The sequence below is a fragment of the Xenorhabdus bovienii SS-2004 genome, assembly GCF_000027225.1.
GTDB classification, from domain to species: Bacteria; Pseudomonadota; Gammaproteobacteria; order Enterobacterales; family Enterobacteriaceae; genus Xenorhabdus; species Xenorhabdus bovienii_C.
In genome coordinates, this window is record NC_013892.1 from 57,672 (window position 1) to 173,014 (window position 115,343).

Here is a 115,343-nt window from a genome sequence, read left to right on the forward strand (position 1 = left end):
GAATCCGTGATGACAAGATTACCCTCACATTCGCCAGTTAATGGCTCACCTGAGTTGCCCACCAATGCCGGACTGATACCGAAGAATGGCAAAGTAGCCGAACCTGGTTTGAGGTCGACTGCTCCGGGCAAAGGCGTGATCATGAACCCGCCTGTTTCGGTTTGCCACCAAGTATCGACAATAGGACATTTACTGTTACCTATCTTCCGGTAGTACCATTCCCATGCTTCAGGATTAATTGGCTCACCTACCGAGCCCATGATACGTAGTGACGTACGTTTGGTTCCTTCAATCGCCTTATCGCCTTCAGCCATTAATGCACGAATGGCGGTTGGTGCAGTATAGATAATATTAACCTGATGTTTATCAACGATCTGACAGAGGCGATTGACATCGGGGTAGTTTGGTACACCTTCAAACATCAATGATGTTGCACCGCAGGAGAGAGGCCCATACAGAAGGTAGCTGTGGCCGGTTACCCAGCCAATATCGGCTGTACACCAGTAGATCTCCCCAGGGCGGTAATCAAACGTGTATTTGAAAGTCAAAGAAGCATAGACCAGATAACCGCCAGTGGTATGTAGAACCCCTTTAGGTTTGCCGGTTGAGCCAGAGGTATAAAGTATGAAAAGTGGATCTTCGGCATTCATTTCTTCGGCAGGGCAATCTGTGCTGACATTTTCGATCAACTCATGCCACCACAAATCACGACCTTCCTGCCAGCTTTTGGTGTTACCAGTACGCTTGAAGACTACCACATTAACAACGTCGGTTACGGCTGGATTACTCAGTGCTTCATCGACATTCTTTTTCAATGGAATAACGCGGCCTGCACGTATCCCTTCATCTGCGGTAATAATCAGCTTGGCATTGGAATCGATAACCCTGCCAGCAATGGCATCAGGAGAAAAACCACCAAAAATCACGGAATGGATTGCACCAACTCGGGTACAGGCCAGCATGGCAACGGCGGCTTCGGGTACCATTGGCATATAAATCGCAACGACATCACCTTTTTTGACATCAAGTTTTTTCAATACATTGGCGAATTGGCAGACATCATGATATAGCTCGCGATACGTAACATGCTTGGATTCTGCGGGATTGTCTCCTTCCCAGATGATAGCGGTTTGCTCACCACGTTCCTGCAAATGGCGGTCAAGGCAGTTGGCACTTAAATTCAGTGTGCCATCTTCAAACCAGCGGATACTGACATGCCCTGGGTCGAAAGAGGTGTTTTTAACCTGAGTATAAGGTTTAATCCAATCCACTATCTTACCTTTCTCACTCCAGAACGCTTCAGGATCTTGTAGTGACCATTGGTAATCTTGTAGATATTGTTGTTTGCTTATCAGGGCCGTTTCTGCAATGTCAGCAGGAATAAGATGCTTGATTATCTGAGTCATATTTTTATCTCCTTGCGATTGTTAATACTATGTCAAAACAACGTTAACTAAAGTGTAAAGAGAAGTTTTGTTTCTTTTTTGCGCGGAAGATCACGCATTAAAGAGAATGCATTTCATGGAATGATCAATTAATGCGGCGTGTTTGAGAGAAATTAAGTTCTGTTGATAATTTAATCTTTGGAGAGAACGACTAACTTATGGATTTTATTTAGTTATTCTATCTAATGAAGAAATGAAACTGAGAAATGGAAAGGAAACCCTAGTTATAATATGGAATTGATAATCATTTTCATTGCTGTTTAAGTCATTATAATAACTATGTTGTTCACAAGCTGTGAGCCTTATACATTCTAAACTACTGGAGATATGACATGAGCTATTCACTGCCCGCTCTACCTTACTCTTATGATGCGTTGGAGCCTCATTTCGATAAGCCGACGATGGAAATTCATTATACCAAACACCATCAAACCTACGTGACTAACACGAATACAGCGTTGGAAGCTTTCCCTGAATTAGCTAAACTTCATATTGATGATCTGATCCAGCAGCTTGATAAAATCCCTGCGGATAAGCGCACTTTTATTCGCAATAATGCGGGCGGTCACTCAAACCATAGTCTGTTCTGGAAAGGATTAAAATTGGGAACGGTCTTAGGTGGTGCTTTGAAAACGGCCATTGAGAGGGATTTAGGTAGCATTGAGATCTTTAAGGAAAAATTTGAGCAGGCGGCTGCAACCCGCTTTGGCTCTGGCTGGGCATGGTTGGTTCTAAAAGCAGATGGCAAACTTGCGGTTGTTTCAACTGCCAATCAGGACAGTCCGTTAATGGGAGAGGAAATTGCCGGTGCTTCAGGTTACCCGATTCTGGGTCTGGATGTGTGGGAACACGCTTATTACCTGAAATATCAAAACCGCCGTCCAGACTATATTAAGGCGTTTTGGCATGTAGTGGACTGGGATGAGGCAGCAAAGCGTTACGAAGAAAAAATTAAGTAATTAGTGAGATTTATTTCTCTCAATAATGCTGGTCAATGCTATGGCCAGCATTTTGACTATTCGATATTATTGTTATCATGCGTGGGTAATACTTTAATAGCTATCAATAATTTATTGAGAGGAAAAAATGTATTACCCGAAAGTATATCGAACGATTACGGATGAGCGAGCAAACCTACCGCATCGTAGATTTTATCCAAAGTCGCCTGAGCACGGGCTTGTGCCTTGGCTGCCCCTTCTGCCATGATTTGATTTAGCAATGCTTCATCATTACGGAAATGATGATAACGTTCTTGCAAATCAGTTAGCATTTCGGATACAGCATCTGCGACAGCGCCTTTCAAATGACCGTACATTTTTCCTTCAAACTCAGCTTCCAATTCAGCAATGGTTTTGCCGGTGACACCAGAAAGAATATCCAGCAGGTTGGAAACACCCGGTTTGTTTTCCAGATCATAGCGTACACGAGGTGGATCTTCAGAATCGGTAACTGCACGTTTGATTTTTTTCGCGACAGATTTTGGATCTTCCAGCAGGGCAATAACGTTATTACAGTTATCATCCGACTTTGACATTTTCTTGGCTGGATCTTGCAAAGACATCACTTTAGCACCACCCGTTGGAATGAATGGTTCTGGTACGGTGAAAATATCACCGTAAATAGCATTAAAGCGCTGTGCCAGATCACGGCTCAATTCAAGATGCTGTTTCTGGTCAATTCCCACAGGGATTTGATTGGCTTGATAAAGCAGAATATCTGCGGCCATCAGAACCGGATAACTAAATAACCCTGCGTTGATGTTTTCCGCATGACGAGCTGATTTATCTTTAAACTGGGTCATACGGCCGAGTTCACCAAAATAGGTGTAACAGTTAAGTACCCAACTTAATTGAGAATGCTGTGGAACGTGTGACTGAACGAAGATCGTACTTTTCTTGGGGTCAATGCCACATGCGAGGTAAAGTGCAAGCGTATCAAGCGTGCGTTTTTTCAATTCATTTGGGTCTTGGCGCACGGTAATAGCATGCTGGTTAACGATGCAATAGATGCAATCATACTCATCCTGCATTTTAACCCACTGACGTAACGCCCCCATGTAGTTACCGATGGTCAATTCACCGGAAGGCTGTGCGCCGCTGAATACAATAGGTTTTTGGGAGTTTGGTTTCATTACAGTGGGTTCGTTCATTTTGTTACGCTTCCTGAAGTTTTAACGTAGATAATCCGATAGCCGGTAGTAAATCCGGGAAATGGTCCAATATATAATCTGGGTGGCTTAATGCTATCGATTCTCCGTAGTTATATCCATAGGTTAAGCCAACACAAGGGCAGCCAGCTGCCTGTGCCGCTAAAATATCATTACGGGAATCACCGACAAAAAGCAATTCTTCTTTATGGATGCCAAACATGCCCATTGTTAGATATAGCGGGGCAGGATGGGGTTTTTTCTCTTTAACATCATCACCACCCAGCACCAGTGAAAAGTATTCACTGATCCCCAATGATTCCAGCAATGGCGCAATAAAAGGTGTGGGTTTATTGGTTACGATGGCCATTGGCAGATTATGCTGTGCCAGTGTTGCCAGAGTTTCTTTTACATAGGGAAACAGTTGGCTGCCTGTTGTCACGGTTGTTTCATAAAACCCATCAAACAGTTTACGGGTTTCACGATGCAATTCAGGGGTGGATTCTACGCCTGCCCATTTCAGTGCACGTTCAACCATGACATCCGCGCCGTTACCTATCCAGATAGCAACTCGTTCTTTGCCTGCCGGAGGTAAACCTTTGGCAATCAGAGCCTGATCCAGTGCTTCCGCCAGACCGCTGGCGCTGTCGACTAATGTTCCATCCAGATCAAATGCAATGGCACGAAGATTTTTCTTAATACTTGTTACCATTATGCCACCTTTGATAATTCACGGCGCATCTCATCAATGACCGTTTTATAGTCAGGCTGGCTGAAAATAGCAGAACCTGCAACAAACATATCTGCGCCCGCCTGAGCGGCTTCTCTAATATTATTGGCCTTGATGCCACCATCAACTTCAAGACGAATATCGTATCCGCTTTCGTCAATGATTTTGCGTACCTGTCGTAGCTTGTTCAGGGTTTCTGGAATGAAGGACTGACCACTGAAACCCGGGTTAACGGACATCAGCAGAATCACGTCCAGCTTATCCAGAACATAATCAAGGTAGCTGAGAGGGGTTGCTGGGTTGAAAACCAGACCTGCCTTACAGCCATGTTCTTTGATGAGTTGCAGGGTACGGTCAACATGCTCGCTCGCTTCGGGGTGGAAAGTGATGTAGGTTGCACCTGCTTTAGCAAAATCAGGGATAATGCGATCTACAGGTTTTACCATCAGATGAACGTCTATCGGTGCCGTAATGCCATAATCACACAGCGCCTGACAGACCATTGGTCCAATGGTCAGGTTTGGCACATAGTGATTATCCATAACGTCAAAGTGGACAACATCAGCGCCTGCTGCCAGAACCTTTGCGGTATCTTCACCTAATCGGGCAAAATCTGCAGATAGAATGGATGGGGCAATCAGAAAATCTTTCTTCATTATCATCTTCTCCAATTCATTGTTTTATCCCCATTATTTCAGGGGTAAGAAACCTCAGTCACTTCCGGCAGTATAACGCCAAAAGCTCATCAACTTTACTCCGAGCAAGAATATTTCTACTTATTGTCCGACGGGCTTTAACAATATGAAGAGTAGCCTGATGATACCATTCCCGCGTCATTAGCGTGTCATGGTTGGATATGAGCACAGGAATGCCCTGTTGAGAGGAAAGATGATAGGCCATCCTCGCTAGATTTTCTTGATCGAGGAGGTTAAAACTATTTGTATGATAGGCCGTAAAATTAGCCGTTGCCGAAAGTGGGGCATACGGAGGATCACAATAAATTACTGATCCTTGTGGAGCGTTGTCTAACGTGATTTGGTAATGCTGGCAGACAAAAGAGGCTTTTTGGGCTTTTTCAGCGAACCAGTAAAGCTCATCTTCAGGAAAATAAGGTTTTTTATATCGCCCAAAAGGGACGTTAAATTCTCCTCGAGAGTTATAGCGGCAAAGGCCGTTATAGCAGTGTCGGTTAAGGTAAAGAAACAATAGACTGCGGTACAGTGGTTCTTGGCTTTTGTTGAACTCTTCCCTCAGGCGATAGAAGTCTTCCGCAGTGTTGAACTCCTGAGAGAATAATGGACGGGCATGATTGATAAATTCTTCTGGACGAGATTTTACCGTGTCATACAGGTTGATCAGATCACTATTTATGTCTGACAAGATGTAAGAATCATAATCGGTATTCAGGAATACCGAGCCTGCGCCAACAAATGGCTCAATTAAGCGTTCTCCCTCTGGCAGATGACGTCTAATGTCATCCACCAAAGGGTATTTTCCACCGGCCCATTTTAAGAAAGCGCGTTTTTTTTTCATGCCGTCAAATTAGCTATTCAATAATTTCAGAGCCGCAGATTGTACTCTGTTTAGGACAGCATATCAGCGCCTAATCAAAATAGTTTTATTTTTTCAGATCTTGCTGAACCTGTTGTAGTTTTCTAACCCAAGGTTTTTTGGCCTGAACTTCAGCCGGGAGTGAGGAAATGGCACTTTTGGCGTCAGAAACCGAACCATAACTGCCGTGGATCAAGATAAACCATGCCTTACCTTCACGTTTAGCTTCATAAACCGTATAGTTTGACAGGTTATTGTTCTTTGCGAAGGCAATTAAGGTATCCGAGCGGCTGGCGCTACTCAACTGGAGTGTGAATCTGTTGGCGGAGGCTTTCAGTAAATCACCGCGAGTATCAGTCACACTCTTTTTACTGGCCTGATGGTGGAATATTGCTGGTTTATCAGTTGATTTGGCATGCTTTTCTGATTTTGCCACTTTTTCCGTTTTTTCTATTTTCGGCGGTGCAACTTTTTCAGTCTTATTCTGTTCAACTGGCGGTATCACCGTCTGTTGCATCGGGTTGGACTGTGATGGCGTCAGGTTTTTTTGCACCGTATTATTGATGTTACCTTGCTGTTGATTCAAGGCATCAGAAATATCACCGGGCAATTCTATGCGCTGGTTGTGGTTACTTGCCTCAGGTGCTGGAGAAAGATCTTTGCTTGGTGTATTGCTAATGGGTGGCATACTGATTTCTTGTGAGCCATTGATTGCTGATGCCAATGGATTTTCCGGCGAGCTATTCTGATTATTGGTAGAGAGTGAAGAAGAGCCGGATAGATCGATGTTTTTCTCAGCCGTATTCTGGGATTGCTGTTTCTCATGCTCAGTTGGCGATTTCAATGCAGAACTGATAGCAATAATCAGCAGTAAAAGCACCAGAATTCCAACCCCAATCATTAATTGCTGGCGGGATACTGCCAGCTTGGGCTGGTTGGATTGGCTGCGCGATCGCGGAGGGTGGCGATCGGATGTATCGGGTTTAAATTCGTTTTCTGTTTTTTGTTTGTTTTCTGATTTTAATTCGTCCATATGCCCTCTCAGCAGAGATAATACTGCCAATTGTTATTTTAGAGGCTTGGCAGCCTGATCTAACTAAAACCAATAATGTTATATCTGATAATGTAGCTATTTTTTAGCATAACAGCTAGAAAATGATTCATTATTCAAGCTTTTATTCCCAGAAGGAATATTTCGCCATATTCAGATAATCGTGTATTTAGCTGGTCGATGGCAGGCATAGGTGGATGGCGTCCAATATAACATCAGACCCGATATCAGAACGAAGCTCTGCTTTCCCAATCGCTGTAGGCAGTACCAGATGCAATTTTCCCGCAGAGACTTTTTTATCGCGCATCATATGTGGCAAATAGATTTCTGGAGACATTTCCACTGGGCCGTTGACTGGAAGTTTTGCCCGTTCCAGCAAACTGATAATGCGCTGAGTATCCTGTTTTGAGAACGTGCCCATAAGTTCAGATGTCCGTGCTGCCATCACCATACCCGCAGCAACCGCCTGACCATGCAGCCAGACACCATAACCCATTTCAGCTTCAATAGCATGCCCAAAGGTATGGCCGAGATTTAATAGTGCCCGCATCCCATTGCGTTCTTGTTCATCAGCAGCGACAACCCATGCCTTGAGTTCACAGCAGCGACGAATGCAATAAGCTATTACCTGATTATCGAGAGCCAGTAATTGTTCGATATTGCTTTCGAGCCAGTTAAAAAATTCACCATCCAGAATGATGCCGTATTTGATAACTTCAGCCAGTCCTGCATGCAGTTCTTGAGCAGGTAATGTTTTCAGGCAATTGATATCAATAATAACGGATGCTGGCTGATAAAAGGCCCCTATCATGTTTTTGCCGAGGGGATGGTTGACGCCGGTTTTTCCACCGACGGAAGAGTCAACCTGAGAAAGTAATGTGGTGGGTATTTGGATGAAGCGAATGCCGCGTTGATAGCAAGCGGCGGCAAACCCTGTCATATCACCGATTACACCACCACCGAGAGCGATAAGCGTTGTGTCACGACCATGATTATTTTCCAGTAAAGCGGAAAAAATGTCATTGACCACAAAAAGTGATTTGTACTGTTCACCGTCAGGTAAGATAACTTCGTCTACCCGAAGGCCCATCCCCTGCAATGTGGATTTCACCTGTTCAAGATACAGGGGAGCCAGCGTCTCGTTGGTCACTATCATGACCTGCTGACCAGCTTGCAGGGACTTGAATGCCTCATCGCTAGAAAATAGCCCTTGGGCTATGGCAATCGGATAGCTTCTTTCACCTAACGTAACAGTTACTTGTTCCATATCAGCTTTCGCCTTATCGTTTGCTGCTGTGCACACCAGCGTAAATCAGTTTTTTTCCAGTAATTCGATGATTTGGTTAGCAACAACTTTGGCGCTTTGCTCATCTGTACGGATAGTCAGATCAGCAATTTCCTCGTAGAGAGGGTTGCGCTCATCAGCTAAATTTTCTAAAACTTCGCGTGCTGGTGCATCCACTTGAAGTAAAGGACGTTTTTTATCACGCTGAGTACGAGCTAACTGTTTTTCGATGGTTGTTTCTAAATAGACAACCACACCACGGGCAGACAGACGATTACGGGTTTCTTTTGATTTAACAGAACCCCCACCCGTTGCCAGTACGATGCCTTGTTTTTCAGTCAATTCGTTAATTATTTTTTCTTCACGATCGCGGAAGCCTTCTTCGCCTTCCACATCAAATACCCAGCCCACGTCAGCTCCGGTACGTCGCTCAATTTCTTGATCAGAGTCGTAAAACTCCATATTGAGTTGCTGAGCTAACTGACGACCAATAGTGCTTTTGCCGGCACCCATAGGCCCAACCAGAAAGATATTGCGTTTCTCTGCCATGTTTTTGGTATTACTAAGACTATTTGTTAATGATAACCCGCCCCGCCAATCAGATTAGCCACGGGACCTAAACTGAAACCTCATGAGTGAGAATGTGAGATCAGATGGGAAAATTATCTCAGTACATCAACCTGTATTGCAACTATATATATCTGGCACGAACCGTTGTAGTCTGGTTTATGCTTTGTTGGCTGACTGTGAGCCTACTTTATGTTTATTGGGGTAGACTCTTACTTGTGATGTTAGACCCGCTCACTCAATTAGATAATCCTTGTATGCTAAATTACTCCCAGCGTCAAATCCATAAACAGGTCAGACCAAGAAAAATAGTAGAAAATCTGGTTAAAAAGACGTAATTATTCCTATTAATTGTTTGATATTTATTGCATATTTTTTGTATTGGTCAAATATCGGTCAGTTGAGGTGTGATAAAAATTACGAGTTCCCTTCGGCTGTGCTGTTCTCCTTTTTGGTTAAATAATGCACCCAATAGTGGAAGATCAGACAAGTAAGGGACTTTTTGCAGGCTAGCGCCTTTTTTCTGCTGAAAAATGCCACCAAGAATCAGGGTTTCCCCGTTTCTGACGGTAACCTGTGTCACGATTTCCTGTTTATCTATCGCCAGATTTTCATTTCCTCCCTGACTAATGGGCAGTCCAGGAGCATTCTGGCTGATTTTTAGCGCTAAACGGATTTTCCCTTTTCTCAATATGTGTGGAGTCACTTCCATACCTAATACCGCCTCCTTAAATTGAATCGTCGTTTTGTCCTTGTCCTGAACGAGATAAGGGATATCAGAACCTTGCTTAATGCTGGCTGGCTGTTGGTGTGAGGCTGTCAGCCTTGGGCTGGCAATGATATCCAGTTGGTTTTCCTGCTCCAGTGCACTGAGCTCCATTTCCAGCAGGCTTGCATGGATGCGGGCAGTGTTCAGTACCAGTCGGTGGCTTTGATTACCTGCGGATTGATGCAAATTCAAACGGTTGAGGCCTATTGAGCGATTTAGTGGATCAGCAGCCATGCCCCAGTGAATTCCCAACTCATGCAGAGCCTCTCTGCTGCTGGTAACAATATGAGCCGTAATTTGTACTTGTTGTTGTGGCGTATCCACTTCTTTCAGCCAACCTTTGATGCGGGTAATGGCATCAAACTTATCTTCCAGTATCAGGCTGTTGGTCATGGTATCGTGTTCAACTTTTCCCCATTTTGTCAGTAGAGCCGGAGTATTTTTCTGTAATTGTTCGGCGATCTGCCCTGCGTCAGCGTATTGCAGAGTAATCGACTGATATTCAATCTCTTGCTCCTGTTCATCTCTTTCTGCTGGGAAAAATTCGAGTTGTTCATCTAATTCGTTTTTTGGTGGCTGGAACGGATTTCTCACCGCTTTTTCGCTCTCTGTTTCTTTCCATGTGTTAATTTCTTCGGCAGAAGCGAGGATTGGCAGTAACAGAAACAGGCAAGCCAGCAAAATAAAAAAATGACTGTTCATGATTATCCCTCATGGAGGACATCTGACAGCACCATGCGGACAGTCAGATCGTTATCGACAGGGATGATGGTGAGGTGTTTGATCAGCAAAACAGGTTGTACTTGTTGGATTTCATTGAGGAAATGGAGGAGTTGGTCATAGCTCAGTGACAGCATGATGTGCCAGAAAATCTGGTTGCCTTCCCTATGGCTTTTCCACTCCATGAGCTGACTGCCAGAGCTGGTTAAGGGCTGATGAAGGCGTTTGAGTACGGTGGCATTTTTTTGCGGGATATTGTTGGGCAAAATATTATTGCCTTGGCTGAGTTCTGCCGTCAATTGCTGAATCTGCTGTCGGATATCGGGTAAATTGGGTAACTCGGCGATACGTTTTTCGGATAACGCCGAATTGTGTTTCTGCTCTGTGAGATTGAGCTGGAGGTCATGGATTGCGTACTCATTCTCCTGCCAGACCCAAAAATAGAAACCCAATATGAGTGGAATAACTGGCAATTGCTGCAACAGAAACAACTGCCATGCTGGACGATGAAACCACACAAGATAATTACTTTTCATCAGGTGCTCCCATTAACCAATTGGCATCGATAGTAAATATCTTGAGATGTTCTTCCGTGGTGCTCATTTTTTTCAGTTGGACATTGTTCAGTGAGGCATTGTCGGTCAGGTTATCCAGTAAGTCCGAGACATCATCGTAGTTTTGACTGCTGGCGGCAAAAACCAATTGGCCGGTGTCGTCACTGAATGCAGTAAGCCAGCTTTTTTCCGGCAACAAATGAGGGAGTTGACGAAATAACTGTAAATATCTTTGGTTCTGTTCCATGAATGTCTGTTTTTTCCTTAATTGTTGTGTCAATTGCTGATGATGTTGAATAGCGTGTTCGCTTTCTTGGATATTTTGCTGTAACTGCATTAATTGGTGGCTAATTTCTGTTAATTTGTCGTGATGTTGCGCAATTTTGTTTTTTTGCTGCACGGAAATAAACGTTAGTACAGATATGCAGAGTATTAATTGCAGGCAAAGCAATAGCCCCCATTTCCGGCATAGGCGTTTTAATCTTGCCTGACGCCACGGTAAAAAATTAACCTGATACATCATTGATCATCCGGCCTCAGTGCCAGCCCCGCAGCGATAATGAAGGCATCTGTTTTTTCGGGTAATGGGAGCTGGTAATGGCGAAATGCGGTCTGCATGTGCCAGACATGAACGGGTTCTGCGGGTATAGCATGCTGTTCGTCACTGTAATAAATCTCAGGGCTGGCCATGTCTGATAAAACAGGTAACTGGCTGATGATTTGTGCCAGATGCGGATGTGTCTGTATTGATATCAACCCATAACCAAAAGGGCTACTGGCGGGGGTAACCCATAGCCAGTCTGTTATGCGTTTGTGGATCAACCAGCCGTCATCGGGAACGCCCGCGAGTTTGGCAATATAGCGCAATGCGCAGGGAGAAATATCAATGGCATCGGGGGATAAATCGATGTCTGCGAGCAGCTTAAGCCAGAGGTTGAGATCTTTTTGCCGGGTGGCACTGATACAAATTTGCTGACCTCGTACTCGATAATCCAACGCAAGATCACTGACAGGGAATTGTTTTTCGGCATTGGCATGAACAAACCAGCCGAGTTCTGGCTCTTGCAATAGAGTATGGGTAGGTAGGGCGATCTGCTTCTGTAAGGTTTGTTGAACAGGTAATGTTAATCGTAAGCTAATCTTTTTAGGTAATTTTCGCCGCCATTGCATTAAAATGTGGCCTAATTTTTCAGGATGTTGTAGCCGTCCTCCTGAAATAATGTCGCTTGATAAACGATATTGCCAGCAATGGCGAAGTTGCCAGCCATCACGGCGTTTAATGGCTGCGAAAGCATTAATGTAATGTTCATGGACATCCAGTCCGATATACCATTTTGATAAATACATGTCGCGATCTCCATATCTGCTATTAATGAAAGGTCATATCCATAGTGCTGTATAGCCTTTATACTACGTACTAATCGTTTATAAACTGCCCGATTAACATGGCGTGAGAAATTTCAGGTGAAGTTCATAAAATATTTTTTGATCCTTGTCGTTGTTTGCATTTTATTGGGAACCGCCTCGATTTTTGGTTTGTACAAATATATCGAGCCGCAGTTACCAGATGTCGCGACTTTAAAGGATGTCCGATTGCAGACACCAATGCAGGTGTACAGTGCTGATGGCGAGTTGATGGCGCAATATGGTGAAAAACGTCGTCTGCCGCTAACCCTTTCCGAAATGCCGCCTTTGATGGTAAAAGCCTTTATTGCCACTGAGGACAGCCGTTTTTATGAACACCATGGTGTTGATCCCATTGGCGTTATCCGTGCGGTTTCGGTCATGATGACTTCTGGTCACGCTTCCCAAGGGGCGAGTACCATTACTCAACAGTTGGCGAGAAACTTTTTCCTCAGCAGAGAGAAGACGCTGATACGTAAGGCGAAAGAAGCGTTTCTGGCGATTAAGATCGAACAACTGCTGACGAAGGATGAAATTCTGGAGCTATACCTCAACAAAATTTACCTTGGTAATCGTGCTTACGGTGTAGGGGCTGCGGCTAACGTCTATTTTGGTAAGAATGCCAATGAGTTGACTTTGAGTGAGATGGCGATGATTGCCGGACTGCCGAAAGCACCTTCTACTTTAAACCCGCTCTATTCTTATGATCGTGCAGTCAGCCGTCGTAATGTGGTGTTGGTGCGCATGCTGGAAGAAGGGTACATTACCCAGCAGCAGTACAATGAAGCCAGAAGTGAGAAATTGGTTGCCCGTTATCATTCACCACAGATTGTCTTCTCTGCGCCTTATCTGACTGAAATGGTACGGCAGGAAATGATTAACCGTTATGGTGAAAATGCCTATACCGATGGATATAAGGTCTATACCACCATTACTCGTAAAGTCCAATTGGCTGCCGTTGATGCCGTCCGTGCAAATGTAATTGATTATGATATGCGTCATGGCTATCGCGGTGCACAGGAAGTGTTATGGACTGTCAGCCAGTCAGCATGGAGCCAGAGCCAAATTGTTGATAAGCTGAAAACTCTGTCCAAATATGGCTCATTGCTGCCTGCGGTGGTCACGAAGTCCAGTGCGACTCAGGCTGAAGCTATGCTGGTGGATGGCAATAAAGTTGAACTGACTATGGCGGGCGTTCGTTGGGCGCGTCAATTTAAATCTGACAGTCTGCAAGGAGCGGCACCACGCAGTGTCAATGAAGTGATTCGAGCCGGTGAACAGGTTTGGGTCAGAAAAGTCAATGATATCTGGTGGCTGGCACAATTACCTCAAGTTAACGCGGCGTTGGTATCTCTCAACCCGATGAATGGTGAGGTAGAAGCGCTGGTCGGTGGGTTTGATTTCGAGCTAAGCAAGTTTAACCGCGTGACCCAATCTCTGCGTCAGGTGGGTTCTAACATCAAGCCATTCCTGTATACCGCTGCAATGGACAAAGGGCTGACGTTGGCATCTATGTTTAATGACGTGCCTATCAGCCGTTGGGATGCGGGAGCTGGAACGGATTGGCGTCCTAAAAACTCACCGCCGTCTTACGATGGACCGATTCGTCTGCGTCAAGGATTGGGGCAATCCAAGAACGTGGTCATGGTTCGAGCCATGCGTGCGATGGGGGTGGATTATGCCGCTGACTATCTGCGCCGGTTTGGCTTGCCGGGGGAAAATGTCGTGCGGACGGAATCGATGGCGCTGGGTTCTCCTTCTTTCACACCAATGCAAATGGTGCGTGGCTATGCAGTGATGGCGAATGGCGGTTATTTGGTTGATCCTTACTTCATCACTAAAATTGAAAATGATGAAGGAAAGGTATTGTTTGAAGCTAAACCGAAACTAGCCTGCCCACAGTGTGAAAATATTCCGGTGATTTATGGTGATACAGCGCATTCCATTGAGTTGTCCGAAGATTCGATTGAGAACGTGACCCATTCCAATGTTACGCAAAATTCGACTCAGCCACAGTCAGAGTTAGAGCGTGCTCCGGTTAATGTGAACAACGATGATCAGCAGTACGCGCCTCATGTCATCAGTACGCCGCTGGCGTTCCTGATTCATGATGCCTTGAATACCAATGTCTTTGGTGAACCGGGTTGGATGGCGACAGGCTGGCGTTCAGCCCGTGATTTGAAACGCCGGGATATCGGGGGCAAAACAGGAACGACAAACAGCTCGAAAGATGCGTGGTTCTCTGGTTATGGCCCTGATATGGTTGCCACGGTCTGGATTGGTTTCGATGAGCATAGTAGATCTCTGGGGCGTACACCCGCCCTGAAAGGTGAAGGCGGAGCGAAAAGTGCTCAACCTATTTGGAATGATTTCATGAAAGTGGCGCTGGAAGGTGTACCGGTAAAAGTGATGGAACCACCAGCAGGCATCGTTTCTGTTACCATTGATCGTGCGACGGGTAAGCTATCCAATGGTGGGGGCAATACCCGTAAGGAATATTTCATTGAAGGTACACAACCAACGGAATATGCCGTCCCAGAAGCAGGAACGACAGTCACTGAGAATGGAGAGAGTCAGGAACTGTTCTGATTGACTACAGGAATCAAGGAAAAAAGCCCTGTCGGGAAACGGACGGGGCTTTTTATTATTATCAGCTTATCAAAATCTGTTCTCTAAGCGCTCTTTTATCATTAAAAAGCGTCTTATAGCGGGTTGTTGATTCCAGAATATTGACTATTAATCATACCTTTTAAATAAGAAGTGTGATGAATTAGAGAACTTATTCTTATTACCAATCCATAACGCAGGTTTATGTTTTTTGGCAGATTGGTATGGTTACACTATGGCCTGTCAATGATTGCTATCCAGCGTAAAATATACCCGTCGTCATTGAAGATGCTTGATTTTTCATTTGTATCAGATCATGATTGCGCCCATGAAAATTAATCTAACAGATGCCCAAAAAGACGCCCTCGAATTGATGCATGATACGACTCGCGATGGACGAGTACGTGACCGCATCAAGGCCGTGCTTTTGGCCTCAGAAGGCTGGACTGCCCAGATGATTGCTCAGGCTTTGCGGATCCATGAAAGTACGGTGAGCCGCCATCTGAAAGATTACTTCTCTGAGGAAAAACTCGCCCCTGAAAATGGGGGCTCTGAAAGCCGTTTGTCTGCCGAACAAACAACAGAATTAGTTGAGTATCTGATGGCAAATTTGATGCACACTACCGCACAAATTGTGGCCTATGTTCGGGCACGATGGCAGGTGACTTTCACTGTCGCAGGAATGACGAAATGGCTTCACCGTCAAGGTTTCAGCTACAAGAAGCCAATGGGTGCTCCGCATAAATTTGATGCGGATAAACAGCAACAGTTTATTGAAACCTACAACGCGCTGAAAGAAGAATGTGGCCAGAATGCGCCTATTTTATTTATTGATGCGGTTCACCCGACCCTGTCCACAAAATTAAGTTATGGCTGGATGAAGAGCGGGCGGAAGCACGTCAAAGTGGTTGAAACCACAGGCAGTCGTACTCGACTCAACATCATGGGTGCCCTTAATTTACAACGGATTGAAGAGACTATTGTTCGTGAATATCCGACGATTAACGCGAAAAATGTCGTCCTTTTTTTCGGCTCAATCCGGGAAACCTATCCACTTTCGCAAAAAATCCACATTATTCTGGATGGTGCGGGTTATCACCGTTCCGGAGTCGTCCAATTTTTTGCCGAGGTTTTGAATATTGAGTTGCACTACCTGCCGCCTTACAGCCCTAATCTCAACCCGATTGAGCGATTATGGAAGTATGTGAATGAGCAGGTACGAAACAATGTCTATTTTCCGGATACCAAAACATTCCGTGAAACGCTGCGCCACTTTTTTCATGTCACATTGCCAGAAAAAGCGAAAGAACTCACCACTCGGTTGACTGATAACTTCCAGATTTTAAAACCCGCATCTTCAAGTTAATTGCGTATATATTTTTAATCTGATCATTTTAAAAAAATACTTGATTTCAATTGGCTGGATTAAGTGTTTTATTAATCAATAGAAAGAAGGTTTTTTATTGGGGAGTAATAACGATCATATTTATTAATTATTTTTAATAAAGGGAAAAGCTTTTTACCCATATTAATATTATTTATGGTAATTATTTTAATTTAAGTGATTGATATTTTTTGTCAGATTGGCGGCTTAAAAAGGGTACAGGATTAATATTAAGAGGCGTTATCTTTTATTGCGAATAGATTTCAAGTTGTAGCGCGATAGCAAGTGAGTGGATCCCCAGGCATATAGATAACAATGTGACTAGGGAGTAGTAAACTCAGCCGCAAAAGCAGAAATTTGAAAGCACATACCTGTCGATTGGGATAGGTTTTAACGCGTTCCATTGCTTGATGCTTGCAGGTATCGTTGTGCAAAAAACAGGGCGCTGACGTTTCTGGCTTCGTTGAAATCGGGATGTTCCAGCAAAGACATCATATCTGCGATTGGCCAGCGAACCTGTACCAGCGGTTCTGGCTCATCTCCTTCCAAACATTCGGGATAAAGATCTTGAGCAATGACAATATTCATCCTGCTGGAAAAATAGGAGGGAGCCATTGTCAGTTTTGTCAGCAGTTCCAGTTTGGCTGCCCCGAATCCCACTTCTTCCTTCAGTTCACGATTGGCAGCTTCAAGGGTGCTCTCTCCCGCATCAATAGCACCCTTTGGAAAACCCAATTCGTATTGTTCAATGCCAACGGCATACTCACGGATAAGGAGTAACTCATCGCCGATCACGGGAATGATCAGTACTGCTTCACGATTGGAGGGTTTCATGCGTTCATAAACTCGCTTTACACCATTGCTGAACTCAAGATTAACAGACTGAATATTGAATAAACGGGAATGGGCAACGTCATTTATATTCAATATTTTAGGTATCTTCTGATCAATCATGCTTGCCCCTGATGGTTGCCATACACTGGCTCATTGAAAAATGATGCATCCAATCACCGAAAAATTCTTGGTAAATTCAATTTTTGTGATGAAATTGGATACGCATCCAAACTTTGCTTTAATATGGCCGATTATGCCAGTAAATGATAGCGATTATCGCTTGTATGTATTTTTGTTGCTATCTTACGGCTGCACAAAAGGCTTTATTTTGCGAAATGGTGTAATAAAATTTATTTAACCTTTTGTTAATAACATTAAAAATAGAAGGTAAGAATAGAAATAGCCTGAATCTGCGTATTTTTGTCAGGTTGTTATTCTGCCAGTCTCTTTATTGCTGTCATGGGCGTGGATAAGAAATGAGTTCACTAGTCATTATATTGGCTATTTTTATCACTAGCATGATTATAATGGTTTCCTTTCTGACTTTCAGATGGAAGCGGCCTGATAACGCGCGTTATCTACCGTCAATCGCCAAAACAGGCCATCGTAAGCTGAATGCTGATGAATATCAGGCAATTGATTCTTATTTGCAAAATGCTCTGTCCCTGATGCAGCCAGATAGGAGCCACAGATCAGGCCAACCAGCACTGTCTGTCAAAAATGATACGGTTTATACCATCAATCACACCATCAACCGCTTTTCTGTCGCTACGGATGAATCGCAGTATTGGCGCTATTATGTTGATGAAATGGAGATACATCTTCCTGCGTTACTTGAGTCATTCATTAAGCAGCAGAATACGATTGAGATTGTTCAAACCACATTCATGCCTCTTGTTATTGCCGTGAATGGCCACTTCCTGAAAGATTATCAGCAAGATCTGTCCATCGCGCGAATCGTGAAACAAACGGCACAGGCTTCAATCCAAAAAAACGGCAATTCCATTGCCAATTTTTTGTATATCCGCAAGGAAACGCCGGAAGAGAATCGTCTGCGTCGTTCAACAGGCATTCTGGAAGGCATTCTCATGTGTATTGGCTTGTCGCTCTGGTTTTTGGCTCTTTTCATGCCAACGCCCATATTACCGTGGCTAATGTTGGCCGCTGTTCTGTTTCTGATTACCAGCTTCTGGCTGACTTTCCGGTCACCTTCTCCGCGTAACATTTTGAATATTAGCTGCTTTAATGGTATTCCGAAACGTTGGGGTATATTCAGTGAATCTGAACCGGAACAGCGGAGGAATATCTCTCTGGGGGGTATTGATCTTATCTATCCCTCACATTGGGAGCCGTACGTCGTTCGTGAGCTTGACCAAAATACTGATGTTGATATATATACCAATTGCCATGTCGTTCAGCAGGGGCGCTACCTCTCATTGCATGAGGAAGAAAAACACTATCCTTATCAGCGCTATAGAAAAAACCTGATACTGGTGGTTTTTTCCATTTGTGCTATGTTGGTACTTTATTTTTACCAGCCCGTGAGCTTATCTATGCGGCTCAGTTTTGCATGGCTGTATGGGAGTAATACTCAGGTCATCACCAGCGTCACTGAACTGCAAAATATGCCTCTGAAGGAAGGCGATGTACTGCGAGTTAAAGGCATAGGGATGTGCTACATACCACCCAGACTGAATGATAATCCCGGTGGAATCAAACATATATTTACTGCGTTTGACTGCACTGGCATCTACTGGAATAACGATAGCCCATTGCCCATTCCGGAATCAGATATTATCGAAAATGCATCAACATTGATTACAACGGTCAATGAGCAATTACACCCGATTGAACGTAGCCGGAAAACCAACTCTGACCTGAATGAAGCCATTGCGAAATCGGGTATGACATTACTCGACAATTTTTCGCAAGTCATCTTGAAGACGCATAATTTGTGCATGGACGAGATTGACTGTATTCGTCTGAAAAGCGCACTGGTCAATCTGAGCAATGCTGAGGATTGGAATGATCTATTGAAACAGGCTGAAAGAGGGAAACTGAATGGAACCAAAGTATTATTACGTTCAGTAAGCGCAGATGCACTGGAAAAGTTAATTGATACCACCACAGCATCATTTATTTATCGGGAAATTGATAAAATAAGCATACTGCTGAACAGCCCATCGCCGGGGGGCGTCCTGCTGATCAGCGAGGAAGGGAATAAATTGGTTGAATTGCCTTATTTACCATTTCTTACCTATGAATACAGCGCACTGGATCAGTGGAGGGAATTACAGCGGTTAGCTGAAATACTGTTGAGTGCTCCATTTGAAGCTGTCGGAATTGTGACGAAATTGTCCGAAGACGCAAATGAGACTCGCCGTATCACCTTGCATAGTGAACCCGACTCCGTGACTCTTATTCGTTATCTGGGAAGCTGCTTCTTTCTGGCAATACTCATGGCGATATTGAGCATCAATGCCATTCTGATAATAAGCAAAAGGCAGAAAAATAAGGTGCGGCTCCAGCGTATAGGCGAGTACTACGACAATTGTTTCAACTCGAAACAGCCGCCGATGGATTAGCGATGAGTCTGCGGGCTGTGTTACCCTCAATCCGTTTTTTGCCAGCTTCGATTAGACATTTGGGAGAAACAACCATGCCGAATTCAGACACGGATCAGACTATGCGCCTCGATAAATGGCTCTGGGCTGCCCGTTTTTACAAAACCCGCTCCATCGCGCGTGAAATGATTGATGGGGGAAAAGTTCATTATAATGGGCAGCGGAGTAAACCGAGTAAACTGGTTGAGTTGAATGCAGAAATTAAACTGCGTCAGGGAAATGAAGAGAAAATAGTGACTGTTTTAGCATTGAACAGTCACAGACGCAGCGCCACTGAAGCCCAGCAACTTTATCAGGAAACGGAAAAAAGCATTATCAATCGGGAAAAAACGGCATTGGCCCGTAAAATGAATGTGCTCACGATGCCGCATCCCGATCGCCGCCCAGATAAGAAAGAGCGGCGTACACTGATTAAATTTAAGAACACGAAATTAAACGAGCCGGAATAACCGTCTCAGTGAGATGAGAGAGATTTATGACCAAGCATGATCAATTACACCGCTTTTTGTTCGAAAGCCATTCTGTCCGGGGAGAACTCGTTTCCGTCAGTGAAACGTACCAGCGGATGATGGAAAATCACCATTACCCTTTGCCCGTACAGCAGTTATTAGGTGAATTGTTGGTCGCAACCAGCCTGTTGACTGCCACATTGAAATTCAACGGAGATATAACCGTACAGATTCAAGGTGATGGGCCAGTCAGACTGGCGGTCATTAATGGTAATAATCAACAGCAGATGCGTGGCACTGCCCGTATTGATGGTGATGTGGATGCTGCGAGCAGCCTGCGGGATATGGTCGGTAATGGTTATATGGTTATTACTGTTACGCCAACAGAAGGTGAACGTTATCAGGGCGTTGTCGCGCTGGAAGGGGAGACGCTGGCAGAATGTCTGGATGCGTACTTCAAGCAGTCGGAACAATTGCCAACCAGACTGTTTATCCGTACGGGAATACTGGATGGAAAAATGGCGGCGGGTGGCATGTTATTACAGATCCTGCCCGGCGCACAGGAAGGCAGTGAAGACCTGCTTGATCATCTGGTACAACTCACTGCGACCATCAAGGGAGAAGAGCTGTTTACGCTGGATGTGAAAGAAATTTTGCATCGTCTTTATCATGAAGAAGATGTGACGCTGTATGAGCCGCAACAGGTTGAATTCCGCTGTACCTGTTCTCACCAACGCTGTGCTGATACGCTGGTGACGCTGCCGGATGCTGATCTTCAGGAGATTTTGCTCAAAGATGGCAAAATCGATATGGAATGTGAATTCTGTGGTATGCACTATATTTTCAATGATAAAGATATCAGCGAAATAAAGATTGTGAAAAAAGAACTGCTTCACTGATGCGATTAATTATTTTTTCAGGGCGTAATATACGCCCTTTTTTATGTGTTCATTAATCCTTTCATTCCGTGTCCTGCGTCTCATATAAACCTAAAAAAAGTAATGCAATTTCAATTTTTTGATAACAATCGCTGTTAATTAGTCATAATTATTTATTATTCCCCGCCGAGAAAAGTGTAACTGATCAGGAGCAACACATGAGCGTTAAAGGCATTACTGCGCAGGAACTTGCGGTTTATGGTATTTGTGATGTTAGCGAGATTGTTTATAACCCAAGTTATGAATTGTTATTCTCTGAAGAAACTCAGCCCTCACTGCAAGGGTATGAGCGTGGCACACTGACCCATCTTGGTGCGGTTGCGGTAGATACAGGGATTTTCACGGGGCGTTCTCCCAAAGATAAATATATTGTCCGCGACGATGTGACGTGCGATACCGTATGGTGGGCTGATCAGGGAAAAGGTAAAAACGATAACAAACCGCTCAGTCAGGAAACCTGGTCTCAGCTCAAGGGATTGGTTACGCAGCAGCTTTCAGGCAAACGTTTGTTTGTCGTAGATGCATTTTGCGGCGCAAATGCGGATACCCGCCTGAAAGTGCGTTTTATCACCGAAGTGGCGTGGCAGGCTCATTTTGTCAAAAACATGTTTATTCGCCCATCGGATGAAGAATTAGTTAACTTCACGCCTGATTTTATTGTGATGAACGGGGCGAAATGTACCAACCCGCAGTGGAAGGAACAAGAGCTGAATTCTGAGAACTTTGTTGCCTTTAACCTGACAGAACGTATGCAGTTGATTGGTGGTACTTGGTACGGCGGCGAAATGAAAAAAGGAATGTTCTCAATAATGAACTACCTGCTGCCATTGAAAGGTATTGCATCCATGCACTGCTCTGCCAACGTGGGTGGAGAAGGCGATGTTGCCATTTTCTTCGGCTTGTCTGGTACAGGTAAAACCACGCTTTCCACCGATCCGAAACGCAAGCTGATTGGTGATGATGAGCACGGCTGGGATGATGACGGCGTGTTTAACTTCGAAGGTGGCTGCTACGCGAAAACCATTAACCTCTCCAAAGAAGCAGAGCCGGATATTTATCACGCGATCTGCCGTGATGCTCTGCTGGAAAACGTTACCGTGCTGGCGGATGGCACAGTCGATTTCAATGACGGTTCTAAAACCGAAAATACCCGCGTTTCTTATCCTATCTACCATATCGAAAACATCGTTAAGCCAGTATCGAAAGCCGGACATGCCACTAAAGTGATTTTCTTGACCGCTGACGCTTTCGGTGTATTGCCTCCGGTTTCCTGTCTGACGCCAGAACAGACCCAGTATCACTTCCTGTCTGGTTTTACGGCGAAGCTGGCGGGAACTGAACGTGGTGTGACAGAACCTACGCCAACGTTCTCTGCCTGCTTTGGTGCGGCATTCCTGTCACTGCATCCGACTCAGTACGCAGAAGTGCTGGTTAAGCGGATGCAGGCATCAGGTGCGAAAGCTTATCTGGTCAATACTGGCTGGAATGGCACAGGTAAACGCATCTCTATCAAAGATACCCGTGCGATTATAGACGCGATCCTGAATGGTGATATTGAAGATGCAGATACCATTGAGCTGCCGATCTTTGACTTAGCTGTACCGACAGCATTGCCAGGCGTGGATACAGGCATTCTTGATCCACGTAACACCTATGCGGATAAATCTGAATGGGATGTTAAGGCTAAAGATCTGGCACAGCGTTTTGTCGATAACTTTGACAAATATACTGATACAGCCGCAGGTGCTGCATTGGTGAAAGCAGGGCCTAATCTGTAATAGCTGCCGTGTTAAATTCACAGCAAACCACGTAAGACCCTATCTGGCTGGATAGGGTTTTTTCATTCATCGAACATTAATCAGCAATCAGTTAGGTGGCAGGTCGAACAGCAGGATTTCGCTCTCTTGGCTGGCAATTAATTGAAGATGAGATTCATCCCAGATAGCGATGCCATCGCTGGTGGTCGCTTGAACGCCATTGATAGTCACTTCGCCACGAACAACCTGAATCCAGATTTTTCGCGATTTTTCTATATCATACTCGTCTGTTTCGCCGTTTTTCAGTGCCCAACGCCATAAAATCATATTCTGAAATACTTTTAACGAGTCATCGCGAGTATCGGGCGAAAGGATTAACTGGCGACCTTTGGCAGAATCAAAGCAGCGTTGCTCGTAGCGCGGTGGCAGGTCATTTTTTTCCGGCATGATCCAGATTTGGTACAGGTGAAGTTTGCTACTATCATGCGGATTATACTCAGAGTGACGGATACCGGTTCCTGCGCTCATAATCTGGAACTCTCCGGCGGAAATTTGCCCCTGATTTCCCATACTGTCCCGATGCTCGACTGTACCGGAAAGCACATAGGTCAGGATTTCCATATTCTTGTGAGGATGCATGCCAAACCCTTGTCCGGCATCAATTACATCTTCGTTAATCACCCTAAGGGCAGAGAATCCCATGAAATTGGCGTCATAATAGTCAGCAAATGAAAACGTATGCCAGCTGTCCAACCAGCCGTGATTGGCGTGACCTCTTTCTGAAGCTTTACGTAAGTAGATCATTTTCAAAATCCCTCAATGTTTTTTGTAGTCTAATTGAAGGCTTGAAATATAAAAGATTGTAAATTTAATCTTAAAATTCAAAATTTTTGAATAGTAGCTGTAGCTAAGTTGAGTTAAGTATAAAAAAAAGCCAACATTCAAGTTGGCTATAAAAATAAACACTGGAAGCAATGTGAGCAATGTCGTACTTTCATATGACCCTGAAGGTGGTGCACTGAAAGTAATAGTAATGATAATCGTTCTTATTATCGTTTGTAAAGTGTTTTTTTAACCAAATTTAGAGGTATAGCTAAAAAGTCGATCTTTACACGGGATCGCCGGTAAAGTGTACTGATTATGAAAACAACATCGTCCTGACAACTGAGCCAGGGTAACAAACCAGTGCCGTAAAATACCCTGCATCAGATAACTGCCAGAGAGGTCACATCCAACTATTGCGGAAATGGTAACCATCTATAAGCAATTGTGGAATTAATGACTGATTTATTGGAGAAAAGGCCATGAATATCGTAGGACGTTTTATTAACGGCAATGTTACTGATATCCATTCATGCTTACAGGATATTTATTCACGCAACGCTGGCCATCCGCTAGCCCCTTGACGTATCTATTGCAATTTTTTTAATATGTTAACGTAATTTTTATTTAAATTACGTAAGAAACCACATTATTTAAACATAACTAAGATGGAACTCTGTATGTCATACATGATATATCTAACATTAAATGGTAAGAAGCAGGGCTTAATATCAGCAGGGTGTTCAACGCTTGATTCTATAGGAAATCGGTATCAAAAAGGGCACGAAGATCAAATACAGGTACTCAGCCTGAATCATGCAATTTCACGCCAGCAGAACGTGAGTCACCAGCCAATACAGTTCATCAAACCAATTGACAAGTCATCACCACTACTGGCAATGGCAATAGACTCCAATGAATCACTGAATGGCGGTTTTATTTTTTATAGAACAAGCCAAACAGGGCAATTAGAATTATTCTACGAAGTAAAAATTACGGAAGCCACTATCACAGATATCTCCTGTGTATACCCACATTCTATAAATGATCACGATATGATGCCATATGAAAAAGTTACATTAAACTATAAATCTATATCATGGAATCATATAACGGCAGGTACATCTGCCTATATACCCGTCGTCATTGAAGATGCTTGATTTTTCATTTGTATCAGATCATGATTGCGCCCATGAAAATTAATCTAACAGATGCCCAAAAAGACGCCCTCGAATTGATGCATGATACGACTCGCGATGGACGAGTACGTGACCGCATCAAGGCCGTGCTTTTGGCCTCAGAAGGCTGGACTGCCCAGATGATTGCTCAGGCTTTGCGGATCCATGAAAGTACGGTGAGCCGCCATCTGAAAGATTACTTCTCTGAGGAAAAACTCGCCCCTGAAAATGGGGGCTCTGAAAGCCGTTTGTCTGCCGAACAAACAACAGAATTAGTTGAGTATCTGATGGCAAATTTGATGCACACTACCGCACAAATTGTGGCCTATGTTCGGGCACGATGGCAGGTGACTTTCACTGTCGCAGGAATGACGAAATGGCTTCACCGTCAAGGTTTCAGCTACAAGAAGCCAATGGGTGCTCCGCATAAATTTGATGCGGATAAACAGCAACAGTTTATTGAAACCTACAACGCGCTGAAAGAAGAATGTGGCCAGAATGCGCCTATTTTATTTATTGATGCGGTTCACCCGACCCTGTCCACAAAATTAAGTTATGGCTGGATGAAGAGCGGGCGGAAGCACGTCAAAGTGGTTGAAACCACAGGCAGTCGTACTCGACTCAACATCATGGGTGCCCTTAATTTACAACGGATTGAAGAGACTATTGTTCGTGAATATCCGACGATTAACGCGAAAAATGTCGTCCTTTTTTTCGGCTCAATCCGGGAAACCTATCCACTTTCGCAAAAAATCCACATTATTCTGGATGGTGCGGGTTATCACCGTTCCGGAGTCGTCCAATTTTTTGCCGAGGTTTTGAATATTGAGTTGCACTACCTGCCGCCTTACAGCCCTAATCTCAACCCGATTGAGCGATTATGGAAGTATGTGAATGAGCAGGTACGAAACAATGTCTATTTTCCGGATACCAAAACATTCCGTGAAACGCTGCGCCACTTTTTTCATGTCACATTGCCAGAAAAAGCGAAAGAACTCACCACTCGGTTGACTGATAACTTCCAGATTTTAAAACCCGCATCTTCAAGTTAATTGCGTATAGTATATGGGAAGACAGAGTATTGTAAAAAACAAACTAAGCATATGTAACCATATGCTTAGTTTTATATTTTTAATTACACACCTTCATATTTTTGACATATTTATTAGGTGCAATTAAAGAAGTTTTTTCACATTTAATATAACCAGATTTTTTCAATTTATGATCAGCATATATAGATACAGGAAAACTAGCCACGATAGATAATATAAAAATCAACACGCATAAATTCAAAAAAAAACCATAAAATGGCGATGGTTTATTTAATAAACAATTTTTTATTGCCAAACCAAACATATAGTAAACTATTGGCAAGCCAAAACATGCAAAAAACACCCTCCAAGAAAAATATATTATGTCATTCATGTTAATGAATGACATGAAGTCCCTCCAAGAAAAATATAAAAACAATGTTGTAATAAATAAGAAAATAATTGACATTACTACACAAAAAATTCTATTTGGTAGAGTTATGTGAATTTTATTTTTTTTATTAATAATATTTTACCTATAAAAAATTGGAGGTCTTGGCATATTATATTTTGGGTTTGCTAAGTGCTCCCGAAACCTTTTTTTTGCTTCTTCATTTCTCAATGCTTCTATGAGTTTCTCACTTACTTGATATTTATCATCAAGATAATATAATACACCGGCTACAACTAAACCAAAAACAATCAATTATGATATAAGTTTATAATTTCAATGTTTCTAATTCTAATGATAAGACTCTGCCATCAGAAACACGCATATTCACCCCATCTGTCTGAGTTGATGACAATAGTTGAAAACAAAACATCATCATCACAGCCAGCTTATCCTCTGATTTCACCGGACTATTGATCAATAAGTTACTTATTTTCTGCATCAATTATTCTCTCTCATCCATACGACATCTCCTATCATGAATTAACAATTAGAATATAACATCTTTATATAAAAAATAGCCATATCAATCATATAACAATTAACCCTTTAAAAAAGCACAAAATCATGCATTACTCCTCCATAAGGAACAATTGTAATTTTAAATATTTTTAATTTTATCTATCGAAAATTACATAAATAAGTAACTCATACGATTAACCTCATATTATTGATTTTATTCAATCCGTTAGGAAGTCTGTGGAAAAACTGACAAGTTTGATAAGTTTGAGATATTAGTGGTTTATCTTAACGTCTATAACTATTTGATAATTAACTTAGAACAGCACTTTTGATAGATTTTTTCCAACATAACCAAAATAGTATACTTTTTTATAAATATAATTAAGTAACTTATTGAGGTTTTAGTAACTTTACATTTTTGTCAATTTTTCCACTGGACCCCATCCAGCGAACTGGAAACCCCATTTAATGTTCAATTCCCGCTGAAACTGTATGGGGACATGGGTCTGTCAGGAGCCGGATGCGGTAGCTCTGCAAGTCCGGATTTCATCGATAGCCTAGACACACACGCTGTTCAGTTTGTTCGTACTATCCAGTCCGTCAAATATAAGATCCTCGATCTTGCTCACAGATCTACATATTTTTCCTGATGGAAATGCAGAAAGTTACATGTATGTATATGAATGACTTCTTTATTTTACATTTTTGCTACAAGTTTGACGAAAATGCAACTATTAAATATATTAAATCATAGGTTATATTTTATGCATTCAATCCATCGGGGGTAAGCATGCCGGTACCAACGTTTAAGCATTTCATTAATGGTCAGTATATTGAGTCTCAAGGTTCCGAGTATTTTGATCTGGTCAGCCCGGTCACTGGTAAAGCTTATGCGCGTTCTCCTAACGCGACTGTAGCGGATGTTGATGATGCTTATGCATCGGCTAAAGAGGCATTTAAAATATGGGGACGCAGTACACCCTCTGCACGTCAGCAGGCGTTACTAGCGCTGGCTGATACGGTGGAAAAAAACGCTGAACGTCTGATTGAGTCGCAAAGCCGTAATACAGGGCAGCTTAAGCACCTGATTGCCTCCGAGGAGATTGCGACGTCGGTGGATCATATCCGCTTCTTCGCCGGTGCAGCTCGTTTTCTGGAAGGCAAGGCTACAGCGGAATATCTTTCTGGTATGACTAGCAGTATCCGGCGTGAACCGCTGGGCGTGGTAGGGCAGGTTACTCCATGGAACTATCCGTTGATGATGGCGGTGTGGAAGATAGCTCCTGCTCTGGCAGCAGGTAATACCGTGGTGCTTAAACCGAGCGATACTACGCCGGAAAGTACTCTGTTGCTGGCTGAACTGTCCGCTCCGTTCTTCCCTGCCGGCACTTTCAACGTGGTGCTGGGTAATGCCAGCGCAGGTTCTCTGGTCGTTTCACACAAAACGCCGGCTATGGTTTCCATCACCGGTTCCGTACGTGCCGGTTTGCAGGTTGCGTCTTCGGCGGCAGCTAATCTCACCAGAGCGCATCTGGAGCTGGGTGGCAAAGCGCCGGTGGTTATTTTTGCCGATGCGGATATAGACAAAGCCGTGGGAACCATTGTTACCGCAGGGTATTTCAACGCCGGTCAGGACTGCACGGCAGCTTCACGTGTGCTGGTGCATGAATCTGTTTACGATATTTTCGTCACTAAACTGGTGGCGGCAGCTAAAGCTACCCGTTTTGGCGATCCAGAAGATAAAGAGGCGCTGTATGGGCCGCTTAATAATGTTCGCCAGTTGGAGCAGGTCACAGGGTTCCTTGCACGTCTGCCCGCTCATGCCCGTATCGAAACAGGAGGTCGTCAGGCTGATCGTTCGGGATATTACTTTGAACCTACGGTGATTACTGGTCTGGAGCAAGAAGATGAAATGATTCAGACCGAAATTTTTGGCCCTGTTATCACAGTACAGAAGTTTCTAACAGAACAGGATGCTATCGAGAAAGCTAACGATGTGAAATACGGACTGGCCTCCAGTGTCTGGACCCGCGACCATGGTCGCGCGTTGCGCCTGTCTCGTGAGCTTGACTTTGGAACAGTCTGGATTAACACCCATATTCCTCTTACGGCAGAAGCACCCCATGGCGGCTTCAAGAACTCTGGATACGGTAAAGATCTGTCGGCTTATGGTTTCGATGAATATACGCGTATCAAACACGTGATGAGTTCCAACGACTAATACAGGGTACCCATAATGGTTCAAAATAGATCTTCACGTGACTTGGTATCGCGTGCGCACCACGAGCTGTTTACTGATCGTGATGTGAGGGCGCTTGAACGTTATTTTGCGCCAAATTTCATCGAACATTCTCCGTTGGTTAAAGAGGGGTTCGCCGGATTGCGTGAGCGGGTTCAGGCACATCCTGAACTGCACCATGAAATGTATCGCGTACTACAGGATGGTGACTTAGTTGCTATTCACGGCCGTTTTACGGGATTAGATGAGCAGCCGTTGGTCGGTTTCGATCTGTACCGGGTTGCCGATGGTTTAATTGTGGAGCACTGGGACGGCTTAGTGCCGCAGTCCGCGCCCAACACCAGTGGCCGAACTCAGTTAGACGGCCCGACTGAAACGGGCTATAGCCATGACAGAGAGAAGAACCGCGAGCTGGTGGTTAACTTTTTCACCCGTACCCTGATCGAAGAACACTATGATGAGTTTGGAAACTACACCAATGGTGAAGAGTTTCGTCAACACAGCCCGGATATTCCTGATGGTACGGTTGCGGTCATTGAGTTTCTTAAGCAACTCAAGGATGAAGGGCAGGGCCTGCATTATGCCAAAATCCACCATACAGTCGCCGACGGGCAGTTTGTTCTGAGCCACTCGGAGGGAAGTATTGCCGGAGTACGTCACAGCTACTTTGAGCTATGGCGCATTGAGAACGGCAAAGTGGCTGAGCTTTGGGATGCTATCACACCGGTACCGGAGGATGCGCAAGCGCTGCATCGCCACGGTATGTTTTAACGTTGTTTGCCGACAGGCTGAAATCCGATGCTATTTCAATCAGGAATTAGAGAATGACGGATTATTCCATCATCTATGCACCGCTCGATCAGGCTACCCGGACTGAACAGGTTGTCGAACGTTTAAGTAACGCAATCATCTCCGGGATATTACAGACTGATGCACAGCTGCCTAACGAAAATGAACTGTCGCGGTTGTTAGGTGTGTCACCGGTAACTGTTCGTGACGCCCTGAATACGCTGCGCGCCAGACAGTTGATCGATACTCGGCGCGGACGTCATGGTGGTAGTTTTGTATGTCAGGTTCCTGTTGAGGCAATGCGGAAATACCATCCGTTGCGGCTGATGGCTTCAGGTGAACTGGCGGATTTCAGTGAATTTCACTGTGCCGTGATCGGCCACAGCGCGAGGCTTGCGGCTCAACGTTCAACGCAGGGTGAACTGAGAAAGCTTGAGCAACTGATCGACAGCTTTGCGGCCGCGACACAACCGGATGCCCGTATTCAGACAGATATGCGCTGTCTGTTAACGCTGGCATCCCAGTCACAGTCGGCTAGGCTTGCCAATCAGGAGCTGGAGATTCAGGCCGAATGGACGCCTTTGATGGGGCTTCTGTACCAAGAGGCTGCCGTTCACAGCGAGGTTGTCGCCGCCTGGCGTACACTCTTGGCTGCGCTGTATCAGGGTGATGATCTGGCCTGTTACCAGTTGGCGCAGAAGATGATTACTCAAATTACTGACCACCTGCTTGAATGCAAATTGCGTGTGGATACTGATGCGCCATTCTTGCAGAGATCTGATCGCGAGTAACACGGCTGCATTCATCCCAGGAGAGGGGGAAGGCATATGTACAACGATATACACGTAGAACGGGCCAGGAGCATCCTGAACGATATTCTGGTCACGGCGCAGCAGGCCACCGCAGCTCTAGCGGATAAGACAGCGCGTATTTTATTGGAACTGCCGTTATGTCATACGGTAGGTGTCCGCTTGGCGCGGGAGCAACGCGGCGCATTGCAAAAACATATCCACGATGTACTGCGTAATAACGTCTGGTGTAACGGGGCGGGATTTGCCAGTTATGCAGTCCCGAAGACGGTTGGGAAGGAGGGATACTGGACGCTGGAGTGGTGGCGTCAGGAAGGGGATACCATTCAATATGCGCCACTGGAACACAATCAGGAGCAGCGCAGGCGCCTGGATTTCCGGTTGTTTGAGTGGTTCAGGCAGCCGGCCAACTGTCATCTTCCCGTCATTGACGGCCCCTATGTGGATTATGTCTGTAACGGTGCCTACACAATTACGATAGCCCATCCGGTGCTTATCGGTGAGGAATTTGCCGGTGTTGCGGCGGTGGATATGCTGGTCTCGACGCTGGATCGGTTACTTCTGCCGGCTCTGGGCGCTATCGGTAAGCCAGCATTGATTATTAATGACGATGCGCGTGTCGTGACCTCGACAGTGCCGGGAGTGCGTTCAGGTTCGCTATTGAAGAGCCAAGGCGTTAACCGGTCGGTCGATGGTGAAGTCCCTTCACTGCGTCTGGTAATTTTGCCGTCATCACACACTGAATCACACAGGGCATTTGTCTGCTGAAACCCACTTATTCAGATTGCTCAGGAGTTTTTATTTATGACTGAATCTATGTTAGCTAAAAGGCGCAGCGCGGCTATCGCAAAAGGCGTCGGCGTGACGACACAAGTCTATGTTGAACGTGCGGAAAATGCTGAAATCTGGGATGCTCAGGGGCAACGCTATATTGATTTTGCCGCAGGTATCGCTGTGGTGAATACCGGCCACCGCCACCCGCGCGTCATTGCCGCAGCCAGAGAGCAGCTGGAACAATTTATCCATACCTGTCATCAGGTCGTGCCTTATGAAAATTATGTAGCGTTAGCCGAACGACTGAACCGTCTGGTGCCGGGTAATTTCGTGAAGAAGACCGTTTTTGTTACCACCGGGGCTGAGGCGGTAGAAAATGCTGTGAAGATCGCGCGTGCCGCAACCGGGCGCAGCGGCGTAGTGGCTTTCAGTGGCGCTTTTCATGGCCGTACTTTCCTCGGTATGTCATTAACCGGCAAAGTCGTGCCGTACAAAATGGGGTTCGGCTCGCTGGTTAGCGACGTTTATCGTGTTCCGTTTCCGGTAGCGCTGCACGGTATCAGCGTGGAACAGACGCTGAACGCGCTGGATAATCTCTTCAAAACCGATATTGAGCCGACGCGTGTCGCTGCCATCATCATTGAGCCGGTACAGGGAGAAGGCGGTTTCTATCCTGCGCCTCCCGAACTGCTCAAATCCCTGCGCGAAATTGCTGATCGCTACGGTATTGTCCTTATTGCCGATGAAATTCAGACCGGTTTCGCGCGTACCGGCAAACTGTTTGCTATGGAACATCATGAGGTTGCAGCCGATCTGACCACGATGGCAAAAGGTCTGGCAGGGGGATTTCCGCTGGCGGCTGTAACGGGGCGAGCAGAGCTGATGGATGCGGTAGCACCGGGTGGCTTGGGGGGAACCTATGGAGGTAATCCGGTGGCGATTGCGGCTGGCCATGCGGTGCTGGATGTGATCGAAGAAGAGAAGCTGGCTGCGCGTGCGACGCAGCTGGGAGAGCGGCTAAAACAATGTCTGAATGAACTGCGGCCGCGTGTCCCGCAGATCGCCGACGTGCGTGGGCTTGGGCTGATGATTGCTGTGGAATTTAACCGTGCGGACAGTCAGGAACCCGATGCCGGCTTTACCAACGCCGTGCGTCAGAAAGCGCTGGAGCGGGGTCTGATTCTGTTGGCGTGCGGTATACACGGTAACGTGATCCGTTTTCTTCCACCGCTGACTATACAAAATGATGTTTTTGACGAGGCGCTCAACGTTCTGGAGTCTGTACTGCTCGATCTGAACCGTACCGCCGTTTAACCGGAGGGTAACTAAGGAGGGATTAACCCAAAATGAGCGTGGCGGCAGGGAGGAACCCGCTGGTTCATAAGAGAGGACAACAATGCACTGGTATTTAAATGTATTAAATAACTATGCCTGTTTCAGGGGGCGAGCCCAGCGTAAGACGTTCTGGTATTTTGTTCTGTTTCAGATTCTGGCTGTTCTCATCATTTCTTTCTTGGAAAGGCTGTTTGCTGTTGCCAATCCCGAAATTTATATGGGGTGGTTCAGCGCTATCTATCTGCTGCTCACCTTTTTACCAGCGCTGGCGGTAAATGCCCGCCGCCTGCACGATATCAACTGTAGCGCCTGGTGGCTACTGTTACATCTTATCCCGTTTGTCGGCACTGTTATCTTACTGATTCTCGCCGCTCTGAAAGGGCAGGCGGGCAGCAATAAATACAGTTCAGAGAGCCGGGTCCATTCACAGGGAAATACCCAGAGCCAAGCTAACGGGTGATTTCCGGTCATAAAGGAGTGCTGAAATGGCAATGAACAGAAGAGATTTTATCTCTACTACTGCTGCCCTTGCAGGGGCGGGAGTGCTTTCATCTTTACTTCCCACCACTTCTCTGCTCGCCCGGACTTTAACTGCGGCCGATGCTTCGGCTGTTAATATTGACCAACTCCGGCCGACACTGTTGAAGGATGCACAGTACAGAACCAGCCGGTTGGGGTTGGATCCGCGCATTTGGAACTGGCATAGAGACGTGGCTGCCACAGCCATGCCAGCCAACTATTATGAAGCCTCTCTGGCTGATTGGCCGGCTTTTGGAAGCTTTCCCATAGACCAGAATTGTGAGGTTGTGGTCATTGGCGGTGGGTTGCTGGGGGCTTCCACTGCGCTGCATCTTGCAGAAGCGGGTGTGGATGTGATTCTGGTTGAAAAGGATAACATTGGTTCGGGAGCCTCTGGCCGTAATGGAGGGCAGATGACCCCCGGAATTGCCCGCTGGGAAGCTGAAACTATGCTGGAAAAACTTTCACCCGATGAGGCCAAACGTTTATGGCGTTTTGCATCGGTTGAAGCGATGAATCTTGTGGATGAACTCCGCGAACGTTACGGTTTTGAATGTGATCGTAAATATGGTCATATTACAGCAGCGATACATCCGGGTCATATGGGGCCATTGGTGGCTAATGCCGATGCCCGGCGCCAGCTGGGAGATACGGCGGTGAAGGTTATTGGGCCACACGAATTGCAGGAAAGGTATGTGCGTTCGGGTATCTATCATGGTGCCAATATCGACAGCATCGGTGGACAGGTTCAGCCTCTGGCGCTGCTGCGAGGCCTAATTTATAGCTTTGCTAAACTGGGGGGGCGAGTTTATGACGGCACGAAAGTGAAGGGCATCAGGCAGGATGCCAGCAGCGCGGTCATAGAAACTGAACGGGGAGTCATCAGGGCGAGTAAAGCCGTGGTACTGGGGGTACATGGCTCCACCGAAGAGTTTATCTCTGGCCCTTCCACTACCGTGCCTTTTTTCACCTATGTGGCGGTAACTCCGCCGTTGCCGGTGGATATCAAAGAGCTGATCCCGTCAGATCTGCCAGTCTATGATACACAGTTACAGATAGATTATTATCGCGCGGTGCGTGACAACCGCCTGCTGTTTGGTGGGCAGGGCACCGGCAATTCCTGGTCATCGCGTGATGTGAACAACTATTTGCTTGAGCGTATCAGAACCGTGTTTCCACAACTGGAAAAACCCGAATTGGAATACTCTTGGGGCGGGATCAGCGATCTGACCCTGAATGGTGCCACCGATGCCCGCAAAAGCGGTGACAGCGTCCCTGTGTATATGGTGCATGGCTGGAGCGGTCATGGAGTGGCGCAGACGGTTCGTATTGGCAAAGCCATCAGCGACGATCTCACCGAACGCAATCACGACTTTACCATGCTTACTCGCATCGAACACTCGAGTATTCCGCTGGGTTCCTATTTCTCTCCGGTGGCTATCCCATTGATTAAAGGCGCTCTGGGGGTGATAAACACAGTGAATCCGGCAGATATGGTTTCGTTCTGATGCAGCGTGGCCGCAAAAGTCTGGAGTGGTTTTAATCATTCAAAATAAGTTATTTGTAAATTGAAAGTTTCGATGGCTCTGTGCAGAGACAATAAATGTTAGTTTCACTAGACGAAATCGACTGCGCTGAGCCAGCAGGAAAATAACAAACTGGTGTTGACCATCCGGGGAAGCCTTTATAGTACGATTTTTCCCGTTTTCTGAGGCAACCCCTAGATACAAAAAAGGCGAAAAAAATCCCTCCTCAATGGTAGGGATTCATGATACTTGTTTTGCTAGTTCGTAATTGGGCATCACAACACCAAGAGATTGCTAGTACCTAACCAATCCAGACGTTTTTACGATGAAAAATAGTTTCTTTGTGAAAGAATTTATTGTCATCCTTAACTGTTATTAGGCAAGCTAATTAACAATCGATCATTCGATATGATAAGAACTCTGTTTGAAAGAAAGTCATCGCCTAACAGGCCATCAAAATCTATCCGTTCATCTGGAATTTGAAAGAGAAACGCAGAGAGCTTAACACCGTCAGGCGTCACAATGGCTTTCTTCGGGCAGTGCTGCGATAACTTAGCACATCCCTCCTTTGAGCGCGTGAAAAGCATTGTATGACTTGCGCCAGTATCAATAACCATACGACGTATTTTCTCATTACCAGATGACACACTGATTTCTATCCCGTTCCTTGTGCGGGTAAACGGGATAGATTGCCAGCGGTAGCCATCAGGAAGCGCTTTAAGATGGTCAGCTATCGTCAGCATCTTTGAAGCGTAGTTGATAATAAGCGTTTTGTTTTTGGCGACACCCAGCCCTAGCACTCCATTTATGATAAGTTGTCCGTTGTCGTCTAACATACCGCCGTTACCCCACGTTTTGAAAATTTCAACGTTAACATCTGAAAGGCGTTCACCATTAACAGTAATATGGGATGCTCTTGCCGTTACAGCAGACTTCTCAACTCCAAAAACATCAATGGAATTTTGCACGGTTGTTGTGCGATGGTTTAGCTCTGAAAAAATCGAATCAAAGACGGTTCGAGGGAGATAAAAAGCGCCGGAAGCCCCAGTATCAATTGAAAGCCTATTAACTTCTTTACCATTGATATTGAGCGAAACAGAAGGAGTGACATGCTCAAGGTAAACAATCGGCGCAGTAATATCTGCCTTTACTGCTTCAACTGGAATCATTGTAAGACACAACGCCACGCATACATTCAGGATTCTATTCATATTCAGCGATCCGTTAAGGTCAGTGGATAATATTTAGTGCTAACTCGTTTCCCATATTAAAACATAGCGATGGAAGGCTTAGACTACAATGCTGTTTATTTTGAAATTACTTATAATTGATTGATTTTAGATGTAATAGACAAATAAAGCATGTGAGTATGAGCTTAGGTCTTTTTTCTTATAGACGGCTTTTAGATCATAGAACCAAGAATTGACGATAAAAACAAAATGACTGCCTTTATCGTAGAGCGTGGGTAAAGAGCTTAAATTCGGACAATGACTACTTCACCACCGGGTGTGAACGATACATCAGAGTCTCGATAGACATCGGCTGATTGAATGAGTTTTGCCATGCTGTCTTCCTTCTGAGTACAAAAAGATACTGGCTGCATACGTAGTACATACAACCAGTATCTTTTTGATTTCCAGAGTTACAAACGTGCAACGGTATACTTTCTACACAACAACCAGTGCCTGTGCGCAAGCCCATGCGGAACTCCACGCCCATTGGAAGTTATATCCCCCCAGCCAGCCGGTTACATCAACAACCTCACCAATAAAATACAGTCCCTTCACCTTATGAGACTCCATTGTTTTTGACGATAGCTCATTCGTATCTATGCCACCCATCGTCACTTCCGCTGTACGATATCCCTCAGTGCCATTCGGTTGTACCTGCCAGTATTGTAGGGTAGCGATCAGTTCCTTTTGCTGAGCAGGATTAATTTGTTTCAGGGAAACATCCGGCAATTGCTCAAGAGATTGCAGACACTCTACCAAGCGTTTAGGCAGCAATTTAGCCAATGTGTTCTTTAGATTCTGATTAGGATGGGATTCCCGCTCTTTATCCAAAAACGCATCCAGATCCATATCAGGTAGTAAGTTAATACTCACATACTCACCGGGTTGCCAATAACTGGAAATCTGCAAAATAGCGGGGCCAGAAAGCCCGCGATGAGTAAACAGGATATTTTCTCTGAATACCGTGCCGTCCTTCGCGGTAACAATGGAAGGAACCGCAACACCGGAAAGTGTTTGTAGCTGTTCCAATAACGGTTTATGCAGGGTAAAAGGAACCAGTGCTGCATGGGTAGGCAAGATATTGAGGCCGAATTGTTCCGCAATGCGATAACCCAAAGGAGACGCGCCCAACCCAGGCATGGACAGGCCACCAGATGCCACAACAAGTGAGTGTGCACTTACTTTTTTCCCTGCCGTCGTAATCACAAAACCCTGCTCGTCTTTTTCGATTTGTGTCACTTCACTGCGTAACCGGACAGTCACCTGACCTGCCTCACACTCTTTCAAAAGCAGGTCGATAATCTGTTGAGCAGAGTCGTCACAGAAAAGCTGACCCAAAGCTTTCTCGTGATAGGCGATCCCGTGTTGTTGAACGAGGTCAATAAAATCCCATTGGGTATAGCGAGCAAGTGCTGACTTACAAAAATGCGGATTGGCAGAAAGATACGCGGCAGGTTCAGTGTACATATTGGTGAAATTACAGCGTCCGCCACCGGACATCAAAATTTTGCGACCTGCTTTTTTGCCGTTATCCAGAACCAGAACGTTTAACCCCTCTTGCCCTGCCTGAGCCGCACAAAATAAACCGGCCGCGCCAGCACCAATAATCACTACATCAAATTTTTCCATTCGTTTGTCTCTTTTAGCCGAGTTATTTTGCAGGAAATGTACTTTATCGTGGGGGACTGTCCGCGAACTACGGAGAAAAAGATATATTTGGTTTAACTTTTTATCGTAAAAAGTTATTTTTCGTCAAAAAAATATCAAAATATTAAAACCAAATAATCAATTGATATAATTGATAAAAATAACTGGTTGGCTGTCATTTCATTGTCATTAAATCGAAAAAAGGTCATATTTCTCTTTTCCCGCTCGCGTTTGTCACTGATAATGCGCCGCGTTCATGTCCTACTAACTGGCTTAACGTTTATGCTACATCTGTTTACTGGCCTGGATTTTTATACCAGCCTAATGTTAGTACTTGCTCTGTTGTTTGTGCTTTTCTATGAAGCCATCAATGGGTTTCATGATACCGCAAATGCAGTAGCAACTGTTATTTATACCCGCGCGATGCGTTCGCAGTTTGCCGTTGTCATGGCAGGGGTTTTTAACTTTTTGGGTGTTCTCCTTGGTGGGTTAAGTGTCGCTTATGCGATTGTACATCTATTGCCTACAGATCTTCTGTTAAATGTCAGTTCTACCCACGGCTTGGCGATGGTTTTCTCCATGCTGTTGGCGGCAATTATCTGGAATTTGGGCACATGGTATTTCGGCATTCCGGCATCCAGCTCCCATACGTTGATTGGTTCCATTATCGGCATCGGCCTGACCAATGCGATAGTGGCCGATTCTTCGGTAGTTGATGCGCTGAATATCTCCAAGATGATACAGATTTTCATGTCCTTGATCCTGTCTCCTCTCGTGGGTTTGGTGATTGCTGGAGCGATGGTATTTTTACTGCGCCGTTACTGGAGTGGTACTAAAAAACGTCGTCGTATCCATATGACGCCTGCTGAACGTGAAAAACAGGATGGTAAACGTAAACCCCCATTCTGGACACGGACTGCGCTGATTCTTTCTGCTGTAGGGGTTAGTTTCTCCCACGGTGCAAATGATGGGCAGAAGGGTATCGGCTTGATCATGCTTGTGCTGATAGGTGTCGCGCCTGCCGGCTTCGTGGTCAATATGAACTCAACGAGCTATGACATTACCCGTACCCATGATGCAGTTGCTTCTTTGCAAAAGTATTATGTGCAGCACGGCCCGGCACTTTCCCATGCTATTGAGCAGACTCCGGCAGTGTCTTCGGTAGAAGATTCGGCGGATCAGATGCTCCATTGCGACAGCTCACAAGCGCAGGATGTGCTGAATACGGCTGCTGTGATGCTGGGAAGTATTCAGAACTTCAGTGAGTTGACCCCAGATCAACGTAACAATATGCGCCGTATGTTGATGTGCGCTGCTGATACGGCAAGCGCTGTGGCTAAATTGCCTGAAACCAGTCTTGAAGATGCCCGTTTCCTGAATAAATTACGCAAGGATTTGCTGAATACCGTTGAATATGCCCCGATGTGGATCATCATTGCTGTGGCACTTGCCTTGTCTCTGGGCACAATGGTAGGTTGGAAGCGTGTTGCTGTTACCATCGGTGAAAAAATTGGCAAAAAAGGCATGACCTATGCTCAAGGTGTTTCTGCTCAGGTCACGGCTGCCGTTTCCATCGGGGTTGCCAGTTATACGGGGATGCCAGTGTCTACGACACAGGTACTCTCTTCTGCGGTAGCAGGTACGATGCTGGTTGATGGTGGTGGTGTTCAAAGCAAGACCATTAAGAACATCATGCTGGCGTGGGTACTAACATTACCTATTTCAATTGGATTATCAGGCATTTTGTATTGGATTGCTCTGCAACTGATCTAATGATGTTTTAGAAAAAGGGTTAGCGACTATATTTCCGTAAGCTAACCCTTTTTATTCCCTTCTTGTTACTTTCAGAACCACTTCAAATTGCCATGGCTATCTATTTAATATTCAAATGAGATACCCATATTTTCATACAGTTAAGAAAATAAAATGGTAAGTTGTGATCAAAACAACACTAAAAAGATATATTGAGCAGTTATAGTATAAACAGCAAATCGTGGCGTTTTAGTGTTGCCAATCCATTTAATCAGCATTATGGAAGGAGTTCACTTATGGCTTACAAACATATTCTTGTTGCGGTTGATCTATCTCCAGAAAGTCAGGTTTTGGTAGAAAAAGCTGTTTCAATGGCGAAACCGTACAATGCCAAAGTTTCCTTGATCCATGTTGATGTTAACTACTCCGATCTTTATACCGGTCTGATTGATGTGAATCTTGGTGATATGCAGCAGCGTATCGCGGATGAAACCCGCAATGCTCTGAAAGATCTGTCTGTTAATGCAGACTATGAGATTCAGGAAACATTGAGTGGTTGCGGTGATTTAGGGCAGGTTCTTGTTGATGCTATCAAGCAATACGATATGGATTTGGTCGTGTGTGGTCATCATCAGGATTTTTGGAGCAAGTTGATGTCGTCAGCCCGTCAGCTCATTAACACCGTTCATGTTGATATGCTGATCGTGCCTTTGCGTGATGAAGAATAATCTACAGTTGAAATTTTATTCTATAAAATCGCCGGCTTATGCAGGCGATTTTTTTGTCTGAAGAAAAGATGATGAAACTGTTTTGGAAATTGTCAAAACTATTTTTAAGGAAACTTATAAAAATAGTTGTTGAAATATAAGCGTAAGAAAGTGGTATATTCAGAAAGCAAACCACAATTACCTCACATTTTCGACAAAAAAATAATATGGAAAATGGCTGGGGGACATCACCTCTGAATGACAAAAGGAAGCCCTAAATGAATATTTCACCCTCTTTGGTCTCATTTCTTGATTCGATTCAGTCTCACAACCCACATCAACCGGAATATTTGCAGGCAGTGCGGGAAGTGTTGACATCACTCTGGCCTTTTCTTCAACAAAATCCGCAATATCGTGAGCAAAGCCTATTGGAACGTCTGATAGAACCGGAAAGAGTGATCCAGTTCCGTGTCTGCTGGGTCAATGATCAGGGTAAAGTACAGGTTAACCGTGCATGGCGGGTACAGTTCAATTCTGCCATTGGGCCATTTAAGGGAGGGATGCGTTTTCACCCTTCTGTTAACCTTTCTATCCTGAAATTCCTTGGTTTTGAACAGACCTTGAAAAATGCGTTGACGACACTGCCAATGGGCGGTGCAAAAGGGGGGTCTGATTTCGATCCCAAAGGTAAAAGCCACGGGGAAGTAATGCGTTTCTGTCAGGCATTGATGACAGAGCTTTATCGCCATCTGGGGCCAGATACCGATGTTCCTGCCGGAGATATTGGCGTGGGAGGCCGGGAAGTGGCCTTTATGGCAGGTATGATGAAAAAACTGTCCAACAATACGGCATGTGTTTTTACCGGTAAAGAACTCTCTTTTGGTGGCAGCCTGATCCGTCCTGAAGCCACGGGCTACGGTCTGGTTTATTTCACCCATGAGATGCTCAAACGCCACGGTATGGGGCTGGAAGGGATGCGGGTATCGGTCTCTGGCGCGGGAAATGTTGCCCAATATACCATTGAAAAATGCATAGAGCTGGGGGCGAAAGTTGTCACCGTATCGGATTCAGGCGGCACTGTGCTGGATGAAGAAGGCTTCACTCCGGAGAAACTGGCTCATCTCGAAGAGATTAAAAATCAACGTTACGGCCGTGTGGAAGAGTATGCCAAAGAGCACGGATTGACCTTCCTTAAAGGCCAGGATCCGTGGTCAATACCTGTCGATATCGCATTGCCTTGCGCTACCCAGAATGAACTGGATCTGGATGCGGCGAAGACGCTGATCAAAAACGGCGTGAAAGTCGTCGCGGAAGGGGCGAACATGCCTGCGACCATTTCTGCCACAGACGCTTTCCTTGAAGCTGGCGTCTTGTTTGCACCGGGTAAAGCAGCCAATGCGGGAGGTGTTGCAACGTCCGGTCTTGAAATGGCTCAGAACGCAGCTCGTCTGAGTTGGAAAGCAGAGAAAGTTGATGTGCGCTTACACCACATTATGCTCGATATCCACCATGCCTGCGTGGAATATGGCGGGGAAGGCAAGCAGACCAACTACGTACAGGGCGCGAATATCGCTGGTTTTGTCAAAGTGGCTGATGCGATGCTGTCGCAGGGGATTTTGTAATTCTCGTGTAATCAAATCAATGGTGTTTTGGCGGATAAGCCCCATGTACAAACACGGGGCTTGTTTTCTTAATCGCAGCCGTATCGATTAACAAGGATAAATATCGAAACGATGATTTTTAGTCGTAATCGCTGCGGAAGCCTTAGCCCCTGCCAGCGGTTCCGCATAATCAGGCCGTTTTACCACAACCCGCCGTTTTGCCAGCGCACGGGCAGGCTCCAGCAAACCATCTGCGTCTTCATCGGCGCCCACTAATGATTGGAAAACGCGCATCTCTTTTTTGACCAGCGCGCTTTTTTGCCGATGGGGATACATGGGATCGAGATAAACGACATCAGGTGGCGGTGTAATATCCGTCAAGGCCGTAATACTTGAGGTGTGGATCAGCGTCATACGTTCTTTCAGCCAGCTACCAATCTCTTCATTCTGATAGCCGCGCTGTAAGCCGTCATCCAGCAGTGCTGCTACCACCGGATGGCGTTCCAGCATTCTGACCTGACAACCGATGGACGCCAGTACAAAGGCATCGCGCCCTAACCCAGCGGTGGCATCGACAACTGTGGGCAGATAACCTTTCTTGATGCCGACAGCCTTGGCGACGGCCTCACCACGGCCACCCCCAAAACGGCGGCGATGTGCCATCGTGCCGGCAACAAAATCGACATAAATACCGCCCAGCTTTGGCTCATCGAGTTTGCGCAGTTCCAGCCGTTCAGGTGTCAAGACCAGCGCCATGACGGAATCTTCATCGTGAACCAGATTCCAGCGTTCAGCCAATTGAGATAAGGCGCTGCTATCAGCGCCTTGTTCACAGATTAAACAAATCTTCACAGGTTATTATCCACTGATGCCAGAGCTTTTCAGCATTGCATCCAGTTTCGGCTCGCGACCACGGAAGCGTACAAACAGCGTCATTGGGTCTTCTGAACCGCCACGGGTCAGGATATTATCGAGGAAAGACTGCCCGGTTGTGCGATTGAAAATTCCCTCTTCGGCAAAGCGGGAATAAGCGTCCGCAGCCAGAACATCGGCCCACATATAGCTATAATAACCCGCCGCATAGCCACCGTTAAAAATATGGCTGAAGGTGTTGGGGAAACGTCCCCATTCCGGTGATGGCACAACCGCGACCTGTTTTTTCACTGACTGCAAGGTTGGCAGGATTTGCGCCCCTTTTGCCGGGTCATATTCAACGTGCAGGCGGAAATCAAACAGACCGAATTCCAACTGGCGTAGGATTGCCATCGCTGCCTGATAATTTTTGGCGGCCAGCATATTATCCAACATCTCTTTCGGTAGAGGTTCTTTCGTCTCATAGTGGCCGGAGATAAACGCCAGTGCTTCTGGCTCCCAGCACCAGTTCTCCATAAACTGGCTTGGCATTTCAACGGCATCCCACGGTACACCGTTGATACCCGCAACATCTAACGTTTCAACCTGAGTCAGCATATGGTGCAGGCCATGACCAAATTCATGGAACAGCGTTGTTACTTCATTGTGAGTAAACAGGGCAGGCTGATCGCCAACCGGCTTATTGAAGTTACAGGTCAGATAAGCGACAGGCGTCTGTAATTCGCCGGAAGTATGACGCATTCTGCCGACATAACTGTTCATCCATGCGCCGCCCCGCTTATGCTCACGGGCATAGAGATCCAGATAGAAACTACCGAGCAATGTCTGTTTTTCATCATACAGTTCAAAGAAACGAACATCAGGATGCCATGTTTCTACATCGCGGCGCTCTTTAGCGGTAATCGCATAAATGCGGCGTATAACTTCAAACAGACCTTCAATGACACGCTGTTCAGGGAAATAAGGGCGAAGTTGCTCATCGCTGATAGAGAAATCATGTTGTTTCTGCTTTTCACTATAATAGGCCAGATCCCACGCTTCCAGCTCATCGACCCAATAGTGTGATTCGGCAAAATCGGTGAGTTCTTCCAGCTCTCTTTTACCTTGAGCATGAGCACGGTTGGCCAGATCGTTCAGGAAATCGAGTACTTGCTTAGGTGTTTTAGCCATTTTGGTGGCTAGAGAGTTCTCAGCATAGTTTTTGAAACCCAGCAATAGTGCGAGCTCATGACGCAGTGCGAGAATTTCCGTCATGACGGCACTGTTATCCCACTGACCGGCATTTGGTCCTTGCTCAGAAGCGCGGGTCGTATAGGCGTAATACATTTCCTGACGCAGTTCACTGTCATCGGCATAGGTCATGACCGGCAAATAGCTTGGCCCATTCAGTGTCAGCAACCAGCCCTCTAACCCTTTGGCTTCGGCTGCGGCCTTGGCGGCGGCTTTGGCACTGTCAGGCATACCCTCCAGATCGCACTCATCCGTGATCAGCTTGGTCCATCCCATCGTGGCATCCAGCAAATTATTGCCGAACTGGGAGCCAAGCTCAGATAAACGGGCGGAGATCTCACCGTAGCGTTTCTGTTTTTCCTTCGGCAGACCAATGCCAGACAACTCAAAATCACGCAGCGTATTTTCGATAGCTTTACGCTGTGGCTGAGATAGTGCTTTAAAGGCTTCGCTCTCTTTCAGAGCCTTATAAGCCTGATATAACCCTTCGTGCTGCCCCATCCAAGTTTCGAACTCAGAAATCAGAGGCAGGCTTTGTTCATAGGCTTCGCGAAGTTCTGGGCTATTTTTGACCGCATTGAGATGTTCGACAGGAGACCACACGCGGGAAAGATGATCTTTCGCTTCAGAAATTGGCTGGCACAGATTATCCCAAGTAAATGTGACATTTCCGGCCAGAACTTTCTCAATCACTTGACGGTAGTTGGCTAACGTCTCTTTCACGGCTGGCACGACATGTTTTGGTTCAATGGCAGCGAATTTGGGCAATACAGAAGGAGTCAGTAACGGGTTAGTCATAGTGAGCGCCTTAGTTGTATGTTTGGGTATATAAACCGCTATATCCCAATGGGTTGTTGTCGATAAGATGGGGATAAGATACAGCGAGTTCAATGCTGATGCCGCACTTTTATGCGGATAATCGGGGTCTTTTTATATCAGATATCTGTGAGATGACGAATGAGTTTAGATGTTTCGTGGGGCGGGCTATAATCCCTGCTCTTCATTATTTTTTATGGAAGATCATCGCCCCCGGTGGGGCGGCTGGGCTTCAAATCCAGACGGGTTCGCCAGCGGCTCCCGGCAGGTTGACTACGTTCATTTGCTGCTGTTCAGTAATTTGAAATCTATTGGATAATCATTTCTTATAAGAAAGGACTGTCCAATTAATGGCAAGAGCCAATGTTGCGGCAATAACCTCTAATACGTTATTAATATGGACAATGTTGGGATACTCCGTTTTTGTAATAATATCGCGTTATATAATTTATATTTTATTGTCGTTGGCTTAATTGGATAAGGGGCAGGATGAGTTTATATCCTCCGTCTTCCAAGTTGCTGCTTTGCTGGCTGTAACCTGAAAGACGAAGAGGATAACTATATCGGCTTCTGGATTGAGTTATAAATTGCATCAAGCTGGTTAATACGCTGGTGATAACGTTGTAGCAGGCATGTCTTATCGCCTTTGCATTTCTGGCGTTGTTTCAGCCAAGCCTGTTGGCTGTCATACATTTCACCCGACATGCCCATAGCAAATAACCCTCGTAGGAAATGATATTTGACGCTCATTTCTATATCCAGATCATTAAGCCGGTGATCAGTACAGATTGCTTTTTCATCTGGTACCTTGGCTTTTGCACAGTCAAAACTGGCAGCCAAACTAAGAGGAGACAGAATAAGCAGCATAAATAATGTATATCTCATCTACTCCCCTTTTTTAGGAAGGATCACCGGCTCTGGCCCGGTCTGTAATTGTGGTGGTAATGCTTTTAACAATTTGAATGACCGCGCTTCGCCGGTTTTGGGATCTAACTCACAGGAGAATCTGATATTTTTCCAGCCAAATCCTTGGCGATACATCCCTGTACCTATGAGGTGGGAATCAACCAATCTGATACTGTTTGGCGATTCATCACCGAGAAACACTTTGTCAGCCTCTTTGTGCTCTTGTTGAATAACAGAGAGTGCTAAAGGCCTGCAAATAAACTCGGCTACTTTTTTAGTATCTGACCAGCTTTCTACCTCTTTGACCGCTGATTTATCTGTCATTTGTTTATCTATTTGCTGTTGCAGGTATTTTTGTTGGCTTGTAGACAATTGGGACGATGACGATTGTGCTTGTACGAATACGGAAAAGAGAAAAAAGCTGGCACCAAAATAATTCAAACATTTTAAGTAAGACATATACGCAATTAACTTGAAGATGCGGGTTTTAAAATCTGGAAGTTATCAGTCAACCGAGTGGTGAGTTCTTTCGCTTTTTCTGGCAATGTGACATGAAAAAAGTGGCGCAGCGTTTCACGGAATGTTTTGGTATCCGGAAAATAGACATTGTTTCGTACCTGCTCATTCACATACTTCCATAATCGCTCAATCGGGTTGAGATTAGGGCTGTAAGGCGGCAGGTAGTGCAACTCAATATTCAAAACCTCGGCAAAAAATTGGACGACTCCGGAACGGTGATAACCCGCACCATCCAGAATAATGTGGATTTTTTGCGAAAGTGGATAGGTTTCCCGGATTGAGCCGAAAAAAAGGACGACATTTTTCGCGTTAATCGTCGGATATTCACGAACAATAGTCTCTTCAATCCGTTGTAAATTAAGGGCACCCATGATGTTGAGTCGAGTACGACTGCCTGTGGTTTCAACCACTTTGACGTGCTTCCGCCCGCTCTTCATCCAGCCATAACTTAATTTTGTGGACAGGGTCGGGTGAACCGCATCAATAAATAAAATAGGCGCATTCTGGCCACATTCTTCTTTCAGCGCGTTGTAGGTTTCAATAAACTGTTGCTGTTTATCCGCATCAAATTTATGCGGAGCACCCATTGGCTTCTTGTAGCTGAAACCTTGACGGTGAAGCCATTTCGTCATTCCTGCGACAGTGAAAGTCACCTGCCATCGTGCCCGAACATAGGCCACAATTTGTGCGGTAGTGTGCATCAAATTTGCCATCAGATACTCAACTAATTCTGTTGTTTGTTCGGCAGACAAACGGCTTTCAGAGCCCCCATTTTCAGGGGCGAGTTTTTCCTCAGAGAAGTAATCTTTCAGATGGCGGCTCACCGTACTTTCATGGATCCGCAAAGCCTGAGCAATCATCTGGGCAGTCCAGCCTTCTGAGGCCAAAAGCACGGCCTTGATGCGGTCACGTACTCGTCCATCGCGAGTCGTATCATGCATCAATTCGAGGGCGTCTTTTTGGGCATCTGTTAGATTAATTTTCATGGGCGCAATCATGATCTGATACAAATGAAAAATCAAGCATCTTCAATGACGACGGGTATAGCAGAGTCGCTCCCAGTTTGAGATAAAAAAAGTATGGCACAGGTTTTGTCGCCGTGCCATTGTCTGGGTTTTTTCCAGAGAATTCTCGTGCGTGTAATTCATTAAATATGGGCAGAGCATTTTGGTCAATATTGCAATGAATAATGAGGTAAATGTACCTCGTCCTATTCGGACGAGGTTTTATTTTGAGTGGATTAATAAGGAATAAATAAAATTATTTTTCAGCTATCAAGTATATTGATTCATAAGGTTTAATTGACATCTCTTTTTCTATTGAAGAAGGCGATGGATAATTACTTATTAATACCTGCCATTCTTTATCTGTGAGAGAAGGTTCTGGAGACCATAGCTGGTTTTCATCACTTAAATTCGCGATAACTAACATGACCTGATTCTGCCAGCGACGCAGATAACACCAAAGCGAAGGATGGTCGGGTAACAGATCCAGATAATCACCGTAGGTCAGTATGGGTTGTTGTTTCCGCAATTTAATTAATTCGTGGTAGCAATAGAAGACAGAATCTTTATCCTGCAATGCAGCTTCGGCATTGAGCTCTGGATAATTATCGCAAGAGGCTATCCACGGTGTGCCAGAGGTAAAGCCGGCGTTGGCTGAACCATCCCACTGCATCGGCGTCCGGCTGTTATCACGGGATTTCTGCGCCAGAATTGCCAGTATTTCCTCTGGTGCCATGCCTTGCTCAATGCGCTCCTGATACATATTCAGGCTTTCAATATCCCGATACTCTTCAATACGCTCAAAGTGAGGGTTCGTCATGCCCAGCTCTTCACCTTGATAGATATACGGCGTACCTTGCATACCGTGCAGCACCATTGCCAGCATTTTGGCTGACGTCCTGTGATGCTGGTGTTCATCCCCAAATCGGGAAACAATGCGGGGCTGATCATGATTGCACCAGAAAAGCGCGTTCCATGCTTTTTGATGCATACCTTGCTGCCAGGTTGAGAAAATCTTTTTCAAGGCAATATAGTCAGGTTTGGCGAGAGTCCATTTTTCACCGTTAGGATAATCGACTTTCAAATGATGAAAATTAAACGTCATGGACAGCGCACTGCTATCCAAAGCGCTGTAACGGAGGCAGTGCTCAAGACCTGTGGAAGACATCTCACCTACGGTCATCAAGCCCTTGGGCTGGAACACATCACGGCTCATTTCTTGCAGAAATTCATGAATACGCGGGCCATCGGTATAGAAACGGCGGCCATCTCCGTGATCGTCACTCGGATAATCCTGCTGTTTTGAGACGAGATTAACCACATCCAGCCGCAAGCCATCAACACCACGATCTGCCCAGAACTCACAGATTTTTTTCAGCTCGGCGCGGACGGGTTCATGTTCCCAGTTCAAATCAGCCTGTTTTATCGCAAACAGATGGAGGTAATATTGCTGGCTTTCAGCATGCCATTGCCACGCATTCCCGCCAAACTTGGATTTCCAGTTATTGGGCAGGGAATCGCTGGAGCCTTCGCGCCAGATATAAAACTGGCGCGAAGGGCTATTGATATCCTGTGCAGCCTGAAACCACGGATGTTCGGTTGAAGTGTGGTTAAAGACCATATCCAAAATGATGCGGATACCACGGCGATGGGCATTTTCCACTAAATTGTCAAAGTCTTCCATTGAGCCATAATCGGGATTAATGGCACAGTAATCGGCAACATCATAGCCATTATCAACTTGCGGAGACGGATAAAACGGCGTGATCCAGATAGCCTCAACACCGAGGTGCTGTAGATAATCCAGCCGTTGGGTGATCCCATTGATATCACCTGTACCGCTTCCGGTGCTGTCCTGAAAACTTTTTGGATAAATCTGGTAGATAACGCTATCTAACCACCAAGGTTGCTGTTCAGTCATAAAGATATCTCTAAGGAATTAATTCGTTAGCTCATTAATTAATGTCGTTTTGCGCTCGTTTCTGCGATAGGCCAGCACAGTAAGTAGCATAGGCACGACAATGGCGATGATCATGGCAATAAGGTAGACCATCCAGAACTGCGGCTTGATAGAGAGAATACCAGGGAGCCCACCAACACCGATGCCATTGGCAATCACATGATTAAGGCCACATACCAGTCCGGCCAGACCTGCTCCAATCATCGCGCAGAACATCGGATAACGGTATTTCAGGTTGATACCATACATTGCGGGTTCAGTAACGCCGAGATAGGCTGAAATGGCTGCCGGAATCGAAACCTCCCGCTCTTTCTGCTTCTTGCTTGCCCAGATAATGCCGGCAACGGCAGAGCCTTGGGCGATATTGGATAACGCAATGATAGGCCAGATAGGGGTTCCGCCCGTGCTCTGGATCATTTGCAGATCGATTGCCAACGTGGTTTGGTGTACGCCCGTAATAACCAGTGGTGCGTAGAAAAAGCCGAACAGGGCAGCACCGATAGGCGCGAAACTTCCGGTCATCAGGCTCTTGACGACCCAAGCGACCCCATCACCGATTGCGCGCCCCATCGGGCCGATCAGCGTATGGGCAAGGAAGACCGCCAGCAGCAGAGAAACAACGGGGACAATCACCAGATAGAGATAATCCGGCACCCATTTTTTCAGCCGAGTTTCAATCCATCCCAACGTTAAACCCGCCAATAGTGAAGGAATAACTTGTGCCTGATAGCCGACTTTGGAAATGGTAAACCAGCCGAAATCCCAGACTTCCGGTGCTTGCTGCCCAAGCAGGTAAGCATTCATCAACTGTGGTGAAACCAGCGTGATACCCAAAACAATGCCTAATATTGGGGTTCCGCCCATTTTTTTAACGGCAGACCAGCAGATACCTACAGGGAGGTAGAGAAATATGGCTTCACCGATTAACCAGAGAAAACTATAGATGGTTTGCCAGATAGGATATAGCTGGGCGAGTGTTTTGCCTTCACTGAAAGGGATATCCCCAATGATGTTACGGAAGCCTAATATTAACCCGCCGCTGATTAAGGCTGGCAGCAGAGGGAAAAAAATCTCAGCAAAATGTGAAATTGCATTTTCATGCCATTTCATATTTTGTCGGGCTGCTTGTTTAACCTCTTCTTTATTAACGGATTGTTTCCCCGTATTTTCAAGCAGGGCTTTATAATAAATGTCTACATTGGTTCCAATAACCACCTGAAATTGCCCGGCATTGGTAAAACACCCTTTTACCATGGATAGCTCTTCGATGGCCTTGGCATTGGCATTTTCTGGTGAATAGAGAACGAATCTGAGACGGGTAATACAATGGCTGACAGAAGCAATATTCTCTTTTCCACCAATCAAAGTAATAAGTTTTTCAAGATCCTTCTGATTTACTTGATTTTTCTTCATGCCTTTCTCCTTAGTATGGCAGGAGTAATAAGTAACTGAGTTTTGCTATTAACAGAATGATTACTCTCGTGATGAGATAATTCAAAGACTGAAGTAATGGCTGATTTATCCTAATCAGATTTCAAGTTTTTGAATATGAAAAGATGTTTTGTTTGAGTTTTGGATCACATTTTATTCTATTGGTTTGAAACTAAAAGGCTTTTTATATTTATTTTATTGATTATTTAATAGAGTCTAATTTCCTTAGTAACTAATGGATATAAGATATGAATTTTGTTGGTTTATGTTTTATTTTTAATAAATAAAGGGGTTGGATAAAAGAAAAAAGACAATAATTTAACTAAATAGAGGTAATTTTGGGGTTTTTTGATTAGCTGATTCAGGATAACGACCTTTCCATTAATACTTTATAAGTAAGTGATATGGATAAGTGTATTTTCAGTAGTCATATTTATAATTTCAACAAATATTCACGCTACTACTGACAATAATGTTGCCACAGCAATCAACGGCATCACCTGCTCCGGGATTAATCATTTTCTTAAATATCAAATGTTAGCATAAACTCATTTTCAGAATAGCGCCTTTAGGGAATTTCTTCCCAGCTATGACGAATTTCTGATATTGTTAAATATGACGGAAGGATTGGAGGATAATATCAATCTTTTTCATATTAATATTTGCCAAATAGGAATGAATTATATTAATAAGTTAATTTATATTAGAATTATAATAATAAAACATAACATTTTAATTACAACTAAAACTCCTTGATTATCCCTATCCAGCAGAAATAATTTATATTACAGGCATTATCGTTAAAGGAGTGGATACTCCACCTTAAACTATATGCAAATTTTAATTTGCGATTTTTTTAAGAGTCATACTAGTTTATTTTCTGCTATTAACCGTTTTTGATGATAAATAGCACCCTCTGACATTTGGACACGGACGTCCATATTTTCGTCCCTTTCCCGTATAGAATCGTTACCATGTTGTCGGAGACCGAAACTGTAATCCTTTTAATAACAATCGTATTTTTTGCTCACAGAACAGTCATATTTTCTTTCAAGATACTTTTTTTTGTTGCAATAACCATTTATCTAGTTCATTTGCGAACTGTTGGCGATCACGTTGGTTTAACGTAGCAGGCCCTCCCGTGTGGATCCCACTCGCCCGCATCGTATCCATAAAATCACGCATAGTCAGGCGTTCACGTATTGTCGCTTCACTATAACGTTCACCGCGCGGATTGAGTGCTATTGCACCTTTTTCGATCACTTCAGCAGCAAGAGGAATATCTGCTGTAATCACTAAATCACCGATTTCTGAGCGACGAACAATTTCATTGTCAGCGACATCAAACCCAGCAGGGACTTGTAATGTACGTAAAAAAGCGGATGCAGGTACACTTAATCGTTGATTTGCCACGAATGTAACCTGTATTTTTTCACGTTCTGCTGCACGATATAATACTTCTTTTATAACCTTAGGACATGCATCAGCATCTACCCATATAGACATAACAGGTTCCTCTCAATTTCATATTTTTAGCCACATCGGGGGCTATTTAATACAGGTTCATGAAGGTAGTTAAAGTAATAAGATGAACTTTACTTTAAAAAATAATGAAAAACAATTAGATAAAAATGTTGAATCTTATGAACTGAATTCGCACCCAACATAAATTAAATAAAAGTGACCGTGATACTCACTCGGTTTCTATGAGTTCAAACTCTTCAAAGATCAGTTCCATGTTTTCGGAATAAGAGTTTTCTCTCTCGAAAAAATTTTGATGCTCTTTCCTCCTGTACGAAAGACTCAGATCGCCTTTGATTTGCTGCTGTAATCGGCTGATTAACACCGTTAAATGTGTTGCGAGATCGCTTCTTAGCTTGCTGTCATGGTGTAAATCATAGTTATAGGACGCATTGATATCGTTGAGGATCTCATCTACCCATTGGTGGCTGTTGGGTGTATGCGGGGTGGGATTATCGTGTTGGGGAATTCTCTGTGCGGCAATCTCACCTCAAAAAGGTGGGCTAAACGAGGATAAGGGAACAAGGCCACGGAGATACCTTTAGTTTACCATTTGATATCCATAATGGTTTCAATTGCGCCACTGCGTAAAAAGCGCCGCTTATCCGACGTAACGTGAATCGGTTTATTGACTGGCAGGACACGGATGCCTGAACCCAGAAATATGGGAATGGTCGTAATAAACAGTTGTTGTAACTCCCCAGCATCGGCAAAACTGGCTGCGGTTTTGCCTCCTCCAATCATCCACACGTTTTTACCTTTGGCAGCGGCTCTTGCTTCAGCAGCAATATCGTTGGTCGAGGTATGAGTGACAACGGCACTGATGCCTGGCGGAATGGATATATTTCGTGAGGAGAGGATAAACGAGGGAATATCCTGATACGGCCAGTCACCGGAGGTATTTTTCATGATCCACTCATAAGTACCAGCCCCCATAATGGCTGCCCCAATGCCTTGGTAAAATTCATCATAAGGCGTGGCGTCATCGCCGAGGGTAAATGCCTCTAACCAACCCAGTCCGTGATCTTCGGTAGCGATATAACCATCCATTGTTGCGGCGACATAATAAATGAGCTTTGACATAGTTCCGGTTTCTCCGCATTAAATAAACTCTTTACTCTATCAGGAAGATAAGGAATGGATTAGTCTTTTTGAGTGATCGCAATGGAAAAACAGGTCGAAATTTACACGGGATAAATAACGCATCATGATAATATTTAGTGTGGGTTTTGTTATCTGTTATTTAGAGGGAATACTAATGATTACGCAATATCAACCGATGAAATACGCTGATGGAGCAAAATTCTAAGGATATTTTACTGGTAATAAATAATAAAAATGGTTATTTGTTTTTTATGTTAGTTTTATCATGCATTAAATAATACCCACGTAATAATCAAAAATAAGATGTATCTTACTGGACAGGGGTTTGATTTATCAATAAAATATTTTTATTATGGCATGGTATTTTTTTTCAAGAACGGATTTCAACAAAATCAAAAGGATAATTAATTATGTCTAGATTTATTATCAGTCGGAACAACAAGTCTTTACTTAATGAAACCGTATTCTATCTTACGAAAGGGAATATGCTTACATTAAAGATAGATGGTTTGAATAGTAATACAAAAAGACATCTTAAATTTCAGTCGAATAATACGCTTGTGTCCATTTTTCAACGTGATAATTATCTGTTTAGAGAGCAAAGCTTGCAAATAACAGCTCTTAATATGGGAGTAAGCGTGGTTAGAGCGGTGGATACTGATATAGATTACTGTCCCTATTTTGCAGCAGGTGTCGCTGAGGATTGTTTTCCACCATTAACAATTCATGTCTTATCCAAAATATCGATTCCAACGGACTTAACTGCCGAGCAGAAAGCGATTTTAATGGTGTTGTTAGCGGAAACGACAACGCCTGAGACACCGGGAATAAAGTATGATGAAAAAAAAGCTAAAGATGTTATGCAATATATGCATGATGTTCTATTGAACAGAGTCCGGTCTCCTAAAGCACATGAGCTTGATGTGCCCAGTCAGGGGAATAAATTAATCGGATTAATTTCAGGAGCACGGACAATAGAAGGTTTTAGTCAATATCCCAATATTAAATCTGATATAAAAGATAGAATTAACGGTATGATAATAGCTGCGAACGAAGGTAGTAATTCAAATTTTTTAGCTTATCGACGGTTAATTAAAAATGCTATTGATATAGCCAAAAGTAATAAAATCTCTAATACAGAGATTATTGCATGGAGAACGAAAAGTACTGATTCTCCTGGCTCAAATTTTATCAAGCTATTTTCATTACAAGGACAAGATTTTTATAAGCTATCTGATAGTTATCTTAAATAAGAGATTATATATGAAATATTTAATTGGTCTATGTGTTATTTTTTTCTCTTTAACTGTTTTTTCTAAGCAAGATGAATTGGACTTCAAGGCTTGGGAAAAGAAGGGCAGTTGGGGGATATATAGTGAAAAACCAAATAGTCATTTTAAGCCGCTAAAAATCAAGAGCTATAAAGAGGGTTATTTGCCTGCATTCAGTTATCTTATTAAGCGGTTTAATTTACAAAATGTGAATAATCAATACTGTCTGATTGGTTATAAGTGGAATAAAACAAAAAATAGTGATGAGCGTGAAAATATTATTGTTTTTTGGAAAACGGCTAATTATCTGATTAATTGGAATTTGCCGGATAGTGAGGACGATGATAGTTATAAAGCCATTATATTCAGCAAACCCTTTATTGATATGAGTGAATCCGTTGTTCCTTATAAGGAATCAGAAGGTGCGCAGGCTTTATGGGCTAAAGAAGGCGTTATTCAAATGATGAATGATTGTGAATTGAATGGGCAGAAAATCACGATAACACCTTCTGGGGTCAGGTAATATCACAACTGCTCGCAGACTGCGGGCAGTTCGTGTTTAAATTAGCGGTAACAATATGCGCCTATTGAAATATAAAGAGATTTCGCGGTTTCGTATAATAAATGCAACATCGTTACGCTGGAATTAAACATATTTGTGTTCCTTGAAAAGATTATGACTAATCTTTTGAGCTAGTTCGGCTTCTAAATGAGTATGCCACGCTCGGCATAAAATCGGCCAAAAATATCTACTGACATTTTTACATCAATTTGACTTTGAGTGTTAGCACCAGAAGGATTATGAAAAGTTATTTCTTCGGGTGTAGCGTTAGTCACCAGTACAAGATGTCCGCCCTTTTTTTCAGGTAATCGTGTTGGCCATCTGATACTAGGATGAACGGAAGCTATATATAAACTATCTTGGGTAAAAACTTCATGTATCTTTTCGGCCGTCATACCGGTCACTATTTGAGAGATAATCCCAAATTGTTCCGATAACATTGAAACTACAGGAGCATAAATCATTCCTTTTATATGCTCATCTTCTATCTGGTATGCTCCGTACTCGGTTGCCATTTTAGTTAATTTCAGCAATGGGTAAATTTTCCCTGAGCGAGCTGCAAGCAACATTTTAAGACAAGCCATACCACAAATATGATTTGCCCATTTTGCATATTCCTCTGGGGAATCTGCACCGGATTGTTCCCATAGCGGATCATGACTAAGTGGAAGTTGATGGTGAATAATGTCATTGGCTAAATGGAATGATTCCCACTGAGAAAAATAGGGGACTTTCATAGTCTCTCCATGAACATAAGTAAAATTGCGATAACAGCAACAAAGGAAAATAACATTTGTTCAGAGAGTTTTCCTTCACGATAGACAAGCACTGAAATTAGCATAAGTAAAGGAATTCTGAGAGTTATTGCTAGATATCCGTAGCTGACAGGTAAATAAGTGGCAATAGCATAGTTAAAAAATAATTCTGGTAAAAACCAGATGATTGATATGGAAAGCCAAAATTTCAGTGGAACAAAAGAAAATTTATTTTTCTGATAGAAAAAAATAACAGATATATTCCCTACGCCAGTAAATAATAAATAGGTAAACCAACCACTCATGGGAATCCCTGTTCGGTCCATAATTGCAAACCCGATTACACAGAATATCATAATGAAAAACATAAGCTTACTTCGTTTGTGCATGCTTTTAATATGACCAATCATAGTGAAAAGAATTCCGGCGACAAAAAGAATGTTAATACTGAGGATTGAGGAAAAGGTAAGATTAGAACCAAATATCAGTATATCAATGAGTGCAATAAACCCAAGAGATATAGGGAATACATAAGTGGCAGATGAAAGGCTTTTGTTGATAAGATTTTGTTGTGCTATCAGCATTATGCCTAGAAGCACCCCTTTCATCAATCCAGCAGATATCCCTGCTAGGTTAAAGAAATCAGATGGAGTTGAGATGCCCGTGGTTATGGCGACAGGAAGTAGAGAAAGGCACGTTAAAAACGTGCCAGCGCCAATAATAAAAGCAGTATTCTCCGGAGATACACGTTCTGCAACTTTTTTAAGGGCAAGGGTTCGCAAAGTCGTTAGTACGGTGATCAACAAAAAAACACCATATTGTGCTATGTTCAATTGAGATACCTTAACATAGACGAAGTATTATTATTTTCCGGTGTTAGAGACAATGCGGCTTCAATGTGAGCATCGATAGAATCAATTATTTTTATTGAATTTTGATACACCCTATCACTGACAACTAAAGGAATTTCTGTACAGCCGAGTATGACGGCTTCTGCGCCTAATTCAGCTAATTCATCAATAGCACGATACATTATTCCACGGGATGTGTCAGTGAGTGCATAGCGACATAGATCCTGATAAATAGAATCATGTATGATTTGCCGAGTCCTGGATCTAGGTATTAATACGTTTATTCCTTTAGCTTCAAGTCGTTTCTTATAAAAATCACGTTCCATAACATATTGAGTACCAATTAACCCAACATTGGAAACCTTCATGCTGAGTAATTTATTTGCGGTGGCATCAATAATATTGATAATTGGAATATTAACCAGTTTTGAAAGCCGATCGCAAGTATTACTGGTTGTATTAGAACAAATAAGGATTTTTTTTACTTCGGCTTGCGCAAGTTGATGAACTGCTTTGCTGAGAATGTTAAATTCAGTCTCATTATCATCTCGCTTCTGGGCGGCAAGTATTTTTGAAAAATTAAGGCTGATAATAGCTAGATCGGCAGATTCAAAATCTTTGCCAGTATTCTGCACAGCCATATTCAAACGTTTATAATATTCCATAGTTGATGCCCAACTGACACCGCCAATTAATCCTATTCTTTCCATTTTTTTACCTTTACTCGATAATGTAGTTAAAAATAGATTTTTTTTCAGAAATGTTTTGTGATGAACATGATAGGTGAATAAACAAGCCAGGTATTGATAATTTGTGTCCTTTTAACATCTTAGGGAATATGCTATTTTTCATCATGCCCGGAATTGGATTTGATTCAAGAAAGTATATTTCTTCAGACTCGGTAACAATAAAGTCAAATCGACACATAAATTCATATCCAGTAGATTCAAAAATTTTAATAGATAAATCTTTTAGTGTTCTCGTTATCTCTGAATCTTGTATTAAAAGAATTTCTTCTGCTTTATTAATTCGATGCTTTTCATCATGACCGAAAAAACCATTCTTTGTGATTATTTCGACAACATTGAGTGCTATTGCTTTCCCTTCTATTCGAATGCAACCAACAGAATACTCTTTTCCTTTGATGAAAGCTTGTACCAAGGCAAATCTATCGTATTCAAAAATATTTTTTAAATTATCCAATATTGATTTTTTTTCATTTTCCAGATTAACATATTTATTTGTAAATAAAGAAGCGCCTAATGAATTAGGTTTTATAACTATTTTTTCTTCAGGGAAGTTATCGCTAATCAATGAAAATGCTTTTTCTAGATTACCTTCAGTTAAGAGTAATGTTTTCGGTGATCTTAAAGAGGGTAATAAACTATTAATATAGTGTGACATATGGTATTTACTCATAGATAGCGAGGAAGGAAGTACACTACCAAATGTTCCTTTAATTTTAAAATACTTAGCAACTCCTTGGATATGCCCATCCTCACCTAAATTACCATGAAGAAGATTGATGTGAAATTCGCTTTGTTTAGACATCCTTTTGATTGCTGTATATAAATCTATTTTATCTCCAGAATGAGTAAAATCATAGGGAGAAATATAAGGTGTATAGGCGTTGTATAAGACAGAACCATCTTTATCGAAGAAGTATATTGAATTAAGATTTCTATCAAAATTAAGCTCTCTGAAACTTTTTATAAGATTATCAAAAGAACTAACTGATGCTGGATGTTCTGGGGAAATTCCACCAAAAATGATCGATAATGGTATAGTTGTTTTTGTATCGCTAGGAAAATAAACCATATATATTTCCTTTTTTTGATTTTTTTAAAATATAATTCATGCATTGAAATCAATTCAAGCATACTATTCATTTCAATGCAATACCTTTTGGCTATTTATTTTTTTAAAAAAGAAAAAATAAAAATAATTATTAATTGTTTCTATAAGTATTTATAGTGGTGAATATTTATAAGATAATATTTTTTATGTTTAATTAATTTCATCCTGATTTTATAAAAGATGTTTTTCAGATCGACAACATTAGGCTAGCCTAAATAAACACAGATGATCGTGTTTTGGTAAACTTATTAAAACGGCTAATTATCTGATTGATTGGTATCTGCCGGATGGTGAGGACGATCATCGTTATAAAGCTATAATATTCAGTAATCCCTTTATTGATATGAGTAAATCTGTTATTCATGATAAAGAGACTGAAGATGCTCAGGCTTTATGGACTAAAGAAGTCGTTATTCAAATGATAAATGATTGTGAACTTAATGGGAAAAAAATTACGATAACCCCCTATTTTAAGGGGGTCGTGGCTTTATAAATTACCATTTAATTCATCGACTACTGATTCTGCCACCACCGATATAACCCTTCAATATCTGCTGAAGTGAGCATCTTCATCGCCGCTTTTAATTGTTCCAGCGGCCAGTTCCACCACTGCATTTCCAGTAACATAGCAATCTGTTCATCTGAAAAGCGTTTTCTGATCACCTTCGCCGGATTGCCACCAATAATGGTGTAAGGTTCCACATCCTTGGTGACAAGAGCGCGGGTGCCGATAACTGCCCCATCGCCAATGTTTACGCCGGGCATAATAATCGCTTCGGCACCCATCCAGACGTCATTGCCGATAACAGTATCTCCCATCGGTTGGTAGCCATTTTGAGCATCAGCAAAGGCCGGTTCTTCCGACATATAGAAAAACGGAAAGGATGAAACCCAATCCAAACGATGTCCTTGATTACCTGCCATCATAAAGGCGACTCCAGTGCCGATGGAGCAGAAGCTGCCGATGATCAACTTATCAACATCAACCAGATCGGGATGCAGGTAACGGGCGCAGTCATCAAAAGAGTGACCATGATAATAACCGGAATAGTAACTGAAACGGCCGATCTGAATATTCGGATTAGTGACTTGTTCCGCTAAGGTTTTGCCCTTAAATGGGCTGTCAAAGTAGTTTTCCATATAACCCTTGCTGTTATCTGATTCGAATTTGAAAATTATAATTAGTTTTTCGGTATAAAGTCCTGACTGAATGTCAGCCGTTTTCGTCCCTGTTCCATTTCTGCCAGCGGCTCCACTTCCCGTAAGGTCTTTTTGCAACGTGTGACGAGATCCTGAGATGGTAACAATTCATTGTAGCTCCAATATAGCCATATCATTTTTCTCCCATTTGGTTTTTGGCGTCATTTTGGCACGTATATTGATTTTTGTTAAAGAAAATGTTAAATTAGACCGTATATTAAACCAATAACCGCAATACGGTGGAGTTTTGACTATGGCCACATTATCAAATGAAAGAATCACCACTAGGGTGAATTCAGAAACTAAAGAGTTGCTTGAAATGGCACTATCATTATCTGGGTATGCGAGTTTGAATAGTTTTATTGCAAATGCTGCTGTAGCAGAGGCGAAACGACTGATTGAACAAAACATGCGCATCAAATTGTGTCAGGAGGATGCAGTGGCATTTGTGCATGCATTAGAAGAACCTACCCAGATAAATGAGCGTTTCCTTCGTGCAGCTCGTAGACATAAGGATTTGTTAGATGAAGATCGAGTGTCTAAATAAAAATAAACACGATAGAAATAATTTTGACTGTGGTGAACCTGCGTTAAACAACTATTTGAAAGCAGTATCAGGGCAGCATGATAAAAAGGACCTATCAAGGACATTTGTCCTGACAAGTAGTCAGAATGAATCTCAAATAAAGGGGTATTATTCACTAGCGCTGTGCACGGTAGAACTAGACGAAATACCAGAAAAAATATCGAAAAAATACCCTTCCAGTTTGTATTGCGCACTTATTGGCCGATTAGCTATAAATAAATTATTTCAACGCCAAGGACTTGGCGAAATTTTGTTGATAGATGCAATTCGAAAATCAATAGAATCGTCAGAATCCATTCCTACTCCAATGATTATCGTTGACGCTAAGCACGATATTGCTAAAAAATTCTATATAAACATGGGGTTTCAGGAATTTCCAAAAATGAAATTCAGGCTCTTTATGCCTATGAATGCAGCTGTGAACATTATAGAGCAAATCGACGCGATATAATTCAACAGGTGGGACCGCGGTCCCACCTCATTCTTCAGTAATTTCACCTACACCAGAACAATTTGTGCATTGCTGCACCTGAGTTGCATCTGTGTGGTGTTCTGCTCAAGAAAAATCGGACACTTTTACGAAGGCCATTTCATATTCCACGGGTGTTAAATCATTATTGGCCGTGTGCAATCGTGTTAAATTGTAATAATGCAGATAACCCAAGACATCTTTTTTCATCTCTGCCTGGTTTTCATGATGGGTTTTGGTTTCAGCTGCCTGTGGGACTGTATAGCTCTGTTCAACAACCAGATTGACCGCTTCTCTTTTAAAGTTATCGGTAAATTTTTGGGGTGATTTTCGTTTCATAAAGACACCTTAATTAAAGTCATTCTATTCCTTTACCAAAGTGTCCGAATTTATTAAAGCACAACACTGATTAAGACAGCGGCCGGGTGGACAAAAATGCTAACCACCAAAACGGCGGTAATACGCGGCCGCAGGTGGCGGAAGTGTGCCAATGGTGGTTTCACAGCGTTCGCTGACGTAATGTGTCGCAGTAAGGTCTATTCGGTGATAGATATTGGTGCACAAGTTACGGGCAACCTGCCCTTCCCATTGTGCTGGCAGCAAAGCATCCGGCAGCAGCGGATCGCGCAGTACCACACGGCGGTAAAAGTGAATAAGCAGCAGGCGCAACTGGAAGCTGCGTTCTGGTGTCAGGTCGGCTTCACTGCAATCTTGCAGCAGCTTCATTAAGGGACGGAATGAGACGATAAACTCGTGATAGTGTTTTACCACCTGATCCAGTGACCAACTGGCCGATACCCGTTCTTTCAGGCTTTGTTCTGAACGGGGATAGGGATAGTCTGCCCGAAAGTAGATCACAGAATCACTGGCGTTGAGTTCGCCAAGCAGGGCGGGAATATCACTTTGCGCGCTGCTTGGCGCCGCCATCAGAGTGCTGTTGAGTTGGCCGAAGCCAAGCCAGCTCAGTTCTTTTTTCAGGCGGTTGCGTTCTTCTTTGGTCGTGCCTTCCAGCAGCAGTAGATCCCACTTGCCATCCCACTCAGGCTGTTCGCTCAGGTAGATTTTGCTCTCGGCATGGCGGAATTGATTCATGCCACGCTCGGTGATGCGGTAATAGCTGCGACGGCCGATTTTCTCCACCGCCAGCCAGCCCTCTTTTTGCAGGCGAAAGACGGATGTCCGCACAAAACGGTCACTGAACCCCATCGGTTCCAGCAGGAGGCTCAGACTGCCCAACCATACTTCACCACCACGGTGACTGAGGGCATCCCCAAACAGAGAGATAATCAGCGACGTTCCGCTGATGGGCTGGGCATCAAGGGCGTGTCGGATAAAGTCGTCGAGTTTGTGTGCCATTTTTTCCATTATCTGCTCGCAAATGTGTCATGCCATTAGCATAACCGGAGAAATATACCCTGCAACTTGAAATAGTCTCAGCGGTGGCGAATGATTACTCATGCTGGCGGTGGTCGATCACTCTGACCGCCTTGCCTTCTGAGCGGGGGATGTCTCCGCAGTTGACGATACTGACTTCTGTACTCAGCCCTATCATGGATTTAATGTGATGGCGCAACTGGTGGCAGATGTCGCAGCGTTGTTGAGCATCAAGCCGCTCCGGTTCTTTTAGCTCGACCTTGACTGACAGGCAGTCATAATTGCCTGTGCGGTTCACTTCTAACTGATAATGAGGCGACAGCTCTTTGAAGCGGATGATCTGTTCTTCTACCTGTGATGGGAAGACATTGATGCCACGGATAATCAGCATGTCGTCAGAGCGTCCGGCGATCCTGTCCATACGACGCATATGACGGGCAGTACCCGGCAATAAACGGGTCAGATCGCGGGTGCGGTAACGGATCACGGGCATGGCCTCTTTGGTCAGAGTCGTGAAAACCAATTCGCCGGATTCGCCATCCGGCAACACGTTCAGGTTGTCAGGCTCAATCACTTCCGGATAGAAATGATCTTCCCAAATGGTGGAACCGTTAGCGTGTTCCACCGATTCCATCGCGATCCCCGGCCCCATGACTTCGGACAGGCCGTAAATATCCAAAGCTTTGATGCCCATGCGCGTTTCAATTTCGCTGCGCAGCGCTTCTGTCCAAGGCTCCGCGCCGAAAATGCCAACACGCAGGGAGCATTTACTGGCATCTCCGCCCATCCGCTGTTCCAGCGCGTCCAGTAAAGTCAGGCAGTAGGAAGGGGTCATCATGATGACGTCGGGTTTGAAGTCCAGAATCAGTTGCGCCTGTTTTTCGGTCTGACCGCCGGACATAGGGATCACGGTGGCGCCCAGACGTTCAGCCCCGTAGTGTGCTCCCAACCCTCCGGTAAACAGGCCGTAGCCATAGGCGACGTGAACTTTGTCTTTGGCGCTCGCTCCGGCAAAGCGTAGGCAACGGGCGACCAGATTCGCCCAATGGTCGATATCCCGCTGGGTATAACCCACCACGGTAGGATGCCCTGTGGTGCCCGATGAGGCATGGATGCGCACGATTTGTTCCATCGGAACGGCGAAAGTATCGAACGGGTAGTGATCCCGTAGATCCTGTTTGGTGGTGTAGGGAAATTTGGTGATGTCCGCAAGTTGCCTGAAATCACTGGGATGGATGCCGGCGGTGTCAAATTTGCGGCGGTACATGGGCACGTTGTTGTAAGCGTGATGGAGCGTCCATTTTATCTGTTCAAACTGGTGCGCCTGAATTTCGTCACGTGAAGCAAATTCAATGGAATCGAGGTGTTGTACGTTGTTGCTCATAGTTTCCTGTCCCTTTGTTGATTTGTTTGTAACAGGTTGTTGTTTTTATGTGCAGGTGTGGGTTATTTGCTAATACCCGATATAAGGCGTTGCCGTTACGATATGCGTTCAATAATCATGGCGATCCCTTGCCCTACGCCGATGCACATCGTGCACAAGGCATAGCGGCCGGTACGCCGTTCCAGTTCCAGAGTGGCCGTCAGCGCCAGACGTGCCCCGCTCATGCCCAATGGATGACCCAATGCAATCGCACCACCATTCGGATTGACCTGTTCTGCATCATCCGGTAGCCCCAACTGACGCATGACGGCCAGTGACTGTGCGGCAAAAGCTTCATTGAGTTCAATGACGTCCATCTGGTTCAGGCTCAGGCCAGTGAGCTCCAGTACCTTGCGGGTGGCTGGCAATGGCCCGATCCCCATCATGCGGGGTTCAACGCCGCAGGTGGCGGTTGCGATAATGCGCGCCCGGGGTGTCAGCCCCTGCTGCAAGGCGGCCGTCTCTGAGGCGATGATGAGTGCCGCCGCGCCATCATTGACGCCAGAGGCGTTGCCGGCGGTGATTGTTCCATCAACCCGGAAGGGGGTTTTCAGCCGTTGCAGTTGTTCGAATGTCGTCTCCGGCCGTGGGTGTTCATCCCGTGAGACGATGGTTGGTGTGCCTTTTTTGTCTGTAGAGGGCAGGGTAATGGGGGTGATTTCTTCCGCGAAAATTCCCCGTTGTTCGGCGTTGGCGGTACGTTGCTGGCTGCGCAGGGCGAAGGCATCTTGATCGTCACGGCTGATTTGAAACTGGGCGGCAACATTTTCCGCAGTTTCTGGCATGGAGTCTGTCCCAAACTGCTGCTGCATCAGGGGATTGATAAAGCGCCAGCCAAGGGTGGTATCAAAGATTTGGGCTTGGCGGCTGAATGGGCTGTCGGTTTTACCCATGACGAAAGGGGCACGGGTCATGGATTCGACCCCGCCCGCCAGCATCAGTTGCGCTTCGCCGGCTTTAATACCACGGGCGGCAAAGGCCAAGGCATCCAGACCGGAGCCGCACAGCCGATTGAGGGTGGTCGCCGATACCGAATAGGGTAACCCTGCCAGTAAAACCGCCATGCGTGCCACGTTGCGGTTATCTTCTCCCGCCTGATTTGCGCAGCCCAGAATGACGTCATCAATCTGTTGCCAATCCAGCGAGGGATAACGTGCCAGTAGTGCCTGTAGCGGCAGAGCGGCCAGATCGTCAGCCCGCAGGCCGGAAAGCGCACCACCATAACGCCCGATAGGAGTACGGATGCCGTCACAGATAAACGCATGGGTCATGATTGTTCTCCCTGTAATGGTGTTTCCTGCCTGTCTTCCAGAATAGAATGGCCGAGACGATGGGCATGACCACGAAAAAAGGCCACGATTTTGCCGTCCTGATTGATAATTCTGACGTCATACAAGCCCGTGGTTTTTCCCTGATGCTGCATAAAAGCGGTGGCTGTCAGGCGGTCACCGCTGAAGGCCGGGCGGATAAAATCAATGCTACAACCGGATGCCACCGCCGCCAGCCCTTCGCTGTTGCAGGCATAGGCGAAGGCAGTATCGGCCAGACTGAACAGGATGCCACCATGACAGCTTTGATGGCCGTTGAGCATGTCTGGTTTAATGGTCATGCTTACTTGGGCGACCCCTGTATCAACATGGTCGATGTGCATTCCCATATTCTGGGCGCAGGCATCTTTGGCATACATGGCTTCTATGCAGCGTTGAGCCAGTTGGCTGGAAGCGTTAGCGGACATGGTTGCGTTCCTTATTTTGATTTTGATCTCGCTGGAGATGCAGCGTTACATAGCCTGCCGCCAGTTGGCGCAACAAAGGTGCAGGTCGGTAACGGGGTTCGCCATAAAATTGCTGTAAGTTTTCCAGTGTGCTGAGAATGTGCCGCCAGCCCAGTTGTTCCCCCCATGCCAATGGGCCGATGGGATAATTGACGCCGTAACACATCGCCAGATCGATATCTGCAGCGCTGGCGATGCTTTTATTGATGGCATCCAGCGCCTCGTTGCACAACATGGCCACGGTACGCATCGTCAGTAAGGCAGGGTAATCCGGCAGGAGAATCACCTGCTTGCCGAGAGATTGCAGGAAACTGATCACTTTTGCCGTCTGCGGCCGGGTGTTCTGGCAGGCGGAGCTAAGAGTGATGATGGAAGCCGTCTGATGATTGGCGGCAAGATCAAACTGTACCACTGGCGCTCTGATTTCATCAGCAAGCTGTGCGCTGGTTTTACCTTGTGTCAGCGTTAATATAACGTCATCAAGCTGTAATGCTGGCGGCTGGGAATCGGTATTTTTGCTTTCTTCGGGGGCGATTCCATATTGTTGTAACAACGGTTTTAATAGCGCGGCAAAATGTGGCAGAGTTCCCCAATCGCCCGTTGCCTGAATCCGCGCAGGCCGTATTTGCTCCTGGAGGGTTTCCAACCGGGGTAATGGCTGATGTTTTTCTTTGCTATCATAAACATAAAACCCCTGACCGCGCTTACGACCCAGATGATCGGCTTCCACCAGCTCTTTCTGGCGCAGTGAAGGCTGGAAGCGCGGATCACCGTGAAATGCGTGGAACAGAGATTCGGTTACGGCATAATTAACGTCATGACCAATCAAATCGGTAAGCTGTAACGCCCCCATCGCAAAACCGCCCGATTCTTTCATTACTGCATCCAGTGTGGCGGGGGAAGCAACGTTTTCTTCCAGTGCGCGCAAAGTCTCCGCATAAAACGGGCGGGCGATGCGGTTGACGATAAAACCCGGCGTAGAGCGGCAAACTACAGGCTGTTTTTGCCAATCGGTGACGAGACTTTTGAGTGTGGTAATCGTTTGAGACGACGTTTCCAGACCCTGAATGATTTCCACCAGTTTCATCAGTGGTGCGGGGTTGAAAAAATGCAGCCCCGCCATGCGTTGGGGTGAAGCCAGCACACGGGCAATGGCGGTAATCGAGAGCGATGAGGTGTTGCTGGCAAAGATCGTTCCGGCTGAACAGAGGGGTTCCAGTTGGCGGAACAGGTTCTGTTTGACCTCCAGTTGTTCGATAATCGCTTCAATCACCAGTGCGCTCGGTGCCAGTGCCTGCAATGAGTCAACCCGTGTGATGCGCTGTAATAGGGCTTGGGTTGCGCCAGCTGCTGCTTTGCCTGCCTCCACACGTTGATGCAGACGGGTGTGCAGCGTCTCCAGTGCACGCTGTGCCGCTTCATTATTCACATCAAACAGCAGGACGGAATATCCTGCCTGAGCGGCGACCTGTGCAATGCCGATCCCCATCGTTCCCGCGCCAATGACAGCAATCGGGCCGTGAAGGATCGGATGATGATGTGCTGGCGTGTTCATGGTTATCTCCCTTTGAACTGTGGCTGGCGTTTGTCTATGAATGCACTGACACCTTCACGGAAGTCTTCACTGCGTCCGCACAGGCGCTGTAAATCACGTTCGAGATTAAGCTGTTGATCCAAGCTATTGGCTGCGGCGGCATAAGTGGCTTTTTTGATGCAACTCAGCGCCACCGTTGGCTGGGTCGCCAGATGTTGAGCGAGTTCCCGTGTTTTATCTTCTAACGCTTCGGGTTCGACGACCTGCCAGATCATGCCCCATTCCAGTGCTTGTTCCGCGCTGATTTTGTCTCCCAATAATGCCATTCCCATTGCCCGGGCATGGCCGATTTTATGGGGCAGGAACCAGCTACCGCCGGCATCCGGTGTCAGACCAATACGGCAGAAGGCTTGAATAAAGCTGGCGGTACGGGAAGCGATCACAATGTCACAGGCCAGTGCGACGGAGACACCTGCGCCTGCTGCTACTCCGTTGACGGCGCAGATCACGGGTTTGGGCAGGGAAGTCAGGCGACGGATCAGCGGGTTGTAGAAACGTTCAACGGATTGGCCGAGATCAGGAACGTCACCCTCTGAGATGATGGCGTTGCGATCATTTAAATCTTGTCCGGCACAGAAGCCCCGTCCAGCGCCTGAGAGCAGGACACAGCGCACGGATTCATCTTGTTCAGCGATCTTTAGCGCTTCACTTAACTGCTGGTGCATTTCCTCGTTAAAGCTGTTAATGCGTTCTGGACGGTTGAGCGTAATGCTGAGGACACCTGCTTCAATATCAGTGAGTATCATTGACATATTTTCCATCGATCAGAACCCTTTGAATGTTGGTTTACGTTTTTCAAGAAAGGCGGTAATGCCTTCTTGGCGATCGGCTGTCCCTGCCAGAGCGACAAATTGCTGGCGTTCGGCGAGCAGCCCTTGTGACAGGCTGGTTTCGTGTGCAGTCTTGAGTGCAGCTTTAGCCGCCCGTAACGCCAGCGGCGAAAACTCACTGATGCGTTGGGCAATCTGTTCCGCGCGTTCTAATGTCAGAGCATCGATACAGACTTCGCTCACCAGCCCTGCCTGCTGTGCTTTCTGGGCGTTGATCGCTTCGCCAGTTAGGATCATTTGATTGGCCAGTGCTTTGCCCACACAGCGGATTAACCGCTGTGTGCCGCCAGCGCCCGGCATTAATCCCAATGTAATTTCCGGCAGGCCGAAGCGGGCACTTTCACCGCAAATCACCAGATCACAGGCCAGCACCAGTTCGCAACCTGCACCCAGTGCGTAGCCATTGACGGCCGCAATAAGAGGTTTGCTGATGTTGTGCAAGCGCTGCCAGAGTTGTGGGCGGCGGTCTGTCATTGCCGTGGCAACGGTCTGCTGCTGTAGCTCCCTGAGATCGGCACCCGCCGCAAAATAGCGTGATGCTCCTGTAATGACGATAGCGCCGGTTCCGGTATCGGCATCCGCCTGTTCCAATTGCTGGACGAGCTGCTCCAGACAATCATTGCTGAGGGCATTACGGACTTCCGGGCGGTTCAGGGTCAGTGTGCGTACCCGTTGTTGCTGGTGGCATAAAATCCATTCGTGACTCATGGTAGCTCCTCATTTTTGACGGTGCTAGACGTCAAAATCCACAACCACGCCGTCACCTTTCGGCCACGACTGGCAGCTTAAGATATAACCGGCAGCCAATTGATCCGGCTCAAGGCTGTAGTTTACGTTCATGTCCACTTCACCGGATTTGAGACGGCATTTGCAGGTGGCACACACGCCTCCTTTACAGGCATAGGGTAAATCGGCACCTTGACGTAGTGCTGCATCAAGAATGCTGTCATCTTCGGTGTTCATGGCAATGTTCAGGGTGCGGCCATCCAGATGAATCTCCACACGGGTTTCACTGCGTTCGGCCAGATTGGCCGGGCGGGCAGCGGTACTTGATGGATTACGCCCGGTGTTGAAGCGTTCTGTATGGATACGTTCGGACGCCATGCCGGCCTGCTCAAGTGCAGATTTGGCATCATCCAGCATGGCTGCTGGCCCGCAGAGAAAGGCCTGTCCGAACTGGCTGAAATTGAGCAGGATTTTGCCGAGGTGTTGAAGGTGCTCGCTATCAATGCGGCCGTTGAACATCGGGCTATCGGTGATTTCCTGACTGAAGAGGTACAGCACCTGAAAACGGTGCAGGTAGCGATTTTTCAGATCGGCCAGCGCTTCTTTGAACATCACGGAACGGCTGGTGCGGTTACCGTAAATCAGCGTGAAGGTGCTATCCGGTTCCAGCGCCAGTGTACTTTTGATGATCGATAGAATTGGCGTGATACCCGAACCCGCAGCGATTGCCAGATAGTTTCCCGCGTTGTTCCCATCGGGATGGTGGCCGAAATTGCCTTGTGGTTGCATGACATCCAGCTCATCCCCGACTTTAAGCCGCTGGTTGATGAAAGTCGAAAAACGCCCTTGATAGGTGGCCTTGACGCCAATTTGTAATCCATCGTCCAGTGGTGAACTGCAAATGGAGTAACAGCGGCGTAGCTCTGCACCATCCACCCGCGCCTTAAGTGTCAGGTGCTGGCCGGGTTGATAGCAAAAGAGGGCTTTCAACTCATCGGGGACATGCAGTGTGACGGTCACGGCATCAGGTGTTTCCCGCTCAATCGCTGCAATGCTTAAGCGGTGAAAAGTCGGACGATGAAAAGTAGCCATCTTTTGCTGCTCCCTAAACTCAAATACATTTGAAATAGTCGAAGGGTTCCAGACACTGCTGACAGCGATAGATCGCTTTGCAGGCGGTGGAACCGAATTCACTGATTTTTTCGGTCTCATGGCTACCACAACGTGGGCAGGTGATTGTTTCTGTTTCTGTCGGTTTTTCACAAGCCAGACCTTGTGGAGGCGCGATACCGAATTCCCGCAGGCGTTGTTTGGCATCGGCATTCATCCAGTCAGTTGTCCATGCCGGCCTCAGGCTGATTTCGACAGTGACCGATGTAAAGCCCGCCCGTGCCAGTGTTTGCTGAATCTCATTGATCAGGTATTCCGTTGCCGGACAACCGGAGTACGTCGGGGTGAATGTCACCCGCCAGCCGGTTAGCTGGGGGGTCACCGCCCGAACCATACCGAGATCAGTAATGGAGAGTACGGGAAGCTCAGGATCGGCAATCTGGTGTAGGCATTGCCAGATCTGATGGATGGCCGGATTCTGTAATTGTAATGTGTTAACGTGTTGTTCCATCTTCCCCTCCCTTCGTGATCAACGGATGGTTACCAGTTACAGTTGGGATAAGTGCGTTGCAGATACTGCATTTCCGCCAGCATGTATCCCAGATGTTCGGTATGCAGTCCCTGCTTGCCTCCCTGTCGGTAGGGCGTTTCCTGCGGAATTTCCAATGTGGCTTGGGCGAATGTCTCGTTGATAATTTGCCGCCAGGGTTCGTACAAGGTACGGGGATCGACCGCAATGCCTTCTTCGGCCAGCCGCTGTTCCACTTCATCGCAATAGAACAGTTCGCCGGTAAAGCGCCACAGTTGATTGACCGATTGCCGGATTTTTTCGCGGCTCAGTTCCGTACCATCCCCCAGCCGGATCATCCAGCCACGGCTGAAACGCAGGTGATATTCGACTTCTTTCAACGATTTGGTGCTGATAGCGGCCAATTGAGGATCGCGGCTCTGCCCCAGTGCCTGATGGAGCAGGACGTGATAAGCATCGATAAAAAACTGACGTACCAGCGTATCGTTAAAGCCGCCGTTGGGTTGCTCTACCAGCAGCAGATTGCGGTATTCTCGTTCATCGCGGCCAAATGCCAGCCGATCTTCATCAAAATCCATTCCGTAGAGTGTGGCGGCGTAGCTGAGAAAATGGCGCGCCTGCCCCAGCAGATCGAGGCCGATATTCGACAGGGCAAGGTCAATTTCCAGTTCTGGCGCATGGCCGCACCATTCACACAGGCGCTGTGCCAGAATTAACGGGGTATCCCCCTGCCGTAGCACATAATTAAGCAGGTCATGGTTGGATGGATCAACGCTATGTGTATTCATATTTCAGCTCTTACATATTCTTGATGCCATCAGGAATGGTATAGAAAGTCGGATGACGGTAGATTTTGTCTTCCGAGGGATCGAAAAAAGCCCCGCGCTCTTCAGGTTGTGATGCCACCAGATGGATAGATTTCACTACCCAGATGGAGCAACCTTCATTGCGGCGAGTGTAGACATCGCGCGCGTTCTCCAGCGCCATTTGATCATCTGCTGCATGGAGGCTGCCGACATGACGGTGAGCCAGCCCCTGTTTGCTGCGGATAAAGACTTCATACAGCGGCCAATCGGTATCACTCATATTTTGTCTCCTGTTCCGGTTATCAATTCCGGTAATGAAACGGATTAAGCAGCATTTTTTCTGGTGGCCATTTTCTTGGCATGGATTGAGGCGGCTTCACGTACCCAGCTTCCGGTTTCCCAAGCCCGGCGTTTGGCTTCCAGCCGTTCGTGATTACATATGCCCTGTCCTTTGAGCACTTGATAGAATTCGTCCCAATCGATTTCACCAAAACGGTAATGTTCCGTGGTTGCATCCCAGACCAGTTCGGGATCGGGTGCGGTCATGCCCAGTGCTTCCAATTGCGGAACGGTGCTGTCGATAAATTTCTGCCGCAGTTCATCATTGCTGAACCGTTTGATTTTCCATGCCATGCTTTGGGCGCTGTTGGGTGAATCATTGTCATTGGGGCCAAACATCATCAGAGTCGGCCACCAGAAACGGTTGATGGCATCTTGCAGCATCTTGCGTTGGGCGTCATTGCCCGCCGCCAGTACCATAACGGCTTCATAACCCTGCCGCTGGTGGAAACTCTCTTCCTTGCAGATTTTCACCATCGCACGGGCATACGGGCCGTAAGATGCCCGACACAAGGCGACCTGATTGATGATCGCAGCCCCATCCACCAGCCAGCCAATCACCCCTACATCTGCCCAATTGAGGGTGGGATAGTTAAAGATGGATGAATATTTCATCTTGCCATTCAGCAGCTTCTGGTAGATGTCCTGACGGGTACAGCCCAGTGTTTCTGCCGCGCTGTACAGATAAAGCCCGTGTCCGGCTTCATCCTGTACTTTTGCCAGCAGCACCGCTTTGCGGCGTAGTGTCGGGGCTCGGGTGATCCAGTTGGCCTCCGGTAACATACCGACAATTTCTGAATGGGCATGCTGACCGATTTGACGTATCAGGTTTTGGCGATAGGCATCAGGCATCCAGTCTTTGGCCTCAATGGAAAGATCCGCCGCGATTTTGGCGTCAAAGTGCGCTTGAAGTGAGTTAGTTGTCATGTTGCCTCCGTTATGATTCTTATTTTTTTATTTTTAATATAAAAATGAATCATTTTACATAACTGTAAATCTACAAATTGATAACGTAAATATCAAACAGTTAGGTTGTCTATTTGTAGTACACATCACAATATGAATTTTTATTTTTTTAAAAACAATAAGTTAATTTTTATTATTGGATAGGATAAGAATATTAACAAGTGATCGCCCGCAAATGTTTTGCTTTTGTTAATTTATTGGGTGGTTTCGTTAATGGGATATATGATACATAAATACCATTAGATACTTGATAATTGATTCATTAATTTGTTAGGTGGAGAAAAAATGCAACAGTTAACCAGTTATATTTGTGGTGCTTGGGTTTATGGACAGGGCAACGCCAGAACCCTTCATCATGCAGTGAGTGGTGAAGCCTTGTATCAGGTGTGTTCAGATGGCCTGCCACTGGCCGATAGCCTAGGATATGCCCGTGAAAAAGGCGGTAAGTCGTTGTCCGCCATGACGTTCCAGCAACGTGCGCAGATGATGAAAGCGGTGGCGAAGCATCTGCTTGCTAACAAAGAAACGCTGTATGCCATTTCGGCAGAAACGGGAGCGACCCGTGCGGATGGTTGGGTGGATATTGAAGGCGGCATTGCGACGCTGTTTTCTTATGCAGGGCTGGCGGGGCGTGAGTTACCGGATGATACCCTGTGGCCGGAAGATGAAATGATCCCGCTTTCCAAACAGTCGCAGTTTGTGGCTCGTCATGTGTTGACTTCGCGTCCCGGTGTCGCGCTGCATATCAACGCGTTTAACTTCCCTTGCTGGGGAATGCTGGAAAAACTGGCACCAACGTGGATGGCCGGTATGCCAGCTATCATCAAACCCGCGACGGCATCCGCTCAATTGACGCAGGCGATGGTAAAAATGATCATCGATAGCGGTCTGGTGCCGGAAGGCGCTCTGCAATTGATCTGCGGTGGCATTGGCGATCTGTTTGATCATCTCGATTATCAGGATGCGGTGACTTTTACCGGATCGGCGCAGACCGGGCAGAAGCTGCGTGTTCACCCACGACTGATCGAAAAATCCATTCCGTTTACCATGGAAGCCGATTCCCTTAACTGCTGTATGTTGGGCGAGGATGTTACGCCTGAAATGCCGGAATTTGGCGTGTTTATCAAGGAAGTTGTCCGCGAGATGACGGCTAAGGCAGGGCAAAAATGTACGGCCATCCGGCGTATTATCGTGCCAGTCAGTCAGCTTGAGGCGGTTAAACAAGCATTGCTTAAACGCCTTTCCGGAGTGACTGTCGGCGATCCCGCACTGCCGGAAGTGCGCATGGGCGCGTTGATTAGCCTTGAACAGCGCGATGAGGTTCAGGCCAAGGTTGATGAATTGTTGCGTCACGGTTGTGAGCCTCTGTGCGGTGGTGCTTTGGATCAACTGGTGCTGACAGGCAATTCCAGCAACGAGGGCGCATTCTACCCTCCGACTCTGCTCTATTGTGCTGATCCGGTAGCACATCAAGCGGTACATGGAACGGAAGCTTTCGGGCCTGTTTCCACCTTGATGCCGTATCAGGGGACAGAACAGGCGATAGCGCTGGTGTTGATGGGGCAGGGCAGTCTGGCGGGTTCGCTGGTTACGGCGGATGAGCAGATCGCGGTGCAGGTGATCCGGGCAACAGCGTGTGCTCACGGCCGTATGCTGGTGCTGGATGAGGCGGCATCTGCGGAATCTACGGGGCATGGATCTCCACTGCCTATGCTGGTACATGGTGGGCCGGGGCGTGCCGGCGGTGGCGAAGAGCTAGGCGGTCTGCGGGCGGTGAAACACTATATGCAGCGCACCGCGATTCAGGGCAGCCCAAACATGCTGGCCGCCATCGGCCGTGAATGGGTACGTGGTGCCAAAGTTAAGACCGATCCGGTTCATCCATTCCGTAAGTATTTCGAACAGCTTGAGATTGGTGAAAGCCTGCTGACGGCTCGCCGTACTGTCACCGAAGCCGATATCGTCAATTTTGCCTGTCTGAGCGGAGATCATTTTTATGCGCACATGGATAAACTGGGGGCGGCGGAATCTCTGTTTGGTGAGCGTGTGGCGCATGGTTATTTTGTCGTATCAGCAGCAGCAGGCTTATTTGTGGATGCAGCGGTTGGGCCAGTGCTTGCCAACTATGGCATGGAAAACCTGCGTTTTATTGAGCCGGTGAAAATTGGCGATACCATTCAGGTGCGGCTGACCTGTAAGAAGAAGATCAAGAAAGTCCAGAAAACTCCTGATGACAAACCGCAAGGTGTTGTGGTGTGGGATGTGCAGGTTTTGAATCAGGAGCAACAACCAGTGGCGCTTTACAGTATTCTCACGCTGGTGGAACGGCAGCAAGGGGATTTTACCGCGTCTGAGTCGGTGCGGTTGAGATAAACAAATCGGAGATTTGTTGAGTAAGGGAACTGAAATGCCTGAGGATATTTGTCAAAAAAACAAAATAGCGGTGATCCTCAGGTTGTTCTCTAAAGTTTGAATTCGGGTTGCATTGCACTTGACGAAGCCGACGGCTGGTTAGCAAAGCTCGAAGCAGGAGATAATACGCATTAAGTGTACACGTAATGGGTTGATGATATTATTTTTTATTTTAATCGTATTTCTTAAATATTTGTCAAGTATGTTATTTCTAACTCAGAAATAATGAAATTTCTTTGTGATATTGATGACCTGTCCTCATTTTTAATGAAATTAAACAGAAGAAACTATATGGATATTAAATAGTTATTGTGATAGTTATTTGCTATATTATTGCGATATTTTCCACATAAAATAATCAATATTAGTTCACTATAAATTCAATGGGTATATTGGTATTAAATAAATAATTATTTTTCTTTAAATACGGCTAATTATATGAATTTTATGTTATTTGAATATAATATTAATGAGGTTAATATTTTAATTGGTTATATTTCATGATGTAAAATGTTAATATTTAAAATTAAAAATTGGGTTCTGTATCATCAATTATATAAAAATGTGATTTGACTAAAGTTAAATTCAATGTAATAGTCAATATCAAGCAAATCCATTTATTAACGCCTGATGATGTTTCCTATTTTGGTCTTGTTAATCCAAAATACCGGGTAAATAATAAAAACAGATGAAATACCTTATGTAATGCAGTAACAGAAGGGATAGTTTGTTTAATGTTTAAATTAAATGATAATCAGGCGTTATATTTTTTGCTTTTTTAATCAAGTTACCGCTGTTTTGCCTTTTTTATTGACCGCTTTTCTGAAAAATACTTTCCCGCAAAATACGCATCACTGTTTCTGCCCCGCTGCGATTGGGATTAATGCGGATCATGCGTTTTTCCAGTGTAGGATCTGCCTGACGAAATGTACCGGAAATGCGGTAAAACAGCGGCGGGATTTCAAACTTGGATTCTGCACCCACTGGATAAGGTAATGCTCCCAACCCATGTGCGGCCGTCAGTACTGCTTCGGCGATAGGGTCGTGAAATTCCACCAATAACACTTTGGATTGAGCATTGGCCAGAAATGCCTGTTTCACCTGTGGCAATTCCCCCTGATTCAATCGTGTCACCAACGTTTCATTAACTTCCGCCTGTACTGCATGTATCACTGGCGCGGACACCAGCCCACGCAATGCTTCCATTGCCTGATAGCCTTGTATCTGACAGCCACCGGAGTACATGCTGCGGCGTAGGGTCTCAATCATTGTTTGTTTGCCGATAACTAAGCCAACTCCCTGTGGCCCCAGTAACTTAAAACAGGAAAAACTGGAGAGTGTCGCGCCATATTCGCAGCCAATATGCGCCACTTTCATGGCTGCATAGTTATCATCGACCAATGAGGGAATTTGATACTGATGGAGTATGGCGAGCACATCTTGCAGGGCGTAGCTGTCATCTATCTTTTGCCGTGTATGCTGGATCAGGCTGGCAGCAGGTTGATATTGCCGGATGGCCGCTGCAATTTGTTCTGTATGATTGAAATCTGCATACACCACGTGAAGCCCCATTTGTTCAATCGATATCTTGGTCGTGGGATAAATCGGTGCATCGTGGACGAGCAATGTAGCGTTGGGACTGACTAATGCCGCCAGCCCCGCGCGTAGCGCCCCTGTTCCGGCTCCATTGACAAAGGCTGCCGCTTCAGCACCAAAATGCTCCGCGATGACCGCTTCAATGCGATGGGTCATCCGGGGTTGGTGCAGATCCGGGACTAAGCCCAGATCACCTTGCGAGAGAAAATCAGCGCCGGGAAAGTGACGACAGATAATATCCACCAGTTTGAACTGCTGCTGCTGGGCTTGCGCCATCGTCATACTTTGCAATGGATAGGTTTTCATTTGCTTATTTTATTCCCAGCAGATAGAGCACGTTGGCAAGGATACCCACCGCAATAGTTGCGATTGGGCCGATAGCCATCTCTACCAAAGGACGTCTGGAAGTACGGTTGAGCAGGTAGATTCCCGCCACGATCATAAAGCCTATACCCGGCAAAATAGCGTTGGAGGCAATCATACCACCAACCAGCAGGGCGACTTCGAGCATTTTGGTGATCGCGGTACGAATATGGCCACTACAGGCTTTTACGCCGGGGTATTTATCCAGCCAAATGGCGATTTTCGCCAGCAGCTGGATTTCAATGAACATGGTGATGCCGCCCGCAATAAAGGCGATCCACGGGTTGTTGGTCGCCAGACCCGCCACAAACACGAATTTCATGCCATTCGGGCTGTAAACTCCCGTGGCTATCGCCGTGGTGCCGACCAGCGGGATAAAGCTGATGGCGCGTGCCAGTGCGACCAACAGGGCGTTGGTCTGTTCGCCCTGCGCCATTAATTGCAGGGAAACCGGGCCTTCGGCCAGCAGGCTGAAAGACATGGTCGCGGCACTTGCGGTCAGGCCGCCGCAGAGGATCAGCAGCCATTTGTTTTTCTGGATGCGTTCAATACGGGTAGAGAACAGCCCGACTAAGACTTCATTGGCTCCTTTCTGCTCCGCTGACTGGGCTGGACGCTCCCGCATCGCAAAGTAGAACATGGCAATCATCGACAACAGTAATGCTGCGCCGTTGGGATCGAAACTGACCGGCTTTTCGATCATGCCACCAAAGCTGAGTGGGCCAACCGCCTTGGTGGCCAGATAGCCTATCAACGCGGTGAGCATGACCCATAGCCCTTTGCGGTAGCCATATTGATAACCCACAACTATTGCAGGGAACAGCGCGAAGCAGGCGACAATGGGATCGCCAACTTTCTTGAGGTCATCGGTGAAATTCACCGGCAGCATGGCAAACAGTTCGACGACTGAGCGCAGGCCGGCGAGCAAGGCAATAGCATACAGGGCGCCGATGATACCCGAGGCGATAAACCCTCTTCGGCTGTTGGCACACCAGATGCCGATCATATCAGTGCCGAGCAGCAGGCTGTGAACCAGCACAATCGGCGCTGCCAGTGAAAAGGGAATGCCAAAACCGACAACCAGACCGATGCTCAGGGCAAAGCTGGTCGCAGCGAGCGCTTTGCGGCTCATCCGGCCTTCAAGGTATTCCGGCAGCAGCGGGCGCAGACCATCATGGAAAACAGCGATACCACGGTTTGCCATCATGGCGGCAATCGCGCCAATAGCAGCGAGTAATCCGGCCTTGAAAGGGTCAACTTCCATCAAGCTCATCAGAAAACTGTGAAGATGTTGTATGGCATTGATATCACTCATGACATGCTCCTCACTGAGAAACGATGGTGTTGATGATCACCGGCAGGACAACATCAATATCCTGACCTGTAAAACCGAATGCTTTTTTACCTGCTTTCACATGGGCAATAATCTCGTCGTCAGACAGGATTTTACCCGGCATACTGATGGTGGCACATTGATTCAGGCCGATAAGTGCGATGGCGATTGCCAGTGCACCACCACCGCCGGTATTGCATGCACCGAGATAGTAATCTGCATCACCATTTTTAATCGCCATAGCGGCTTCAATGTCATTCATGATGGTAATTGCAGTGGCTTTGTCTCCCGCCAATTGCCGAATGCTTTCGGCTATTCTTTCTTTTTCTATTTGCCCGCCAATGACAAATTTCATGCTGTTCTCCCTCTCTTTTTATTTTGTACCGGATTGCTGATTGATTGAAAAAGCTAATTTTCGGAAAATACAGGGGTTAGAAAATTTAAGTCTTAGAAAAGCCGTGTCGGAAAAATTGTGCAGGATTATCGCGTAACATGAGATCTATCTGCGTTTGGGAGAAACCAGCTGCCAGTAACATCGGCACGAATACGGTCAACAGGTAATCGAATCCAATTCCCCCGTTACTTTTTAAATGAGAACGGCGAGTGATATCCTGGGATAGCATCACTTGGCCCAGCAGACCACGTTTGGCGACTTCCCGCAACATGGCAATGCGCCCACTGTCTGGATAGTAGTTGTTTTTGCCAATCGTATCGAATTGTATCCACGCCCCTTCTTCAAGCAGGGGAATAATTGTGTCGAGATTATCTTTCAGATCACAATGACCGATAGCCACATGTTCAGCGGAAACGCCAAATTCTTTGAGCAGAGCCAGTTGCTCACGTCCCATTGTGCTTAAGGTGGTATGGGTGGAGATAGGGCAGCCAGTGGCATGATGTGCCAGAGCGGCGGCGGCAAATACTTTCTTCTCATCCGCTGTGATTTGATCAAGGCTGGAACCAATTTCTGCTATCACGCCGGCTTTTAGCCCAGTACCGTCAATGCCCGTTTCAATTTCAGCAATCATATCGTCGGCAATCGCCTGTACACTCAATTCGCTGAAATGAGCGGGGAAAAATGGTTCTTTATAGTAACCCGTCGAAGCAATGATGTTGATGTGGCTATCACGCATCAAATCCAGTAGGAAGTTAGCATTGCGCCCCATGTAGCGGTTGGTCATCTCCGCGATGTTCCGTAGGCCAAGGGTATAAAGGTGACGAAGTTCATCGACGATCAGATCATATTGGTCTAATCGACAGTCGAGACTGCCTTTCGCACCAGAGAGATCGATATGCAGGTGTTCATGCACATAGGTATAGCCCGATGTATCAATACAGGTATTTTGCTGTGTACCCAGATGTGGGTTATTTAATTGTTTGTTTGATGAATATAGCAGCGTCTCACCCCGACGTTTAACCTGATATTCTTGGTAGTCCGCCTGTTTGAGTGCGTCTTCAGCTTCATCAATTCTGGATGAGGAATACGTAGCGGAATGTGTGGGCGTATTCCCAGTTTGTTTCTGGTATCCCATAAATATTTTTGTAGCATCATGTGGTAAATCGACTGGAGCGAAAATAACATTATTTAAGGGATAAGTGATATTAACTGTAATACTTTGATTGGATGATTATTGAAAATAACCCCTGTTTTTCCAATTTCCTTGACTGTCATAAATGCCTTGAAGCTTTGGTGAACCGGATTGAATGCCGGAAACGAGAGCTACGTCGCTGCGGGTGACAAAAATCTGGGTACGGAAGCACATGATCACTGGGCTGCCGATAGGATGGATACCGGATATCGGGATATGGTAATCAATGCAGGGATCTCCCAGACTCAGTACCCGCACGGTTTTGGGGGAGCGCGCATGTTCAGGGAAAACCAGCGCGTATTTCATATGTCCACGTTTATAGTAGCCGCCGCCATAGCAGTAACTGTTGCCGTCGTAGTGATGGGAAACCTCGGTGATATAAACCATTGAGATCTTTTCAGGTTCTTGGCCACTGATATTGGCGGGTATCGTGCCGGTCAGGGCATGTCCCGGCTCAAGGTGGGTAGCACCGTATTTTGCCAGCAGGGGGATGGTGTTGCAGCTTGATGCTGAAGGCGCATTGATTTGTGAGAGTTCAATGCCAAGCTGTTCAAGTCTGTTGCGCGCCCTGAGGAGGGTCTGCAAGTTGATGGTGGGCAGGGTTGTCTGATATCGGGCGTTCCACTCCAGGCAGGGGAAATGGGTTAAACCGCTCAACTTAATGCCCGGCATGGTTTTTAATACGTCAACGGTTGTATCCAGTTCATCGAAGAAGATACCTGCTTCCTGAGAGGGTAAAGTGATATCACGCTTATCAAACACTTTCAGCATGATGGGCTGAATCCGTCCCAATTTCTCTGCGGCATCTGAGATCGCCTGTGCTTTTTCAATGGAAAACACCGTAATGATACCCGGATGCTGTTTAAGCATGGTTTCTATCAGGTGTGCAGGGGTTTGTACCAAATGACCGATGTGGCATAGCGGTATGCCATGCTGACTCAGGGCATATGCCTCCCTGAAATCCACGGCCACGACACCAGGGTAACCGAGTTCAATGAGCTTTTGAGCCAGCCAGGGATTACGGCCAATCTGTTTGGTCATCAAATAGAGTTCAATGCCATATTGCTCTGCTGCTTGCAGTAAATGCCGACCATTGTCCAAGACCTGATCGACATCAATGATGTAAGTGTCTGGTAATATCGCGCCTTGCTGCCAAAGGTCTTTTGCTATTTCAATCAATTTGGGGTTCTGTTTTTTCAGGGCATTGATAAACATCGGCTTCCCTTCATGGCTGCAATGCGGCACGGCTGTGTGAAAATTAAAAAGACTGAGAAATTCAAATATTCATTTTTTTGAATATTTATAGTGTAAAACAAAATTCAGGGAATTTTGGTTGCCAGTATTAAACCATATAAATTTACCAACAGATAGCCTTCTTCGTTGGGGTGCAGTGTGATTGTGAATTTTTCTAACAATGCGCGATGGATTTTGAATAATTGTGCGCAGTGTTCTGACTGCTCGATTTTGGTCAAGATATTCTTTTCAAGTGGCAAAACAATTTCGCCGCGACGTGAGCGCATGAAAGCACTCGCCATGTGGGTAAGCGCCATTTCACCTTGTGGATGATGGACAGGGATTAACCAGATATCTTCTAGATCATGCACAATATCAAGCATGTTATCGTAGATATCTTGGTCGATGACGCCACCTTGCAACAGGATAGTTAGTCGTTGTTCTACCATTGCTTTTTGTTATACGTCAGGTTAATCATTTGATTTGGTTTATTGAGCGTCAATAAACTGGCTCGATTGTGCCTGCGACCACGTTTTGTTGATGAGTCAGCAGTGCTTCCCGATCAACCATGGTGTACAGGAGTTGCTGGATGGGGATGTTGTCCTTACGAGCCAAAATAACGGCTTCGGAGGCTTTGATAAAGCACTCACTATCATCTGGAAGCTGAGTCATCAAACCTTGTGCTACCAGTTCGTGACCCTGCCCGACGTTCCAAATGGCCGCATCAATGTGGCCTTTCATGATTTGATTCAGACATTCGTGATAGGAGACCTCGACCACTTCAATCTCTTTTCCTTCAAAATACTGATTCGTCATTATTTTTTGGTCTGCTGAAGTACTGTCCAACCCAACCCGGCGAATGGAATCCATTTCGCCATGACGAAAGATTAATCTATGCCTGTCTGTATAACTTTGTGTCCCTAGTGAAAGCGCAATATATAAATCTTTATTTTCTGGGTGCTGCTCTGCGGCAAGTCTTGACGTTACTGCTAAGTCATAGACGCCATTCAGTAAGCATTCAATGCGGATGTCTGAACCACGCATATGTGCAAAATAAAAAGGAATCTCTGCACACAATGCTTTTAAACCACTGGCCAGACCTTCATAGGCGCGGGTATAAGGAAGCGGCATTGCGCAGACCACATTGCCGATATCGGCATACTCCAAGAGTAATTTATGGTTAATCTGCGAAAGAAAGCTGCCATTACGACCACGACGCTTAATTCCAACCGCTTGTGCCTGTTCAAGAGATTTCAATGCTGCTTGCATTAAACCTACGGACAATCCACATTCTTTAGCCAGTAACTCGATAGTTTTCAGGCGGTTGCCACATTGCTCAGAGAGGAGATAACGAGCTAGAAACGATTGTGCAATCCCCTCTTTTTTAATGAATGTTTGACTCATCATAGTAAGCTTTTATCCATTCTGGTTTATTTTCATAAATTTGAACATAAATCGCAATAAGCGAATTATAGAAAGGGGATTAATATCACAACTGAAAAAAAAATGAAAATTTAAAAAAGCAATAAATATAAATATTATCAATATCTTGAATGTATATTTAAATTTATTACTGAAGATATAAAAATCAGCGTTATGGGAGAATATAGGGAAATCTGCGTGTAGACCCTATCTGTCTGCTGTATTTACCTTACTGTAAGGTGATTTTTGCTATACTATTTGTTACGTAATGAAATGGTTAGATTATATTTTGCTTATTGTTTTTTTAGTAATCAATTAGAAATTTAAATGAAATAGATGCATTCTTCACCTGTTTTAGGTTATTACTATCTTATCTGCGTTATTTTTCATATAAAGAAAATAATAAAATCATTATCATATTGGTTTAGTCATAATATGCAGGGTACTTTTCTGCTTGGAACGGGAAAAGATAATATTTTTGTACCATTTCATCCCTTTTCTTTCATAGAATTTGATGGCTAATGTGTTCTGTTCTAATACTTCCAGCCAAAGCCATTGCAACCCCTGCTCCTGACCGAGTTTGACTATATGGTCAAATAATTGCTCACCGTATTTTTGTCCGGTCTGATGTGGCATCAGATGGAGCTTATGCAAATAGACGCCAGTTAAATCGCTATCAGGGAGCGGTTCATAGAAGACGATTTTGGCAAAACCGACTGAGTGATGAGTTTCAGCAATAAACCACTTGTGATTGGTGGTGTTGAGTGAGTTCGATATTTTTTCTGGTGAACCCTCTTCGGCGACATATTCTTCCAATTCGGTTTTGTTATGCCACAAATAGGAAAAGTGAAAACGATAGCTTTCCTCAATGAGCTGGGATAACAGCACCGCGTCTTTGATTGTCGCTTCCCGAATGGTTAACATAGAGTAACCTCCAAGGTTAATTAGATCAGCTTTTCGACATCCTACCATGCCAATAGAAATATGATGATTTAAATAACCAGTTGAATAAAATTAAAAATTAAGAAATCTCAGTAGAAAGTAGGGATGATTTATTTCGAAACTTTATGGTCATTTTCAGGAAAGAAAATGAGCGGGAAGATACTTTTAGGGTAGGAATGAAAAAGATTATGCGAGAGGAAAGATAAAATGGCGATAATCTCTTATCGCCATTTTTCAGCAAGGGTAGAGTTAGCTTTGTGCCTGACTTGATTGAACGTTCTGTGCCAGCCAGTCAGCAACCCGCTGTTTCTGTTCATCGGTCAGCCACATACCCAATTTAGTCCGGCGCCAGATAGCATCGTCTAACTGAGTCACCCACTCATGTTCGACCAGATAACGCAACTCGGCTTCATACAGGCCGTGGCCGAAGAACTCGCCTAAATCTGTCAGGGCTTCTGCGCCTTTCAGGATTATCTGGCAGTTGCTGCCGTAAGTACGGGCATAGCGTTGTGCCACACCTTCTGGCAGCCAGTTATGACGCTGGCGTAGCAGGCGTGCATAACCATCGCGATCATGGCCTTCCAGTTCACCACCCGGTAATTTACCGTTTTTAGTCCACGCCTTACCTGCGTTTGGATAGTACTGTACCAGTTTCTCCAGCGCGTGTTCAGCCAGTTTCCGGTAGGTTGTCAGCTTACCGCCAAAGACGGACAACAATGGCATCTGCCCCTGTTCATCCTGTACATCCAGCGTGTAATCACGGGTGATCGCCTGTGGTGAATCTGATTCATCATCGCACAGTGGGCGAACGCCGGAGTAAGTCCAGACAACATCACTACGGTTAAGCTGTTTCTTGAAGTGGTTGTTATAAACTTTCAGCAAATAGCCGATCTCTTGATCGTCAATTTTAACTTCTTTTGGATCGCCTTTGTATTCAACATCGGTGGTGCCGATGATGGAAAACTCATCATTCCACGGAATAACAAACACGATACGGTTATCTTCGTTTTGCAGAATATAGGCTTGAGGTTCATCATGCGCACGAGGTACAACGATATGGCTGCCCTTGATCAGACGGATACCGTAAGGTGATTTCAGTTTCAGCCCATCATCAAAGAAGTTTTTGACCCACGGGCCAGTCGCGTTGACTAAGCCTTTGGCGCGCCATGTATCGGTTTTGCCCGTGGTGAGATCTTTCGCTTCAACCATCCAGTAACCCTTTTCACGCCATGCGCGGGTCACTTGAGTACGGGTACGGACTTCACCGCCATGCTTCTGGACTTCCTGAGCGTTCAGGACAACCAGACGGGCATCATCGACCCAGCAGTCGGAATATTCAAAGCCACGGCGGATGGAAGGTTTCAGCACGGAATTCGCACCAAATTTCAGCCCCTTGCTGCTTGGCAGACTAACGCGTTTACCCAAGTTATCATACAGGAACAGGCCAATGCGGATCATCCAGGCTGGGCGCAGATGCGGCTGATGGGGCAGGCGAAAACGCATTGGGAATGCAATATGGGGTGCTAATTTCAGTAATACTTCACGCTCTGCCAGTGCTTCACTGACCAGCCGGAATTCATAATGTTCCAGATAGCGCAGGCCACCGTGGATCAGCTTGGAACTGGCAGACGAAGTCGCACTGGCCAAGTCTTGACCTTCCAATAGCAGGACGGAAAGTCCCCGGCCAGCGGCATCTGCCGCAATACCCGCGCCGTTAATTCCGCCGCCAATCACAATCAAGTCTTTGGTTTCCATTACATCCCCCTCTGAAATGTTCGGAACAGTTCTTTAATGCTCGTTTTCGCTCAAAAGATTGTAATCAAAATTTCATCAATCGCCAACCTTTAACTAGGAAAAAACCTATTCGCGTGATGCAGATAACAAATTTTTATCATATGTATAAGATTAATAAGGAATTTGCGGGAAGCAAATTGAGGGCAGAAATTTGGGAGCAGGGGCTTGCAACGGGAAGCCCCACCTTATTCATATTTCAGGTGGGGAAATGAATAAAATGTGATTAGCACAGTTCCAGTTTGACACTATGCTGCTCAATGATTTTCTGGATGCTGGCAGGAGGCACTTTATCCGTAAACAGGAAATCAATAAGATTCATGTTGCCGAGGTTGACCATCGCACTACGGCCAAATTTTGAATGGTCGGCAACCAGCATCACGCAGCGGGAGTTCTCAATAATGGCGCGTTTGGCTCGGACTTCATGGTAATCGAATTCCAGCAGAGAGCCATCGCTATCGATGCCGCTGATCCCAAGAATGCCAAAATCAAGGCGGAACTGGGAGATGAAATCCAGAGTTGCTTCACCAATAATGCCGCCATCACGGGAACGGACTTCACCACCCGCCATAATTAACCGGAAATCTTCTTTCCCCATGAACAGGCTGGCAACATTGAGGTTGTTGGTGACAATCCGTAAATCCCGGTGATTAAGTAGTGCATGCGCGACGGCTTCGGGAGTGGTGCCAATATCAATGAACAGGGTTGCACCATTTGGGATCTGGGTGGCAACCTGCCGGGCAATACGGGCTTTTTCATCTGACCACATGATTTTACGGTCATGATAGGCGGTATTGACGGAGCTGGAGGGTAGTGCAGCTCCGCCGTGATGACGCTGGATCTTATTTTTGTCTGCCAGATCATTTAAGTCACGCCGGATGGTTTGCGGGCTGACATCAAAGTGTTCAACCAGCTCTTCAGTGCTGACATAACCTTGAAGGCGCACCAGCTCGATTATTGCATCATGTCGCTGAGTTTGCTTCACAACATTCCCCTAATGTTTTGCATAGATGGATTATAATTGACCAACGTTATTTGGAATATTATTAATTTTTTTGTTTACGTAAATTATCCCATAGCCCCATGAGTAAGCCGATGATTAACCCCGAAAAATGAGCAGCATTGGCGATATTCAGTGAAAACATATCGAAATAGCCAACCAATAACCAGATGACCGAGATAGCGATTAACCCTCTGGGGACACTGATCCCTCTTTTGGGGGACATTTCACCCGTCAGCCAAACGTAGCTGATCAGTGCGTAGACCACACCAGAAAGCCCACCAAAATGCGATCCACTGAACAAGGATTGTGCCCAGTCAGTGAAAACCGCAGAGACTATCGTAATTTCAAAGAGTTTTCCGGCACCCATATGCCTTTCCACCTGACTGCCGAGATACCACCATAACGCGAGATTGAACAGAAGATGTGTCAGGGAGAAATGCAGCAGGGCAGGGCTGACCCAGCGCCATAATTCCAGATATTGTTCACCATTAGGCCACGCTAGCCAGCGCATGACATCGGAATCTCCTGCCACCTGCATCCATAGATAAACTAAGATACAGAGAGCGGTCACGGAGATAGTCAGCGGGCCGGACTGACTTTTCAAGGTGCTCAAATTCAGGCTGTTGTGATATTTAAATGAATAACCCGATTTGCCAGCTTGCCAACTGGCGGTTTGATAGCGCTCATTGAATGGATCGCGGGAAAATTGGTTAAGTTCCTGCTCAACAAAACTTAACTGGTTTTCATCTTCCAGCCACAATTCAACCAGTGCTGGCTCATGGGTAGGACGCATGGTCAAGTGAATGCCCTGTGTCACCATATAATCAATAAAGGCTTGAGCCAGTCGTGGATTGGATATTGAGGTTACGTGGATCATTGCGCGTTTTATCTGCCTTAAGTTGAAGTTAATCGCACAGGGCTAATTAGATTAGAATCAGTATGTTAAGAAACTATAGCGTGTTAACAGCCTCAGGATAGCTTCTCTGCCATACGTCAAAGCCACCATTAACACTGTAAACGGTTTCAAAACCCATATTCACAAGGTATTGTGCGGCGCCTTGACTACTGTGGCCGTGATAGCACATCACCATGACAGGCTGGTCAAAATCAGTTTCTTGCAGGAGGTTATTGAGGGTTTCATTGGTCAGATGAAATGCGCCTGTTGTATGTCCGGCACGGAAACTCTGTGGATCACGGATATCCACCATAACAGCAGTTTTATTCAGCCAATGCTGGTAGGCTTGTTCAGGGTTTATTGTTTGAAAACGGTCCATAAATACTCAATGTTATTTCTAATACTTTCCATTTAAAGGCATTAATTTCTTAATAATCGTCTTTATGACTTTACGCCTTCCCAACGTTTCCATTGGAAAGGCGTGGAAATACTGGCTAAAAATGCTAAGAACAGAAAAAGGGTCAAAAAATACAAATCAAGAATCAGTAATAAGAGTGTTCGCCACGCTGGTGTTCAGTCAGGTCTCTGACCCCTTTCAACTCAGGGAACATATTCAACAACTCTTTTTCTATCCCTTCTTTCAAAGTGACATCGACCATAGAACACCCATTACAACCACCGCCGAATTGCAGGATGGCATAACCTGCATCGGTGATTTCCATCAGGCTGACACGGCCGCCATGACCTGCAAGCTGAGGGTTGATCTGCGATTGCAGGACATATTCAACACGCTCAATCAGTGGAGCGTCATCCGTCACTTTGCGCATTTTGGCGTTCGGGGCTTTCAGGGTCAGCTGGGAGCCAAGTTGATCAGTTACAAAATCAATGACGGCTTCTGCCAGAAAAGGAGCACTGATTTCATCAACATAGGCAGAAATCTGGTCAAATTTTAGTTCGGTATCAGTGGCTTCAACAGCATCCGGTGGGCAGTAGGAAACACCGCATTCAGCCGTCGGGGTTCCCGGATTAATGACAAAAACGCGGATCTGTGTACCCGGTTCTTGACTTGCCAGTAGCTTGGCAAAGTGCGCTTGCGCTGCTTCAGTAATATTAATCATGTCATTTGCTCAATAGTTGACTGTAATAGTTGACTCTTCTAGTTGGTTATAATACGCCCATTTATAAAGGAACTACAAGGTTCGGCATATTGCCCAAGCTTGCACGGAGTGAGCACCCGCACGAATCAACAACTGTGAGGCTTCATGCAACGTTGTCCCCGTGGTGATCACATCATCGAAAATCGCGACATTTTGATCGGTAAAATCGCCACGCAATTGAAAGGCATGCTTAAGATTGGTTTTCCGTTGAGTGGCAGATAAGCCCCGTTGTGTGAGTGTAGCACGCGAGCGCCACAAAAGATCGGGCTGATAGTGGCATTGTAACCAGCGTGATAACGGCTTGGCGATCAGTTCAATTTGATCGAATCCACGTCGCCAGCGTTTTTTGCTGTGCAGAGGAATGCCGAGTATACAATCCGGCTTATTCCAGCGGCCATCACGATAACCCTGTAACCAATGCAGGAGAAACAGACGGGCTAATACTGTCGCGAGTTGTGGGGTGCCGTGATATTTGTAGCGTCGGATAAGCCGGCTTAATGGCGGGGCATAGTCTGTAATGGCGATGAGGTGTTGCCACGGGGGCGGATTTTTCAGGCAGCGGCCACAGGGAAAATCTCTTGATTCGGCAGGCAGAGCACAGCGCGGACAGACATGTTTCAGCCGTTTTAATTGCTGGTGGCAGATATGGCAGATCCCATGATGAGCAAAATACAAACTTTGATGGCATAGCCAACAGTATCCAACCATTGTTAGCATAGGTTCCTTCCTTGATGACAAATAAGATGAGAATAACAATGAATAAGTTGTTTTGGCAGATAATGGGTGAGGCTCCACGCGATCTTGTGATGCTGCACGGATGGGGATTGAATTCTGAGGTCTGGCGTTCCGTGGAAACGCGACTGTCTTCGCATTTCCGCTTACATCTGGTGGATTTGCCGGGGCATGGTCGCAGCCAGCCGTATCCGGCAATGACTCTGGCAGAAATGGCGGATACTGTATGGCAGCAGGCACCGGAGAATGCGTTGTGGCTGGGCTGGTCGCTGGGAGGATTGGTTGCCAGCCGTATTGCATTGGATCATCCGGCGGAGGTCGCGGGTCTCATTACCGTGGCATCTTCGCCGAAGTTCAGTGCGGAAGGTGACTGGCCGGGGATTAAACCGACCGTATTGAGGGCTTTTGAGCATCAACTGAGTGAGGATTTCCAGAAGACCGTTGAACGTTTTCTGTCATTGCAGACCTTGGGTACTGACAGCGCACGTCAAGATGCACGTTTACTGAAATCTGTGATATTGAATCAGCCGATGCCGACAGTGGAAGTACTCAATGCAGGGCTGGAAACTCTGCGTACCGATGATCTGAGGGCGGAACTGGCTCAACTTCAGCTACCTTTTTTGCGTCTGTATGGTTATCTGGATGGCCTTGTGCCGCGTAAAATTGCTGCACAACTCGACAATGAGTGGCCACATACCCATTCGGTCATTATGCGTAACGCGGCTCACGCGCCTTTTGTTTCCCATCCTGATGAATTTGTGGATGCCGTAATGGAGTTTGTGGCTAACGCAGGATTGTGATTATTGCGTATTACCCATAACTTGTTAGTTATGGGTAATTGACCGTTTATCTGGAAGGATAAACTTCAGTGACAATTTCAGGTGCATTGAGGATGGTATCAAGAACAGGGCAGTTGCTTTCGACAAAATCAATAAAATCGCGGATCTCTTGTTCGGTATTATCGGCTTTGATATAGAATTTGGAGGTGATTTTGGAAAACCCCATTTTGGTGTTTTTATTTCTTCCTGTGAAGCCGTCGGTATCCAATTCCCCTTCCATTTTTACCTGAATATCAATCAAGTTGATTTTATGTTTGCGGGCAAAACTTTTCGCCACAATACATTGGCAGGCACCGAAAGCTGAAAGTAATGCTTCCACAGGATTCATGGCTTCATCAGTTCCTCCCAGATTTTTGGGTTCATCCACATGGAAGGAAAAGCCACGTGTTGAACATTGCATTTTGAGGTGACCGGATGATTCTATTTCAGCAGTAAATAACTCTTTAGGCATATTATTATCCTCAGGTTATTAAATATTGACAGCACTAACACCCAGATAATAAGAGAATAATTTTTATTTTTCAATTTATGTTTGAGGAGTGAGGTTTTATTTTTCAATTCACTATCGGCCGATTAATGCCTGATAAAAGTGACAATAATCACAATGTTAAGGATTATATTATAAAGGTTATTATTTTACTTATTATTTTGAGTCATGACTTCAAAGCGTTAATTTGATATTCTTGAACTTTTTAATGGGATATCATCATGACTGTTACGATAGAAGTGACTTGTCGATATTGCGACCAAGCAGAACCTGTACGCAAACACGGAACAGGTAAGGCTGGCTTCCCTCGCTACTATTGCAAAGGCTGCCAAAGAACCTTTCAACTCAACTATCGTTACAACGGCCATAAACCGGGTATGAAAGAAAAAATTGTGGATATGGCAATGAATGGCTCTGGCGTGAGAGACACAGGCCGTGTATTAGGTCTCGGTATCAATACGGTGATGCGGACATTAAAAAACTCTCGCCAAAAAAAGTAACATCGCGACAGATCGCTTATGACGATGTCACACTTATCTGTGAATTGGATGAGCAGTGGTTTTTTATAGGCAATAAAAAACAACGTCATTGGCTTTGGTATGCTTTTGATACGAAAAGGAAACAAGTCATCGCCCATGTCTTTGACCCCCGAACGGATGCAACCTGCCGAAAATTGCTCAACTTATTGGTGCCTTTTAATATTCGTTTCATCACGACCGATAACGGGGGAAGTTATGCCAGAGAAGTGGTGCCGGAAAAACATAGGGTAGGCAAAATTTTTACCCAACGTATAGAGCGGCATAATCTCAATCTGCGAATTCATATCAAAAGGTTGGCAAGAAGAACCATTTGTTACTCACGTTCAATGGAAATCCACGAAAAACTCATTGGCGCATATATTGAAAAACATCATTACAACCCTTTGGAGTCATGACCAAAAATAAGACAACCACGGATGTCAAGTCAGGCCAACAGCTCAGGTATTACGGTGATTTCGTTCGATTTTTCTGCTGTTTTCTGTTGCCTCAGTACCTTCTTGTTTTCTGTGGCAAACGCACTCACCATATGGATGGTTGAACGCCGATCTTCACGGTGATAAGAGGCGTGTCATGTTTTACCATCAATTGCGATTAAACTGCTTTCAGTGAGTTGATTCACAGTCTGCATCCAGCTGGCATTGCTGGAATTGACGAGGTTCAATACAAGCAATGACCCGGGCAAATAGTGCCATGCACAGGGATACCGACTTTGAGCAGCCCTTTCTTTTGAAATCATTTAAGGTGACCGTTGCCGTAGTCTTCAATATCTTGTCAGCCTTCAGCTCCGGCGATGACGGCGCAAACGGTTAAAAAAAGAATATCAAAAAGGGGGTATTGGATTTTAAATGATTGTCTACTATTTGACCGAAATGCAGTGAAAATGCGTCGATATTCATAGGGATTATCCCGAAAAGGAGCGTATGAGATCATATCCGTCCTTGCAGGTCAAATCCGGTTTTTGTTAACAAAATCTTCACGATCTTGCCCTAATGGAATACCTGTCCCTTAAGAATGTTCTGAATATCATATTATTTATTAATTTTTTATTATATTTACTTAATTTTTTCCACACTAAAACTCAATATAATATAATTTATTTTTGGTCTAATGTATTTTGTTTGTGCTTGAAATATACATTTTTTGCGTATTTATGGCGTAATTAACTAAACATAGTGATTATTAATTTAATAACTACTATTGGATTGCAAATAAAAAAAATTCAACCATAATAGGTCATCTGAAATTTATATAATTATTATTAACCTGACGGCAGTCTATGTCGTCACAAATCTGGAGCTTATGCAGATTTCAGCTACATAAACTCTGATCTAAATCACCACCAGGTTTATATTATTAAGTAATGATTAGGCATTTTGTGGAGAAACTATAGTAATGGTAATTCTTGGAAAATATCAATAGGTCTGATTAGATGGTTTGTATTTTAATATATCGGATGATCACTCCTTTATTTACCAAAACAGTGGTAAGCGCTGAATCTGAGTTTTAAAAACAAGGCATAGATGGTTTGTCTTTCGGGTGATAATGTACTGACTCCTTGGTTAGTATTCCTTAAGGAGTTTCCTTGTCTCACTATTCACTAGATCAGGCTGCCCAGTAGAAACAGGGAGAAATTCCCACATTAGTTACCGCTGCAAAATTTGCTCAATATGTAGGTGTTAATGTAATTCGTGCTGGGAAAACAGCTGTGGGAGAGTGATATTATTATTAAACGTCAGCAGCCTTGTTTGCCCCTTGTCCATTCAGAGCTAGCAGGACGTCTACATGTTGAATATCGCCGTGTGATGAATGGGGTGTTCTGGGTGGGGGCACCATGGCACGATTTACCTGAGCGCTATGGGCCTTGGAAAACGGTCTATAACCGATTTAATCGCGGATCAAAATCGGGCATTATCGACAAAATATTTAACCGATTACTGTCTGTTCTTGATGAAAAAGGCTTAATTGACTGGTCTGAAATTTGCCTAGATGGCAGCAATATTCGCATCAGTAAAGATGCTGCAGGCGCGAAAAAAAACATCTCGATATTGCTGGCGATTATGTGCTGGGTCGCTCACGTGGTGGTTATGATACAAAAATCTATTTGGCAACTGACGGAAAGGGCTTTCCATTTAACCTGATGTTGACCGTAGGGCAAGCCCATGAAAGTCAATCCGCTATCCCTTTGCTCGACGGAGTTGGCGTACAACGTAAAAATGGCTTCATGAAATGGCGTGGCAAAGCCGTGTTGGCCGATAAAGGCTATTCGGGCGGAAAACCCCGCAGTTACCTGCGAAAATTGAGACTAAAAAGCATTATTCTTTATAAAGTCAATGAAAAAGGTAGTAGTGATGGGTGTACACAATTTGATGAACCGATTTGTCGTAACCGCAATGTTGTCGAACGCTGTTTCGGTTTTCTTGAAGGAAATCGGCGTATCACAACCCGTTATGAAAAAACAGCACGAAACTATCTGTCCATGGTGAAATTGGGCAGTATTCGACTCTTTTGCAGAAGGTTATATAATTGAGTGATATAGCCTAGCGCTAAAACTATTCTGTTCTACGGAGTGAATATTCGTCAGGCCTATAATTTTAGAAAGAACCGTTATAATAATTATTATAAGATAAAACAAAAAATGTGATTTCACATTTATGAAACAGTTTTTATATACTTGCATTACATTTTAAGGTATTTACAAAAAAAATTAGATATATATTTTATGTGTGGGGAAAACAATGAATATTCGTAATAGAACACCGAATTTTGATGACGTAGCTAACATTGTGAAAATTCTAGGGATAACATCTAATAATGGTGAATCTTTTGATAGAGATTTGCATCTTTATTCACTAATAGAAAAACCATGGGGGTTTGAATATCGGGTTTATTGTGATTCAATTTTTGATGTATGGAAATTACATATATCTCCACAGGAAAAAACCTCTATGCATTGCCATATTCAAAAAGATACTGTTCTCATCTGCTTAAATGGTAGTGGTGTGACAAAATTCCTTGATGGTGATGAGTTTAATATATCTGTTGGCCAAGTGGTTTATATAGAGCGAGGAGTTTTCCACCAAACTATTTCGACTGGAAATGATTACCTTGAACTTATTGAGGTAGAAAATCCAAGAAATAAATTCGACCTATTACGTTTGTCAGATGATTATGGTCGAGCGGCTCAATCATATGAAAATGTTAGTCTTAATCATGACCTGCTTTCTCCACTAAAATTAATCTCACCAGGAGCATATATTCGAAATGTTGACATAAACTCTAAATTTTCTTTTTTCCTTGAAAAATTAAATATTGATATATTAGATGATGAAAATATTTTATTTATTGTCAGTCTTAGTATTGATAGTCATCTTTCAGGAAAAATAAATATCTTTTTAAAAGAAGATGTTAAATGTCGTAGCTATATTGGCCAACAAGTCTTACTAATATCACGAAAAAATAAATAAAGGTATATTTTATGTTAGATAAATTTAAATTGGTTATTATTACCGGACCAGGATTCCAAGATCATGATCTCGTTTACACTTATTACCGCTCAATAGAAGAGGGTTATGATGTTTCCATCGCTACTAAAGATGGAGAATCTGTAATTGGAAAGTATGGCATCTCAGTACCTATGGATAAACGGGCAAAACAAAATATTACATTTGACGATTTGAATGAAGAAAAATTTGATCTTGTCATTCTTACTGGTGGTCATGAAGCACCTGACCGGGTTCGTCAGGATCAACGGGTAAAAGATTTTGTGTCTAATATGTCTAAACAAGAAAAAGTAGTAGCAGGCTTGTGCCATGGTCCTTGGATCATGATTTCTGCTGGTGTGATGAAAGGCAAGTTAGCTTGTGCTTATGTGGGTTTGAAAGATGACATGGAGAATTCTGGGGCTAATGTTATTGAAGCTGATGTTGTTGTAGATAAAAATATTATCACATGCTCTTACTATTCTGAATGTGGGAAATTTATGAAAGAAACTTTTGCGGCAGTTAAAAGATGGAACAAAGGTGAAAAGCTAACAGAACCATTAGTGGTGTAAAATATGATTATTGCACTTGATTTTGATGGTGTGGTTGTTGATGCTATCGATGAATGCCTTCTGGTTTCTTGGAATACATTTAACGGAAAAGGATATCAGCAATTTAATAAAAATACTTTGGAATCCATTCCTAGATCTTTCAGAGAAAAATTTCTCAATTATAGAAGTTACGTGAGACATGATGGGCATTTTATTGTTCCCTATTATTTAAATGATGAGGTTTTTGTAAATAAGGATAGTTTCGAAAATGTTTATTCTAGAATATCCACGTCTGATAAAGATAGATTTAGAAATTCATTTATAGAATATAGAATTAAGGTGCGTAATACATACCCCAAAGTATGGACGTCACTGCATAAATTTCTTATGGATATTGAGACATTATTAAATTCAGGAAATGAGTTCATCATAGTTTCAGGAAAGGATTCTAGTTCTATACATTTTTTATTGTGTATGATAGGGGTTGAATTTCCCATTTCAAAAATATATGGAAGGATGACCAATAAATCTGAAACATTAAAATCCATAAATAATAAAGCGTACATGAAAGGAGAGAAATTTATTTTTATAGATGATAATTTAGATAATGTTAAAGAAGCTATTAATAATGATATCCCTTCTGTTTGGGCAGAGTGGGGATACAACACAAAAGAACAATTTTGTGAAGCAAAACAGCTTAAAATCCCTTCGCTGAAGCAGAAAGACTTAAGCGATCTTATCAAATCACTTCATCAATATTAAGTGAGGAAGTATGATCAATAATGTTAAAAGAGCTTTAATTATCGTAACATCACATGCAATTTTAGGGAAAACGGGAAGGCAAACTGGATTTTATTACGAAGAACTTGCTACACCTTATTGGGAATTTGTTGATGCGGGATACACCGTTGACATAGCCTCTATTAATGGAGGGACAGCTCCCGCTGATCCAAGTAGTGTTAAAAGTTCCGACCAACAACCAAAGTCTGTGCGTCGTTTCCTCAACGATAAAAGCTGTATGAATAAGGTTAATACTACAAAATCAATTTTGAATATTGATCCGAATAGCTATCAGATTGTCTTTCTTCCCGGTGGGCACGGTACGATGTGGGATTTTGCTCAATCTATGTCTCTGGCAACGCTACTTAGCAAGCTCTATCAAAACGGTGCTGTTCTTGGTTCTGTATGTCATGGTGCAGCCGGATTGTTGAATGTAAAAACTGCTGATGGTATTCCACTTGTGGAAAACCGAAAAATTAATTCTTTCACTGAAGCTGAAGAACAAGCCTCTGGTTTAGATAACGTAGTTCCTTTCATCCTCGAAACTGAGCTCAAAAAACTCGGTGCACATTTTGAATGTGCGGCTAATTTTGAACCCTATGTAGTATCTGATGGTCGTTTGATAACTGGTCAAAATCCAGCATCTTCTGGTTTGGTAGCCGCTGCTATTCTCAAGGCTGCTAATCATCTTTACAATAAGGAGTAACAATATTATGACCAAAGAAATTCTTTGTGGATTCGGTGTGGGTGTAGACGCGGTTGCCGGTTGGTTATCTTCGTATGGTGGTGAAGATTCACCAAGTGACATTTCACGTGGAATGTTTGCTGGTGAAATCGGTGTTCCACGGCTTCTTAATTTGTTCAAAAAATTTGATATCCCAACAACTTGGTTTATACCTGGTCATTCGATCGAGACATTTCCTGAACAAATGAAAATGGTTGTAGATGCAGGTCATGAAATTGGTGTACATAATTACAGTCATGAAAATCCTATTGATATGACGCCGGAACAGGAGAGGATAGTCTTACAAAAAAGTATTGATATGGTCACCAAATTATCTGGGAAAAAGCCAACAGGATATGTGGCTCCTTGGTGGGAGTTTTCTCCATCAACTACAGATTTGCTCTTAGAGCATGGCATCAAATATGATCATTCTCTTATGCATAACGATCATCTTCCATATTATGTACGTAAAGGTGATTATTGGACGAAAATTGATTACACAAAACATCCTGACGAATGGATGAAGCCGTTGATCAGGGGGAAAGAAACTGATCTTGTCGAACTTCCTGCTAGTTGGACCGTAGATGACATACCTCCTTTTATGTTTATGAAAAATAAAGCCAATAGTCAAGGTTTTATGAATCCGCGTGATATTGAACAACTATGGCGCGATCAATTTGATTGGGTGTATCGGGAAATGGAATATGGTATTTTCACTTTTACTATTCATCCTGATGTTTCAGGCAGACCTCATGTATTAATGATGCTTGAAAGACTTTTGGTACATATGTTGGGTCATCCTGGCGTAAAATTTATGACACTCAATGATATTGCGGATGATTTCAAAAAAAGAAATCCACGATAATAAAAATATAGGCTATTTAAAGCAGCCATTTCTGGCTGCTTATTTCATCCAAAGTAACCCTGTTGAGCTAAGTTGATTATATGATTTTTAACATATAAAACTCTTGGGTGCCGCAGTGCGCTTTTATTCCACACAAGATAAAAATTATTCTCTGGAATATTAGTATTATGGTTTATTTTGAAAACTTTCCTGCTTTTAAATCCATCTTCGCATAAATATTCAGGCATAACGGTCCATCCATTATTATCACTTATAATTCTCCCAATTACTCTGAGATCAGAGATGGTAATTGATGGTAAAATATCTGCCTCAACACCAAAAACTAATTTATAATAATCTCTAATTAGAGGTAATTGATTATCGTAGGAAATTAATGGGTATTTTTCTAATATTTCAGGGCTGATTGATTTGTTCTTTAATTCAGCTGCTATAGATGCTGATGTTACTATAATGAGTTTTTCTTTTCCTATGATTTCAAAGCCGAATTTATTTTCATCTGGGCAAGATGTTGTAAAAGCCAAATCACTATCTCCATCATTCAAACTAGAATAAATTTTTTTTCGGTCACCAATCAACAGCTTAAATCTGAGCTGTTTATTAATGATTGAGGATAAAATATTTGCTGATTTTGCCCATAGAAAATCAGCTGGAGCAATGATCTTCACGACACCTTCAATTTTCTTCGATTTTCCACGAATTAATGAGAGTTTGGTTTCAATCGCATCTAAATGAGTCCCTATTTGAAGGACAAGATCATCGGCTTCAGCCGTAGGTATAACGCCATGGGAGCGACGAGTAAATAATACACTACCCATAAATGACTCTAGAGAGTGTACATGTGCAGATACAGCAGGCTGACTCACTCCCAGCCTCGTTGCAGCTTTTGAAATCGAACCAGATCTATAAACATCAAGAAAACTACGTAATTGAATAAGATAGCTCACAGACAGTTCTCCTCTTCCAGAAGTAACTCTTGTTCAATGGTCATGTAAAAATATTGAATTACTTGTTGAAATATAAATGATATTAAAATACTTATATCATATGCAATATAAATTTATTTTTATTATGTCTATTCTATATTTATTATGATCTTACATAGTCATAGGATATTTTGGAGTCGAATATGCCGTTTGTTATTTATATTTTTTCTTTGTGTGCGTTTGCTCTCGGACTGACAGAATTTCTGGTGATTGGACTTGTATCAGCCATATCTACTGACTTCCATACATCAGTAGAGTCTGTTGGTTTAACAGTCACGGCTTACGCAGTAGGAGCGACCATTGGAGCCCCATTCCTTACAGCAGTAACCACGAGATGGTCACGAAAAGGTGTAATGCTCACTACAATGATGATTTTTTCTATCGGGAGCCTGGCGGCAACATTTTCCAGTAGTGTTGAAATGATGATTGTTTCGAGATTTGTCGCTGGTCTTGCTCACGGACTGTTCTTAGCTGTTTCAGCTAGTGTCGCGACTGATCTTGTTCCTCCAGAAAAAAGTGGGGCAGCAGTTGCATGTGTTTTTACTGGGCTAACACTGGCGCTTGCCTTAGGTGTTCCAATAGGAACATATTTAGGAAGTGTTGTATCTTGGAAATTTAGTTTTTCTTTGGTTACGATATTTGGATTAATCGGCCTTATCGGATTGATTTTTTTGATGCCAGCCAATACAGGAAATAAAAATGATGTGATTGCACACCCGGTAAAATCATTATCTTATATATTTAGTCCTACTCTTCTTTTAGGTGCACTTGTTACTGTATTAGGTTATACAGGTGCATTTACTTTGTATACATATATCTCCCCTTTCCTTTATCAGGTAACCAAAGTTTCTATTCAGACAGCAAGTTATATGATGTTGATTTACGGAGGATTTGCTGCTGCTGGAAATATTATAGGTGGAAAAATGACAGATGCTATCGGAGCGGATCGCTCTGTCATGATCATATTATTGTCACTGAGCGCTGATTTACTACTTATGTACTTTTTCGGGCAATCATTGATAATAATGGGTATTCTAATTGCAATTATTGGTGCAATTTCTTATGCGGCAGTTCCTGCCATGCAAGCTAGAGTAATAAGCATTGCTAAGTATAATGTTCCTGAAGCAATTCCGGTGGCTTCGGGGCTTAACATTGCAGGTTTTAACGCAGGAATAGCTTTAGGCTCCGTTGTGGGGGGAATAATTATTTCTTATTTATCCATTGCTTACCTTGCATTAGGCGGTGTTGTAATATCATTAGCTGGGATATGTGTCATGATATTTCTCCCTAGACCAACCAAGATTTTGATCAGTCAGGATGAGTAATATGTTTTAATCTTATGTTTATTATAGATATTCTATTTTAATAAAACAGGATACTTTGATAGATAGGATGGTTGTGTATTCAAAGCGTTGTTCTTAAGTTATAATCACCATTTTTATGGGGAGAACTTGAGTGGCAACAGTGGAAGTAAAATGCCGCTTTTGTAACCAAACAAAAGCGGTGAAAAAGTATGGTAAAGGGAAAGGGGTCACCAGCGTTATCGTTGCTTTTCCTGTCATCGCACTTTCCAACTGGATTATTCTTATCGCGCCTGCTATGCCGGGATAAAAGAACAAATCTTTGATCCTGCTATGAATAATTCAGGTATTCGTGATACCGCACGGGCATTACATATCAGTATTAATGCTGTTGTTCGCACCCTAAAAAACTCCGCCAAGATGGGTAACCTGGATAATTTGGAAATTCAGTTAATCTGTGAAGTTGACGAGATGTGGTCTTTTGTCGGCAATAAAAAACAACAACGTTGGTTATATTATGCTTGGGAACCCCGTCTGAAACGTATCATTGCTCATACCTTCGGAAGGCGGAATAAGAAAACGCTGAAGAAGCTATTGAAAAAACTCGCTCGATTCAACGTAGCTTTCTGGTGTACAGATAATTTAAATGCTTACAATATGTTACAAACGAATAAACACCTCATCGGGAAAAGTTTCACGCAGCGGATCGAGCGTGAAAATCTCACCATTCGTAATCGAATTAAGCGATTAAACCGCAAAACATTGGGTTATTCAAAGTCGCCGGAAATGCATGATAAAGTCATAGGGACTTTTATCGAAAGAGAATATTATATTTAGAATCAATCAACGGATTGAATGCATAACCCGAGCATCCAGTGGTCCGGTGATATTACGTCCATCCGCATAAAAGAGGGCTGGCGCTATCTTGCCGTGGTGATTGATTTATTTTCCCGTCGCGTGGTAGGAATGGCAATATCTTCCTCCCCGAATGCTGAGTTGGTATGTCGGGCACTGAACAATGCGTTAGAAACGCGTTATATTGAAGGCCGACTGATTTTTCACTCAGATCAAGGAAGTCAATACAGCAGCAAAAAGTTTCGCCGGTTACTCTGGCGAAATCAGGTTATCCAAAGCATGAGTCGAAGAGGCAACTGCGATGATAATTTCCCAATGGAACGGGTATTCCGGAGCTTGAAAAGTGAATGGATCCCACCAGAAGGTTATCTGGATATTCATGATGCGATACGGGATATTACCCAATATCTGGGTGGCTATTACAATCACCAACGTCCCCATCGCTTTAATGGCGGGATGTCATCGGTTGAATACGAAAGAGGTTGGGAAGAGGCTAAAAATATGTCCGATATCTTTTGACCACTATACCTCAGTTTTTTACCATCAGTTGATACACCTTAATAGTGCATTTCTGCGTTTCTGGACATTGCTTGCAGCCACCGCTCAGGCAGGAGGAAGTATCGACTTCCTCCAGTTTACCCATTGTGACGAGCTGTTTGAGCATGGCTTCTACCATCGGTAGCGGTGTTGAAAACTGATGGCTCAGTGACCTTGCATCGGTGCGCCCGTTGAGGGCGACAGCATCCCGGATTTTCAACAGGCTAATCATGTCTGGCTCCTAGTGACAGCTACCGTTAGAGCATTCGCAGCTCCGGCCTGCGGTGTTATTGAACGTCATGGTGACTCTGCTGCGAGCACGGCGTAAGCCGATAAAGACCAGTACGTTAAATACAATCACGGCCAGAATGGTAATCAGGCTGCTTTGTGGATGCGCCGAAAATGTCGTGACTTGATAGAACACTGCCGCCAGCGAATAAGCGACATCTAATCCCCACAGGATGGAGAAGAGCATCCAGCCACGGCTGGTTTCACGGGCAATCGCCCCCATTACCGAAACACAGGGTACGTACAGCAGTACGAAAATCAGATAACTGTAAGCGGAAATGGCGGAACCAAATTTGGCACTCATCGTTCCCATCGCGCCGCTATCCATATTGCCATCGCCTTTACTGGCCTCAATCGGGTTGGAAAGGGCACTCAGGGTAAATGTCTCTTTCAGGCTGTCCCATGTCTCCGCAACGGCACCTTTCAGTTCATTCAGCAGATGGAATTCATCCGGATTGAATGGCGCTTGGTTGAGGTTCTCAGCGGTATACAGGGTATTCAGCGTACCGACGACAACCTCTTTTGCCATCGCACCGGTGATCAGGCCAACCGTCGCCTGCCAGTTATCGGAATGTACGCCGATAGGATACAGGAGTGGTGTGATCACCTTACTGACAGAAGCCAGCGCAGATTCGTTGATGTTATCCACCGCTTTGCCGGAGAAGGAGAAACTATTCAGGGCACCAATGAGTATGCTGGCTGCAACGATCACTTTACCTGCACGGATCACAAAACCTTTCAGACGCTGCCATGACTGGAGCAGCAGGGTTTTGGCATGGGGGACGTGATAGACCGGCAGTTCCATGACGAATGGCGATGCTTCACCGCGCATCAGGGTGTGTTTGAGGAGCAGGCCGGTCAGGACAGCGACTGTGATACCGAGTATATACAGCGAGAAGACGATGCTGGCACCGCTTTTACCAAAGAAGGCGGCAGCAAAGACGGCAAAGATGGCCAGTCGTGCTCCGCAGGACATAAAAGGCGCCATCATGATGGTGATCAGCCGTTCACGCGGTGCGTCTAATGTTCTGGAGCCCATCACGGAAGGAACGTTACAGCCAAAGCCGACAATCAAGGGTACGAAAGATTTACCCGGTAAACCCAGTGATTGCATTAACCTATCCATCACAAATGCGGCACGAGCCATATAGCCTGAGTCTTCAAGAAAGGAAAGGAACAGGTACATCAGGCCGATTTGAGGAACCAGTGGCAGCACCGTGTTGATCCCCCCACCAACGCCTTGGGCAAGGAAAACCGTCAACCAATCCGGGAAGTGAAGTGTGTGGCCGAGCCAGCGCATACCATCAATGAAAATGGCGGTGGAAGCACCATCGAATATCGGTTGCAGCGCGCCACCAAGATTGATGGCCAGCACAAACATCAGATACATGACGAACAGGAAAATCGGCACACCCAGCCAGCGGTTCAAGATCACTTTATCCATCACTTGAGTCAGCTTGTGCGGTGTCGCGGCATGGGTATCAATGACAGCCAGGCACAGCGCATTAATCGCTTGATAGCGTGAATCGGCGATAACCAGTTCCGGCTCGTCAAGCTGCTGCTGTTGCAGGCGCATTTTGCTCTCAGCGAGCTGCGACTGCGTTAGTCCTGCTCGCTCACGGCTGTAAATGTCCCCTTCCAGCACCTGCAAAGTCAGCCAGCGGCGCTGTTGCGGGTTGAAATTCTGAGTTATCTGGCTGGCAAGATGATTGACTTCCTGCAACAGGGAATCGGGATATTCAATCCGTACAGGTTGGGAAGACGGTTGATAATGGTCGATGGCTTTCTTCAGTGTATCGATCCCCGTGGCACGGGTAGAAACCAGCGGAATAACCGGGCAGCCGAGGCGTTGCTCCAGCGCCGCAATATCAATGTTGATATGTTGGTTTTTGGCGATATCCAGCATATTCAGAGCGACAATACAGGGGATGCCCAGTTCAATTAGTTGCAGCGAGAGATAGAGATTGCGTTCCAGATTGGAAGCATCAACGACATTGATCAACATATCGGCTTCACCACTGAGAATGTAGTGGCAGGCAATCTGTTCATCAATGGAGGTCTGCTCCGAAATGGTCGTGAGGGAATACGTTCCGGGAAGGTCGACAAGCTCGATTTGCTGCTCATCGGTGGTAAAACGGCCGGTCTTGCGTTCTACCGTAACACCTGCCCAGTTACCTACCCGTTGCCGGGAGCCGGTGAGTTGGTTGAACAGCGTGGTTTTGCCGGCATTCGGATTACCGATCAGACCTATTGTTAATTGTTTCATCATACTTTTTGCCAATCAGGGAATGAGACTTTCTGTGGTATTTGGTTGGTGACTGTACTGAATTTCATTCAAGTGGGGTGTTATCTAGTGTGATAAACGCTAAGTCTTTTTTACGCAGGATCAGATTGACTCTGCGTGTTTCGATTTGTACAGGATCGCCTAAAGGAGCCACGCGAATGACCTGAAATGTGGAACCAGGCAACATCCCGAGTGACAATAATTTCTGCCGATAGGCGGGGCTAATCTGTGCAGAAAACCCCAGAATTTTATAACTTCGATTTGGAAGAAGTGACATATAAACTTCCATTAAAACTGAAAAGGTAAGTGATTATAAGAATTATTATCCCTAATCAAGCAGGAACCACAAGAAAAAAGTACGTTTATTATTTCTGATCCTGATTGTGAATGATAATAATAGTAAATATTCATGATATTTATTTATCACTGAATTTTTATGGAAGAAATTGATATTAATCAAATTAATGGTTATTTAATTGAAAGTAAATGACATTTCTATTATTGTATATTTAAATTAATAATCATTTATTAATAAATAGAATGAATGATTTAAACGTGAAAGATGAAATGAATACCTGCTATTACAAGCCCCGATAACATATGAGGCTTGTTGATTTTTATTTTTCGATTAGTATTACGAATGTTTTTATTGATTTTCAGGCGGATGAGTCAATTCACTCAGTGGAACAAAAACGCGGCCATCATCTTGTTGATTGTGCCAAAGTTCGGAATCGTATACCCACCACTCTTGAACGTCTAATTCATAAAACCGCCGGCGGCCATGGCCGTGAAATTCACTGAGAGGCCGGGCTTTTTTCTTTCTGATATTTTCATCAGGAAAAAGGAAGTTAAAGTAGTAATCGTAAGTTTCCTGCAACTCATTGTCCGGGATTTCGTGAGCCTGGCCGATAAACTGTGCCCCTGCAAGATCCAGTGATGTGTCAGGATTGACCCGGTTGTGGTAAAGCGAGCCACTGACTAATGGGTTGATAGAAATTTCGTGCGAATGACGGGTAATCAATTTTGAATACCAGATCAGGCGTAATGGATCGTATCTTGGAACATACAGCAGTGACGCTGACCAAGGTGAGCCTGAATCAGGATGGTGAGTGGCAAGGCTGAAAAATCGTATATTGCTGAGTAGATCAAAACTGCTTTTAGCATATTTATTCATAACTTTTTCCTCAACAGAATATATCTGTATATCAGAGCATTATGGAATTATTAATTTGTTATATTTTTATATTATTCAATAGGATTTCATGAATATGAAATTTATTGAATGATAGATTATACGGAGTATTGGCAGGAATCGTCAGTTATAATCACTCATTCAAATTTGTTATATTAGTAATAAATTAAATCAATTTTATGAAGATTATGACATTTTTACTGATGGGGTGTGTGGGAAGGCCGTTTATTTTCCTCTTGCCGATACTGGCCTTTTTAAATCAGATTGTTAGCGATGACATCGGCGTTTAGCGTGGTTTTTTCGTTCCATTGGACGTCGACCCCCTATCTTAGTCGATAAATCAAACACACCAAAAACAGACGATTCACAAATTTATGGATAGATTTCTCTCTGGCTTATCCACAAAGATTGTGGATAAGTTTATATGGGGTAGACCCAACAGTCGTGTCACCAGCCGCCATTTTGACTACGGAAGTTCAAGACGAGCATTCATATTGAGTCGAACCGTCCATATGGATTGACGTGTTCCCATATCAGTGGCGTCAGAGCAGCATAATCCCGGGGCGTAAATTTTCCCTCCTAATGGGGTTGGGACAATACTTCCTGGATCATCAGTGTGTTGATATCAATCATGCAGTTTTGAATCAGGTGCAGCGCCAGCATGCTGACTTAATGAGCTTCGCGAGGATTACTCGTCATCTCACCACGGCGTGCAAAGAATACAAAATTAGTTACACCATTCCATTGTTTGGCTACATTCAGTTCTTCGTTAACTTTCCTACGTAATGTTCCGTTCAGGTAGTGGCACAAAAAGGACTAACGGGGGCATTTGTGCAGAAATTTACGGTTTCATCTTGTTGTTGGTGTGGTCACTTTTTATATGAATGTGTTATATTAATTTTTTAATTAAAAATGGATATATTGTATGGATGAGAAAGATGATTTGATGTAAAAATAGATAATATCATGGTTAATAGTTCAGTGAAATCTGAGGGAAAACTAGCTGTAATGATGATATTCTGTTTTCAATTATTGTCAGTAACTCAAACTGATATGATTAAAATGCGTGTTTCGGATGGTAGAGAGTTGGTATTAAAATTTGAAGAAAACAAAGTTAATCATTGATTGAGGTTATATATGGAATTCGATAGTAACAGCCATGAAAATGCCATACAGGAAGCGCAAAGGATTTTAAAAGAAGCTCAAACTGATCTTGCTTTAAGATTGGAAAAGGCGGTTGAAGGTGTAAGGGAAGTTGCACAGGAAACAATGCATACCATAGGACAAGGAGGGCAGAGAGCTTTATGGAGAACTTCATATTTTTTTGACAGTTATGAAGATGTATATCAAAGAATAAATAGAGAAGATGCAAGGGTATTTCTCGCGGCTTGGTCGGTAGCTAGAGGAGGTTTATTTGAAAATAATGTTATAAAAAAAATTGTTGATATTTACATAGATAAATTATTAGAGCCTCATGAGCGTGATCAGGCTTTTTTAAATGAACTTTATGAAAAATTAGTTCGTTCGTCTACAATCATGATGCATTTAGTCGCTAAATTTAAGACATCAGGTTTGGCAAAGAATGCTGTTGTTTCTGCCATAACAGAAGCTATCTATGTAGCAGTAATTAAAAAAGCATTTATTAGGGAAGGCTTTAAGAAGTTTGGAATGTCTATCACTTTAGCATTTCAATTTTATGGTTATTTTGATAAGGCTGCTGTATCTGCGAGTAAGTTAAAAAGAGAATGTCCTGTTTTATACTGGTCTTTTTATGCTAATGAGATAGAGATGTTGTATTTTATTTTTGAACCTTTATTTAAACATGGCATTTCTACAATAAAAAAAGGAAAAGGGAGTAATGTAGATGATGTTTATTTAGCTATAATGGAAATCGTTGGTTATAACTGAATTTCAGGTCATGTTAGTCAGGAGCTAAGATATGTTTAGTAAAGGATGGTTAAGAAGAGAAATAATGTCATGGCTTAAGGGAATTTATTCTTATATAATATGGTCTTTTATTCCAACTCTATGTGTTTTTAGTTGGTCTCTTTTTGCGTTTGTTATTTTCCCAAATCATTGGGGGTTGTTAACTGTGGTAGGTATTATTATTGTTTTATTATTTACTGCTTATTTTGCATTTAAATCTAACTAAGCATATTTTATATGCTTAGTTAATATTTTTAATAAATTCGTTCATCCCATATGCTATAAGCTGATGTTCCAGCTGTTATATGACTCCATGCGATAGATTTATATTTTAGCTGTACTTTTTCATATGGCATTTTATCATTACTGTTAATTGAATTTGGATAAACACAGGATATATCAACAATTGTCGCTTCTGTTATTTTTAATTCATAGAAAAGTTCCAATTGCCCTGATGAGCTTGTTCTATAAAAAATAAATCCACCATTCAGTGATTCATTAGAATCTATAGCTATGGATAATAATGGTGAAGATTTATCTATTGGTTTTATGAATTGTATTGGGTGATGACTTACGTTTTGATCTCTAGTCATCGAATGATCTAAGCTTAATACTTGTATTTGGTCTTCGTGCCCTTTTTGATACCGATTTCCTATAGAATCAAGCGTTGAACACCCTGCGGAGATTAAACCTTGCTTCTTGCCGTTTAAAGTTAAATAGATCATGTATGACATAAAGATTACCATCCTAGTTTTTTATTCAAATGATGTTAACTCGATAGATATTTAGGCTAAAAAAAGTAACTTAACATAAAAAAAAGGTTCTGTCGCATTAACGGCGAGTTTATCAGTCGCATCCGGTGTGATTATTTTTCACACAGTTCAGTCGATAAAACAGCTCTGCTGGCGATAAATTCTCGCCTTCATTTTGAAGACATTGTCCTTTACGCGGCATGATGACTAACTCTATTCCTATCAGCAACGTTTGTGCCCGGCGGAACGATTTAAATCCTAGCATCGAATGGACCCGACGTTTGACATGGCGATGGTCTTGCTCAACGAGGTTATTCAGGTATTTATTTTGCCGGATTTCAATCACCTGCTGAGGCGATTCTTCTGCATTGAGAAGGTATCGCTTTACGGAAAAAACGCAGGGCTGCTGTTGCATCGCGGCGGGCTGTCAGTATCAACCGCCCGATAAAGGTATTTCCACTGACCTTTCACTTTGATATAGGTTTCATCCATCCGCCACCGGGAACCAATGGGTTTTTTGCGTGGTCGGAAAGCCTTGCCGAGCAGGGGCACCAGACGTAACACCCAGCGATGTATCGTGGCATGGTCGACCTCAATGCCGCGCTCTGCCATCATTTCTTCGAGATTGCGCAGACTCAAGGCATAAGCGAGGTACCAACGAACACATTGGGCAATGATATCGACAGGATAATGCAGACGTTTGAACGCTTTTCGGATAAGGGACATCGTTCTGGACTCGCTCAAAAACAGGGGTGCTTACCTGATGACCGCTTAATGCGACAGAACCAAATATATTGTGGTCGCACACCAATAGAGACATTATTGGAAGGAAAATCAATTTGGGCTGAAAAGAATCTAACCCGAATTTAATCTGACAGGCACTAAATCAAAGTGGGCAACTGTCAAATTAAGTCTGAATGACTACATCTTAGTTTGTTTGCTGTTTCTTGATTCAAGAATACGCATTAATTTATCAAAGTCTGGTATTACATCACCATTGTATATTATTGTGCCGTCAGGATAAGTCATTGATGTATCTGCATCCTTATTTTTTCCTCCATTCCAATGAGTTAAAAATTTTTTTTCATATAAGACATTAAGATGAATTTTTCTGCCATTATCCATTTTATATGTCATAACATCATGCTCTCCTACCAAATAAAATGATTGACTATGCCCCCCTAAGAACCTCTCTCTTAGTAAAGGAAATAGAGTAATTTCTTCATTTAAATTACCTGTTTTTTTTATATATCCCCCATCAAATTCTTGTGGTGCATTACCATCAATAACAAATGTCGTTTTAAATCCAAAATTATCGTCAATAAGAGGCGCAATTGTTGACGTATCTTTCAGTTTCACTTCGAAAGTAAGATTACTCAGTTTCCAATCACACTTCCCCCCTCCCTCCTTAGGGACACTGACCTCAACTTGATTTGACTGACCGATTGATAGCGGGTAGGTAGCATGATGAAAACCCGGAACAGAATACGATTTCATATTCGCAGTTCGGCGTTCTTTGCGGCAAATTTTAGAACGATACATGGCTGAAATGGGTAAGGCATCCAACTCATCCGGAATAGTGGCCATAAAATGAACATTCTCTCCATTAATCGGTGGAGAGAATGATCCGCTTTGCGCACATCCTTGTATGAAAAACACAGCAAGCAGGGGGGATAATACGCGTTTATTACAGAGAAATTTCATGGGTGCTTTCCTTGTATCGTTCAACCGAATTTAATCTGACAGGCCTAAATCAAAGTGGGCAACTGTCAGATTAAGTCTGAATGACTACATCTTAGTTTATTTGCTGTTTCTTGATTCAAGAATACGCATCAATATTTCATATTCAGGTCTAACCTCGCCATAAACAATATCGCCATTAGGATATGTCATAAATGGCCTGTCATTGTTCTTTCTATCAGTCCAAACTGAAAGCATTTTTTTTATATATATGTAACTTAGGTTAATGTTTTTAGTCGCTCCTACTTTATACGTTAACGGATCTCCTTTCCCTATAAGATAAAATGAAGTCTCATTTACACTTAAAAATAATTTTGTTAGAAGGGGAAATAAAATTATTTTTTCATGCAAATTTCCATTTATTTTTAAATAACCGCCATCAAATTCTTGTGGTGCATTACCATCAATAACAAATGTCGTTTTAAATCCAAAATTATTTTTAATAAGAGGCGCAATTGTTGACGTATCTTTCAGTTTCACTTCGAAAGTAAGATTACTCAGTTTCCAATCACACTTCCCCCCGCCCTCCTTAGGGACACTGACCTCAACTTGATTTGGCTGACCGATTGATAGCGGGTAGGTCGCACGATGAAAACCCGGAACAGAATACGATTTCATATTCGCAGTTCGGCGTTCTTTGCGGCAAATTTCAGAACGATACATGGCTGAAATGGGTAAGGCATCCAACTCATCAGGCATAGTGGCCGTAAAATGAATATTCTCTCCATTCATCGGTGGAGAGAATGAGTCGCTTTGCGCGCATCCTTGTATGAAAAACACAGCAAGCAAGGAGGAGAATGCGCTTTTATTGCATAGAAATTTCATGGGTGTTTTCCTTGTATCACTCAACCGAATTTAACCTGACAGGCCCTAAATCAAAGTGGGCGACTGTCAGATTAAGTCTGAATTACTATTTCTTAGTCTATTTGCTGTTTCTTGATTCAAGAATGCCCATTAACTTTTTATATTCAGGTCTAACCTCGCCAGAAACAATATCACCATTAGGATAGGTCATAAATGGCATGTCATTGTTCTTTCTACCCGTCCAAACTGAAAGCATTTGTTTTATATATATGTAATTTATATTAATTTTTTTAGCCGTTCCTATTTTATACGTTAACGGACTTCCTTTCCCTATAAGATAAAATGTATTCTCATTGCCATTTAAAAAGCTTTTTGTTAGAAGGGGAAATAAAATTATTTTTTCATGTAAATCCCCATTTATTTTTAAATAACCGCCATCAAATACTGCTGGTGCATTACCATCAGTAACAAATGTTGTTTTAAATCCAATATTATCGTCAATAAGAGGTGCAATTGTTGACGTATCTTTCAGCTTGACTTCAAAAGTAATATTACTCAGTTTCCAATCACACTTCCCTCCCCCCTCCTTAGGGACACTGACCTCAACTTGATTTGACTGACCGATTGATAGAGGGTAGGTAGCATGATGAAAACCCGGAACAGAATACGACTTCATATTCGCAGTTCGGCGTTCTTTGCGGCAAATTTCAGAACGATACATGGCTGAAATGGGTAAGGCATCCAACTCATCAGGAATCGTTGCGATAAAATGAACATGCTCTCCATTAATGGGTGGAGAGAATGAGTCGCTTTGCGCGCATCCTTGTATGAAAAGCACAGCAAGTAGGGAGGATAATACGTTTTTATTACATAGAAATTTCATTGGCGCCTTCCTTATATCGCTCAAGAGCGTGTTTCAATAATTCATCCTGGTTAACATCTTGTTTAAAAATATCGTGCAGGTTATTTTCGAGTGCCATAAAAGTGGTGTTACGTTTTGCATTCAGTGGAGAGGCATCTTGATGATGTATTAATTCATCAAATTTCTCTTTTGAAGCTATTAGCTTAGGCGTTTTCGTTGGCTCTAAGAAACTGAGCAATTGATTATTTATAATGGCTTGATATTTACTGCCCATAAAGTGGTCTGTTGCCGTCGTTATAATCGTATCTAAATCAGGATTATTCCATTGTGGGAATATTTCATCGAGAACAGACTTATCTCCCTTTAATGAGTCCACATATTCCTGTTGTTCATTCTCTAGTCCTTTATCTAATGAATTAGCTATGCTCGGAACTAAATAAAACTTATAGATGCCATTCATGCGCCATCTTTTTTTACCCGTAAAACCGACACCATTCTTACTTGGAATTCTTTCTTCACCCATTTGTCTCGCCTGAAAGAAGCTCACGGTATTCCCTTGGTGATAATAGACTTCACCCATCTCGGGGAGAGATTTTTGTATTGGAATGGTCGGCAATGTTGCCAAAGTCCAGCTAAAGCCAAAAATGGTTCCTAGTGGCCCATAAACTTCAAATAACCAGTTATCCATATTGGTATCAAATGGCACGCTCGTTACGCTATCGGCATCATTGACATGTCGGAAGTGATTCAGTGACGTTAAGGCTTTAACGCCACTTCCAGTGAGGACTCTCGGCATTCCATACGTATAAAGGAGCGGGTTATTATTTCTTAGCTCTGTGGCGTGCAATAAAGCAAGTGCCCCCCCCAAACTATGACCGCAGATAAATAACTTTTTAAGATTAATATGTTGTGATGATTCTTTGATTTGTTTAATTTCATTTATAAAATATTTTTCCATGCACTGATAAGCTTCTAAAAAGCCCTTATGAACCTTGGCTTTTCCACCGGGAAGAATATTCTCTGGGCATGGAATAGGGCGGTAAGTCCCATCCGTCAGCGCATCTCTCGAGCTTGCCGTCCCTCGCCATGCCGCAATAATTTGCGTTTCATTTTCAACAAAAAACATTTGAGTATCATGCTCAAACGTTTCAGGCGTTTCCACTTGTTCAACATCCAGGAATATTGCCGGTCGATAACGTTCTTTAAATGGTACATCGTTTACAATCGCGGGATAAACGGAATGATCATTGATAACAGGGGTTTTTGATAAGTCAAAGCATTGCTGGTAGAAAAAAGAAGTGGTCGTATCGGGAGTATTAATAAATTTCCTCATATTAATATCAGGAGAATCTGGGTTAACCATCACTTCATTCTTATACACCAATAGTGACATGAGTCCTAGGTTATACGCATTCACTATATCGTAGTTTGGTGTATGTTTTAGGATTAAAGACCATGCTCTAAACGGACATACCTCAATCACATGACGTTGATTAAAATCCTCACCGTAAAACTCTAATCCTTTAAATTCATTTTCTTTCGGAAAATGGTAGTAAGGTAGCCCAAACTTAGCTTGTTCCCACTTTGCAATATTAGGGGCTTTGTCACACAACTCACCAATGACAGCATAACGATAAAAATAACCTTTGGATTCGGCATCTGGCTTGACTGTTGAATGAGACTCACCACGCAATGTTCGTAATGGTCGTGTTTCCATCTCATCGGCAAGTTTTTGCCCACGGAGAAATAAACGTATAGGAGAAGCAGGCAATTTATCTGCTCGGATCATGCCGTTTTCATCCGTCTTTCCCGGACGCTCAACTTTACTATTTTTTAAAATATAGTCCATCTTAGAAATGGGTTTATTGTGTTCATCAACAAGCTGAATTTCTATTTTGTTCTTTAACATTCCCGGGCAATTATGACAATAAACCGAATTAGCATTACTCATAAATAGGTGCTCCTGTTATTTTTCTTGTTCCATAGCCAATAGATAATTCTGACCGGACATATTTTCAATACGTTGTCCGGCTTCCAGCTTTTGTCTCAACCACTGCTCAATCCGTGGTTCTAAACTGCCTTCTGGCTGATCCAATTTCTTCGCCATTACACCGTGGTTTTCCCATAGATCGTTATAGAGAGAGCTGCTTAAGACTTTCAGGCCATAAGGCGAATGCAGCCAAACCAGTTGTAGGTGTTCGCCCAATGTAAAAGGAATATCGTCATTGCCTTGTCCACATTCCTTCGGACGGTGGAAATGTGTGGTCTGGGACAGGTCAATCATCAGTTCCGTGACAGGAGTCAGCATCAGTGACCAGTCACTGGGCGTGAAGGCCGATACCATCGCGCCAAATACCCGTGTATCCATCATGCGAAATATCACTTGTTCGCCATTCAACGTCACCAATTGTCGTCGTTGCCAGTGGGTAAGCTGTTCCTGCCACGACTTATGGCTTCGATAAGCCCAACCCCAGCTGTTGTCACTGAGTTCATGTTTATCTAGCACTGCACCAATCTGAAATAAATGATTTACTTTCGCCTGCACCAGCCACGGGCTTTGTTTCAGCATTTTGCGCATCGGCGTACCGCTATATAACGGAAAAGCTTCTTCTACCCAGTCATTGAGATAAAAGTGTGCCACCGGATCAGGTTTCGCCAGTGAATTGAGGATAAAAAATACGGGCGCATCATTAGATTTATTCAGCCATTCTTGCCAGCTTACCGGGGATTCTGTGTCCTCTGCGGGAATTGCATTTTCCATTATTACGGTTACTCCTTGGCTGGTTTAATAACGGGACTGACGTCTTGTTGTGCCAGTTCCGGGCAATAAGGATGTGCCGGAAATACCATTTCCACCTCCGGCAACGGCTCCACGCCCTCCGGCAGTTGCAGGTTTACCCCGCGTCCGCTGCCGCCTGAGCCTTGGCCAACATTAATCGGTGAAGACAAAATCCCGCCCGGGGTCACTTTGAGAAAACTGCCGCCCACTTTCAGGGTAATTTCCGATGCCGCTTCCAATACCATTTTGCCGCCGCTTTTCAGGTGAATTTCCTGCCCGCTATCAATCACTGTGGCATCTCCCGTCTGGATATGCTGGCTGCCGGCAATCCGGTGTGACACATCCCCTTCGGTGGTGATTTTTCTGGAACCGGCGACCTGATGATGGTCATCGGCGCGGATATCGTGGTAGCGGTTGTTATCGATGCGCTGTTTCTGGTCATGTTTGATATGCCAGTAGGCATCGTTTTCGATATGGGCGGTAAAGTCTTTCTGGCCGTGGATATAGACTTCCTCGCTGCCTTTCGCATCCTCAAACCGCAGTTCGTTAAAACCTTTGCCTTTATGGGTTTTGGTCTTGAAGGTCGTACGGGTTTTTTGTGCCGGTAAATCCAGTGGCGGGCGGTTCAGGCCGTTATAGACAGACCCCGTGACGATCGGTCGATCAATATCGCCGTTGAGGTAGGAGATAATCACCTCCTGCCCGATGCGCGGTATCGCCATAAAGCCAAAGCCATGACCGTTCCAGCCTTGTGCCACCCGTACCCAGCAGGATGCGCCATCATCCGCGTTGTCATAGCGGTTCCAGTGAAAATGGATTTTAATGGCACCGTCTTTATTGACGAAGATTTCTTCTCCTTCGGGACCCACGACGATGGCGGTTTCATCGCCATCTGCTAAGGGCTTGTAATAGAACGGCGGACGCCAGTCGGCGAGGCCGTCGATAAAGCTGAACTGATTGGAGAGTGTCGTGCCATCACCGCCATCATGACCCAGTGCCTGTGGGCAGCGCCCATGATGGCTGATACCGACAATCTGCCAGCGGGCATTCAATGGGGCGTGCGGGTGATTTTTGATCTCGAAGATTTTACCCGGCATCAGTTTGATGCAGTTACTGTTTCCGCTGCCGGTCTTTTTCTGGTTATCCAGCGCTTCATGACGGTATTTTAAGAACGGTTTGGCCGCCGCATCTTTCTGGAAACGCCCGTAGCTCTCAAAGACGGTATAAGGGGTTTGTGTACCAAAATCGCGAAAACCTTCACTGCTTTCCATATGGGAAAGGTGATAACGCGGATTGTCGTAGTTAAAGTCTTTGTGGAGGCTGCGTTGCGGACTCATTCCGACGCCCAGCCGTACCTGATAAATCGTATCTATCCCATGGGCAGTTTCCGGTTGCGGGCTGTAAGTCAGCGGCAGCCCGGCCGTCATCCCCAGATGACTGTCGCTGAAAAATGCCGTTTCATCCTCAAACCAGAAACTGATGCCTTCTTCCGCGGCCAGACGATTGAAAAATGCATAGTCAGATTCCCGTTTCTGGGTCACGTATTCCCTGTCCTGATTGAGCGTCAGACGCCAGAGGGCAGGGCGCACCGTCAGGGTATAGAGGGTTTTATTGCCGTCGGTGCCTGCCCAGTCGGCGTGGGAGATGATACCGGTGATTTTGCGCTGTGCGAGTTCCCCATTAAAGATTTGTAACACCGCTTCCTGCATCAGCAAGGCGGTCAAATCCACTTCCGTCTGGGGTTTAAACGGGTTCAGTGTGTGCGTTTTGACCAGCGTCAGGTTCAGGGTAAACAGCTCAGATAACCCTTCCTGCAGGGAAAATTCCCCCACGCTGAACGTATCTTCAGGAAGCCCCGCGACCTGAAAAGTAAATCGTAATCCACTTTTGGCAGAAGACAGCATATTCATCATGTTTTGTTTTGCTCCTTATTGTGCTTTCTCTATTGCTTACATATCCCTGCGTAATCCATAGACTTCCCAGAATTCCCACAGGGCTTTGTGACAGTTCGGGGTATACACATTCAGCTTGACGAAGGTGGACTGGCCGACAAAACAGGCCATAGCCTGATTAATCAACCGGCAGAAACGGTACATCTCCCCCGGATTGGCGTAGCCGTCAGGGTTCAGTGTGAGTGACAACAGGTGACCCCGGACGGGTCTGCCCTTATACATCCTGTCGGTCAGGCGTTCCTCCACCCGGACGATGCCGTCAATATGCCGGCGGATATGGCGGC

112 protein-coding genes and 2 pseudogenes (2 of these 114 cut by a window edge) are annotated in these 115,343 nt (G+C 44.4%); 37 read left to right on the plus strand and 77 right to left on the minus strand.

Translation table 11 applies throughout. The annotated features are described in order from the left end of the window. Positions 1-1,406: the 5' portion of an acetate--CoA ligase gene (gene acs, locus XBJ1_RS00230; protein WP_012986674.1), read on the minus strand. Its footprint begins 550 nt before the window's first position; only the first 1,406 of its 1,956 coding nucleotides appear in the window; the start codon lies at positions 1,404-1,406; its stop codon lies off the left edge, out of view. A 371-nt stretch (positions 1,407-1,777) separates the two neighbouring features. Between acs and sodA the strand changes: the two genes are divergently transcribed. Beyond that, positions 1,778-2,404, plus strand: a complete 627-nt coding sequence (sodA, locus tag XBJ1_RS00235; RefSeq protein ID WP_012986675.1) for a superoxide dismutase [Mn] — start codon at positions 1,778-1,780, stop codon at positions 2,402-2,404. A gap of 155 nt (positions 2,405-2,559) precedes the next feature. On the opposite strand, the gene trpS is transcribed toward sodA, so the two are convergent. From trpS to pilM, 11 genes are all read right to left on the minus strand, one after another. Next, positions 2,560-3,594: a tryptophan--tRNA ligase gene (gene trpS / locus XBJ1_RS00240; protein ID WP_012986676.1), complete on the minus strand. Its 1,035-nt coding sequence runs from the start codon at positions 3,592-3,594 to the stop codon at positions 2,560-2,562. Between the two features lie 4 nt (positions 3,595-3,598). Next, a complete protein-coding gene (locus tag XBJ1_RS00245) occupies positions 3,599-4,303 on the minus strand; it encodes a phosphoglycolate phosphatase (protein WP_012986677.1) in 705 nt (234 codons plus the stop codon). Beyond that, a complete protein-coding gene (gene rpe, locus XBJ1_RS00250; RefSeq protein ID WP_012986678.1) occupies positions 4,303-4,977 on the minus strand; it encodes a ribulose-phosphate 3-epimerase in 675 nt (224 codons plus the stop codon). The genes XBJ1_RS00245 and rpe overlap by 1 nt, the downstream gene beginning before the upstream one ends. A gap of 58 nt (positions 4,978-5,035) precedes the next feature. Next, positions 5,036-5,854 (minus strand): adenine-specific DNA-methyltransferase, encoded by an 819-nt coding sequence (gene dam / locus XBJ1_RS00255; RefSeq protein ID WP_012986679.1) that lies wholly within the window; start codon positions 5,852-5,854, stop codon positions 5,036-5,038. Between the two features lie 85 nt (positions 5,855-5,939). Next, entirely contained in the window at positions 5,940-6,905 is a 966-nt protein-coding gene (locus XBJ1_RS00260; RefSeq protein WP_012986680.1) for an SPOR domain-containing protein, read from the minus strand. Between the two features lie 187 nt (positions 6,906-7,092). Next, on the minus strand, positions 7,093-8,190 hold the full coding sequence (gene aroB, locus XBJ1_RS00265) for a 3-dehydroquinate synthase (protein ID WP_012986681.1): 1,098 nt from the start codon (positions 8,188-8,190) through the stop codon (positions 7,093-7,095). Between the two features lie 45 nt (positions 8,191-8,235). After that, positions 8,236-8,757: a shikimate kinase AroK gene (gene aroK / locus XBJ1_RS00270; protein ID WP_012986682.1), complete on the minus strand. Its 522-nt coding sequence runs from the start codon at positions 8,755-8,757 to the stop codon at positions 8,236-8,238. Between the two features lie 403 nt (positions 8,758-9,160). Beyond that, positions 9,161-10,246, minus strand: coding sequence for a type IV pilus secretin PilQ (gene pilQ, locus XBJ1_RS00275; RefSeq protein ID WP_012986684.1), 1,086 nt, complete (start codon positions 10,244-10,246; stop codon positions 9,161-9,163). Positions 10,247-10,248: 2 nt separating this feature from the next. Further along, positions 10,249-10,800 carry a hypothetical protein gene (locus XBJ1_RS00280; RefSeq protein ID WP_012986685.1) on the minus strand — a complete coding sequence of 184 codons (552 nt, stop codon included), beginning with the start codon at positions 10,798-10,800 and terminating at the stop codon, positions 10,249-10,251. Beyond that, a complete protein-coding gene (locus XBJ1_RS00285; RefSeq protein ID WP_038198201.1) occupies positions 10,790-11,341 on the minus strand; it encodes a PilN domain-containing protein in 552 nt (183 codons plus the stop codon). Before XBJ1_RS00285 ends, XBJ1_RS00280 begins: the two co-directional genes overlap by 11 nt. After that, positions 11,338-12,165 (minus strand): pilus assembly protein PilM, encoded by an 828-nt coding sequence (pilM, locus tag XBJ1_RS00290; RefSeq protein ID WP_012986686.1) that lies wholly within the window; start codon positions 12,163-12,165, stop codon positions 11,338-11,340. The genes XBJ1_RS00285 and pilM overlap by 4 nt, the downstream gene beginning before the upstream one ends. Before the next feature lie 117 nt (positions 12,166-12,282). Between pilM and mrcA the strand changes: the two genes are divergently transcribed. Together mrcA and XBJ1_RS00300 are read left to right on the plus strand one after the other, a co-directional pair. Further along, positions 12,283-14,811, plus strand: a complete 2,529-nt coding sequence (gene mrcA, locus XBJ1_RS00295; protein WP_038198202.1) for a peptidoglycan glycosyltransferase/peptidoglycan DD-transpeptidase MrcA — start codon at positions 12,283-12,285, stop codon at positions 14,809-14,811. Between the two features lie 346 nt (positions 14,812-15,157). Beyond that, positions 15,158-16,195 carry an IS630 family transposase gene (locus XBJ1_RS00300; protein ID WP_041573280.1) on the plus strand — a complete coding sequence of 346 codons (1,038 nt, stop codon included), beginning with the start codon at positions 15,158-15,160 and terminating at the stop codon, positions 16,193-16,195. A gap of 408 nt (positions 16,196-16,603) precedes the next feature. On the opposite strand, the gene nudE is transcribed toward XBJ1_RS00300, so the two are convergent. Then, a complete protein-coding gene (gene nudE / locus XBJ1_RS00305; protein WP_038198204.1) occupies positions 16,604-17,167 on the minus strand; it encodes an ADP compounds hydrolase NudE in 564 nt (187 codons plus the stop codon). Between the two features lie 356 nt (positions 17,168-17,523). Here nudE and XBJ1_RS00315 point away from each other — a divergent pair, with 356 nt between their 5' ends. The 4 genes from XBJ1_RS00315 (at position 17,524) to pckA (ending at position 22,836) form a co-directional block, all read left to right on the plus strand. After that, positions 17,524-19,632, plus strand: coding sequence for an IgaA/UmoB family intracellular growth attenuator (locus XBJ1_RS00315; protein ID WP_038198206.1), 2,109 nt, complete (start codon positions 17,524-17,526; stop codon positions 19,630-19,632). Between the two features lie 74 nt (positions 19,633-19,706). Next, positions 19,707-20,120 (plus strand): ribosome-associated heat shock protein Hsp15, encoded by a 414-nt coding sequence (gene hslR, locus XBJ1_RS00320; RefSeq protein ID WP_012986691.1) that lies wholly within the window; start codon positions 19,707-19,709, stop codon positions 20,118-20,120. A gap of 26 nt (positions 20,121-20,146) precedes the next feature. Beyond that, the gene (gene hslO / locus XBJ1_RS00325; RefSeq protein ID WP_012986692.1) at positions 20,147-21,019 is read left to right on the plus strand and encodes an Hsp33 family molecular chaperone HslO; all 873 of its coding nucleotides are present in this window, start codon (positions 20,147-20,149) and stop codon (positions 21,017-21,019) included. A 197-nt stretch (positions 21,020-21,216) separates the two neighbouring features. Next, the gene (gene pckA / locus XBJ1_RS00330) at positions 21,217-22,836 is read left to right on the plus strand and encodes a phosphoenolpyruvate carboxykinase (ATP) (RefSeq protein ID WP_012986693.1); all 1,620 of its coding nucleotides are present in this window, start codon (positions 21,217-21,219) and stop codon (positions 22,834-22,836) included. Between the two features lie 87 nt (positions 22,837-22,923). On the opposite strand, the gene XBJ1_RS00335 is transcribed toward pckA, so the two are convergent. After that, complete coding sequence (locus XBJ1_RS00335; RefSeq protein WP_012986694.1) at positions 22,924-23,619, minus strand: pirin family protein; 696 nt, start codon at positions 23,617-23,619, stop codon at positions 22,924-22,926. 698 nt (positions 23,620-24,317) lie between these two features. On the opposite strand from XBJ1_RS00335, the gene XBJ1_RS00340 reads away from it, so the two are divergent. Beyond that, positions 24,318-24,797: an Hcp family type VI secretion system effector gene (locus XBJ1_RS00340; protein ID WP_012986696.1), complete on the plus strand. Its 480-nt coding sequence runs from the start codon at positions 24,318-24,320 to the stop codon at positions 24,795-24,797. Between the two features lie 32 nt (positions 24,798-24,829). Next, the gene (locus XBJ1_RS00345; RefSeq protein ID WP_041573280.1) at positions 24,830-25,867 is read left to right on the plus strand and encodes an IS630 family transposase; all 1,038 of its coding nucleotides are present in this window, start codon (positions 24,830-24,832) and stop codon (positions 25,865-25,867) included. A gap of 79 nt (positions 25,868-25,946) precedes the next feature. Here XBJ1_RS00345 and XBJ1_RS22845 read toward each other — a convergent pair whose 3' ends face one another. Then, entirely contained in the window at positions 25,947-26,315 is a 369-nt protein-coding gene (locus XBJ1_RS22845) for a DUF1240 domain-containing protein (RefSeq protein ID WP_080515928.1), read from the minus strand. A gap of 1,234 nt (positions 26,316-27,549) precedes the next feature. Between XBJ1_RS22845 and XBJ1_RS00355 the strand changes: the two genes are divergently transcribed. From XBJ1_RS00355 to XBJ1_RS00385, 7 genes are all read left to right on the plus strand, one after another. Next, the gene (locus XBJ1_RS00355) at positions 27,550-28,980 is read left to right on the plus strand and encodes a gamma-aminobutyraldehyde dehydrogenase (protein ID WP_012986700.1); all 1,431 of its coding nucleotides are present in this window, start codon (positions 27,550-27,552) and stop codon (positions 28,978-28,980) included. 15 nt (positions 28,981-28,995) lie between these two features. Further along, positions 28,996-29,769 carry a nuclear transport factor 2 family protein gene (locus tag XBJ1_RS00360; protein WP_012986701.1) on the plus strand — a complete coding sequence of 258 codons (774 nt, stop codon included), beginning with the start codon at positions 28,996-28,998 and terminating at the stop codon, positions 29,767-29,769. A gap of 53 nt (positions 29,770-29,822) precedes the next feature. After that, positions 29,823-30,578 carry a FadR/GntR family transcriptional regulator gene (locus XBJ1_RS00365; RefSeq protein ID WP_012986702.1) on the plus strand — a complete coding sequence of 252 codons (756 nt, stop codon included), beginning with the start codon at positions 29,823-29,825 and terminating at the stop codon, positions 30,576-30,578. A gap of 36 nt (positions 30,579-30,614) precedes the next feature. Beyond that, on the plus strand, positions 30,615-31,364 hold the full coding sequence (locus XBJ1_RS00370) for a cache domain-containing protein (RefSeq protein WP_012986703.1): 750 nt from the start codon (positions 30,615-30,617) through the stop codon (positions 31,362-31,364). 36 nt (positions 31,365-31,400) lie between these two features. Further along, positions 31,401-32,684 (plus strand): 4-aminobutyrate--2-oxoglutarate transaminase, encoded by a 1,284-nt coding sequence (locus XBJ1_RS00375; protein ID WP_012986704.1) that lies wholly within the window; start codon positions 31,401-31,403, stop codon positions 32,682-32,684. Between the two features lie 82 nt (positions 32,685-32,766). Next, positions 32,767-33,165, plus strand: a complete 399-nt coding sequence (locus XBJ1_RS00380; RefSeq protein ID WP_012986705.1) for a DUF805 domain-containing protein — start codon at positions 32,767-32,769, stop codon at positions 33,163-33,165. A gap of 25 nt (positions 33,166-33,190) precedes the next feature. After that, a complete protein-coding gene (locus XBJ1_RS00385; protein WP_012986706.1) occupies positions 33,191-34,732 on the plus strand; it encodes an NAD(P)/FAD-dependent oxidoreductase in 1,542 nt (513 codons plus the stop codon). 383 nt (positions 34,733-35,115) lie between these two features. On the opposite strand, the gene XBJ1_RS00390 is transcribed toward XBJ1_RS00385, so the two are convergent. Continuing rightward, a complete protein-coding gene (locus XBJ1_RS00390; RefSeq protein ID WP_232503296.1) occupies positions 35,116-35,919 on the minus strand; it encodes an aspartyl protease family protein in 804 nt (267 codons plus the stop codon). A gap of 498 nt (positions 35,920-36,417) precedes the next feature. Next, positions 36,418-37,611: an NAD(P)/FAD-dependent oxidoreductase gene (locus XBJ1_RS00395; protein ID WP_012986709.1), complete on the minus strand. Its 1,194-nt coding sequence runs from the start codon at positions 37,609-37,611 to the stop codon at positions 36,418-36,420. 300 nt (positions 37,612-37,911) lie between these two features. Between XBJ1_RS00395 and pitA the strand changes: the two genes are divergently transcribed. The 3 genes from pitA to gdhA all read left to right on the plus strand — a co-directional run bounded on the left by pitA (position 37,912) and on the right by gdhA (position 41,710). Further along, the gene (gene pitA / locus XBJ1_RS00400; protein ID WP_012986710.1) at positions 37,912-39,402 is read left to right on the plus strand and encodes an inorganic phosphate transporter PitA; all 1,491 of its coding nucleotides are present in this window, start codon (positions 37,912-37,914) and stop codon (positions 39,400-39,402) included. A 275-nt stretch (positions 39,403-39,677) separates the two neighbouring features. Next, positions 39,678-40,109: a universal stress protein UspA gene (gene uspA / locus XBJ1_RS00405; RefSeq protein WP_012986711.1), complete on the plus strand. Its 432-nt coding sequence runs from the start codon at positions 39,678-39,680 to the stop codon at positions 40,107-40,109. Between the two features lie 257 nt (positions 40,110-40,366). Continuing rightward, on the plus strand, positions 40,367-41,710 hold the full coding sequence (gdhA, locus tag XBJ1_RS00410; protein ID WP_012986712.1) for an NADP-specific glutamate dehydrogenase: 1,344 nt from the start codon (positions 40,367-40,369) through the stop codon (positions 41,708-41,710). An 87-nt stretch (positions 41,711-41,797) separates the two neighbouring features. Here the strand turns inward: gdhA and rsmJ are convergent, their stop codons facing one another. The 10 genes from rsmJ to XBJ1_RS00455 all read right to left on the minus strand — a co-directional run bounded on the left by rsmJ (position 41,798) and on the right by XBJ1_RS00455 (position 53,032). Continuing rightward, positions 41,798-42,541 (minus strand): 16S rRNA (guanine(1516)-N(2))-methyltransferase RsmJ, encoded by a 744-nt coding sequence (gene rsmJ / locus XBJ1_RS00415; protein WP_012986713.1) that lies wholly within the window; start codon positions 42,539-42,541, stop codon positions 41,798-41,800. Positions 42,542-42,547: 6 nt separating this feature from the next. Continuing rightward, a complete protein-coding gene (gene prlC, locus XBJ1_RS00420; protein WP_012986714.1) occupies positions 42,548-44,590 on the minus strand; it encodes an oligopeptidase A in 2,043 nt (680 codons plus the stop codon). A gap of 576 nt (positions 44,591-45,166) precedes the next feature. After that, a complete protein-coding gene (locus XBJ1_RS00425) occupies positions 45,167-45,493 on the minus strand; it encodes a lysozyme inhibitor LprI family protein (protein ID WP_012986715.1) in 327 nt (108 codons plus the stop codon). After that, positions 45,494-45,973: a hypothetical protein gene (locus XBJ1_RS00430; protein ID WP_038198207.1), complete on the minus strand. Its 480-nt coding sequence runs from the start codon at positions 45,971-45,973 to the stop codon at positions 45,494-45,496. A gap of 8 nt (positions 45,974-45,981) precedes the next feature. After that, a complete protein-coding gene (locus XBJ1_RS00435) occupies positions 45,982-47,019 on the minus strand; it encodes an IS630 family transposase (RefSeq protein WP_041573280.1) in 1,038 nt (345 codons plus the stop codon). A gap of 274 nt (positions 47,020-47,293) precedes the next feature. After that, positions 47,294-48,958 (minus strand): alpha,alpha-phosphotrehalase, encoded by a 1,665-nt coding sequence (gene treC / locus XBJ1_RS00440; RefSeq protein WP_012986717.1) that lies wholly within the window; start codon positions 48,956-48,958, stop codon positions 47,294-47,296. An 18-nt stretch (positions 48,959-48,976) separates the two neighbouring features. Beyond that, the gene (gene treB / locus XBJ1_RS00445) at positions 48,977-50,410 is read right to left on the minus strand and encodes a PTS trehalose transporter subunit IIBC (protein WP_012986718.1); all 1,434 of its coding nucleotides are present in this window, start codon (positions 50,408-50,410) and stop codon (positions 48,977-48,979) included. Positions 50,411-51,478: 1,068 nt separating this feature from the next. After that, on the minus strand, positions 51,479-51,934 hold the full coding sequence (locus tag XBJ1_RS00450; RefSeq protein WP_012986720.1) for a YaiI/YqxD family protein: 456 nt from the start codon (positions 51,932-51,934) through the stop codon (positions 51,479-51,481). Between the two features lie 187 nt (positions 51,935-52,121). Further along, on the minus strand, positions 52,122-52,433 hold the full coding sequence (locus tag XBJ1_RS20390) for a PRD domain-containing protein (RefSeq protein WP_080515929.1): 312 nt from the start codon (positions 52,431-52,433) through the stop codon (positions 52,122-52,124). Positions 52,434-52,495: 62 nt separating this feature from the next. Beyond that, on the minus strand, positions 52,496-53,032 hold the full coding sequence (locus tag XBJ1_RS00455) for a dihydrofolate reductase family protein (protein WP_012986722.1): 537 nt from the start codon (positions 53,030-53,032) through the stop codon (positions 52,496-52,498). Between the two features lie 431 nt (positions 53,033-53,463). Here XBJ1_RS00455 and XBJ1_RS00460 point away from each other — a divergent pair, with 431 nt between their 5' ends. Next, a complete protein-coding gene (locus XBJ1_RS00460) occupies positions 53,464-54,306 on the plus strand; it encodes a hypothetical protein (RefSeq protein ID WP_038198210.1) in 843 nt (280 codons plus the stop codon). 10 nt (positions 54,307-54,316) lie between these two features. Further along, positions 54,317-54,847: a hypothetical protein gene (locus XBJ1_RS00465; protein WP_012986723.1), complete on the plus strand. Its 531-nt coding sequence runs from the start codon at positions 54,317-54,319 to the stop codon at positions 54,845-54,847. 182 nt (positions 54,848-55,029) lie between these two features. Here XBJ1_RS00465 and XBJ1_RS00470 read toward each other — a convergent pair whose 3' ends face one another. From XBJ1_RS00470 to XBJ1_RS21690, 6 genes are all read right to left on the minus strand, one after another. Further along, positions 55,030-55,623, minus strand: a complete 594-nt coding sequence (locus XBJ1_RS00470) for a hypothetical protein (protein WP_012986724.1) — start codon at positions 55,621-55,623, stop codon at positions 55,030-55,032. Next, on the minus strand, positions 55,620-56,474 hold the full coding sequence (locus XBJ1_RS00475; protein WP_038198211.1) for a hypothetical protein: 855 nt from the start codon (positions 56,472-56,474) through the stop codon (positions 55,620-55,622). The genes XBJ1_RS00470 and XBJ1_RS00475 overlap by 4 nt, the downstream gene beginning before the upstream one ends. Further along, positions 56,471-57,202, minus strand: a complete 732-nt coding sequence (locus XBJ1_RS00480; protein WP_012986726.1) for an aspartate/glutamate racemase family protein — start codon at positions 57,200-57,202, stop codon at positions 56,471-56,473. The genes XBJ1_RS00475 and XBJ1_RS00480 overlap by 4 nt, the downstream gene beginning before the upstream one ends. A gap of 10 nt (positions 57,203-57,212) precedes the next feature. Next, the gene (locus XBJ1_RS00485; protein WP_012986727.1) at positions 57,213-58,310 is read right to left on the minus strand and encodes an ATP-grasp domain-containing protein; all 1,098 of its coding nucleotides are present in this window, start codon (positions 58,308-58,310) and stop codon (positions 57,213-57,215) included. A gap of 552 nt (positions 58,311-58,862) precedes the next feature. Next, positions 58,863-59,489, minus strand: a complete 627-nt coding sequence (gene catB, locus XBJ1_RS00490) for a type B chloramphenicol O-acetyltransferase (RefSeq protein WP_012986729.1) — start codon at positions 59,487-59,489, stop codon at positions 58,863-58,865. 41 nt (positions 59,490-59,530) lie between these two features. Further along, the gene (locus tag XBJ1_RS21690) at positions 59,531-59,686 is read right to left on the minus strand and encodes a hypothetical protein (RefSeq protein WP_012986730.1); all 156 of its coding nucleotides are present in this window, start codon (positions 59,684-59,686) and stop codon (positions 59,531-59,533) included. A gap of 116 nt (positions 59,687-59,802) precedes the next feature. On the opposite strand from XBJ1_RS21690, the gene XBJ1_RS00495 reads away from it, so the two are divergent. Then, positions 59,803-60,096, plus strand: a complete 294-nt coding sequence (locus XBJ1_RS00495) for a DUF1778 domain-containing protein (protein ID WP_012986731.1) — start codon at positions 59,803-59,805, stop codon at positions 60,094-60,096. Then, the gene (locus XBJ1_RS00500; RefSeq protein WP_012986732.1) at positions 60,074-60,586 is read left to right on the plus strand and encodes a GNAT family N-acetyltransferase; all 513 of its coding nucleotides are present in this window, start codon (positions 60,074-60,076) and stop codon (positions 60,584-60,586) included. Before XBJ1_RS00495 ends, XBJ1_RS00500 begins: the two co-directional genes overlap by 23 nt. 105 nt (positions 60,587-60,691) lie before the next feature. Here the strand turns inward: XBJ1_RS00500 and XBJ1_RS22715 are convergent, their stop codons facing one another. From XBJ1_RS22715 to paaA, 13 genes are all read right to left on the minus strand, one after another. After that, positions 60,692-60,943 (minus strand): IS3 family transposase, encoded by a 252-nt coding sequence (locus XBJ1_RS22715; RefSeq protein WP_012986733.1) that lies wholly within the window; start codon positions 60,941-60,943, stop codon positions 60,692-60,694. 99 nt (positions 60,944-61,042) lie between these two features. Continuing rightward, positions 61,043-61,960 carry a phenylacetic acid degradation operon negative regulatory protein PaaX gene (paaX, locus tag XBJ1_RS00510; protein ID WP_038198222.1) on the minus strand — a complete coding sequence of 306 codons (918 nt, stop codon included), beginning with the start codon at positions 61,958-61,960 and terminating at the stop codon, positions 61,043-61,045. A 94-nt stretch (positions 61,961-62,054) separates the two neighbouring features. After that, a complete protein-coding gene (paaK, locus tag XBJ1_RS00515; RefSeq protein ID WP_012986735.1) occupies positions 62,055-63,362 on the minus strand; it encodes a phenylacetate--CoA ligase PaaK in 1,308 nt (435 codons plus the stop codon). A 95-nt stretch (positions 63,363-63,457) separates the two neighbouring features. Further along, entirely contained in the window at positions 63,458-64,672 is a 1,215-nt protein-coding gene (gene pcaF / locus XBJ1_RS00520; RefSeq protein WP_012986736.1) for a 3-oxoadipyl-CoA thiolase, read from the minus strand. Continuing rightward, the gene (paaI, locus tag XBJ1_RS00525; protein ID WP_012986737.1) at positions 64,669-65,136 is read right to left on the minus strand and encodes a hydroxyphenylacetyl-CoA thioesterase PaaI; all 468 of its coding nucleotides are present in this window, start codon (positions 65,134-65,136) and stop codon (positions 64,669-64,671) included. The genes pcaF and paaI overlap by 4 nt, the downstream gene beginning before the upstream one ends. Then, positions 65,126-66,730 (minus strand): 3-hydroxyacyl-CoA dehydrogenase, encoded by a 1,605-nt coding sequence (locus XBJ1_RS00530; RefSeq protein WP_012986738.1) that lies wholly within the window; start codon positions 66,728-66,730, stop codon positions 65,126-65,128. The genes paaI and XBJ1_RS00530 overlap by 11 nt, the downstream gene beginning before the upstream one ends. A gap of 2 nt (positions 66,731-66,732) precedes the next feature. Then, complete coding sequence (paaG, locus tag XBJ1_RS00535; protein ID WP_012986739.1) at positions 66,733-67,530, minus strand: 2-(1,2-epoxy-1,2-dihydrophenyl)acetyl-CoA isomerase PaaG; 798 nt, start codon at positions 67,528-67,530, stop codon at positions 66,733-66,735. Between the two features lie 3 nt (positions 67,531-67,533). Next, complete coding sequence (paaF, locus tag XBJ1_RS00540) at positions 67,534-68,307, minus strand: 2,3-dehydroadipyl-CoA hydratase PaaF (protein ID WP_012986740.1); 774 nt, start codon at positions 68,305-68,307, stop codon at positions 67,534-67,536. Between the two features lie 24 nt (positions 68,308-68,331). Then, a complete protein-coding gene (paaE, locus tag XBJ1_RS00545; protein WP_012986741.1) occupies positions 68,332-69,417 on the minus strand; it encodes a 1,2-phenylacetyl-CoA epoxidase subunit PaaE in 1,086 nt (361 codons plus the stop codon). Positions 69,418-69,436: 19 nt separating this feature from the next. Next, entirely contained in the window at positions 69,437-69,946 is a 510-nt protein-coding gene (paaD, locus tag XBJ1_RS00550; protein WP_012986742.1) for a 1,2-phenylacetyl-CoA epoxidase subunit PaaD, read from the minus strand. 29 nt (positions 69,947-69,975) lie between these two features. Further along, a complete protein-coding gene (paaC, locus tag XBJ1_RS00555) occupies positions 69,976-70,752 on the minus strand; it encodes a 1,2-phenylacetyl-CoA epoxidase subunit PaaC (RefSeq protein WP_012986743.1) in 777 nt (258 codons plus the stop codon). A gap of 10 nt (positions 70,753-70,762) precedes the next feature. Then, positions 70,763-71,050 carry a 1,2-phenylacetyl-CoA epoxidase subunit PaaB gene (paaB, locus tag XBJ1_RS00560; protein ID WP_012986744.1) on the minus strand — a complete coding sequence of 96 codons (288 nt, stop codon included), beginning with the start codon at positions 71,048-71,050 and terminating at the stop codon, positions 70,763-70,765. A 44-nt stretch (positions 71,051-71,094) separates the two neighbouring features. After that, on the minus strand, positions 71,095-72,036 hold the full coding sequence (gene paaA / locus XBJ1_RS00565) for a 1,2-phenylacetyl-CoA epoxidase subunit PaaA (protein ID WP_012986745.1): 942 nt from the start codon (positions 72,034-72,036) through the stop codon (positions 71,095-71,097). 324 nt (positions 72,037-72,360) lie between these two features. Here paaA and paaZ point away from each other — a divergent pair, with 324 nt between their 5' ends. Further along, positions 72,361-74,448: a phenylacetic acid degradation bifunctional protein PaaZ gene (gene paaZ / locus XBJ1_RS00570; RefSeq protein WP_012986746.1), complete on the plus strand. Its 2,088-nt coding sequence runs from the start codon at positions 72,361-72,363 to the stop codon at positions 74,446-74,448. 846 nt (positions 74,449-75,294) lie between these two features. Here the strand turns inward: paaZ and XBJ1_RS00575 are convergent. From XBJ1_RS00575 to gntX, 14 genes are all read right to left on the minus strand, one after another. After that, the gene (locus XBJ1_RS00575) at positions 75,295-76,389 is read right to left on the minus strand and encodes an aminotransferase class V-fold PLP-dependent enzyme (RefSeq protein WP_012986748.1); all 1,095 of its coding nucleotides are present in this window, start codon (positions 76,387-76,389) and stop codon (positions 75,295-75,297) included. A 4-nt stretch (positions 76,390-76,393) separates the two neighbouring features. Beyond that, the gene (locus tag XBJ1_RS00580; RefSeq protein ID WP_012986749.1) at positions 76,394-77,761 is read right to left on the minus strand and encodes a YhfT family protein; all 1,368 of its coding nucleotides are present in this window, start codon (positions 77,759-77,761) and stop codon (positions 76,394-76,396) included. 10 nt (positions 77,762-77,771) lie between these two features. After that, positions 77,772-78,134: a DUF2620 domain-containing protein gene (locus XBJ1_RS00585; RefSeq protein ID WP_012986750.1), complete on the minus strand. Its 363-nt coding sequence runs from the start codon at positions 78,132-78,134 to the stop codon at positions 77,772-77,774. 85 nt (positions 78,135-78,219) lie between these two features. Continuing rightward, on the minus strand, positions 78,220-79,308 hold the full coding sequence (locus XBJ1_RS00590; protein ID WP_012986751.1) for a phosphotriesterase-related protein: 1,089 nt from the start codon (positions 79,306-79,308) through the stop codon (positions 78,220-78,222). A gap of 96 nt (positions 79,309-79,404) precedes the next feature. Then, positions 79,405-80,580, minus strand: a complete 1,176-nt coding sequence (locus XBJ1_RS00595) for a YhfX family PLP-dependent enzyme (RefSeq protein WP_012986752.1) — start codon at positions 80,578-80,580, stop codon at positions 79,405-79,407. Positions 80,581-80,684: 104 nt separating this feature from the next. Then, positions 80,685-81,047, minus strand: a complete 363-nt coding sequence (locus XBJ1_RS00600) for a hypothetical protein (RefSeq protein ID WP_012986753.1) — start codon at positions 81,045-81,047, stop codon at positions 80,685-80,687. A gap of 49 nt (positions 81,048-81,096) precedes the next feature. Next, entirely contained in the window at positions 81,097-82,005 is a 909-nt protein-coding gene (yhfZ, locus tag XBJ1_RS00605; protein WP_012986754.1) for a GntR family transcriptional regulator YhfZ, read from the minus strand. Positions 82,006-82,434: 429 nt separating this feature from the next. Next, the gene (locus XBJ1_RS00610) at positions 82,435-82,944 is read right to left on the minus strand and encodes a GNAT family N-acetyltransferase (protein WP_012986755.1); all 510 of its coding nucleotides are present in this window, start codon (positions 82,942-82,944) and stop codon (positions 82,435-82,437) included. A 267-nt stretch (positions 82,945-83,211) separates the two neighbouring features. Further along, positions 83,212-84,717 (minus strand): glycerol-3-phosphate dehydrogenase, encoded by a 1,506-nt coding sequence (gene glpD / locus XBJ1_RS00615; protein ID WP_012986756.1) that lies wholly within the window; start codon positions 84,715-84,717, stop codon positions 83,212-83,214. A gap of 262 nt (positions 84,718-84,979) precedes the next feature. Next, positions 84,980-85,738, minus strand: a complete 759-nt coding sequence (locus XBJ1_RS00620; protein WP_012986758.1) for a DeoR/GlpR family transcriptional regulator — start codon at positions 85,736-85,738, stop codon at positions 84,980-84,982. Between the two features lie 61 nt (positions 85,739-85,799). Further along, positions 85,800-86,633 carry a rhomboid family intramembrane serine protease GlpG gene (gene glpG / locus XBJ1_RS00625; protein ID WP_012986759.1) on the minus strand — a complete coding sequence of 278 codons (834 nt, stop codon included), beginning with the start codon at positions 86,631-86,633 and terminating at the stop codon, positions 85,800-85,802. 73 nt (positions 86,634-86,706) lie between these two features. Then, positions 86,707-87,030, minus strand: coding sequence for a thiosulfate sulfurtransferase GlpE (gene glpE, locus XBJ1_RS00630; protein ID WP_012986760.1), 324 nt, complete (start codon positions 87,028-87,030; stop codon positions 86,707-86,709). Between the two features lie 163 nt (positions 87,031-87,193). Continuing rightward, the gene (nfuA, locus tag XBJ1_RS00635) at positions 87,194-87,769 is read right to left on the minus strand and encodes a Fe-S biogenesis protein NfuA (protein ID WP_012986761.1); all 576 of its coding nucleotides are present in this window, start codon (positions 87,767-87,769) and stop codon (positions 87,194-87,196) included. 72 nt (positions 87,770-87,841) lie between these two features. Next, entirely contained in the window at positions 87,842-88,525 is a 684-nt protein-coding gene (gene gntX, locus XBJ1_RS00640) for a DNA utilization protein GntX (RefSeq protein ID WP_012986762.1), read from the minus strand. A gap of 38 nt (positions 88,526-88,563) precedes the next feature. Between gntX and bioH the strand changes: the two genes are divergently transcribed. Further along, positions 88,564-89,340 (plus strand): pimeloyl-ACP methyl ester esterase BioH, encoded by a 777-nt coding sequence (gene bioH / locus XBJ1_RS00645; protein ID WP_012986763.1) that lies wholly within the window; start codon positions 88,564-88,566, stop codon positions 89,338-89,340. 46 nt (positions 89,341-89,386) lie between these two features. Here bioH and XBJ1_RS00650 read toward each other — a convergent pair whose 3' ends face one another. Beyond that, positions 89,387-89,830 carry an OsmC family protein gene (locus XBJ1_RS00650; RefSeq protein WP_012986764.1) on the minus strand — a complete coding sequence of 148 codons (444 nt, stop codon included), beginning with the start codon at positions 89,828-89,830 and terminating at the stop codon, positions 89,387-89,389. A 257-nt stretch (positions 89,831-90,087) separates the two neighbouring features. Here XBJ1_RS00650 and XBJ1_RS20400 point away from each other — a divergent pair. Then, positions 90,088-90,800, plus strand: a protein-coding gene (locus tag XBJ1_RS20400) for an IS1 family transposase (RefSeq protein ID WP_198408069.1) whose coding sequence is annotated in 2 segments (ribosomal slippage) — positions 90,088-90,340 and positions 90,340-90,800 — 714 coding nt in all. Because the reading frame shifts where the segments join, the coding sequence is not laid out codon by codon here. A 32-nt stretch (positions 90,801-90,832) separates the two neighbouring features. On the opposite strand, the pseudogene XBJ1_RS22210 reads toward XBJ1_RS20400, so the two are convergent. Then, a pseudogene (locus XBJ1_RS22210) lies at positions 90,833-91,301 on the minus strand (ISAs1 family transposase); the annotation flags it as partial. Between the two features lie 822 nt (positions 91,302-92,123). Here XBJ1_RS22210 and XBJ1_RS22215 point away from each other — a divergent pair. From XBJ1_RS22215 to XBJ1_RS00695, 6 genes are all read left to right on the plus strand, one after another. Continuing rightward, positions 92,124-92,932, plus strand: a protein-coding gene (locus XBJ1_RS22215) for an IS5 family transposase (protein WP_419184839.1) whose coding sequence is annotated in 2 segments (ribosomal slippage) — positions 92,124-92,433 and positions 92,433-92,932 — 810 coding nt in all. Because the reading frame shifts where the segments join, the coding sequence is not laid out codon by codon here. A 208-nt stretch (positions 92,933-93,140) separates the two neighbouring features. Next, positions 93,141-93,869: a cupin domain-containing protein gene (locus tag XBJ1_RS00675; protein ID WP_012986770.1), complete on the plus strand. Its 729-nt coding sequence runs from the start codon at positions 93,141-93,143 to the stop codon at positions 93,867-93,869. Between the two features lie 11 nt (positions 93,870-93,880). Then, positions 93,881-94,456: a DJ-1/PfpI family protein gene (locus XBJ1_RS00680; protein WP_012986771.1), complete on the plus strand. Its 576-nt coding sequence runs from the start codon at positions 93,881-93,883 to the stop codon at positions 94,454-94,456. Positions 94,457-94,459: 3 nt separating this feature from the next. Further along, positions 94,460-95,197, plus strand: a complete 738-nt coding sequence (locus XBJ1_RS00685) for a hypothetical protein (protein ID WP_012986772.1) — start codon at positions 94,460-94,462, stop codon at positions 95,195-95,197. Positions 95,198-95,207: 10 nt separating this feature from the next. Further along, positions 95,208-95,921 (plus strand): type 1 glutamine amidotransferase domain-containing protein, encoded by a 714-nt coding sequence (locus XBJ1_RS00690; protein WP_012986773.1) that lies wholly within the window; start codon positions 95,208-95,210, stop codon positions 95,919-95,921. 7 nt (positions 95,922-95,928) lie between these two features. Further along, complete coding sequence (locus XBJ1_RS00695) at positions 95,929-96,804, plus strand: polysaccharide deacetylase family protein (RefSeq protein ID WP_012986774.1); 876 nt, start codon at positions 95,929-95,931, stop codon at positions 96,802-96,804. A 44-nt stretch (positions 96,805-96,848) separates the two neighbouring features. On the opposite strand, the gene XBJ1_RS00700 is transcribed toward XBJ1_RS00695, so the two are convergent. After that, positions 96,849-97,748 (minus strand): LysR family transcriptional regulator, encoded by a 900-nt coding sequence (locus tag XBJ1_RS00700; RefSeq protein WP_012986775.1) that lies wholly within the window; start codon positions 97,746-97,748, stop codon positions 96,849-96,851. A 182-nt stretch (positions 97,749-97,930) separates the two neighbouring features. Between XBJ1_RS00700 and XBJ1_RS00705 the strand changes: the two genes are divergently transcribed. The 3 genes from XBJ1_RS00705 to XBJ1_RS00720 all read left to right on the plus strand — a co-directional run bounded on the left by XBJ1_RS00705 (position 97,931) and on the right by XBJ1_RS00720 (position 100,462). Next, positions 97,931-99,112: an MFS transporter gene (locus XBJ1_RS00705; protein WP_012986776.1), complete on the plus strand. Its 1,182-nt coding sequence runs from the start codon at positions 97,931-97,933 to the stop codon at positions 99,110-99,112. 130 nt (positions 99,113-99,242) lie between these two features. Then, positions 99,243-99,925, plus strand: a protein-coding gene (locus tag XBJ1_RS20410) for an IS1 family transposase (protein ID WP_143827608.1) whose coding sequence is annotated in 2 segments (ribosomal slippage) — positions 99,243-99,315 and positions 99,315-99,925 — 684 coding nt in all. Because the reading frame shifts where the segments join, the coding sequence is not laid out codon by codon here. Between the two features lie 18 nt (positions 99,926-99,943). Continuing rightward, positions 99,944-100,462, plus strand: coding sequence for an IS3 family transposase (locus tag XBJ1_RS00720; protein WP_012986779.1), 519 nt, complete (start codon positions 99,944-99,946; stop codon positions 100,460-100,462). A gap of 10 nt (positions 100,463-100,472) precedes the next feature. Here the strand turns inward: XBJ1_RS00720 and XBJ1_RS00725 are convergent, their stop codons facing one another. The 5 genes from XBJ1_RS00725 to XBJ1_RS22220 all read right to left on the minus strand — a co-directional run bounded on the left by XBJ1_RS00725 (position 100,473) and on the right by XBJ1_RS22220 (position 105,054). Beyond that, positions 100,473-100,712: a FeoC-like transcriptional regulator gene (locus tag XBJ1_RS00725; protein WP_012986780.1), complete on the minus strand. Its 240-nt coding sequence runs from the start codon at positions 100,710-100,712 to the stop codon at positions 100,473-100,475. Positions 100,713-100,721: 9 nt separating this feature from the next. Further along, entirely contained in the window at positions 100,722-103,034 is a 2,313-nt protein-coding gene (gene feoB / locus XBJ1_RS00730) for a Fe(2+) transporter permease subunit FeoB (RefSeq protein ID WP_012986781.1), read from the minus strand. 64 nt (positions 103,035-103,098) lie between these two features. Beyond that, the gene (feoA, locus tag XBJ1_RS00735) at positions 103,099-103,329 is read right to left on the minus strand and encodes a ferrous iron transporter A (protein WP_012986782.1); all 231 of its coding nucleotides are present in this window, start codon (positions 103,327-103,329) and stop codon (positions 103,099-103,101) included. Between the two features lie 369 nt (positions 103,330-103,698). Further along, entirely contained in the window at positions 103,699-104,226 is a 528-nt protein-coding gene (locus XBJ1_RS00740) for a pyridoxamine 5'-phosphate oxidase family protein (RefSeq protein ID WP_012986783.1), read from the minus strand. A gap of 687 nt (positions 104,227-104,913) precedes the next feature. Continuing rightward, on the minus strand, positions 104,914-105,054 hold the full coding sequence (locus XBJ1_RS22220) for a Tn3 family transposase (RefSeq protein ID WP_012986785.1): 141 nt from the start codon (positions 105,052-105,054) through the stop codon (positions 104,914-104,916). A 327-nt stretch (positions 105,055-105,381) separates the two neighbouring features. On the opposite strand from XBJ1_RS22220, the gene XBJ1_RS00745 reads away from it, so the two are divergent. Together XBJ1_RS00745 and XBJ1_RS00750 are read left to right on the plus strand one after the other, a co-directional pair. Further along, a complete protein-coding gene (locus XBJ1_RS00745; RefSeq protein WP_012986787.1) occupies positions 105,382-106,152 on the plus strand; it encodes a hypothetical protein in 771 nt (256 codons plus the stop codon). Between the two features lie 31 nt (positions 106,153-106,183). Continuing rightward, positions 106,184-106,396 (plus strand): hypothetical protein, encoded by a 213-nt coding sequence (locus XBJ1_RS00750; RefSeq protein WP_012986788.1) that lies wholly within the window; start codon positions 106,184-106,186, stop codon positions 106,394-106,396. A gap of 28 nt (positions 106,397-106,424) precedes the next feature. Here the strand turns inward: XBJ1_RS00750 and XBJ1_RS00755 are convergent, their stop codons facing one another. From XBJ1_RS00755 to XBJ1_RS00795, 9 genes and pseudogenes are all read right to left on the minus strand, one after another. Then, on the minus strand, positions 106,425-106,904 hold the full coding sequence (locus tag XBJ1_RS00755) for an Hcp family type VI secretion system effector (protein ID WP_012986789.1): 480 nt from the start codon (positions 106,902-106,904) through the stop codon (positions 106,425-106,427). Between the two features lie 112 nt (positions 106,905-107,016). Further along, positions 107,017-107,648: pseudogene (locus XBJ1_RS00760) on the minus strand (IS6 family transposase). Between the two features lie 195 nt (positions 107,649-107,843). Further along, on the minus strand, positions 107,844-108,626 hold the full coding sequence (locus XBJ1_RS00765; protein ID WP_012986790.1) for a hypothetical protein: 783 nt from the start codon (positions 108,624-108,626) through the stop codon (positions 107,844-107,846). Positions 108,627-108,722: 96 nt separating this feature from the next. Next, positions 108,723-109,487, minus strand: a complete 765-nt coding sequence (locus tag XBJ1_RS00770; RefSeq protein WP_012986791.1) for a hypothetical protein — start codon at positions 109,485-109,487, stop codon at positions 108,723-108,725. Positions 109,488-109,584: 97 nt separating this feature from the next. Then, entirely contained in the window at positions 109,585-110,349 is a 765-nt protein-coding gene (locus XBJ1_RS00775; protein ID WP_012986793.1) for a hypothetical protein, read from the minus strand. Beyond that, positions 110,333-112,279, minus strand: a complete 1,947-nt coding sequence (locus XBJ1_RS00780; protein WP_012986794.1) for a lipase family protein — start codon at positions 112,277-112,279, stop codon at positions 110,333-110,335. Before XBJ1_RS00780 ends, XBJ1_RS00775 begins: the two co-directional genes overlap by 17 nt. 15 nt (positions 112,280-112,294) lie before the next feature. Continuing rightward, positions 112,295-113,089, minus strand: a complete 795-nt coding sequence (locus tag XBJ1_RS00785) for a DUF4123 domain-containing protein (RefSeq protein WP_012986795.1) — start codon at positions 113,087-113,089, stop codon at positions 112,295-112,297. A gap of 8 nt (positions 113,090-113,097) precedes the next feature. Beyond that, positions 113,098-115,020: a type VI secretion system Vgr family protein gene (locus XBJ1_RS00790; RefSeq protein ID WP_012986796.1), complete on the minus strand. Its 1,923-nt coding sequence runs from the start codon at positions 115,018-115,020 to the stop codon at positions 113,098-113,100. Positions 115,021-115,056: 36 nt separating this feature from the next. Further along, positions 115,057-115,343 carry the 3' end of a type VI secretion system baseplate subunit TssF gene (locus XBJ1_RS00795; protein ID WP_012986797.1) on the minus strand. It continues 1,471 nt past the right edge of the window, so the window shows 287 of its 1,758 coding nt (coding positions 1,472-1,758); the start codon falls outside the window, past its right edge; its stop codon occupies positions 115,057-115,059.

Excerpts from the sequence above, each read along its gene's own strand:
- hslO (WP_012986692.1), top strand. The coding sequence starts at position 20,147 with ATGACCAAGCATGATCAATTACACCGCTTTTTGTTCGAAAGCCATTCT.
- nudE (WP_038198204.1), bottom strand. The coding sequence starts at position 17,167 with ATGATTGATCAGAAGATACCTAAAATATTGAATATAAATGACGTTGCC.
- XBJ1_RS00500 (WP_012986732.1), top strand. The coding sequence starts at position 60,074 with ATGAAGATCGAGTGTCTAAATAAAAATAAACACGATAGAAATAATTTT.
- XBJ1_RS00595 (WP_012986752.1), bottom strand. The coding sequence starts at position 80,580 with ATGTTTATCAATGCCCTGAAAAAACAGAACCCCAAATTGATTGAAATA.
- XBJ1_RS00705 (WP_012986776.1), top strand. The coding sequence starts at position 97,931 with ATGCCGTTTGTTATTTATATTTTTTCTTTGTGTGCGTTTGCTCTCGGA.
- XBJ1_RS00685 (WP_012986772.1), top strand. The coding sequence starts at position 94,460 with ATGATTATTGCACTTGATTTTGATGGTGTGGTTGTTGATGCTATCGAT.
- rpe (WP_012986678.1), bottom strand. The coding sequence starts at position 4,977 with ATGAAGAAAGATTTTCTGATTGCCCCATCCATTCTATCTGCAGATTTT.
- prlC (WP_012986714.1), bottom strand. The coding sequence starts at position 44,590 with ATGACTAACCCGTTACTGACTCCTTCTGTATTGCCCAAATTCGCTGCC.
- XBJ1_RS00375 (WP_012986704.1), top strand. The coding sequence starts at position 31,401 with ATGACTGAATCTATGTTAGCTAAAAGGCGCAGCGCGGCTATCGCAAAA.
- gntX (WP_012986762.1), bottom strand. The coding sequence starts at position 88,525 with ATGCTAACAATGGTTGGATACTGTTGGCTATGCCATCAAAGTTTGTAT.
- sodA (WP_012986675.1), top strand. The coding sequence starts at position 1,778 with ATGAGCTATTCACTGCCCGCTCTACCTTACTCTTATGATGCGTTGGAG.
- pitA (WP_012986710.1), top strand. The coding sequence starts at position 37,912 with ATGCTACATCTGTTTACTGGCCTGGATTTTTATACCAGCCTAATGTTA.
- treC (WP_012986717.1), bottom strand. The coding sequence starts at position 48,958 with ATGACTGAACAGCAACCTTGGTGGTTAGATAGCGTTATCTACCAGATT.
- XBJ1_RS00390 (WP_232503296.1), bottom strand. The coding sequence starts at position 35,919 with ATGATTCCAGTTGAAGCAGTAAAGGCAGATATTACTGCGCCGATTGTT.
- treB (WP_012986718.1), bottom strand. The coding sequence starts at position 50,410 with ATGAAGAAAAATCAAGTAAATCAGAAGGATCTTGAAAAACTTATTACT.
- XBJ1_RS00300 (WP_041573280.1), top strand. The coding sequence starts at position 15,158 with ATGAAAATTAATCTAACAGATGCCCAAAAAGACGCCCTCGAATTGATG.
- XBJ1_RS00380 (WP_012986705.1), top strand. The coding sequence starts at position 32,767 with ATGCACTGGTATTTAAATGTATTAAATAACTATGCCTGTTTCAGGGGG.
- XBJ1_RS00280 (WP_012986685.1), bottom strand. The coding sequence starts at position 10,800 with ATGAAAAGTAATTATCTTGTGTGGTTTCATCGTCCAGCATGGCAGTTG.
- XBJ1_RS00460 (WP_038198210.1), top strand. The coding sequence starts at position 53,464 with ATGTCTAGATTTATTATCAGTCGGAACAACAAGTCTTTACTTAATGAA.
- uspA (WP_012986711.1), top strand. The coding sequence starts at position 39,678 with ATGGCTTACAAACATATTCTTGTTGCGGTTGATCTATCTCCAGAAAGT.
- XBJ1_RS00675 (WP_012986770.1), top strand. The coding sequence starts at position 93,141 with ATGAATATTCGTAATAGAACACCGAATTTTGATGACGTAGCTAACATT.
- XBJ1_RS00770 (WP_012986791.1), bottom strand. The coding sequence starts at position 109,487 with ATGAAATTTCTATGCAATAAAAGCGCATTCTCCTCCTTGCTTGCTGTG.
- XBJ1_RS00355 (WP_012986700.1), top strand. The coding sequence starts at position 27,550 with ATGCCGGTACCAACGTTTAAGCATTTCATTAATGGTCAGTATATTGAG.
- paaE (WP_012986741.1), bottom strand. The coding sequence starts at position 69,417 with ATGGCTACTTTTCATCGTCCGACTTTTCACCGCTTAAGCATTGCAGCG.
- XBJ1_RS00745 (WP_012986787.1), top strand. The coding sequence starts at position 105,382 with ATGGAATTCGATAGTAACAGCCATGAAAATGCCATACAGGAAGCGCAA.
- XBJ1_RS21690 (WP_012986730.1), bottom strand. The coding sequence starts at position 59,686 with ATGATATGGCTATATTGGAGCTACAATGAATTGTTACCATCTCAGGAT.
- XBJ1_RS00785 (WP_012986795.1), bottom strand. The coding sequence starts at position 113,089 with ATGGAAAATGCAATTCCCGCAGAGGACACAGAATCCCCGGTAAGCTGG.
- XBJ1_RS00775 (WP_012986793.1), bottom strand. The coding sequence starts at position 110,349 with ATGAAATTTCTATGTAATAAAAACGTATTATCCTCCCTACTTGCTGTG.
- XBJ1_RS00435 (WP_041573280.1), bottom strand. The coding sequence starts at position 47,019 with ATGAAAATTAATCTAACAGATGCCCAAAAAGACGCCCTCGAATTGATG.
- XBJ1_RS00430 (WP_038198207.1), bottom strand. The coding sequence starts at position 45,973 with ATGTCTTACTTAAAATGTTTGAATTATTTTGGTGCCAGCTTTTTTCTC.
- trpS (WP_012986676.1), bottom strand. The coding sequence starts at position 3,594 with ATGAACGAACCCACTGTAATGAAACCAAACTCCCAAAAACCTATTGTA.
- glpD (WP_012986756.1), bottom strand. The coding sequence starts at position 84,717 with ATGGAAACCAAAGACTTGATTGTGATTGGCGGCGGAATTAACGGCGCG.
- paaX (WP_038198222.1), bottom strand. The coding sequence starts at position 61,960 with ATGGCACACAAACTCGACGACTTTATCCGACACGCCCTTGATGCCCAG.
- XBJ1_RS00650 (WP_012986764.1), bottom strand. The coding sequence starts at position 89,830 with ATGCCTAAAGAGTTATTTACTGCTGAAATAGAATCATCCGGTCACCTC.
- XBJ1_RS00495 (WP_012986731.1), top strand. The coding sequence starts at position 59,803 with ATGGCCACATTATCAAATGAAAGAATCACCACTAGGGTGAATTCAGAA.
- XBJ1_RS00480 (WP_012986726.1), bottom strand. The coding sequence starts at position 57,202 with ATGGAAAGAATAGGATTAATTGGCGGTGTCAGTTGGGCATCAACTATG.
- XBJ1_RS00285 (WP_038198201.1), bottom strand. The coding sequence starts at position 11,341 with ATGATGTATCAGGTTAATTTTTTACCGTGGCGTCAGGCAAGATTAAAA.
- paaC (WP_012986743.1), bottom strand. The coding sequence starts at position 70,752 with ATGAATACACATAGCGTTGATCCATCCAACCATGACCTGCTTAATTAT.
- pilM (WP_012986686.1), bottom strand. The coding sequence starts at position 12,165 with ATGTATTTATCAAAATGGTATATCGGACTGGATGTCCATGAACATTAC.
- XBJ1_RS00780 (WP_012986794.1), bottom strand. The coding sequence starts at position 112,279 with ATGAGTAATGCTAATTCGGTTTATTGTCATAATTGCCCGGGAATGTTA.
- paaD (WP_012986742.1), bottom strand. The coding sequence starts at position 69,946 with ATGGAACAACACGTTAACACATTACAATTACAGAATCCGGCCATCCAT.
- yhfZ (WP_012986754.1), bottom strand. The coding sequence starts at position 82,005 with ATGATGAGTCAAACATTCATTAAAAAAGAGGGGATTGCACAATCGTTT.
- gdhA (WP_012986712.1), top strand. The coding sequence starts at position 40,367 with ATGAATATTTCACCCTCTTTGGTCTCATTTCTTGATTCGATTCAGTCT.
- XBJ1_RS00580 (WP_012986749.1), bottom strand. The coding sequence starts at position 77,761 with ATGAGTGATATCAATGCCATACAACATCTTCACAGTTTTCTGATGAGC.
- XBJ1_RS00345 (WP_041573280.1), top strand. The coding sequence starts at position 24,830 with ATGAAAATTAATCTAACAGATGCCCAAAAAGACGCCCTCGAATTGATG.
- XBJ1_RS00485 (WP_012986727.1), bottom strand. The coding sequence starts at position 58,310 with ATGGTTTATTTTCCTAGCGATACAAAAACAACTATACCATTATCGATC.
- dam (WP_012986679.1), bottom strand. The coding sequence starts at position 5,854 with ATGAAAAAAAAACGCGCTTTCTTAAAATGGGCCGGTGGAAAATACCCT.
- XBJ1_RS00750 (WP_012986788.1), top strand. The coding sequence starts at position 106,184 with ATGTTTAGTAAAGGATGGTTAAGAAGAGAAATAATGTCATGGCTTAAG.
- paaF (WP_012986740.1), bottom strand. The coding sequence starts at position 68,307 with ATGAGTCACGAATGGATTTTATGCCACCAGCAACAACGGGTACGCACA.
- glpE (WP_012986760.1), bottom strand. The coding sequence starts at position 87,030 with ATGGACCGTTTTCAAACAATAAACCCTGAACAAGCCTACCAGCATTGG.
- XBJ1_RS00585 (WP_012986750.1), bottom strand. The coding sequence starts at position 78,134 with ATGAAATTTGTCATTGGCGGGCAAATAGAAAAAGAAAGAATAGCCGAA.
- pckA (WP_012986693.1), top strand. The coding sequence starts at position 21,217 with ATGAGCGTTAAAGGCATTACTGCGCAGGAACTTGCGGTTTATGGTATT.
- aroK (WP_012986682.1), bottom strand. The coding sequence starts at position 8,757 with ATGGCAGAGAAACGCAATATCTTTCTGGTTGGGCCTATGGGTGCCGGC.
- XBJ1_RS00720 (WP_012986779.1), top strand. The coding sequence starts at position 99,944 with ATGCATAACCCGAGCATCCAGTGGTCCGGTGATATTACGTCCATCCGC.
- XBJ1_RS00360 (WP_012986701.1), top strand. The coding sequence starts at position 28,996 with ATGGTTCAAAATAGATCTTCACGTGACTTGGTATCGCGTGCGCACCAC.
- XBJ1_RS00450 (WP_012986720.1), bottom strand. The coding sequence starts at position 51,934 with ATGTCTATATGGGTAGATGCTGATGCATGTCCTAAGGTTATAAAAGAA.
- feoA (WP_012986782.1), bottom strand. The coding sequence starts at position 103,329 with ATGTCACTTCTTCCAAATCGAAGTTATAAAATTCTGGGGTTTTCTGCA.
- pilQ (WP_012986684.1), bottom strand. The coding sequence starts at position 10,246 with ATGAACAGTCATTTTTTTATTTTGCTGGCTTGCCTGTTTCTGTTACTG.
- XBJ1_RS00680 (WP_012986771.1), top strand. The coding sequence starts at position 93,881 with ATGTTAGATAAATTTAAATTGGTTATTATTACCGGACCAGGATTCCAA.
- XBJ1_RS00725 (WP_012986780.1), bottom strand. The coding sequence starts at position 100,712 with ATGATTAGCCTGTTGAAAATCCGGGATGCTGTCGCCCTCAACGGGCGC.
- XBJ1_RS00590 (WP_012986751.1), bottom strand. The coding sequence starts at position 79,308 with ATGGGATACCAGAAACAAACTGGGAATACGCCCACACATTCCGCTACG.
- XBJ1_RS00455 (WP_012986722.1), bottom strand. The coding sequence starts at position 53,032 with ATGTCAAAGCTCATTTATTATGTCGCCGCAACAATGGATGGTTATATC.
- XBJ1_RS00740 (WP_012986783.1), bottom strand. The coding sequence starts at position 104,226 with ATGAATAAATATGCTAAAAGCAGTTTTGATCTACTCAGCAATATACGA.
- XBJ1_RS00395 (WP_012986709.1), bottom strand. The coding sequence starts at position 37,611 with ATGGAAAAATTTGATGTAGTGATTATTGGTGCTGGCGCGGCCGGTTTA.
- pcaF (WP_012986736.1), bottom strand. The coding sequence starts at position 64,672 with ATGACCCATGCGTTTATCTGTGACGGCATCCGTACTCCTATCGGGCGT.
- XBJ1_RS00465 (WP_012986723.1), top strand. The coding sequence starts at position 54,317 with ATGAAATATTTAATTGGTCTATGTGTTATTTTTTTCTCTTTAACTGTT.
- XBJ1_RS00245 (WP_012986677.1), bottom strand. The coding sequence starts at position 4,303 with ATGGTAACAAGTATTAAGAAAAATCTTCGTGCCATTGCATTTGATCTG.
- XBJ1_RS00790 (WP_012986796.1), bottom strand. The coding sequence starts at position 115,020 with ATGATGAATATGCTGTCTTCTGCCAAAAGTGGATTACGATTTACTTTT.
- paaK (WP_012986735.1), bottom strand. The coding sequence starts at position 63,362 with ATGAGCAACAACGTACAACACCTCGATTCCATTGAATTTGCTTCACGT.
- glpG (WP_012986759.1), bottom strand. The coding sequence starts at position 86,633 with ATGATCCACGTAACCTCAATATCCAATCCACGACTGGCTCAAGCCTTT.
- XBJ1_RS00470 (WP_012986724.1), bottom strand. The coding sequence starts at position 55,623 with ATGAAAGTCCCCTATTTTTCTCAGTGGGAATCATTCCATTTAGCCAAT.
- paaB (WP_012986744.1), bottom strand. The coding sequence starts at position 71,050 with ATGAGTGATACCGATTGGCCGCTGTATGAAGTCTTTATCCGCAGCAAA.
- catB (WP_012986729.1), bottom strand. The coding sequence starts at position 59,489 with ATGGAAAACTACTTTGACAGCCCATTTAAGGGCAAAACCTTAGCGGAA.
- XBJ1_RS00335 (WP_012986694.1), bottom strand. The coding sequence starts at position 23,619 with ATGATCTACTTACGTAAAGCTTCAGAAAGAGGTCACGCCAATCACGGC.
- XBJ1_RS00755 (WP_012986789.1), bottom strand. The coding sequence starts at position 106,904 with ATGTCATACATGATCTATTTAACTTTAAACGGCAAGAAGCAAGGTTTA.
- XBJ1_RS00765 (WP_012986790.1), bottom strand. The coding sequence starts at position 108,626 with ATGAAATTTCTCTGTAATAAACGCGTATTATCCCCCCTGCTTGCTGTG.
- XBJ1_RS00315 (WP_038198206.1), top strand. The coding sequence starts at position 17,524 with ATGAGTTCACTAGTCATTATATTGGCTATTTTTATCACTAGCATGATT.
- XBJ1_RS00690 (WP_012986773.1), top strand. The coding sequence starts at position 95,208 with ATGATCAATAATGTTAAAAGAGCTTTAATTATCGTAACATCACATGCA.
- XBJ1_RS00600 (WP_012986753.1), bottom strand. The coding sequence starts at position 81,047 with ATGGTAGAACAACGACTAACTATCCTGTTGCAAGGTGGCGTCATCGAC.
- aroB (WP_012986681.1), bottom strand. The coding sequence starts at position 8,190 with ATGGAACAAGTAACTGTTACGTTAGGTGAAAGAAGCTATCCGATTGCC.
- feoB (WP_012986781.1), bottom strand. The coding sequence starts at position 103,034 with ATGAAACAATTAACAATAGGTCTGATCGGTAATCCGAATGCCGGCAAA.
- paaA (WP_012986745.1), bottom strand. The coding sequence starts at position 72,036 with ATGACAACTAACTCACTTCAAGCGCACTTTGACGCCAAAATCGCGGCG.
- hslR (WP_012986691.1), top strand. The coding sequence starts at position 19,707 with ATGCCGAATTCAGACACGGATCAGACTATGCGCCTCGATAAATGGCTC.
- paaI (WP_012986737.1), bottom strand. The coding sequence starts at position 65,136 with ATGTCCGCTAACGCTTCCAGCCAACTGGCTCAACGCTGCATAGAAGCC.
- nfuA (WP_012986761.1), bottom strand. The coding sequence starts at position 87,769 with ATGATTAATATTACTGAAGCAGCGCAAGCGCACTTTGCCAAGCTACTG.
- XBJ1_RS00695 (WP_012986774.1), top strand. The coding sequence starts at position 95,929 with ATGACCAAAGAAATTCTTTGTGGATTCGGTGTGGGTGTAGACGCGGTT.
- XBJ1_RS00370 (WP_012986703.1), top strand. The coding sequence starts at position 30,615 with ATGTACAACGATATACACGTAGAACGGGCCAGGAGCATCCTGAACGAT.
- XBJ1_RS00610 (WP_012986755.1), bottom strand. The coding sequence starts at position 82,944 with ATGTTAACCATTCGGGAAGCGACAATCAAAGACGCGGTGCTGTTATCC.
- bioH (WP_012986763.1), top strand. The coding sequence starts at position 88,564 with ATGAATAAGTTGTTTTGGCAGATAATGGGTGAGGCTCCACGCGATCTT.
- paaG (WP_012986739.1), bottom strand. The coding sequence starts at position 67,530 with ATGGAAAATATGTCAATGATACTCACTGATATTGAAGCAGGTGTCCTC.
- XBJ1_RS00340 (WP_012986696.1), top strand. The coding sequence starts at position 24,318 with ATGTCATACATGATATATCTAACATTAAATGGTAAGAAGCAGGGCTTA.
- XBJ1_RS22715 (WP_012986733.1), bottom strand. The coding sequence starts at position 60,943 with ATGAAACGAAAATCACCCCAAAAATTTACCGATAACTTTAAAAGAGAA.
- XBJ1_RS00425 (WP_012986715.1), bottom strand. The coding sequence starts at position 45,493 with ATGAGATATACATTATTTATGCTGCTTATTCTGTCTCCTCTTAGTTTG.
- XBJ1_RS00365 (WP_012986702.1), top strand. The coding sequence starts at position 29,823 with ATGACGGATTATTCCATCATCTATGCACCGCTCGATCAGGCTACCCGG.
- XBJ1_RS00530 (WP_012986738.1), bottom strand. The coding sequence starts at position 66,730 with ATGAACACGCCAGCACATCATCATCCGATCCTTCACGGCCCGATTGCT.
- XBJ1_RS00260 (WP_012986680.1), bottom strand. The coding sequence starts at position 6,905 with ATGGACGAATTAAAATCAGAAAACAAACAAAAAACAGAAAACGAATTT.
- XBJ1_RS00575 (WP_012986748.1), bottom strand. The coding sequence starts at position 76,389 with ATGAAAACCTATCCATTGCAAAGTATGACGATGGCGCAAGCCCAGCAG.
- paaZ (WP_012986746.1), top strand. The coding sequence starts at position 72,361 with ATGCAACAGTTAACCAGTTATATTTGTGGTGCTTGGGTTTATGGACAG.
- XBJ1_RS00385 (WP_012986706.1), top strand. The coding sequence starts at position 33,191 with ATGGCAATGAACAGAAGAGATTTTATCTCTACTACTGCTGCCCTTGCA.
- XBJ1_RS22845 (WP_080515928.1), bottom strand. The coding sequence starts at position 26,315 with ATGTCAATTATTTTCTTATTTATTACAACATTGTTTTTATATTTTTCT.